Raw genomic sequence first — 111,038 nt, forward strand, 5'->3', positions numbered from 1 at the left:
TGAGGAGCCGCCGGCGGCGTCAGGCGCGGAGTCGACGGCGTAGCCTGGCAGGAACTTGGCATCCAGGCCGTTGTTGGTGGCGATCTGGGCAAGCATCATCATCTTGCTCGACGGTGCTGGCTTCAGCAGGCGGTCGAAGCATTCCAGGATGGCGAGTTCGCCGACGATCTTGGAGTTGTTCGTTGGCTGGACCGAATAAGCACCGGTTTTGCGGATGGTCGGCAGGACTTGCCCCACAACCCATTCCTCGAATTGCTCGGCAGCGGGAAGCTTCGATTTCATCACCAGCCGATAGAGGTCGCGTTCTGGAATGATCTGCACTGCGCGGACCTGACCTCCCATTTCGGTATGGCAGGTGTTGACGGCTTTGCAGTGAGCGTTGATCGCCTTGGAGGTGTTGGCGTAGCCAAGTGCCTCGGCAATGTCCTTGGCGATGAACCATGGCTCGCCGTGCCCGTCGTCAATCACGCGGACCTGGAAGCCGTGGAAGTTGAATGGAGTCACTGAAGAAATTCGCGACACGTTTTCAGAGCTGCCAAAACGTGTCGCGACATTGGCCTGGGTATTGATCGTTTGGTTGGATTGATGCATGATTTGCTCCACAACGTGTTTAAGAGAGCCGGGCTGCAATCCCGGCTTTTTTTCGTCTCGAAGAAAGCAGGGCCCTCTTCGCGCACCGCAATTAGCCCCCTTCGAGGCCCTTTTTGTGTTCAACCAGTGAAAGCAGAGGCGCTTTGCGCTTCATCTGCTCCATCTGGGCCTGGATCGCGAGTGATCTACCTGCTTTCAGGTACTCTTTCGTCGCGTATTCGAGGCTCCATCCGAGCTCGACACTTAACTGTCTAACCTCGTCCTGAGCCCCTTCTTCCAGTAAGTCGAAGGTTCTTTCAGGCATAGGTCCTCCATAGGGCCCTTAAGCTGATTTATCCTGTGCGCAGGCATTCATCTCGCGGATCAGCTGAGCAGCTCCCAAGCGGCGGGCAACCATGGACAGCTCATGGATATAGGTGGCGAGCTGCATGCCGGCCTGCTTGGCCTCCATGCGCAGGTAGCGCAGATCCTCCGGGGTGTATCGCGCCTTGATCACAGCGCTGCGTTTATGTGCTGGGTCGTCGTATGCCATTGGTGAGGCTCCTTGGTTGTTCGAAAGGGTTAAGCGGCGGATTTCTTTAAGGTGTCCCGGTAAAGGCTCTCGATTGCTTTGCCTGTCTCGTACCGAACGTCCGCGCCTTTGCTGGCCCGGTGAATCGTCGGCTGAGTAGTCGCGATGCGATCAGCAATGGCCTTTTGGGAGAGCCCATATGCGAAAAGCTCGGTGAGCATTTCCTGAATAGTCATGTGTGCCTCCAATTCGGCAGCGTATTGATTTCATGATACGCAGTCGTATCGGCATAGGCAATACACTCCCGCAATACGTTTGTTTATTGGTGAGCCATGCACATTGGAGATAGGGTTGCTGCTGAAATGGCAGCGAAAGGCTGGAGCGAGGGGGAGCTGGCTCGGCGCGCAGGCGTTACTCAGCCCACAGTGCATCGGATAATTTCAGGAGAATCGAAGTCTCCCAAGCGCGACAACATAGAGAAAATTGCCAAAGCACTTCGCGTGAGCAGCAGGTGGCTATGGGATGGTGGGGTCAAGGAAGAGAATGAATCTTTTGACGCAAACGTCGAGCCGACTACAGGCCCGACACGCTATTACGAGTATCCGGAGATAAGTTGGGTGCAAGCTGGCGTGGCATGCGAAGCGATGGATTTGTTCAATGTTGGTGACTTCGAAGCCATTCACCCTTCCGATGCATGGGCGGGGCCTAATGGTTTCTGGCTAAAAGTCCGAGGCCCATCGATGACATCCACCAATGGAATGAGTTTCAGCGAAGGGATGATCATTCTAGTTGCGCCTGGCAGTGACGTCGAAAATGGGCAATATGTGGTAGCGAAGTTGATCGATACCAACGAAGCAACGTTCAAGCAGTTCATATGGGATTCTGGAAAGGCCTATCTGAAGCCTCTGAATCCTGCCTTTCCTACGGTAGAGGTGGACAACACCTGGACTATCGTTGGGCGTGTCGTGGACGCTAAATGGCCTCGATCAGTTCTGTAGCAACACCCTGCGGCCCTTCTGGGCCGCCCAATCAAATCAAGCGTACAAGGCGACACCCAACACCCATTGATAAAAGCCGCGGAATCGTTTGTTTTTGGTGCGCCGTCAGCCTGTCCTTCACCTTTACCTCAACCATCAAGACCTCCCTCCCGTTAGTCAGCTCTAGGTCCGGCCACCCATGCGCCATCGCGCCGTCATACTTCGCGTAAATATCCAGTAGTTGATGCCAAAAATCTGCTGGGTAAGCCTCAAGGAACAAATGAGCTATAGGCCTTCCCGACGGGGTTTTGGGCCAAACAGCGGAGCAGGCGCTGCATACTCTGGCGTAATCCTCGATTACTGAACCGGGATCAGTAAGTCGCGCATCCAAAACCTGGTGCATATCCTGGATTGGCTGCGCCGGGACGTCACGACCACCCGCAAGAACGCCCTCAAGCCCTTGCGCTGTCATTGGAACTAGATAGTGGATCGCATGCATCAAGGGCGTTCGAAGCGGGTCGACAGATTTGTACGGATTTCGCTCTATCAGATAAGGAAGTAGCAGCGCCCGGAATATTGCCCGGGTCAAATTTCCCTCTGTGTGCTCACCGATCCAGCCCTCATTCCTAAGCAATGCCAGAGCTGCCTCTTCAGGCGATCCGTTGTAGGGGAGCCCTATTCTTTGCTCTTTTAAGGGCCACCTTAGCCACTCTCCCAGTAAGACGGGGGCACCAGCCCCATACGCACAAACATCGACATCCATTTCAACTGACCCCACTGATCAAAGAGGGAGAAAGAATCTCATCAAAAATAATGCGTGCGCGTATTGACTCAATCGATACGCTGACGTATCGTCCATTCCATCGAGACGCCACAGCGCCTCGCCAGGGCCTCAACAGACCCGCCACACGACTGGTGAAGCCGCCAGATAGCACGGGATCAGCGAAATGATCTCCCAGCCCCGGAAAGCGGGACCGACTGGAACCAAGATCTTTAAGCGAGACGGATAGTTGAGCTGGGGTGACCGGGGAGCCGGCGCCAACGGTGAGACGCGACATTCGATTCAAGCCGATGACGGCCGCCAGCAGCGGGTCACGGCGCCACAGATTTACTGATGCCGCTTCTATGAGGCGGCATTGGAAATCAACTGGAGGAACGCAGCATGAACAAGGTACTCCGCATCAGCCTGCGCGGGGAGTTGCAGGTATTCACCGACAACGATCTGGCAGCATGCATCCGCGAAGCCAACCGGCTCAACGCGGAGCGTGGCTACGTCAGCAGCGTGCATGTCGTCGAGCTGGAAGATGGGCAGCGCATGACGGCGGCTGACTGCAAGGCGGCGGTATGAGCCTGCGCGACCAGGGCTTCAAGTTCTGCATCAGCCCGGACAAGCAGAAAGGCCGGTGGCTGCACCCGGCCGAGTTCAAGGTTCTGTACTCCGATTGGACCGACGTAACGGAATGGCCGACCGAGCAGCTGGTCGCTTTCCTGACGCCGGCGCCGGAACAGCAAGATCTTTTCGCAGCATGACGGACCTTTTCACTGATGCCCATCCAGTGTGGTGGGCATTGGGAAAACAATCGGGAGTCAAAAATGAAAATATTTGTAGGTGTGGGTGTAGCAGTCTGGTTTCTCACCGCGTGGCTCACGCATCTGTTCGTGTGCTTCAAGGCTGCGAGCTGGGGCTTTCTGATCGCTGGCGCAATCTTCTTCCCGGTGGCGATTGTCCACGGAACGGGCGCCTGGTTCGGAGCCTGGTAAACGATCAACCAGCGCCACGACAGCCCTGTCGTTAACTGCCCGAGCACCTGGTCCTCCCCAGCGCCAGGTCGCATCGGAGTGTGATCTGAACCGCCAGCAGACATTAAGGCGCTGGCAACTAGCCGAGACACGAGGGTTCGCGACCTCGGGAAGAAAGCGAGACCACGACCAGGCAGTGAGAAATCACCGGAGCGTGGCTTGAGGGGGCGCACTCAGAGGCGCAAAGCGGGGCTTGCCTTCCGCGCAGATCACACCCCGATGCGGACGAAACTGCGGCCTATACCGCCCACCTGCATCACCCAGCCCAACTGGAGATCACCATGCATAGCTGTACTGAAACTCAAGCGGTGTGCCGAGGGTGCGGCCTCAAGCTGCGCGGTTCGCCGTACTACAAGGGCGGGCTGGCATATCACCCTGCGCCTGACGGAATAGTGCACCGCAACTATTACGGCGGCTGGGTTTGCTCAAGGTCGTGTGACATCAAGGCGTGCGTTGAGCTTGAGGGCGACATGCCCGGCTGCTCTACCGTGAACAGCTACCAACGTCTCACTAGGGCGGCGAAGGAAAGCATTGAACGCCATTGGCCGGAGGCAGCATGAGCGATTGGATCAAGTGCAGCGACAGGCTGCCTGCCTACAACGAGAAAGTCCTGGTCTGCTTTGAGACAGCTCTCGGCACCCAGCAGCTCACCACGGCGGAGCTCAACCATCAAAAGCGGTGCGCCTCACCGGAAAGCCTTGCCTACGACGATATCTGGTACGTCTCAGTTGGTTGGGGCCACAAGATCAAACCAACCCACTGGCAGCCGATTCCGCTACCTCCATCAGATGAAGACGAGGACGAACGCCGGTACCTATTTGAGACTGGCGCCTACGAAGTCGAGCTTGGCCCAGAGAAGTGGGCAGCCATTCACGCCATCTTCGATAACTACAACTCGTCCGAGATCCCGAGCGAGGAATTTACCTGCTCTGAGGGGGATGTGAACGGGCTTGTCAGTGAAATTCTGATCGAGCTTGACTTGGCTCGCGCCGAATAACGCCACCCTGGAGGCGACTATGGCAACCAGTTACGCAGATAGCGCCCAGGCTCGGGCCTGGGACAGAGAATTCGATGAATTTGGCCGGCCGCGCCCATCTCACAAAGACCTGTACCACGATTATGGCGCCCTTCAGGCCCAGGCCCAGGTCAGGGAAGAGCAGCGAGCGATTGAGGCAGTCCGCAAGAAGGCTCTAGCGATTCGGATCAACGCAGCGGTTGATCAGATCGCTGAGTTTTGGGGGCTGGAGGTAAAGAAGCAATGAACGCCCACGCAATTGCAACTCACCGCATTGAGTTTGAGCTTTCCGCAATCCCGACATCTTTGCTTCCAGTGCTGACCGCTGACCGGGCGCGCATGGCCGCCTTCCTTTCAGAAGAGTTGTCCGCCATTACCACCAGCGAGCGCGACAACTACCTCAAGCAAATACGCGCTGCCGAACTGACCCGCTACGTCGAACTTTTACCAGGAGTAGGAGCATGACGATCATCGCTCGAAATGCGAAAGCTATGACTGAAGCCCTGCATAGACAGGGCTTTTTTCTGGTCGCCGACTTACCTGTCCGCATCAAGATTGAGACGCGGCGTGGAATGCTCATCGCGAGGCTGTTCGGATGAAATGCCTCGCCTGGATTCTTACTGCCGCTCTACTCATGAACATGCTGGCCTATACCGTAGTCAGGGATCGCCATGTTGCTTGTCAGGTGCCTCAGCTATCGCAGGTGTTGCGATGACCCGCCAGCAACTGCGCAGGCTCTACGTCTGGCGCGGATCGGCCATCGTCCTTCTGTTGTGCACCGCTTGGATGCTTGTCAGCGCCTATGCCGGTCACCTAACCGACTGAGACAACTTATGAATATATCCCCTCGAATGGCCGCCCAGATGGATTGGGCTCAGGTCGGTGAGTTCTTGCCGGAAAGGTTCACCGGTGACCAGCGCAAAGAATACGAAGACGAAGCCCGCCGCATACAACAGCAGTGGGACAACCAACCAATCTGAGGTAACTCAAGATGTTCAAAAAAGCCGAACGCAAGCAGGCCAAGCTACGGCTGGCACTTGCCGGGCCATCCGGTTCAGGAAAAACCTACTCTGCCCTCCTCCTTGCCATGGGGCTGGGTGGCCGGATCGCGGTGATAGACACCGAGCACGGAAGCGCCTCGCTGTACGCCGACATTGCGGATTTCGATTCGCTTGAGCTGAACGCGCCGTATTCCCCTGAGCGCTACGTTGAGGCTATCACCGCGGCCGAGCAGGCTGGTTACAACGTGCTGATCATCGACAGTTATTCCCATGAATGGACCGGTTCTGGTGGCTGCCTGGAAGCGAATGAGAAACTCGCCCACCAGAAGTTCAAGGGCAACACCTGGGCTGCCTGGAACGAAACCACGCCGCGCCACCGGCGCCTCACCGACAAGATTCTGACCAGTTCACTGCACATCATCTGCACGATGCGCAGCAAGACAGAAACCGTCCAGGGTGAGGGCAAGAAGATCCTCAAACTGGGCATGAAGTCTGAGCAACGCGACGGTACCGACTACGAGTTCACCGTCGTGCTAGATCTGACCCATGACGGGCACACCGCAATGGCGAGCAAGGACCGAACGAAGCTCTTCGAAGAGCCTGAGTTGATCACGCAGGACACCGGCCGGCGCCTGTTGGCCTGGTTGAATTCAGGCGTAAGCCCAGAGGATCGGGCCAAGGAACTGCTGGTTGATGCGCTGGCCGACATCGCATCTGCAAAGGACATGGCCTCGCTGCAGTCTGCGTTCAATGCAGCCAAGGCCGTAGCCGCGGGCTTCGACGACTTGATTACCCAGGTCGTCGCCGCCAAAGACAAGCGCAAATCGGAACTCTCTCCTGAAAGGCAGTCAGCATGAATGCATACATCTTCGACAGTGAAACAACCGGGCTGACCGACCCGCACCTGGTCGAGGCGGCCTGGCTGCAACTTGAAAACATCAGCAGCTTGGCCGTCACCGATGAATTCATCCGGCGGTATAAGCCGGGTAAGCCGATCGAGCTGAGCGCGCTGGCAACCAGTCACATTCTCGACGAGGAACTGGCTGACCATCCTCCACATACCGATTTCAGGCTTCCCCATGGGCTGGCCTACATGATCGGGCACAACGTTGACTACGACTGGCGAGTGATCGGTGAGCCGGAGGTGAAGCGCATCTGTACCCGGGCGCTAAGCACCATGCTTTGGCCTTCAGCAGATAGCCACTCTCAGTCGGCAATGATTTACCTGCATTACCGGGCCGAGGCCAAAGGCTTGCTCCAGAACGCCCACGCCGCGCTGGACGACGTGAAGAACTGCCGTTTACTTCTCGTGAAGATTCTCGACGCCTTGGCCGACATGTTGGGCCGGCCGGTTGGGGGCTGGGAGGAGCTGTGGGAAATATCAGAGAACGCCCGGATCCCCACGATTATTGGGTTCGGGAAGCACAAGGGCATGGCGATCGCCGATCTGCCAGCCGACTACAAGCGTTGGCTGTTGAACCAGGCCGACCTTGATCCCTTCATGCGCAAAGCGCTTTCTCGTTGAGGCCACCATGATCAGCAACCACCTCAGCCTGGTCGAGCACAACCGGCCACAGGCCGACGCCCTATCCGACCAGGTAGCCCAGTTCCTGGCAGCCGGCGGACGGATCGAAGTCGCCGAGCCCTTCGGGTACAAGCCCAGACCAATCACCTACAGCAATCAGATGCCACCGGCGCCAAAGCCGTTTGTGCGCCGAAAACCACAACCGGAGCCTGCCCCCGTCGCTGTGGTGGACATCCGCCACCAGGAAAGAATGAGACAGGTCGAAACGATCCGGTCGATGGCAGCGACACACACCCAGTCCGAAGTTGTCGAGAAGTTGGGCGTCAGCCGACGCAAACTCTACAACATCGCCCAGGAACATGGCCTGACGTTCAAGCGGCCTACCAGGGGTGGCGCAAACGACGCGCACCGGCAAGAGCATATGAAAGCCCGGGACGCAAAGTTCGCCGAGCGGATACGGGCCTTCCTTGAGCTGGGGATCACTCGGCGCCAGGTGTGCGGGAAGCTGGGGATCGCCAACAAGACCCTGGAACGCATCCTGGAAGAGCACGGAATTGACTACCCGAAAGCGCGACGCGGATGTACTTCATGCGTCGCATAGCTCGCACCCAACAACGCAAACGACAGACCTGGCTGGCACTGCCGGCCAGTGGAATTGAAGAGGTAGGCCATGGCCAAGAGCAACGCGCAATTGCAAAAAGACAAGCGAGCCAAGGAGAAGGCGATGCTCGATCGGATCGGCGCCGAGAAGCGTTCGCTGATTGTCTCGAAAGCGCTTGAAGATGCGCTTCAGATCCTCGGCGAGCGCCATGGCTTCGAAGAGTGGCAGGAGACGGTATCGAGCTTCATCATCAATCTGGCAGCGGCGCCTGCCGAAGAATCGGAACGCTTCGCGAGCATGTCGCGACCGGAATTGATTATTAAGGAGAAGTGGTCGCGCAAGCTTGAAGAATTTGCCGCGACCGGTGTTGAGGCGTAATCGAAGGCTACGGCGTGGATATACCGACTGGAAGCAAGTCTCCGAATCCCCAGACAACCGTCCCAACGAGAACAATGGTGACTGCGACGCGACCATACCAAGTCAGGCGCGGCAGATACTTCTTCTTGGTCCCGCTGAAACTCATTCCGACCATTCCGCCGGGCTTTAAAACTCCCAGCATCGCATCAGACTTGAGGTGCGCGAGGAAGGCGATTGCCGCCATTACCGCGCCAGCCCGAGAAATCCATGAGCTGGGCTTGTCAAACTCCCAGACGACTCCAAGAACAACAATCGGAACCAGTATCGCCAGGACCACGTAGCAAAAAAACCATTTCCGGTGCTGCAGTATTCTTTTTTCGTAATAGCACTCTTCTGTGTCGGTCATGCAGCTGGCTCCTTGATCCGACCCGATGCCGGTCACCCGTAATACCCCAACCCAAACCAAATTGCCACCACCGGTCACGGAGGGCGGCGCCATCCCGAGGAAACCCCATGAAATCCGAAATGGTGAAACTGGAACACAATGGCATCCACTTCAAAGTAGCCCGCCCAAGGCTGGCAGAGATTGCAATCGCCACCCTGCTCGCAAGCTCTCTCCCGCCAGCGGCCAATGTGCAGCAGGTCGAGCCAACCACCATCCCTGGACTGGGTGAGTACTGGCCCGGTCAGGGTGGCTACAACGGCGGCCTGGTGGCGGCTCGCGGCGATGTCCCGGCGCATTACCTGATCATCGCCAAGGACGATGTGGGCAGCCACGAATGGGGTGGACGCGGGGTTGACCTGGCCGGCACCAGCAAGACGGACGGTCTCTATAACACCCAATTGCTGGTCGGCGACGAAAAGGAGCACCCCGCCGCGAATGCGTGCGCTGAGTACCAGGCCGACGGTAATCATGACTTCTACCTGCCGGCCTGCGCCGAGCTGTACCACTGCTGGGTGAATGTGCCCGAGTTGTTCGCCAAGGACACATGGTACTGGTCGAGCTCGCAGCGCTCCGCCAACGACGCATACTACATGAACTTCGTTGATGGCATTCAGGACTACGACGGCAAGGTCTACGAGCTCCGCGTCCGCCCCGTCCGCAGATTCTTTATTTAATCCTTTATTCATCCGTTCTTGATCCGGCACCGGGGCGCAGCAGCGCCTTTTTTGTTGCCTTCGAAAAGAGGAAAGACCATGTCCGCAGTAGCTCAAGCAGCACCAGCTGTGACCATTCCAGAAATCGGCCAGCCCTTCGGTGGTGGCTTTTTCTCCGGCATCACCCGTGACCCGGAGACCGGCAAGCGTTACCTGAACATCACCGCCGGCGCCGAGCATGAGCTGGTCGGCGCCTGGGGCAAGTACGGCGAGAAGATCGAAGGCGCCGACAGCCTCACCAACAGCCGGTCCAACACCGAGGCTATGGCGGCCGCTGGCAGTGATCTGGCACAGAAGGTCTTGGCCCTGAACATCGGCGGCTTCAGCGACTGGGCGATCCCGGCGCGGGATGTGCAGGAGCTGCAATACCGGCACTTCAAGCCGACCACCGAAGCGAATTGGGAGTACGGGCGCAACGGCGACAACCCGAACAGCGAGCCGGTAGGCCTGCTGTACACCGATGAATCACCCGTCCAGACAAGCGTCGCAGCTTTCCGGGAAGGTGGCCCCGAGGCATTCCGCGACACTTGGTATTGGTCTAGTTCGCAGCGCTCCGCCAACTTCGCATACTACTTGACCTTCGATGGTGGCATTCAGCTCAACTTCGTCAAGGGCCTCGAGCTCCGCGTCCGCCCCGTCCGCAGTCAATTGATTGATTAATTCGCTTATTTAATCCGGCCGCTTGCGGCCGGTGGCTTTCATGGAGAAACACTGCAATGGGAATGCATACCGAGCTGGCGATCTACAAGGTTTCAATGGGCCTTCTCCAGATGGCTACGAACCTGACCCGAAACATCCCCCGCGACCTGAAACAGTCGCTCGGCAAACGAGTGATTGATGAGTGCATTGACGTGCTGATGTTGATTGCCCGGGCCAACTCGACCCGGGACAAGCATCCACACCTGACCTCGCTGGTAGAGAAGGTCCAGGTCATCGAGTTCCTGATGAGGCTTTTCAAGGACAGCCGGTTCATCAGCGTCCCGCAGCATGCCAAGGCTATCGAGGTCACCACCTCCATTGGCAAACAGGCCAACGCCTGGAAACGCTCTACCCCAACCGCGCCCGCCACTTGAGAGTTACGGCTTTCAGGTCTGTGCGAATTGAATCTGGTCGTGCCGCTGGCCCATGGGCCACCGCCATGCGCACAAGAGATACCGCCGGTCTAAAGCGTCCGTGTTGGTCTCGCGCAGTTTCCTTGCTGATCGGCTTTGCCTTCGACTTGGCGACGTAGATAGCACGATCGGTCGCAGCGCTCCGCCAACAACGCATACAACATGAACTTCGATGATGGCAATCAGAACAACAACGACAAGAACAACGAGCTCCGCGTCCGCCCCGTCCGCAGCTTCGACTGTTGGTCCCTACCCGTTTTCCGATTTGGTCCACGCCTATTACGACTGCCGCCGCACGAAGCGCAACAGCGCCAGCGCACTGGCTTTCGAAATGAATCTGGAAAGGAACCTGGTAGCGCTTCACAGCGACCTGATCGCCGGCACCTACCGGCCAGGCCGCTCAATCTGTTTCGTGGTTACCCGGCCAAAAGCCCGGGAGGTATGGGCAGCGGACTTTCGAGACCGCATTGTTCACCATCTGCTCTACAACCACATCGCTCCACGGATCGAGCGCAGCTTCATAGCGGACAGTTGCGCCTGTATCCAAGGGCGCGGCACGCTGTACGCCGCCAAGCGCCTTGAATCGAAAATCCGCAGCGCCAGCCAGAACTGGTCGAAGCCGGTGTTCTACCTGAAATGCGATCTGGCGAACTTCTTCGTCGCCATCGACAAGCAGGTGTTGTGGCGGCAGTTGGCAGCCAGGATCAACGAGCCATGGTGGCTGTCCCTGGCTGAAACGATCTTGATGCATGACCCTCGCGAGGATTACGAGGTGCGCAGCCCGGCCCACCTGTTCAATCGGGTGCCGCAGCACAAGCGCCTGACCGCGCAGCCGGCGCACCTCGGGCTGCCCATCGGCAACCTGTCGTCGCAGTTTTTTGCCAACGTCTACCTCGACGCTCTGGACCAGTTCGCCAAGCACCAGCTCGGCGCCAAGCACTACATCCGGTACGTCGATGACTTCGTGTTCCTGCATGAGTCGCCGCAGCAACTCAACGAGTGGAAGGCCCAGGTCGAGGCATTCCTGCCCAGCCTGGGCGCGAAGCTGAACCCAAGCAAGACCATCTTGCAGCCAGTTGACCGAGGCGTTGACTTCGTCGGGCACGTCATCAAGCCGTGGCGGCGCACGACGCGGAAACGCTCACTGGCCCAGGCGCTGAAACGAACTGCTCAGGCGCCCGCCGAGGGCCTGCGCGAAACGGCCAACAGCTACTTCGGACTTCTCAGCCAGGCCAGCCACAGCGAGAAGGATCGCGCCGCACTGGCTCGGGTCGTGTTGAAACGCGGCCATGTCGTCAACGGCGCGCTGACCAAGACCTACCCGAAACGCTGACCCGGCCCCATGCCGGGCCATCAACCAATAGCCCACAAACCCACTTCACGCCACCCTGGCGAGGCGAAGCCATGGCCGCTTACTACAACGAGTTCGACCCATACGCCGCCCAGTGGCTGCGCAACCTGATAGAGGCCGGCCACATTGCGCCGGGTGTCGTGGATGAAAGGAGTATCGAGGATGTCCACCCAAGCGACCTGCGCGGCTTCGCACAGTGCCACTTCTTCGCCGGCATCGGCGTCTGGTCGCTCGCCCTTCGGCGTGCTGGATGGCCAGACGATCGACCTGTTTGGACCGGTTCCTGTCCTTGCCAACCTTTCAGCGCGGCAGGCAAAGGGGCTGGGTTTGTTGATGAGCGGCACCTATGGCCGGCCTGGCACCACCTCATCAAAGAGCATGGCCCTCCAGTCGTCTTTGGTGAGCAGGTTGCAAGCCAGGCTGGCCTGCTCTGGATCGACCGCGTTCAAACTGACTTGGAAGCAGAGGGCTACGCCTTCGGGGCGGTTGATATCTGCTCTGCGGGGGTCGGCTCTGCCAATGGGCGCCAACGCCTTTATCTCGTGGCCGACACCGACGGTCAACGACTCCCGCGGCGGGAGAAACAGGACGTCCGGACGCAGCGATCCAGACAGCAAGCATCACGACGGTGTGACGCTGGTCGATGCGGCGAGGATGCATTGCCTTCCTCGATCGCAGTGGTCGGCGCCGACGGAGCATGTCGGCCACTTGAACCCGGAACTGTCCCGCTGGTTGCAGGCTATCCCACGATCGTGGAGCGACTACGCGCCTACGGAAACGCCATCAATGCTGAAGCGGCGACGCAGTTCATAGCCGCCTACATCGAAACATAACTCCCCACTCCACCGCCCGGGCCTGGCCCGGCAAGGACTCCCCATGCCTACAGAAAACCAACCAGGCGCGGTCCTCACCCGAACCCGCCGAACACTGCACTGCTGCCTCGACGTGCGCGGCTCACTCAAGACCATGAGCAAGCGCCAGCTCACCGGGTTGTTTCGTCATGACGACGGCACCAAGTGCACCGCCGACGAGGCGAAAGACCATCTGCTCGAAGCTTTGGCCCAGGGCAAAGAGGTACTGCCATTCGGCCCACCCTGTGAGGGGTTCGATTTCTCCGGCGGCGGTTGCCCTGGACACGACGATCCGCTGCCGGTTGTGAATGCCCATGATCTGGTATCGATGGAGATTGCAGGATGAGCGAAGTAAAAACCCTGGCAACCCTGGTGCTCGGCGGCGCATGGGACGCAACCGAGCTCGGCGAAAACGATATTCAGCCCGAATCGAAACTGATTGAAGAGCTTCAGCAGCGCCTGATCACTGGCTTTGATGATGTGCACATCCAGCTTGTCGACCGCGCCGATTTCGACCGGGTCACCGCCGAGAACCAGGCCCTACAACAGCGCCTGACCACGGCAGACCAGCGCAACGACGAGCTGGAAACGCAACTGGCTGACCGGGAGCAATCGCGCCGGGCTTGGTTCGATCAGTGCCAGAGCCTGGAGAGGGCCGCCCCTGTCTCCGCCAACATAATCGGCATCGTGCCAATGCCGCCGATGGAGTACGACGAGCCATGATTGATCTCAATGGCTTATCTCCGGCGGCCCGCTCTGCTGCAATGCGCAGCGGCACTGCAGCCTGGGGCAAGATCGGCGGCCTACCCGAGCAGATCCGATACATGGAACTGCGGCCCAGGCGCCCAGGCCGGAAAAAGAAATGCCACTGTGGTTGCGGCACACCAACAACCCATCTGGGCATGACCAATGGCGTGTGCTTGACGAGTGGCTGCGAGCTGTATGTCCGGCGCTGGGTAAAATCCCGATAGGAGTACATCTGTACTCCATCCCTCTATAACCCCTTCCCCTATCAAGCCTGCCCATGTGGCGGGATGGAGATACGCATGCCCGAAGAAACTGTTTTGATCCAGCCGGCACCCGTCCAGCGCGACGAGTTTGGTTTCTGGACTCACCCAGAGTGGCCGTCCACTGATGACGAACTGATCCCATATGCATGGTTCACCGATAGGGGTCTTGAGGTGCGCGAACGTGACTTCGAGAACGACGCCCCGGACGACCTGCAAGAATCCTGGTTCGCGAATGGCATCCCTGACTGCTCGGCCTGGCAGCCGACGCCTCCCGCTGGTGAAGGGTGGTTCATCTTCTCGATCCATGACGCAGACGATGGCCCTATCTGCGTGTGGGTTCGTCCTTTGGTGAACCCATGACCCCCAAAGCCCTGGCCCTCAGCGCAATCCTGTGGGGCCTTCTCATCCTCTCTGCTGCATTGGTGATGTCATGAGCAATAACATCGAATTGAAACGGCTGGCCGAGGCTGCTCCGGGCGGTCCATGGATTGTGGAAAACGATTCCCTTTACTTCAAGGATGACGGCTACACGCGGCATTTGCTGGATGCTGATGCGGGGCACGATGTAGAGGAAGAGAATTATAGCGCGGCGCTCGACTTCATCGCCGCTGCCGACCCAGCCGCAGTCCTGGCCCTGCTCGCGGAGATCGACCAACTCAAGGGCTTGATGCCTGGATATCCTCCGCGACCGCCGGACGGTGAAGGACTGCCTCGCTATGGCTTGCGCTGGAATGGCCCACAGCAGCCCCTGGCCGTGCCGATGGATAACGGCTATTGGACTCCCTGGCACCTGGCCGACCAACTCCGGGCCGAGAACGAGGCGCTGCGCCAGGATGCCGAGCGGTGGCGGTTTTTCAGTGTGCTGGCGAATGATCTTCAGGCTTTCCCGCACTCATGGGGGCAGATGACGCCCGAGAAAATGAACTTCATGTGCGATGAGGCAATGGCCGCCGCGGGCAAGGAGGTTCAGCCATGATCCTCCCCCTGCTCTACATGGCCTGGCTGGTGTACAGGGGGCCCAGGCCATGAACGAACTTATTGAAGTGAAGGTGGGCGACCTGACCGGGGCGGCGCTGGATTGGGCGGTAGCGAAGGCTGCCGGATGGGTTGCGGCGAGAATCGTCCCAATCCTGACGCCGAGCAAAACGTATTACGAGATCCAGGCGCCATCAGGCTTGCAGTTAAATCCTTCTGTGGACTGGGCGAGGTGTGGTCCGCTGATCGAGAAGTACCAGGTTGCCCCGATCCCTGAAGCACATGATGGCCTGGAAGGGACGGAGATGTCCGAGCGCTGGTATGCGGATATCTATTATGACGGCGGCGAGCAGTACACGACCGAGCATTGCGACAGCCCTTTGATAGCCGCCTGCCGCGCCATCGTCGCCTCGGTCTTTGGCGACACCGTCAACATCCCCGTCGAACTCATCTAACCCACTCCCCCTACATGCCTGCCGGTGAAAGGCGGGCGAGGTATCACTATGCGTGAGAAATCATCTATCCAGGATCTGCGAGGAGCCGACCTGGCGCTGTGGGCTGCCCGCGCCCAAGGAATTGAAGAGAGGCGGCAAATCAAGCTCTACGCCTCCGGCCCCTGCCTGTACCGGGACACTGGCCCGGGCGGCGAGCCATTCGCGTTTCGCCCCGACTCGCACCTCGGCGAGGCAGGGATCCTAATTCAGGAAATGGCTGAAGCAGGAATCTTGACCCTATTCGCCCATGGCGCGCAGTTCGAGGCGAAAGGGTTTGGGCATGTCGGGTTTTCGGGCTCGCCTTCCGAGGCACTGACACGCTGTTACATCGCCTGGAAACTCGGCCAGGACTTCGCTGCCACGCCGACCAACTGACCACCACCTTCTACCGCCAAGCGCGGCACGGAGCACAACCATGGCAACTGCAGAACTGCACGGCCAGAAGATCAACCCGTTCGAGCAGGGTTATGCGGCCTTTCTCAACGGGGTCGGCCTCAAGCAGAACCCGTTCGACACGGAAAACAACACGTCGCCATGCTCAAAGCAGCGGTGGATCGACGGCTGGGACAAGGCGCAGCGTGAAGCCTGGAGGAAGACATGAGCGCAGAACTCGCATTGCTACCGCGCTTCATCCGGGCAAAGCAGGCGCCGGCATACCTCGGCATGTGCAGGGCTGTGTTCGACGCTGAAGTTCGGCCATATGTCCATGAATTCCCAATCGGCGAGCGCGGCGTTGGATTCGACCGGCAGGAGCTGGACGACTGGGCGTCGGCCTACGTCGCAGCAAAGGCAATTGATAAAAAAGGTGCTCCAGGGCAACAATCGCCCCGCAGCGAGCGCCATAAAGGAGAAAAACTATGGCGCGAAAATCGATCACAGGCCTCTCCCAAAGGAAAGGTATCTGGCATATCGACAAGAAAATCAACGGCGAGCGACTTTACGAAACTACTGGAACAGCTGACCGGCAAGAAGCAGAGCGCTATCTGATTTTTCGGATGGAGCAAATTCGACAGCAGAAGGTGTATGGCGTAAGGGAGGTGAGAACCTGGCGGGATGCGGCGATGAAATTTCTCATCGAAATAAAGGACCAGCCCTCGTTCAAGCTTTCCGCACACCATATCGCTCAGCTGGACCCGTTCATCGGCGACATTCCTCTGACCCACATTGATGACCAGGCCCTGGCCCCCTTCATCAAGGACAGGCTGGCGGACAAGAAGCTGGCGGACGGGAGGATCCAGAAAGGCGTCAGCAACAGGACGGTGAATATCTCGATCGAGCGCGTGGTTCGGGTTTTGTCGTTGTGTGCCAGGAAGTGGCGAGACGATGAGCGCAGGCCGTGGCTGGACAGCGTGCCGATGCTCACGAAGCTGGAAGAGAAGAAGTCGAGCCGCAAGCCGTACCCGATGTCATGGCCGGAGCAGTCGATTCTTTTCGGGGAATTGCCGGCCCACCTGCAAACGATGGCGTTGTTCAAGGTGAACACCGGCACGCGGGAGCAGGAGGTCTGCAAACTGAGGTGGGATTGGGAGATCGCGGTGCCTGAGCTGGGCACCAGCGTATTTCTGATACCGGCCGACTTTGGTGGTCGGCATGAGCGCTCAGGGGTGAAGAACGGCGACGAGCGGCTGGTGGTGTTGAACAGCGTGGCCAAGTCGATCATCGAGAAGCAGCGCGGTATCAGCAAGGAATGGGTTTTCCCATACAACGGCTCCGCAATGCACCGGATGAACGACTCGGCCTGGAAGAAAGCGCGGGTGAGAGCGGCGAAACTCTGGCAGGAGGAAAACCTTCGCCCCGCTCACCCTGGGTATGCATCCATCAGGGTGCATGATCTGAAACACACGTTCGGCCGCCGACTGCGCGCAGCAGGCGTAACCGAGGAAGACCGCAAGGCACTTCTGGGCCACAAGAACGGCAGCATCACCAGTCACTACTCAGGCGCTGAGCTTGGGAATTTGATCGAAGCTGCGAACATGGTATCAGCAACCGATTCGCGTGGGCCGGTGCTGACAATTTTGAAGAGGAAACAGGCGTGAAAATTCAAGGAGTCACGCAAATGTCACGCACATGAAAAAGGCCAATGCTGCGAACACTGGCCTAAGTCATTGAAATATATGGTCGGGACGGAGTGATTCGAACACTCGACCCCTAGCACCCCATGCTAGTGCGCTACCGGACTGCGCTACGCCCCGACTAGGCGTGAATCTTGTTCCGCTTCTCAGCGGAACGCTCAGGAATATAACGCAAGCTTTTGAAAACTGGAAGTATTTAAAAGCAGAAATTTATTTCTTGAGCACCACCAGCACATCTTCAAGCTCGGCGATCATCTGGCGGATCATTTGTTTGTACTGGGTTGTGTCGTCTTTGGCCTCGTCACCGGAGAGGCGCAGGCGTGCGCCGCCGATGGTGAAGCCCTGGTCGTAGAGCAACGCGCGGATCTGCCGGATCATCAGCACGTCCTGGCGCTGATAATACCGGCGGTTTCCGCGACGCTTGACCGGGTTGAGTTGAGGAAACTCCTGCTCCCAATAGCGCAGCACGTGCGGCTTTACCGCACACAGCTCGCTGACTTCACCAATGGTGAAGTAGCGTTTGCCCGGGATGACGGGTAGTTCGTCGTTATGACTTGGTTCCAGCATAAGCCTCAACTCGGGCCTTCAACTTCTGCCCTGGACGAAAGGTGACCACACGGCGAGCCGTGATCGGGATTTCTTCTCCCGTTTTCGGATTGCGGCCAGGCCGCTGGCGTTTGTCCCGAAGGTCGAAATTGCCGAAACCGGACAATTTGACCTGTTCGTTGTCCTCGAGAGCGTGCCTGATTTCTTCGAAAAACAGTTCGACCAATTCTTTGGCCTCCCGTTTATTCAGGCCCAGCTCCTCGTACAGACGTTCCGCCATCTCAGCTTTCGTCAGAGCCCCCATACGTCACTTCCTTAACGTGGCGTTCAACCTGGTTTCGAGCGAGGTGAGGATATTCTGCGTTGCGGTATTCACCTCATCGTCATTAAGAGTGCGCGATGGATGCTGCCAGGTCAAGCCAACTGCAAGGCTTTTTCTATGCGGATCAATGCCTTTACCCTGATAAACGTCAAAGAGCCTGAGGTCCGTCAGCCATTCACCTGCATTTTCACGAATTACCGCCAGTACAGCGCTGGAAGCTACGTCGCGATCGGCCAGCAAGGCAAGATCACGCCGCACTTCAGGAAAGCGCGATAACTCCTGGAATTTCGGCATCTTACCCTGGGCCACATCCGCCAGAACCAGCTCGAAAACGAATACCGGACGATCAAGGCCCAGGGTTTTCGACAGTTCAGGGTGAATGGCACCTACATAACCGACTTCGCGACCGTCGCGCTCGATGCGCGCGGTCTGGCCCGGGTGCAACGCCGGGTGCTTGCCTGGCACGAAAGTGAACGAGTCAAGGGCACCAGCGAAGCCCAGCACCGCTTCCACGTCCGCCTTGACGTCGAAGAAGTCGACAACTTCGCGACCTTGCGCCCAGCCCTCCGGCAGGCGGCTGCCGCAGACGACACCGGCGAGCATCGGTTCCTGCTTCAGGCCGTCCAGTTGCCCCACGAAACGCAGGCCGCTCTCGAACAGACGCACGCGGTCCTGCTGGCGGTTCAGGTTGTGCTGGAGTGCCTTGACCAGACCCGGCCACAGGGACGAGCGCATGGCTGCCATGTCGTTGGAAATCGGGTTGGCCAGCAACAGCGGCTCGACGCCCGGACTGAACAGCTCGAATTGGCGCGGATCGATGAAGCTGTAGGTGATCGCTTCCTGATACCCGCGCGCGACCAGCAGGCGACGCAGTTCCGGCAGGTTGCTCCGGGCTTCGGCCTTGGCTTGCGGAGCCAGGCGAGCTTGTGGGTAGCGCACCGGCAGACGGTTGTAACCGTACAGACGGGCCAGTTCCTCGATCAGGTCGACTTCCAGGCTGATATCGAAGCGATGGCTTGGCACTTCAACGCGCCATTGCCCTGCCCCGTCAGCGCTGATGCTCAGGCCCAGGGCACTGAGCAGGCGCTCGACTTCAGCAGCCTCCATGTCCATGCCCAGCATCTGGGAGATACGCTGGGCACGCAGGGTGACCGGTGCGATCTTCGGCAGGTGTTGTTCGCTGACAGTCTCGATGATCGGGCCGGCTTCGCCGCCAGTGATTTCCAGCAGCAGGCCAGTGGCGCGCTCCATGGCTTCACGGGCCAGTTGCCAGTCCACGCCACGCTCGTAACGGTGCGAGGCGTCGGTGTGCAGACCATAGGAACGGGCCTTGCCGGCTACCGCGATCTGGTCGAAGAATGCGCTTTCCAGGAACACGTCACGGGTCGTCGAAGAGACGCCGCTGTGCTCGCCACCCATTACGCCGGCGATCGCCAGCGCGCGGGAATGGTCGGCAATCACCAGCGTATCGCTGCGCAAGGTGACTTCCTGGCCGTCCAGCAGGACCAGCTTCTCGCCCTCCTCGGCCATGCGCACGCGGATGCCGCCATTGATTTCGGCCAGATCGAATGCGTGCAGCGGTTGGCCGAGCTCCAGCATCACGTAGTTGGTGATGTCGACGGCGGCGTCGATGCTGCGCACGTCGGCGCGGCGCAGGCGCTCGACCATCCACAGCGGCGTCGGCTTCGACAGGTCGACGTTACGGATCACACGCCCCAGGTAACGTGGGCACGCCGTCGGCGCCAGTACTTCAACCGATCGCACTTCATCATGGACAGCCGCGACAGGCGCGACAGGCGGACGGGAAACCGGGGTGTCGTACAAAGCACCGACCTCACGGGCCAGACCGGCCAGGGACAGGCAGTCGCCACGGTTCGGCGTCAGGTCGACTTCGATGCTCGCGTCGTCCAGGCCCAGGTATTCACGGATATCCTGGCCCACTGGCGCGTCGGCCGGCAGCTCCATCAGGCCATCGTTGCCCTCACCGATCTGCAGTTCGGCCTGGGAACACAGCATGCCGTTGGACTCGACGCCCCGCAGCTTGGCCTTCTTGATCTTGAAGTCACCCGGCAGCTCGGCGCCGATCATGGCGAAAGGAATCTTCAGGCCCGGGCGCACGTTGGGCGCACCGCAGACCACCTGGAAGGTTTGCGCGCCATTGCTGACCTGGCAAACCCGCAGTTTGTCAGCGTCCGGGTGCTGCTCGGTGCTCAGCACCTCGCCCACCACCACACCGCTGAAGTCACCGGCGGCCGGCGTTACGCTATCGACCTCAAGACCGGCCATCGACAGACGAGCAACCAGCTCGTCCCGACTAACCTGCGGGCTTACCCAGCCGCGCAGCCATTGTTCACTGAATTTCATCCTGTTCTCCTAATAAGTTCGTGACGGCTAGCGAAATTGCGCAAGGAACCGCAAGTCGTTGTCGAAGAACAGGCGCAAGTCATTCACACCGTAACGCAGCATCGCCAGACGCTCGACGCCCATGCCGAAAGCGAAGCCCGAGAATTCTTCCGGATCGATCCCGGACATACGCAGCACGTTCGGGTGAACCATGCCGCAGCCCATGACTTCCAGCCAGCCGGTCTGCTTGCAGACGCGGCAACCCTTACCGCTGCACATCACGCACTCCATGTCGACTTCAGCGGATGGCTCGGTGAACGGGAAGTACGACGGACGGAAACGCACCGCCAATTCTTTTTCGAAGAACACCCGCAGGAACTCTTCGATAGTCCCTTTCAGGTCGGCGAAATTGATGTCGCGATCAACCAGCAGGCCTTCGACCTGGTGGAACATCGGCGAGTGGGTGATATCGGAGTCGCTACGGTACACACGGCCTGGGCAGACGATGCGGATCGGCGGCTGCTGCGACTCCATGGTGCGGACCTGTACCGGCGAGGTATGGGTGCGCAACAGCATGTTCGCATTGAAATAGAAGGTGTCATGCATCGACCGGGCCGGGTGATGGCCTGGGATGTTGAGCGCCTCGAAGTTGTGGTAATCGTCTTCCACCTCAGGGCCTTCGGCGATGCCGTAGCCGATGTGGGTAAAGAACTGCTCGATACGTTCCAGGGTCCGGGTGACCGGATGCAGGCCGCCGGAAGTCTGGCCACGGCCAGGCAGGGTCACGTCGATGGATTCGGCGGCGAGCTTGGCAGCCAGATCCGCCTCCTCGAACAACGCCTTGCGCGCATTGAGGACTTCTGTGACACGCTCCTTGGCGACGTTGATCAGCGCACCGACCTGCGGACGCTCTTCGGCCGGCAAATTCCCCAGGGTCTTCATCACCTGAGTCAACTCGCCCTTCTTGCCAAGGTAGTGAACCCGGATTTGCTCCAGGGCATTGATATCTTCAGCGCTTTGCACAGCCTCTAGTGCTTGAGAGACCAGCGCGTCCAGGTTTTCCATGTACAGACTCCAGATACAAAATAGGGGAAGAGCTTTAAGGCTCTTCCCCTATTTATGACGTTTAACACCCGGGCCTGCAGAGGCAAGCCCCGGTGACTGCCGGGGGTACTTAAGCCAAGGTGGCTTTAGCTTTCTCGACAATCGCAGCAAACGCCGCTTTTTCGTTCACTGCCAGATCAGCCAGAACCTTACGGTCGATCTCGATGGACGCTTTCTTCAGGCCGGCGATGAAACGGCTGTAGGACAGACCGTAGGTACGAGCACCAGCGTTGATACGAGCGATCCACAGAGCGCGGAACTGACGTTTTTTCTGACGACGGTCACGGTAGGCGTATTGGCCTGCCTTGATTACGGCTTGCTTGGCAACACGGAATACGCGGGAACGCGCACCGTAGTAGCCTTTAGCAAGTTTCATAATTTTCTTGTGACGCTTACGGGCAATGACGCCACGCTTTACACGAGCCATGAGTTACTTCCTCTATTCTTGATCCAAAAATTAACGAAGGCGCAGCATGCGCTCGACTTTTGCCACGTCAGACGGATGCAGCAAGCTGCTACCGCGCAGTTGACGCTTACGCTTGGTCGACATTTTGGTCAGGATGTGGCTCTTGAAAGCGTGCTTGTGCTTGATGCCGTTAGCAGTTTTCAGAAACCGCTTGGCAGCACCACTTTTGGTTTTCATCTTTGGCATGTTCGGATACTCCGCATTCAGTTGATAAACATAATCGCAAGGCCTGCCGTGCCCTGGTGATTACTTCTTCTTTTTCGGGGCGATGACCATGATCAGCTGGCGTCCTTCCATCTTAGGATGCTGTTCGACCGAACCGTACTCGAGCAGGTCTTGTTCAACCCGCTTGAGGAGTTCCATCCCCAGCTCCTGGTGGGCCATCTCACGGCCGCGGAATCGCAAGGATACCTTGGCCCTGTCCCCGTCACTCAGGAAACGTACCAGGTTGCGCAGTTTTACCTGGTAATCCCCTTCCTCCGTCCCTGGACGAAACTTGATTTCTTTTACCTGAATCTGCTTCTGGTTCTTCTTCGCCGCGGCAATCTGCTTCTTCTTTTCGAAGATCGACTTGCCGTAGTCCATCACCCGGCAAACCGGTGGGACTGCGTCTGCGGAGATTTCTACCAGATCAAGCTTGGCTTCTTCAGCAATTCGAAGCGCTTCATCAATCGAGACGATGCCAATCTGCTCGCCGTCAGCGCCAATTAACCGAACCTCGCGTGCCGAGATATTCTCGTTGATCGGGGCTTTCGGTGCAGCTCGTTTATCTTGTCTCATATCACGCTTAATAATAATTACTCCGAATCTGGGCGACCACGCCGGGAAACCGCTTGCGCGAGGAACTCGGCGAATTCGGCGACGGGCATCGAGCCCAGGTCAGCACCTTCACGAGTACGCACAGCGACAGTCTGCATCTCGACTTCCCGATCTCCAATAACCAGAAGATAGGGAACCTTGAGCAAGGTATGCTCGCGGATTTTAAAGCCGATCTTTTCATTTCTCAAGTCGGACTTGGCACGAAATCCGCTTTGGTTGAGAGTTTTTTCGACCTCGGCGGCAAAATCTGCCTGTTTATCAGTGATATTCATGATCACTGCCTGGGTCGGCGCCAGCCACGCGGGGAAGGCCCCTTCGTAGTGTTCGATCAGGATTCCGACAAACCGCTCGAAGGAACCGAGAATCGCACGGTGAAGCATGACCGGATGCTTGCGGCTGTTGTCTTCGGACACGTATTCGGCGCCCAGACGGATCGGCAGGTTAAAATCGAGCTGCAGGGTACCACACTGCCAGACGCGGCCAAGGCAATCTTTCAACGAGAACTCGATCTTGGGACCGTAGAAAGCTCCCTCGCCCGGCTGCAGATCGTACGCAAGGCCCGCGCTGTCGAGGGCTGCGGCCAATGCGGCTTCGGCGCGATCCCACAATTCGTCGGAACCCACGCGTTTTTCCGGACGAGTGGACAGCTTCATCTCGACTTCGGTGAAGCCGAAGTCGCGGTAAACATCCATGGTCAGCTTGATGAACGCAGCGGACTCCGCCTGCATCTGCTCTTCGGTGCAGAAGATGTGCGCATCATCCTGGGTGAACGCCCGCACGCGCATGATGCCGTGCAGCGCACCCGAAGGCTCGTTACGGTGGCAGGCACCGAACTCGGCCAGGCGCATCGGCAACTCGCGGTAGCTTTTCAGGCCCTGGTTGAACACCTGCACGTGGCATGGGCAGTTCATTGGCTTGATGGCGTAGTCGCGGTTTTCCGACTGGGTGGTGAACATATTGTCGGCGTAGTTGGCCCAGTGCCCGGATTTTTCCCACAGGCTGCGGTCGACCACTTGCGGCGTCTTGATCTCCAGGTAACCGTTTTCACGCTGGACCTGGCGCATGTACTGCTCGAGCACCTGGTACATCGTCCAGCCGTTCGGGTGCCAGAACACCATGCCCGGGGATTCTTCCTGAGTGTGGAACAGGCCCAGGCGCTTGCCGATCTTGCGGTGATCGCGCTTTTCGGCTTCCTCGATGCGCTGGATGTACGCCGCCAGTTGCTTCTTGTCGGCCCAGGCAGTGCCATAGACGCGTTGCAACTGTTCGTTCTTCGCGTCGCCGCGCCAGTAGGCGCCGGACAGCTTGGTGAGCTTGAAGGATTTCAGGAAACGGGTGTTCGGCACGTGCGGGCCACGGCACATGTCGACATATTCTTCGTGGTAGTACAGGCCCATGGCCTGCTCATCCGGCATGTCCTCCACCAGACGCAGCTTGTAGTCCTCGCCACGAGCCTTGAACACCTCGATGACTTCGGCGCGTGGGGTGACTTTCTTGATGACGTCGTAATCTTTCTCGATCAGCTGCTGCATGCGCTGTTCGATGGCGGCCATGTCGTCCGGGGTAAAAGGACGCTCGAAGGCGATATCGTAATAGAAGCCTTCGTCGATGACCGGCCCGATGACCATCTTCGCGCTCGGGTACAGCTGCTTGACCGCGTGGCCGACCAGGTGCGCACAAGAGTGGCGAATGATCTCCAGCCCCTCTTCATCCTTGGGCGTGATGATTTGCAGCGTGGCGTCGTTGTCGATCACGTCGCTGGCGTCGACCAGCTTGCCGTTGACCTTGCCGGCCAGGGTGGCCTTGGCCAGGCCCGCGCCGATGGATGCGGCGACCTCGGCCACGGAAACCGGGTGATCGAAGGAACGTTGACTGCCGTCGGGAAGAGTAATAGTTGGCATGGCGCCTCCTCTCCTAGTGGTGACCCCTACCAAAGGTCACGTGGGTTGGGATGAGCCAGTACAAGATCCAGTCCAGGCCATTCAATGATGAACGCCTGCCTTACAGCGGCAGGAGCCTTGCGGCCAACCGGGAAACCGAACCAGAGTGACTGGGATTCAAATCAGGGTTATTCGGAGATCTGCCGCCGCCAGGACCGATTCCGGTCCGGCGCCTGAAAATGCCCGAGCCGCGGATGCTAGCACAGATGAACGGTCATCGCCGTGCTCGAATTGATACAGGCGTAAATACAGGGTATTTATGCCAGAGTGCTGAACTGAAGCGAGCGCAACGCCTCAGATAACAAGACATCGACCCAAAAGGAGCCTCCTCGCATGCGTCTGAATACTTTATTCGCAGTAGTCGCCCCCCTCGCTTTGCTGCTTCCGCTGAGTGCCCATGCCGAATGGCCCAAGGGCGAGCGCGAGAAATACATGCTCCAGTGCACGGAAACCGCCAAGTCACAAATCGGCGCGGCGGCGGCCAAGTCTCACTGCGCCTGTGGCGCTGACGCCATCAAGTCCTATCCGGCAAGTGATATCCAGGCACTGATGGATAACAAGGCGTCCCCCGAGCTGCAACGCAAAGCCCTTGATCAGATTGCCAAATGCAAGGCCAATGCCCCTGCGAAAAAATGAGCAGGCAGTGACTTGAATTGACCCGACACCGGGAATGATCCCGAAAAAAGCCGCCTTTTCAGACGATTTTTTCAGGTTTTACAGCTTTTTTTATCGCCTTTACTTTCAGCTCAAAGCCTTTGAAACCGGGGCTTTCAGCGACACAAGACGACAAAGAGAACACGACTGATTGGCAAACAGCGTGTCCGGGGGGCTCCCAAATCGAACATTTCGACTATGATACCCCGGTGTGCCCAGTTGGCCTGAGCAGCACAGTACACTGAAAATATATGTTTCTTGGAGATACACCATGTCTAATCGCCAAACCGGCACCGTTAAATGGTTCAACGATGAAAAAGGCTTCGGCTTCATCACTCCTCAAGGTGGCGGTGACGACCTGTTCGTACACTTCAAAGCTATCGAAGCTGACGGTTTCAAAAGCCTGAAAGAAGGCCAGACCGTTTCCTTCGTGGCTGAGAAAGGCCAAAAGGGTATGCAAGCTGCACAAGTTCGCCCAGAGTAATTTCTCGGCGCGCTAAAAAAACCCCGTCCATGTGACGGGGTTTTTTATGCTCGATTGAAAACCAGCGATCAGCCGCAATTCACCCGATTGACCACCAGGTTGGCGTCGGTATTGAGGTTCAGGCGATCAGAGCGATACTCGAGTGTAATCATGTCATTGGGCTTGAGGATACGCGCAATCTGCGCACCCGCACGGCTACGGGCCTGCTCCAGCAATTGCGGCGAAGCCTGCTTGCCAATCGCGAACTCGGCGGCCTTTGCCTCGCAGCGGCTGTGACCGGTCTCGCTTGCCACAGTCTCCGGGGTCGATTCAGAGGTGCTGCTGCAACCACTCAAGAACGCAGCAGCCAGCAAAGCACCCAATGACACAAGCTTCCAAGGCATGAAGCCTCCTTTTTCTAATAGATAAACAGAGAACGTGCGACAGCCCGGACGGCACTTGGTTTCAACAGCGGGGCTATCAGCGTGCCCTCATCGGGAAAACCGGCAGTTTGCCTGAGCCGGGCATCGGGTTCAGACCTCAATCGTGACTGAATATGAACAACGATCAATAAACGTCGATGTAATCAAAGGGCGGATTGGGCCAGTTATCCTTCAACGCATTGTAGATTTGCATGACCCAGACCTCGTCGCTGGCGGCGACCCGTCCGACATAGTCTGAGCCTTTCGCCCACGTCTCAAGGCGAAACAGCAGGCCGTCGATGTCGGTGCCACCGACCACGCCCGAAGACAAATAGGCAATCCCACCCTTGGTCACGCGCAGCTGGGTATGTTCGTCGTCGCTGGCCGAAGCCAGCAGTTGGCGCACCGCGTCGAGAGACAGGCCGCCAGGCGCGTTCAAATCGATCTGCATGCAGGCTCCTCGCAAGTAAAACGCAAGTGTGGCACAGCGCTCCTGCCCTGCCTAAGTCGCAGTGCCAAACCCACGGCAAAAATGCTTAACTGCGCCTACAGACCTCCAACTCGCGAGCCCAACCATGAACACCGTCAGCATCGAAGCCACCATCAATGCCAAATGGTCGGAGGGCCACAGCTCCTACAGCCCTGGCAGCCCCGAGGAACTGGCAATCATTGGGATAGAGCTATTGGTGAAGGCACTGGGAACGGAGGTGGCCCGCGACTTTATCCAGCAGGCGTTCGAACGTTATCCGAACATCGTTGACGCTGTGGACTGAGATACTGCAAGAGCCTGTGGGAGCGAGCCTGCTCGCGATGACGGTGGGTCAGCTTGCATTGATGTTGCCAAGTAATCCGCCATCGCGAGCAGGCTCGCTCCCACAATGGGATTGCGTACAACCGGGAGAAACAAATCGGCTGTCAGGCCGCCATCGCGAGCAAGCTCGGCTCCTACAGATCAACGCAGGTTATTTGAGCCGCGCCAAGCGCTCAGTCAGCAAATCAAAGAAACCCTGAGCATCACCGTTCTCGACCCAGAATGCGTTCTTCGGCGCCTTCAGGCCGTCGTACCAGTCGACAATGGTCTGCCCGAACGTCGGCCCCTCGCGACTGTCCACCACGACATTGACCGCACGACCGGTAAACAGCTGCGGCTTGAGCAGGTAGGCAATCACCGTTGCGTCATGCACCGGCCCGCCCGGTATACCGTAGTGTTCCATGTCGGCCTTGACGTACTCGTTGAGGATATCGCCGACGATCTTGCTGGCATTGTTGTTCACAGCGGCAATCTGCTTCAGCCGCGCCTCGCTGGTGAGGATCTTGTGGGTCACGTCCAGCGGCAGGTACGTCAGCTTCACGCCGCTCTTGGCGACCACCTCGGCGGCCTGCGGATCGGCGAAGAGATTGAATTCCGCCACCGGGGTGATATTGCCCCCATTGAAGTGCGCCCCGCCCATGATCACCACTTCCTTGATGCCCTGGACGATCTCGGGCTCCTGGACCAGCGCCAGGGCCAGGTTGGTCTGCGGACCGAGCATGGCAATCGTGATGCTGTGGGGCTTGGCAGCCTTGAGCGTGTCGATCAGGTAATTGACGGCATTGCCCTTGGCCAAGCCTTGCTTGGGCTCATGCACGGTGACACCCGACAGGCCTTCCTTGCCATGGATGTTTTCCGCGTAGATCGGCGTACGCATCAGCGGCTTCGGCGCGCCGGCGTACACCGGCACGTCCTCGCGCCCTGCCCACTCCCTGGCCAGGCGCGCGTTTCGCGAGGTCTTGTCCAGACGCACATTGCCGGCGACGGTGGTCAGGGCGCGAATGTGCAGTTCCTCAGGCGACGCCAGGGCGAACAGCAGCGCCACCACGTCGTCGGCGCCCGGATCGGTGTCGATGATCAGGTCGATTTTCTCCGCCGCCTGGGCGCTTGTGGCAGTGATCAGTGACAAAAGCAGCAGACTCCGGACCAGTTGATGCATTTTCTGAGCATAGCGGCGCATGGCGCACTCCTTGTGCAGGGTGATAAATCTAGAACGTAACTCCAGCGATCAGCACGATGTTGCAGTACGGGGAGCATTCGCCTGTACGAATGATCGCCCGGGCCTGCCGGCTGAGTATCTTGAACTGTTCATGGCTGACCAGTTCCCGAACGCCCAGCGCACCTTCGGCACTCAGCGCTTCCAGCGTCACCAGGGCCGCCGGCTGTTTATCGTGGATTTCTTCGGCCAGTACATGACTTTCAACCTGCATTTCACTGAGCACCACCTTCAGGGTGCTGACAAAGTCAGGAATGCCATGGGTCAGCGCAAGGTCGATCAACTCGACCCCGGGCGGCACCGGCAGGCCGGCGTCACCGATGACGACCTTGTCACCATGCCCCAGGGAGGCGATCAGCCGCGACAGGGCCACATTCAACAGCGGGGTTTTCTTCATGATTTGAACGCCTGTACTTCCGATAGCGTGGGAATGGAAGGCTGTGCGCCGGCCCGAGTCACCGACAGCGCGGCGGCAACCTGACCGAAGCGAATCGCCTCGACCTCGTTTCTGCCATTGGCCAGCGCCGCAGCGAAACCACCGACAAAGGTGTCGCCCGCCGCCGTGGTATCCACCGCCTTGACCAACGGAGCCGGGAAATGCTCGAAACTCGAACCATTGGCGAACATCAGGCCCTGGGCACCCAGGGTCACGATGACTTTTCCGGCACCGGCGGCGATCAGGTGCGTCGCCGCAGCCTCGGCGGTTTCCAGCGAGTCCACCGCCAGCCCGCTCAACATCGCGGCTTCGCTTTCGTTAGGGATCAGGTAATCGACATAGCCATACCATTGCGGCGGCAAGACATGGGAGGCCGGCGCCGGATTGAGGATGACGATCTTGCCCAGTTCCCGGCCGCGCTTGAGGGCATGGCCAACGGTGGCATCCGGCACCTCGAGCTGGCAGATGATGACGTCGGCGCTTTGCAGCACCGCGTCGAAACGGTCCACGACTTCAGGCGTCAACACGCCGTTGGCCCCGGCCACGATCACAATCGCGTTCTGGCTGTTGTCGTCGACCACGATCAGCGCCACGCCGCTGGAGCCGTCCACGACGCTGACCGCCTGGCAATCGATGCCCTCGGTCAACAACGCACCGCGCAATTGCTCGCCGTAGGCGTCAGCTCCCACGCAGCCGACCATAGACACCTGGGCGCCGAGGCGTGCGGCAGCCACCGCCTGGTTGGCGCCCTTGCCGCCAGGGATGGTGCAGAACGACTCGCCGATCAGCGTTTCGCCGCCACGGGGCAGCCGCGGCGCGCGGGTCACCAGGTCCATGTTCAGGCTGCCTATTACCACTACTTTTGCTGGCATACATCACTACTCATCAATTCGGTTCAGCGGTATTGGGCGAATGCGCCGGACAGCGGCGCAGTCGACTCACGCAGGACAATGCTGGGCGTCACGATCCGCTGGTCAGTGGCGATCCCGGGCGTAGCGATCCGCCGCAGCAACACTTCAGCGGCCATTTCGCCGAGCTGCAGGATCGACTGCCCCACCGTGGTCAACGCCGGATAGACATAGCGACTCATTTGAATGTCATCGAACCCGATGACCGACAGTTCGCTGGGCACCCGCACATTACGCTCGGCGGCGGCGCGCAGCACACCGATGCCGATCATGTCGTTGGCGGCGAAGATCGCGCTGGGCGGCTGTCGTTCCAGCAACCGGGCAGCGGCGCGGTAACCGCCGGTGCTGGTGAAATCGCTTTCAAGCATGCGCTCCACCGGCAGCTCGATGCCCGCCTCCTTCAACGCCCGGCAGTAACCGGCCAGGCGCATCTGCGCCACGCTGGTTTCGGCCGGGCCGCCAATGAAGGCGATGTCACGATGTCCCAGTTCCAGCAGGTGCCGAGTCGCCAGATAGGCGCCATATTCATGGTCGATGCGCACCAGGTCGGCATCAACCCCGTCGAGCCCACGGTCGACGATCACCATGGGCGTGCGCACGCCGGTCAAACCCTCGACGAGGCCGACGTCGCCACCGGCGCTAGCGACGATCAGGCCGTCGATGCGCTTTTCCAGCAACACCCGCAGGTAGCTGCGCTGCTTGTCCGGGTTGTCATCGGAATTGCACAGGATCACGCAATAACCGTTGCGCTCACAGTAATCCTCGATGCCCCTGGCCAACTCGGCAAAGTACGGGTTGAGACTGTTGGGCACCAACAGGCCAATGGTCGCGGTGGTCTTGGCCTTGAGTGATCGGGCCACGGCGCTGGGCACGTAGTCCAGGCGTTCGATGGCCGCCTCGACCTTGCGCCGCACCTCTTCACTGACCGGTCGGGTCTTGTTCACCACGTGGGACACAGTCGTGTAGGAAATCCCCGCGAGCGCCGCCACATCCTTGATCGTCGCCATGACTCAGGCCCGCCGACTGGCGCGCTGGCTGCGATAGGTATCGAGCACGACCGCCACCACGATCACCGCACCGGTGATGATGCGCTTGGTCGGCTCGGTGGCGCCGATCTGCGCCAGGCCCGCCGCCAGCACCGAGATGATCAACACCCCGAAGAAAGTGCTGATGACCGAACCGCGCCCGCCCATCAAGCTGGTGCCGCCAATCACCACGGCCGCGATAACTTGCAGTTCAAGCCCCGAACCGGCGTTGGGGTCGGCAGCCTCCAGGCGCGAAATCTGGAACAGCGCCGCCACACCGGCGAGCAAGCCCATCAGACTGAACACCAGGATCTTGTAGGGCTTCGGGTTGATGCCCGCCAGACGCACGGCTTCTTCATTGGTACCGATGCCGATCAGGTAGCGGCCGAACACGGTCCGGGTCAACACAGCCTGGGCAACGAAAATCACCAGCAAAGCGATGATGAACGAAGGCGAAATACCGAAGGCAATGGGATTGGACAACCAGGCGAACGAGTCGCCGATGTAAGCGGTTCGCGACCCGGTCATCTGGTACGCCAGGCCCCGGGCCATTTCCAGGACACCGAGGGAAACGATGAACGAAGGAATTCGCCACGCCACGGTGATCGACCCGGTCACCGTGCCCGCCAGCGCCGCCACGGCCATGCCGAGCAACGCCGACGGCCAGACGCTCCAGCCCCAGCCGAGCACGGCCACGCTGACGGTCGATGCCGCAAGCGCCAGCACCGATCCCACCGACAGGTCGATGCCGCCGATGATCAGGATGAACGTCATGCCGACCGCCAGCACCATGAGGTCCGGAATCTGGTTGGCCAGGGTGCTGAAGGTGTCATAGGACAGGAAATGGCTGCTCAGCGCCGAGAACAGCGCGATCATCGCCAGCAAGGCGCCGGCCAGGCCCAGGTAAGTCCCCAGGCCATAGAAGTTGCCACTGGATTTGCCGACGGCAGATGCGGTTTTCATGAAAATTCCCTAGGCGCCGCTTCGTTGAGCAACGCATCACGTTTCTGATAGCCGGCGAATGCGGCGGCAAGCAAGTCATCCTGGGTCCAGCTGTCGCGCTCGAATGTATCGATCAGGCGCCCGGCGGACAGCACGCCGATCCGGTCGCAGATCAACATCAGCTCGCGCAAGTCGCTGGACACCACGACTAGCGCCTTGCCCTGGCGCGTCAATTCGCCCAGCAGCGCATATATGTCGAATTTGGCGCCAACGTCGATGCCACGAGTCGGCTCGTCGAACAGCAACACCGAGCAGTCGCGCTCCAGCCAACGGCCGATCACCACTTTCTGCTGGTTACCGCCCGACAGCTCGGAGACCAGTTGGGTCGGGCTGGAACTGCGGATCCGCATCGCGTTGATTTGCCGCTGCGCCAGGGCCAGTTCTTCGTTGCCATTGACGATGCCGGCGCTGGAGATTTCCGGCATGTTGCCCAGGGCAACGTTGGCGGCGATGGACTGGGTCAGCAGCAGGCCTTCGCCCTTGCGGTCTTCGGTAATCAAGGCGATGCCATGGGCCACCGCATCGGCTGGCGATCGGATACTCACGACCTTGGCCGGCGAGCCGAGCGCCACGGTGCCGCTGTCCGCCGCATCGGCGCCGAAAATCAAGCGCATCAGCTCGGTACGCCCTGCCCCGATCAGGCCGGAGATGCCAAAGATCTCGCCACTGCGCACTTCGAAGGACACGTCACGGACCTTGTCCGAACGGGTCAGGCCGGTCACGGTCAGCGCCGGCGCGCCGATCTGCCGTGGGCCCAGGTCAATGTGTTCGCCCAGCTCCCGGCCAACCATGAGGGTCACCAGTTGCTCGCTGTTGTAGTTGGCCATCGGCTCGACGCAGACCAGGTTGCCGTCACGCAGCACCGCGATGCGTTGGGCCACCCGTGCCAGTTCTTCGAGGCGATGGGAAATGTAGATGATCGTCACGCCCCGAGCTTGCAGACGGGTGATCTGCTCGAACAGCATCTCGACTTCACGAGCCGTCAACATGGCGGTCGGCTCGTCGAGAATCAGCACATGGCAATCGCCGATCAGGTTGCGGGCAATCTCGACCATCTGTTGATGGCCGATACCCAACTCGCCGACCAGGGTGTCGGGATCAATCGCATCGAGCCCGACCTGGGCCATGGCTTCGATCGCTGCTTTACGCAGTTGCTTGCGGTCGATCCAGCCGCAGCGGCCGGGCAGGTTGTCGAGAAACAGGTTCTCGGCTACCGACAGCGTCGGCAGCAGGTTGAGCTCCTGCATCACCATGCGCACGCCCAGTTCTTCAGCCTGGGTCCGGCTGCCGGGACGATAATCCTGACCTTGGAACTGCATCTGCCCGGTCGTCGGTGTCACCAACCCACCGATGATTTTGGACAGGGTACTTTTGCCGGCGCCATTTTCGCCGGTCAGTGCCAGCACCTCACCACGCATCAACGTCAGATCGATGCCGGTCAGTACCGGCTGGGCATAGGTCTTGCCGATTCCGCTGATAGACAGCACAGCGCTCGGGTCGCGAACGGACATAAAAAAACTCTCCATGCGCTCGCCCGAGTGGGCGAGCACCGTTGTGTCGCCAGGATTACTGCTTGGTCACCAGCTCGACTGGAGTTTCGATCACGCCGTTGTCGCCGATCTCGACTTTTTCCTTCTTGAGGATTTTCAACGCGGTCTCGATGCCGAATACCGCCTGCTTGGCGGCAAACTGGTCAGCCGTGGCCAGGACACGACCGTCCTTGAGCATCGGCTTGATGGCATTGATGTTGTCGTAGCCGACCACTTGTACCTTGCCTGCCTTGCCCGCAGCCCGCACCGCCGATACGGCACCGACCGCCATGCTGTCGTTACCGGCCAGCAGCGCCTTGATGTTCGGGTATTCGCTGAGCATCGACGCGGCAACCTGGTTGCCTTTGTTGATTTCCCAGTCGCCGGATTGCAGGGAGACGACCTTGATCTGCGCCGCTTCCATTGCATCCTTAAAGCCCGCGGTCCGCGCCTGGGCGTTGGTGGTGGTGGACACGCCCTCGATGATGCCGACTTCATCACCGGCCTTGAGCTGCTTGGCCAGGTACTCACCCACCAGTCGCGCACCCTTGCGGTTGTCAGGGCCTACGAACGGCACGTTGATATTTTTGCTCTTGACCACGGCAGGATCGAGCTGGTTGTCGATATTGACCACGGTGATACCGGCATCCACGGCTTTTTTGATCACCGGCACCATGGCCTTGGAATCGGCGGGAGCGATGATGAGCGCGTCGACCTTGGACACGATCATCTGCTCGACGATGCGGATCTGGTTGGCGGTGTCGGTCTCGTCCTTGATCCCGTTGGAGATCAGGTCGAAATCGGCGGAGTGTTCTTTCTGATAGGCCTTGGCGCCGTCTTCCATGGTCAGGAAGAACTCGTTGGCCAGGGATTTCATGACCAGGGCAACCTTGGGTTTTTCAGCAGTCTGGGCGAATGCCGAGGAGACAGGCAGTGCAGCGGATGCCGCCGCGAGCATGGCGACAGCGAGAAGGCGTCCAGCGAATGGCAACTTCATGGGTTCACTCCGATCTTATGATTATTTTGAGCAAATCATCGCACGGAACGCCGCGCAAACGTTTGCGTGGAATGAACTATGGTAAGGCTTCGCAGATTTGTCAACGTTGCGGTTTGATCCGCAACGTCGAAGTTCAGACCGTCGTGTTGACCACCGAACCCGAACCGGCGCCCTTGGCCAGCTCCGTGACCAGGCGACCGGTGACTTCCAGCAAAGCGCCACTGGTGTCGGCGATCTGCCCTTGGATGGCCATGACCGCCGAAGCCTTGGCTTCTTCCGTTGCATAGTCGCGCGCTTCTGCAGCGGCCAGTTGCTGTTGCTGCTCCCTGAGCTGCTGCTGAAGCTCTTGCATCCGCTTGAGCAGCACTTGGACCGCCACGCTCTGGGTGCTACCGGCCTCCTGCGCCTGGTCGGTTGCTTCAGCGCCAGCGCCCATGCCCGTGCGGACCTTGCCCGAGGCTTGCGTTGTACCCTGGGCCTCATCGGCGGCCTGGGCTTCTGCCTCGCTCAAAGCTTTCAGGGTGGCTGCGGATTTTCCGCCGATGGTCACCGCTGCCGCATTGGGAAAGCCGATGGAAAACGACATATCAAAACTCCATGAAGGGGGATTCCTAGTTAAGGACATCGCCCGCCGAAACAATTTCTTTAGCGCCCGCTGAAATCAGTCAATAGCTTCGCTCCCCTGAACGGCTGCCATCTGTTGACGCAAGCCGATAAAAAATTCCTTTCTCCTACACCAAAACGAAAAAAGTGCTGTCAGACGATTTTCTTGAATTTTAAGTAGTTGCGTAAACGCCTACGGTTAAATACTGTATGCACGTACAGCTTAATAAGGAAAATCCTGTGGCAACGCCCTCCGCTGCAACTACCCCCTTGGATTCCTATACGCGACTTGGCCTGCGGGTTTCGAAAATCATCAACGCCCCCACCGCGCAAAAAGCCAAGGCCGCCCTGATCTTCCGCCTGCCCGACGAGCCGGTGGATGAGTGGGAACGTCTCCTGGAGGAAATCGACGAGAACGACAACGTGACCCTCGCCTATCGCGACGATGGTGGTGTGCAGGTTTTCTGGGTAGTGCCGAAGGAAGATTGAGTCAGATGAGTGTTCGCTGTTTAGCGTTATTGCTTGTGTTCGTCGCCATGGGCGCACAGGCCGGGGCCCCGCGCACCTTCAATGAAGCCAAGAAAGTCGCCTGGAAGCTCTACGCGCCGCAATCCACCGAGTTTTACTGCGGCTGCAAATACACCGGCAATCGGGTCAACCTGGCGGCCTGCGGGTATGTCCCACGGAAAAACCCCAGCCGTGCCGCGCGGATCGAGTGGGAACATATCGTCCCGGCGTGGGAGATCGGCCACCAGCGTCAATGCTGGCAACAAGGTGGTCGCAAGAATTGCACCCGCCATGACCCGGTCTATCAACGGGCCGAGGCCGATCTGCACAACTTGGTGCCGAGCATCGGCGAGGTAAACGGCGACCGCAGCAATTTCAGTTTCGGCTGGCTGCCGGAACAGAAAGGTCAGTACGGTTCCTGCCTGACCCAGGTGGATTTCAAGGCCAAGAAGGTCATGCCCCGCCCTTCGATCCGAGGAATGATCGCCCGCACGTATTTCTACATGAGCAAGCAATACGGCCTGCGCCTGTCGAAACAGGACCGGCGCCTGTATGAAGCGTGGGACAAGACCTACCCGGTGGAGAGCTGGGAGCGCCAACGCAACCAGAGCGTGGCGTGTGTCATGGGGCGCGGGAATGAGTTCGTGGGGCCGGTGGATATGAAGGCCTGCGGTTGATCTCACCTAAGTGAAAACACAATCGGCTGTGGGAGCGAGCTTGCTCGCGATGGCGGTGTATCAGCCAATATCAATGCTGACTGACCCGACGCTATCGCGAGCAAGCTCGCTCCCACAGTGGATGGGGTGCTGCCCGATCATTGGGCCGTTGGGTAATCCACCACCAGTGTCTCGATATTGCGTTTCTTGGCCCGGACCAGGGCAGCGGTAATCTTCTCCTGACCTGCTTCAGCGTCGGCCTTGGAGCTGAATGGGCCGACCAGGACCCGATCCTTGCCGTTTTCCTTGAAGACGTTCGACATGAAACTGTGCTCGATGAGCCAGCCGGTCAGGTCGCTGACCGCCTGCGGCGTCTCGCCTCGAACTTCGACAGCCCACTGCGGCGCGGCAGCGGCGGTCGGTGCGGAGGCCGCAGCGGGCTTGGGTTTCGGTGCCTGTACATCCCGCCCTTCACCGCACCCTGCCAGCACCAACACCGCGATAACCCAAGCCAATTTGCGCACAACGTTTCCCCTGGAAGACATGAGCCGGGGATTTTAGCACCCACGCCCGACAACAACTCCGCAAACAGCGTTCAAAACACGAGAATCCTGCCCGGCGTCTCTGTATAGTCGCACCCTGGGAATTAATGCTGCGTCTGCACGTCAGAAAGAGGCACCCACATTGTGACACTTAGCACTAATCTATAAGCAGTACCGACATCTGCACTGTCAATCAGGTGCCCTATAAAGCAATCAAGGAGAACACCATGCTGATACTCACCCGCAAAGTCGGTGAAAGCATAAACATTGGTGACGACATCACGATCACCATTCTGGGCGTTAGCGGCCAACAAGTCCGGATCGGCATCAACGCCCCGAAAAACGTTGCAGTGCATCGCGAAGAGATTTATCAGCGGATCCAGGCCGGCCTTACCGCCCCCGACAAACCGCAATCCTGAGCCTTGCAGCAGTCCGTAGCCAGCCCGTTTGCATCGTCGCAATGGCTGGCTAAAGATTCCGGTTGACCGCGTCTCACCCCTCTCATCCCCGCTCTCCCCCGCCTTCTGCTTTCGTCCAGCCCGCATACCGATACTAATGGCATGGCTCAAAGCATGGCTGTCAGACATTTCGTTTTAATGGCGACGAAGCAGGCGTTTGCGTCCGGTCAGCCCAGGGTGATGCCGCGAGCCATGCCCGTGGCCGCGACCATCATCAAGAGCAGCAGCAAGGCTTCGATATGGCTGATCCGTGCAAAGCGGCCGGCTTTCGAAGAATCGATCGCCTGCCCCTTGCCCCGCGCCATCCGCCATTTGATCAAGGCGATCATTGGGACAATCTCAAGCAGCAGGATCAGCAAAAGCACAGTCATCTTCAGGTGGAACAATGGCTGGTGCAGGTAATAGTCCGAGCCTTTTTCGAACCCACCAAACGCCCGCATCCCACCGGTTATCAGTAACACCAGCGCCGACAGGCCCCACACGTTATCCGCCATCAACACGTTACGCACCGCATCCGCGCCACCCGCCAGGCGTCGTAGCGCCGTGCCGCGGGTGAGCACCGCCCAGAAGCCGAGGGCGAAGACCAGGAGATGGATTGCTGCGAGAGACCAGTGAGCCAACATGGAAGACACCTGCCAGTGAGAACGTCGAATCGACCTGACAGTACTAGCTCATAAAAGAGGGATCGGCAGGCTGAACACAAAAAACTGTGGGAGCGAGCTTGCTCGCGATAGCGGTTCAGCATTCAACGAATGATGTTGACTGATCTGACCCCATCGCGAGCAGGCTCGCTCCCACATTGTCCCGGGTTGGCCCCAGAATCGACGCTCACCACCGACCTCTGTGGGAGCGAGCCTGCTCGCAATAGCGGCTTAGCATTCAACTAATGTGTTGACTGATCTGACGCTTTCGCGAGCAAGCCCGCTCCCACAAGGTGGCGGGCGGTGCCGGACTCAGTCTGCCAACCGCCAGGTCGTTGCGCCCTTGCCGTCTTCCAGCACTACGCCCATGGCGGTGAGCTGGTCGCGGATGCGGTCGGATTCGGCCCAGTCCTTGTTCGCCCGTGCGCTCAGGCGCGCCTGGATCAAGGCTTCGACCTCAGCGGCATCTACCCGTCCTTCGGCACCGGCTTGCAGGAACTCATCGGCCTCAAGCTGCAACACACCCAGCACACTGGCCAGTTCCTTCAGGCGCGCGGCCAGACCCGCTGCCGCATTGAGATCGCTCTCACGCAGGCGGTTGATCTCGCGCACCATCTCGAACAGCACCGCACAGGCTTCCGGCGTGCCGAAGTCGTCGTTCATCACTTCGGTGAACCGCGCCACGAACGCTTCGCCACCGGCGGCCGGCACAGTCGGCAGGCCCTTCAACGCGTGGTAGAAACGCTCCAGGGCACCCTTGGCGTCCTTGAGGTTGTCTTCCGAATAGTTGATCGCGCTGCGATAGTGGCTCGACACCAGCAGGTAACGAATGACTTCCGGGTGATACTTCTCCAGCACGTCGCGGATGGTGAAGAAGTTGTTCAAGGACTTGGACATCTTCTCGCCGTTGATCCGGATCATGCCGCAGTGCATCCACGCGTTGGCGTAGGTCTTGCCGGTGGCCGCTTCGCTCTGGGCGATTTCGTTTTCGTGGTGCGGAAACTCCAGGTCGCTGCCGCCGCCATGAATGTCGAAGGTTTCGCCCAGGCAGCAGGTGGACATCACCGAGCATTCGATGTGCCAGCCCGGACGGCCCTTGCCCCATGGCGAATCCCAGCTCGGCTCGCCCGGCTTGGCAGCTTTCCAGAGCACGAAATCCAGCGGGTCCTGTTTCGACTCGTCGACTTCGATACGCGCGCCGATGCGCAGGTCTTCGATCTTCTTGCGCGACAGCTTGCCGTAGCCCATGAACCTGGCGACGCGGTAGTACACGTCGCCATTGCCCGGGGCGTAGGCATAACCCTTGTCGATCAGAGTCTGGATCATCGCCAGCATGCCCGGAATGTGGTCCGTGGCACGCGGCTCCAGGTCCGGCTTGAGGATATTGAGGCGCGCCTCGTCCTCATGCATGGCCTCGATCATGCGCTCGGTCAGCGCATCGTAAGACTCGCCGTTTTCGCGGGCGCGGTTGATGATTTTGTCTTCGATGTCGGTGATGTTGCGCACATAGGTCAGGTCATACCCGCTGAAACGCAACCAGCGGGTCACCAGGTCGAAGGCGACCATGCTGCGGCCATGGCCGATGTGGCAGTAGTCGTACACGGTCATGCCGCACACGTACATGCGCACTTTGTTGCCATCGAGCGGCTTGAAGACTTCTTTGCTCTTGGTGAGCGTGTTGTAGATCGTAAGCACAGGGTTTCCCTTAAGACTTGATCATTGACCCCAGGAATCTCGCAAGGTCACGGTACGGTTGAATACCGGAGCACCGGGCTTCGAGTCCTTGATATCCGCGCAGAAGTAACCTTCGCGCTCGAACTGGAAACGGTCTTCCGGCTGTGCGTTGCCCAACGAAGGCTCGGCACGACAACCAGTGAGGACTTGCAGGGAGTCAGGGTTGATGTTGTCCAGGAAGCTGGCGCTGTCTTCGGCCTTCTCCGGGTTCGGCGAACGGAACAGGCGGTCGTACAGGCGCACTTCGCACTCGACGCTGGCGGCGGCCGGCACCCAGTGGATCACGCCCTTGACCTTGCGACCTTCCGGGTTCTTGCCCAGGGTGTCGGGGTCATAGGAGCAACGCAGCTCGACGATGTTGCCATCGGCGTCCTTGATCGCTTCGTCGGCGCGGATCACGTAGCTGCCGCGCAGGCGCACTTCACCGGCAGGCTCCAGGCGCTTGTAGCCCTTTGGCGGCTCCTCCATGAAGTCGTCGCGGTCGATGTAGATTTCCCGGGCGAACGGCAGGACGCGCACGCCCATGTCTTCCTTCGGGTGACGCGGCAGCTCCAGGTTTTCGACCTGGCCTTCCGGGTAATTGGTGATGACCACTTTCAGCGGGCGCAGCACGCACATCGCACGCGGGGCGCTCTGGTCCAGGTCGTCACGGATGCTGAATTCCAGCATGCCGAAGTCCACCACGCCGTCTGAACGGTTGGTGCCGACCATCTCGCAGAAATTGCGGATCGATTTCGGCGTGTAGCCACGGCGACGGAAGCCCGACAGCGTCGACATGCGCGGATCGTCCCAGCCGTTGACGTGCTTCTCGTCCACCAGTTGCTTGAGCTTGCGCTTGCTGGTGATGGTGTAGTTCAGGTTCAGGCGGCTGAATTCGTACTGGCGCGGGTGGGCCGGCACCGGCAGGTGCTCCAGGAACCACTCGTACAACGGACGGTGGCTTTCGAATTCCAGGGTGCAGATCGAGTGGGTGATGCCCTCGATGGCGTCCGACTGGCCGTGGGTGAAGTCGTAGTTGGGGTAGATGCACCACTTGTCACCGGTCTGGTGGTGATGAGCGTGGCGGATGCGGTACATGATCGGGTCGCGCAGGTTCATGTTCGGCGAAGCCATGTCGATCTTGGCCCGCAGCACGCGTGCGCCGTCCGGGAATTCACCGGCGCGCATGCGGGCGAACAGGTCCAGGTTTTCCTCGACGCTGCGGTCACGGAACGGGCTGTTCCGACCTGGCTCGGTCAGGCTGCCGCGATATTCCTTGGCCTGCTCGGGGGTCAGGTCGCAGACATAGGCCTTGCCCGCCTTGATCAACTCCACCGCCCAGTCGTGCAGTTGGTCGAAATACTGCGAGGCGTAGCGCACTTCACCGGACCACTGGAAACCCAGCCACTTGACGTCGCTTTCGATCGCGTCGATGTATTCCTGGTCTTCCTTGGCCGGGTTGGTGTCGTCGAAACGCAGGTGCGTGACGCCACCGAACTCCTCGGCCAGGCCGAAGTTCACACAGATCGACTTGGCGTGGCCGATGTGCAGGTAGCCGTTGGGCTCAGGAGGAAAGCGAGTGACGATCTGTGTGTGCTTACCCGAGTCCAGGTCCGCCTGGATAATCGGGCGCAGGAAATTGACCGGCACGGCCGGGCCGGTCTTGGAATTCGAGGTAGGGTCGACAGTGGGCTTGCTCATAGGATCCTTGAACAGACAAGTACGCGGCCGGGTGCGGCCTGATAAATCAAAGCCCGTATCATAGCCGATGCTGTCAAGCGGCTGACAGGCCAGGCGGGTAAAGGATTGAATTTAATCGACGACCCGATGAAAAACAGCCTCGAAATTCAGGCGTGGCACGCTAAACTGCCCAACCTGGCCGTTTGCAGCCAGATCGGTTGCGGGCATCAACGCCCCGAAACCCACGAATTCCTTGAAAGAGTACCGACCATGAGCAAAGTCAAACTGACCACCAACCACGGCGACATCGTTCTGCAACTGAACGCCGAGAAAGCGCCGAAGACGGTCGAGAACTTCATTCAGTACGTGAAGGAAGGCCACTACGACAACACCATCTTCCACCGCGTCATCGGTAATTTCATGATCCAGGGTGGCGGCTTCGAACCGGGCATGAGCCAGAAGAAAACCCGTGCCGGCATTCAGAACGAGGCCGACAACGGCCTGTCGAACAAGAAGTACAGCGTCGCCATGGCCCGTACCATGGATCCACATTCGGCCTCCGCCCAGTTCTTCATCAACGTGGCCGACAACAGCTTCCTCAACCACAGCGCCAAGAACACCCAAGGCTGGGGTTATGCCGTATTCGGTGAAGTGATCGAAGGCAGCGACGTCGTCGACAAGATCAAAGGCGTGTCCACCACCTCCAAGGCCGGCCACCAGGACGTTCCGGCAGAAGACGTGATCATCGAGAAAGCCGAGATCATTGAGTGATACTGCTGATTTCAGATTTGCATCTGGAAGAGGAACGCCCGGACATCACCCGGGCGTTTCTGGATTTACTCGCGACACGCGCCCGTTCGGCGCAGGCGTTGTACATCCTGGGCGATTTCTTCGAAGCCTGGATCGGCGACGATGCCATGACCCCATTCCAGCGTTCCATCTGCCAGGCCCTGCGCGAATTGAGCGACAGCGGCACGGCGATTTTCCTGATGCACGGCAACCGCGACTTCATGCTGGGGCAGGCCTTCTGCAAGGCGGCCGGCTGCACCCTGCTCAAGGACCCGAGTGTCGTGCAATTGAACAGCGAGCCGGTGCTGCTGATGCACGGCGACAGTCTCTGCACCCGCGACGAAGACTACATGAAGCTGCGCCGCTGGCTGCGCAACCCGATCACGCTGTTCATCCTGCGCCACCTGCCGCTGGGCACTCGCCAGAAACTGGCGCGCAAGCTGCGCAGTGAAAGCCGTGCGCAGACGCGGATGAAAGCCAACGACATCGTCGACGTCACCCCGGAAGAAGTACCGCGGGTCATGCGCGAATATGGCGTGAAGACCCTGATCCATGGGCACACCCATCGTCCCGCCATCCACAAGCTGCAACTGGGCGACCACGCCGCCCGACGCATCGTGTTGGGGGATTGGGACAAGCAGGGATGGGCGTTGCAGGTGGATGAGCAAGGGTTTGCGTTGGCGCCGTTCGGGTTTGGCAATTCGCAACTGGCATTACCGAGTACTTGAAGCATACGCCTCCTCTGTGGGAGCGGGCTTGCTCGCGAAAGCGGTGTGACAGTCGCCCAAAATGTTGAATGACACACCGCCTTCGCGAGCAAGCCCGCTCCCACAGGGGATTGCATTTCATGCTCGATTCAGTGCCCGCTGGCCTCCGGCCCTGCCTTCGCCGCAAACGGCGGCTTCGCCAGCCACACCAACAGAATCAAACCCATGAACGCCCAGCCCAGCAACGTAAAGTAATCCACGGTGGAGAGCATGTACGCCTGGCTGGTGAGGACGTGGTCGAGCTGGGCGTACGCCGGCGCGCTGGCGCCGCCGAGTTGGTTGAGCGCCTCGCGGGTCGCCGGCTCGTAAGTGCTGATGCTTTCACTCAGGTACGCATGGTGCTGGTCGGCCCGACGGATCCAGATCCAGGTGGTCAGGGACGCGGCGAAGCTGCCGCCCAGGGTCCGCAGGAACGTTGCCAGCCCGGCGCCGTCGGCGATCTGCTGGGGCGGCAGGTCCGACATCAGGATGCTCAGGGTCGGCATGAAGAACAGCGCCACGCCGATGCCCATGAACAACTGCACCAGGGCGATGTGTTGAAAGTCCACCTCGTTGGTGAACCCGGCGCGCATGAAACAGCTCAGGCCGATCGCCAGGAACGCCAACCCGGCCAGCAAGCGCAGGTCGAACTTGTGGGCGTATTTACCGACGAAGGGCGACATCAGCACCGGCAGGATCCCGATGGGTGCCACGGCCAGCCCGGCCCAGGTGGCGGTGTAGCCCATCTGGGTCTGCAACCATTGCGGCAGGATCAGGTTGATGCCGAAGAAACCGGCATAGCCACCCACCAGCACAATGGTGCCGATGCGAAAGTTGCGGTAGGCGAACAGCCGCAGGTTCACCACCGGATGGCGGTCGGTCATCTCCCAGATCACGAACACTGCCAGGGCGATCACCGAAATCAGCGCGCCAATGATGATGAAGTTCGATTCGAACCAGTCCAGGTCATTGCCTTTGTCGAGGATCACCTGGAGCGCACCGACACCGATGATCAGCGTGATCAAACCGACGTAATCCATCGGCTGGCGACTGGTGACCACCGGCCGTGCCTTGAGCTGCTGGCGCACCACCATCACCGCGAACACGCCGATGGGCACGTTGATGAAGAAGATCCACGGCCAGCTATAACTGTCAGTGATCCAGCCACCGAGGATCGGCCCGGCGATCGGCGCCACCACCGTGACCATCGCCAGCAACGCCAGGGCCATGCCGCGCCTGGCCGGCGGATACACGGCGATCAGCAAGGTCTGGGTCATCGGGTACAAAGGCCCGGCCACCAGGCCCTGGAGCACCCGAAAGCCGATCAGCTCGGGCATCGAAGTGGAGATGCCGCACAAGAACGAAGCGAGCACGAACAGCATCGTCGCCCACAGGAACAGCTTCACCTCGCCGAACCGCCGGCTCAACCAACCGGTCAAGGGCAGCGCGATGGCGTTGCTCACCGCAAACGAGGTAATGACCCAAGTGCCCTGCTCCGAACTGACCCCCAGGTTCCCGGAGATGGTCGGCAAGGCGACGTTGGCAATCGTGGTGTCGAGCACCTGCATGAACGTCGCCAGCGACAGCCCGATGGTGCTGAGCAACAGGCTGGGCGGCGTGAAGGACGCGTTATTGCTCATTGCGAAATCCTATGAAGCGAAGGTGGCGGAGTCGTCCAGCTCAAAAACACAAAACCTGTGGGAGCACACAGCAGTTCACTCAAGGCTGTTGGAGTCATGTGGCGAGGGAGCTCGCTCCCGCTGGCTGCGCAGCAGCCCTTTTTGTGAGCGCTTCGCACTCAAGCGGGAGCAAGCTCCCTCGCCACAGGTTCAGTGTTTCCTTTGAATGAACTGTGGTGTGGGAGCGAGCCCATGAATGACTAACGCTGTGCAGTCTTGCTCGCAGCCGCGCTGTTCTCATGGATCAGCCGGGTGATCATCGCGTCGGCGTCGGCCAGTTGGCGGTCGTAGACCTGGGTGCTGAACGTCGCTTTCTGCGGCGGTTGCTGCGCCAGGACCGGGCCGCTCTGGTCGTGCAGGTCGACGTTGACCTGGGTCGACAGACCGACGCGCAACGGGTGCCGGGCCAGCTCTTCGGCATTGACATGAATGCGCACTGGCACCCGCTGGACGATCTTGATCCAGTTACCGGTAGCGTTCTGCGCCGGCAGCAGGGCGAACGCACTGCCCGTCCCGGCGCCAAGGCTGTCGATGGTGCCGCTGTACTTCACATCGCCACCGTACAAGTCAGCCTCGATATCCACCGGTTGACCGATGCGCATGTCGCGCAACTGGGTTTCCTTGAAGTTGGCGTCGATCCACAACTGGTCCAGCGGAATCACCGCCATCAACGCCGTGCCCGGCTGCACTCGCTGGCCCAGTTGCACGGTGCGCTTGGCGACGTAACCGGTGACCGGCGCGATCAAGGTGCTACGGGCGTTGGCCAGGTAGGCCTGACGCAATTGCGCGGCGGCCGATTGCACATCCGGATGAGACGACACCACCGTGTCATCGACCAAGGCGCTGGTGGTCTTGAGCTGTTGCCGAGCGTTGGCCAGGGCGTTCTGCGCCGAGGTCAGGTCATCCCGGGCATGGGAGAGTTCTTCCTGGGAAATCGCCCCGCCGGCGGCCAGGTTCTTACGCCGGTTGTAATTTTCCTGGGCCTTCTGCACTTCGGCCTCCTGGGCATTGACCTGGGCCCGCATGCCGTCGACATTGCTATATAAGCCACGCACCTGGCGCACGGTCCGCGCCAGATTGGCCTGAGCGCTCTGCAGCCCGACTTCGGCGTCGTTCGGATCGAACTGCACCAGCACCTGGCCTTCACGCACCAGGTCGCCATCGTCTGCGCCGATGCTCACCACGGTGCCGGTGACTTGCGGCGTGATTTCCACCACGTTGCCATTCACATAGGCATCGTCGGTGCTTTCATTCCAGCGGCCATACAATTCATGCCAGCCCCAGACAGCCAGGGCGCCGAGAATGACGATGACCGCCAGCACCAGCAGCATCACCTTGCGCTTGCGCGGGTTGTTGCTGTCCTGCGGGGTTTCGGAAGATTGCGTAGTTTGGGCAGTGGCCATGACAAATACCTCGAATCAGTTGTTCGGCGTGGTGGAGGCCGGCGCGGCCAAAGCCAACGCCTGAGCATCGAAACCGCCGCCAAGGGCCTGCATCAGCTGGATCGACAGATCGATCTGCTCGGCATTCAGGTTCGCCAGTTGGCGCTGGGCCTGGAGCAGTTGCTGCTCGATGCTCAGCACGTCCAGGTAGTTACCGATGCCCGAGCCGTAGCGCTGGACCACGGTGTCGTAGGAACTCTGTGCAATATCAGTGGCGTGCTGCTGGGCGCCGATCTGCCGGGCGATATCACGCAACTGGTTGATGGTGTCGCTGACATCCCCCAGCGCCTTGACCAGGCTCTTGTTGTATTGCGCCACCGCCAGGTCGTAATCGGCATCCCGGGCATCCAGGTCGGCGCGCAGGCGTCCGCCGTCGAAGATCGGCAGCGAGACCGTCGGCGCCACATTGAAGAAGCGGCTGGCCGAACCGAACATCGCGTCGCCCAGCAACGACTGCACGCCCGCCGCCGCGCTCAGGTTGAGGTTGGGGTAGAAGTTGGTCTTGCCGGCTTCGATGTTCTTGCCCGCCGCCTCGACCCGCCAGCGCGCGGCGACCAGGTCCGGACGACGGCCCAACAGCTCCGCCGGCAGGTTCGAGGGCAAGGCCACCGCGCTGGACTTGAGCACATGGGGTCGGGCGATTTCATTGCCACGATCCGGCCCCTTACCCAGCAATACCGCCAGGGCAATCTTGGCACTCTGCAGGCGTTTTTCCGCATCGATACGGGTGGCGTCGGCGCTGGCTTCCAGGCTTTCGGTCTGCTGGAACTGGTACTCGCTGTCGATCCCGGCGCTGAGGCGGCGCTTGCTCAAGTCGAGCATCTGCCGGGTGCGCTTGAGGTCTTCGGCGGCCAAGTCATAAATAATGTGGGCCTGGCCGAGGTCGCTGTAGGCCCGGGCCACGTCGGCGGCCAGGGTCAATTGCGCGGCCTGGCGGTCGATTTCAGCGGCGCGAGCTTGACCGAGAGCGGCTTCCCAGGCAGCGCGCTGACCACCCCAGAGGTCGAAGTTGTAATTGAGGTCCACGCTCAGCGAACGCAGGGTGCTGTAGGCGCCACCCTGCCCCGCCGGGTCCTGGTCGCGGGCCAGCCGCGAACGACTGACGCTGCCGCTGGCATCCAGTGTCGGCATGCGCGCAGCGTTGGCCGCATAGGCGGCGGCGCTGGCCTGATGCACACGGGCGCTGGCGATCTGCATGTCCGGGCTGTCGCGCAGGGCCTCGCGGATCAGACCGTCGAGCTGCGGGTCACCGAGGCTTTTCCACCAGTCGCTTTTCGGCCATGAGGCCGGCGACAGGGTCACGCCGTTCAGTGATTGCCCGACCTTGAGACTCTGGGCTTCGAGGCTGACGCCTTCGGTCTTCAAGCCGCTGTAACTGGCACAACCGGCCAGGCTCATGGCCAGCAGCACCAGGCTCAAGCCACTACGCAAGGTTCTACGCTTCATTTTTCCCCCAGTCGCAGCACGGTGATGGGATCGCCGGCAGCGAGCAGTATTTTCTTGAGAATCTGTTCGAGGGTTTGCAATTCCTCGCGGCTGATGGCGCTGGCCAGTTGGTTCATCGCAGCGGCGCCGATCACCGGCAGGCGATCCGCCAGGGCCTGACCGGCGTCGGTCAACACCAGCAACACTTGCCGACGGTCATCCACCGAGCGCTGACGGGCCAGGAAGCCCTTCTGCTCCAGGCGATCGAGCATCCGGGTCATCGAGCCACTGTCCAAGGACAGGTAGCGACACAACTCGGCCGGGGTGTCGATGCCGTGCTGGGCCATGATGATCAGCACCTTGAACTGCGCGGCGGTGATGCCGACAGGTTCCATGTGAGTGTCGATGATCCGGTCTTTAAGCAGCGCAGCGCGGCCGAGCAGCATGCCGAGATGGCAATTGTGGAATTCGTCTGGGGTGAAATGCTTCATCTGGACACCGTTTGCTGCCTAGGCAGTGAATGTATGTCGAGATATTACTGCTTAGGCAGCGAATGTCAAACAAATAGTTAGCTTGCTACATACAAATCGGATAGACGCAGAAACCCTGTGGGAGCGAGCTTGCTCGCGATGGCGGCGTATCGGTCAATTCGATTTTGACCGGTATGACGTCATCGCGAGCAAGCTCGCTCCCACAGGGTTAGAGGAAAGGCTTCTAGAAATCGCGCTTATAGAAAATATCCAGCGAACTGGCGACGCCGCTGGCGGCTTCGAGGTAGACCTTCTTGCTCAGTTTGTAGCGCAGGGCGATGGTGTTGGCCGGCTCGAACACGCCGACGCCGTAGCGCAGGCTGAGCTTTTCCGAGAGATTGCCGCTGGCGACCACGCTGGTGTCGTTACCGCTGCCCTGAGTGTCGAGCTGGAAGTCCTCGATGCCCAGGTTATTGGCAAGGCTGGTGGTCACGCCTGAACTGCCCATCAAGCCCAGGCCCAACGCTGCCTGGGCGAGCATGTTGTTGTCCTCGCCGGTGGTGCTCAAGGGCCGGCCCAACACCAGGTAGGACAGCGCCTGTTCCTGGCTCATGGCCGGTTCCGAGAAAATCTGGGTAGTGGGCTGTTCGGCGCTGCCGCTCAGGCGAATGCCGGCGATCACATCGTCGGTCTGGCGGATCGCCTCGATGTCCAGATAAGGCTGGTCAATCGGTCCCGCGAACAGCAACCGCGCCCGGCGAACCGTCAACCGTTGCCCGTAGGCCCGGTAGCGACCGTCGTTGAGCCAGAGTTCGCCACGGGTGTCCAGGTTGTCGCCGATGTGCACCTGGCCCTGCACGTTGGCGGTCAGCCCGAACCCGGAGAACGCGAGTTTTTCCTGGCCGACGATCACGTCAATGTCCATCGCCATGGCGATCGGGGCCTTGCCCTCTTCGGTCTGGTGACCAACGATCACCGTGTCGTCCGAAACCTTGACCGTGGACGGCGGCAGCTCGCGGATGGTGATTTCGCCCTTGGGCACCAGGACCTTGCCGGCAATCGACAGCCGCTCGCCGTGCAATGTGATATCGAGGTCCGGCGCCATTTCCAGTTGTGCATAAGGCTCGACATTGACCGGCAACTGCGCGCCCTTGAGCGCCAGGTTCAGGCTCAAGGCCTCGCCCCAACCGATGTCACCATTCAGGCTGCCCTGCCCGCTCTTGCCACTTCGCCAGTTGCCGTCCACGCGCACCGATTCGCCGGCAATCATCGCCCGCAGTTGCAAGGCTTCGAGGCTGACCGGCAGTTCCGGGCCGGACACTTCGCCATCGCTGAGTGTCAGGTTGCCGTTGACCTGGGGCGCGAGCAGGCCACCGGACAAAGTACCGCTGCCGTTCAGATGCCCAGTGAGGGTTTCCACCATCGGCACGAACGGTCGGGCCACGGACAGGTCCAGGCCGGTCAGGCGGAACGAGCCGCTGAGGGGTTTGCTGGCGGGCAACGGGTTGATCTGCGCCTGGAGCATCAGTTCGCCAAGCCGGGCGCCGACGAAATTCAGCTCGGTGTCGATGCGCTTGGGGGTCAGGCGGCTGTCCAGTTTCAGGGTCTGGTAGGGGAAGTCCAGCCATTGCCCGTCGGCGCGGTCCTTGTCGCGGATGCGCAGCGTGCCGCCGCTGGCGTCCACCTGCACGCGACCGTTCGGGCCGCTGGCCGGCAGGTCCAGTTGCAGGTCGGCGTTAAGCTGGCCGCGCCAGGCAAAATCCTTGGGCATCCACTGGGCGAGGCTTTCGATGGGAAATTGCTTGAGGTGATAGCGCAGCTTCGGCTCCGGCATCAAGCGCTGGTCTTCGCCGCACAGGCTGGCCTGGCCGGAACGCCAGCAATGGGCACCGAAATTGAGGGTGCCGTCCGCCAGGCGTTCCAGTTTCGCCGGGGCTTGCAGGCGCCAGGCCTGGCCGCCGGCCTGGATATCGCCCCCTTGCAGACGCCCGCGCCAGTTGCCTTGGTCGAGGGCGCCAGCGAACGCCAGGGTCGTGTCGAGTTGCGGCCCTTGCAGATCCAGGCTGAGTTGCTGTTGCTTGATGTCGCCCTGGCCGCTGACGGTCAGTACGCCCAGGGACGTTTCGCCGACGTTGATGCCGCCGGCCTTGAGATCGACCTTGCCCCGTTGCGCGCTGTCGAGGGTTGCGTCGAGGTTCAGGCTTTGCAGACGGTTATCCCGGAATGCCAGTTGCGTGCCTTGCAAACCGAGCTTGCCTTGCGGCGCCTTGAGTGTCCCGGCCATGTCGAGCCGACCCACGACCTGACCACGCAATTGCGGCCAGAGCTGGGCGAGGCGCGACAGCTTGATGTCGAGCTGGCCGCTGAGCTTCTGTTGCAGGCTGGCGCTGCCGTTGATGCGGTTGTCCCCCAGGCGGATGTCCAGCGCGCTGAGGTTCCACTGCTCGCCCGCGCCGCTGGCCTTGGCCTGGAACAGCGCCGGCTGGCCGCGCAGCTTGCCTTTGAGGTCCAGGTCGGCGTCGAGCGCAAGGTTGCCGTTGTTCATCGATCCTTTACTGCGCAACGGTCCGGCCAGGGTGCCAGGGAGTTCACCGAGCCAGTACGCCGGGTTGATAGCTGACAGTTCCAGCGCCGTGTCCCAGTCGATGCCGTCGGCGAACTGCACGTCCAGGTGCCCTTCGGCCTTGCCCTGCCCCGCTGCAAGCTCGAGTTGCGGCAGGTGGATTTGCGCAAGATCACCGCTGAACGGACTGCTCAGCTCGAAAGCCCCGGCGGGTCCGTCCAGCGACGCCTGGAAATTGCCCAGGTACTTGCCATCGGTGTACGAGACTTCGCCGTTGAAGCGGCGCAGTGTCACTTGCGGTTCGTCGATCAACGGATAGAGGCGATGCCAGGGGAAATCCAGCCAGGCGACTTTCGCGTCGGCGCTCAGGCCTTCGCGCCAGTCCAGTTGGCCGGTGAGCTTCAGGCTTTGCTGGTCGCCGGCCTCCAGGTCCAGCGCGGCGATCTGGGCGCCATTGGCGTCGACCCTGCCTAGCAGTCGCAACGCCACCGGGCCTTTCTCGGCGGGCAACTTTGCGTTGCCGAGCAGCTGATAGCCGTTTTTCAGATCGCCTTCACCGGTCAGCTCCAACTGGTTGAGCAACAGCGTGTCCGGCAGATCGGCGCTGGCCCGGAAGCCATCGGCGGTGATGCGCACCTTGGCCGGCAGGTGTTCGGCCAACGGCTGCAGTTCGCCGATCAGATGTCCTTGCAGGTAGCCGCTGCTGTCAGCGCTAAGGTTGAGGGTCTTGAGCAGATCACCATCGACTTTCAGCGCCAGGGCCCATGGTGTGGCACCTGGCGCCGGCAAGGTCAATCGGCCTTCGGCTTCCAGCGGCCAATCGCCGCCGGGCTTCAGCAGGCCGGACAGCTTCAGGCTCAGCTCGTCACGCTGCAACTGCACCGCGTCGATCAACATACCCTCTGCGGTCCAGTGTGCCGCCAGTTGCAGGCCCTTGAGCTGCTCGCTGCCGTTGAACAGCAGACTGCCGACTTGCACGTCGCCCAGCTCAATGGCGACCGGCAGGTCCAGGTCCGGCAAGGTGAGCGGGCCATCGCTCGGCGCATCGCTGGACGGCGCAAATTGCAGGCTGACGGTGGCGGCCTTGAGTTGCTCGATGCACAAGGTCATGCGCATCAGGCAAGTCGGCGACCAGGCGAAGATCACCTCCTCGGCCTCCACCCGGCTGCTGTCCTGCTGCCACAGCAGATGATCGGCGCTCCACTGTCCCGCCAGACGCCCCTGGAAATTATCCACGCTCAACCCCGGCACCCGGCCCAGGGCCCAACGGCTGCCGAATGCAGTGCCCAGCACCACGCTCAACGCGAGCACGATCACCACCAGCAACCCGACGAGTGCCAGCAGCGTTCTTTTCAAACCACGACTCACAGCTCGGGCCCCATGGAAAAGTGCAATCGAATGCCGCCCTCTTCATCCAGCGCGTGGGCCAGGTCGAGACGGATCGGCCCTACCGGTGAGACCCAACGCACGCCGACGCCGACGCCGGTCTTCAGGCTCGGCAGTTCGAGGTCGTTAAAGGAATTGCCCTGGTCGACAAAGGTCGCCACCCGCCATTTCTCCGCGACCGAATATTGATATTCCAGGCTGCCCGCGACCATGTAGCGGCCACCGATCCGGTCGCCTTCGGAGTTCTCCGGCGACAGGCTCTGGTAGTCATACCCGCGCACGCTCTGGTCGCCACCGGCGAAAAAGCGCAGGGACGGCGGGATGGACTTGTAACCGTTGGTGGCGCTGCCGCCGACCTGGGCCCGAGCCAGAAAGCGATGCTTGTCGAACACCGTGGTCAAGCCCTTGACCATGGCGGTGCCGTAGACCAGGTTGTTGTCCGACCCCAACCCTTCCTTGGCGACCTTGGTGTCGAACTGCAGGCGATAACCGTTGTGTGGATCGATGCGGTTGTCGCTGCGCAGGTAGGAGTAGCTGACGCCGGGCATCAGCAGCGTGCTCAGGCCCGAATCGTCGCCGAGGCGATACTCCTCGCGCTGCCACTTGAGCGACACCACCCGTTGCCAGCCACTGGGTAGCTTGCTGTGCCATTCCGGGCCGACGGTCAGCAGTTTACTGAGGGTGTCGGTGCCGGCCAGTTCTTCGTATTGATAGCCGCCGGCGTAGCGCAGCTTGTCGGTCAGCGGTGGGTCCAGCGGCACGTCATACCACAGCCCGACGTTCTGCCGGGGCGCAGAGACTTCCGCTTCCCAACCATAACTGTGGCCCTGGGGGTTGACCCAGTGCCGGGTCCAGTTGGCCTTGGCCCGTGGCCCGACGTCGGTGGAAAAGCCCAGGCCCAGGCCCATGGTGCGCGGCTTGCGGGTGTCGAGTTTGACCGCCACCGGGATCACGTTATCGGTGGCGGCGGTGGGCGCTGCGTCCACCCGCACGCCCTCGAAATAGCCACTCGACTGCAGCGCCTGGTTCAGTTCGGCAATGAGCTCGGAGTCGTAGGCCGTGCCGGCCTTGAACGGCACCATGCGCTGGAGCAGGTCCTCATCGAACGGCGTGTCACCCTCAAAACTCACCGGGCCCAGGGCATAGCGCGGGCCGCTGTCGTAGATCAACTCGATGTCGGCAACGCCCGCCCTGGGATCCACCAATAATTTCTGACTGCTAAAGCGCCCACTGAAAAAACCGTAGCGCGACGCCTGGTTCTGGATCTGGCGCTTGGCATCTTCATAGCGCCCGTGGTTGAGCACCGCGCCGGGCTTGAGGCCGGCGTCGGAGGGCAGGCGAAACGCCTTGAGAGACGCCGCCGGGCCGTCGATACGCAAGGTGACGTTGCGCAGATGCACGGGCTCGCCGGGATCGATGCTCAGGACCAGGCGCGGGGTCTTGCCGCCCTTGACCTCACTGTCGATCTGCGGCTGGTAGTAGCCCAGCGCCTGGGCGGCTTTGCGCGCCTGCTCCTCGGCGCCGCGACTGAAGCGCAGCAAGGCCTCTTCGTCACGATCGCCCAGACCGCCGATGTAACCTTCTACGTTGGCCTTGAGGGCATCATTGGACGGTTTGACGCGTACATCCAATTCATTTTGTGCCAGCGCCGCGCAGCTGAGGGACAGCAAAAGCGCGCCACTGGTCATTCGTCCTGGGAGTTTCATGGCGCGGATGCTATCACGAGCGTAGGTGCCTGATAGAGCCGGACCTTTCCCAAAAGTTCGTCCGACTAGTGGCCTGTACTGTTAATTGAGTGCACGAATCAGCCACACAGGCCACTAGGCCGTTGCGCTGTGCAGAACCTGCGGGTTGGCATGAAAGAACACGTGCTCGCGGATCGGCCCCACCGCGATCTCGCCGATTTCCTCGTAGCCCTGGCGCTTATAGAACTCCAGGTAACGCGGGTTGCCCGTGTCGAGCACCACGCCTTGGGAGTGTTCATCCACAGCACACCAATTGTGCACGGCGGCCAGCAACTGCTCGCCGAAATGCTGCCCTTGGAACTGCGGATGAATCCCCAGCAACGGCAGTACATGCACCGAGTCCGAGGGCAGGCAGGCCGTCACCGCCGCGTGGTATTCCAGGTAGCGCCGGGTGCAGCGAAACCCGGTGCTCAGCACCATGCGCAGGCGCCAGGCCCAGCTTTCGGTAATGCCCAGGCGGCGCTGGGGTGGCGCGATCAGGGCGATGCCGATCAGGCGGTCGTTGACTAGCAACCCGATGGCCGGCAACTCCTGGAGAAAATGCTGCTTGACCAATTCCCGCACTGTGGCCCGTACCCGCTGTTCGTAACCGGGGCGCTCGGACTCGAACAGGAAGCTGAAGGTCGGCTCATGGCGATACGCCTGGTACAGCAACGAACGGGCTTCGCGGGAATAACCGCTGTCGAGCATATGGATATCGGCGATGGCGGTGGCGCTTTCAGGCATGGCGGGAGATCTCCTGGGCGAGGCTCGTTGAGGCCCTGCTCTTATTGACTACGAACCCGATGGGTTTGTGATCGTTCCTACAAGCAAAGGACATTAGCAGCGCATTTGTCCTACTGCCACGCTGGCTCACATCCTACATGTCAGCTAGCATCGCAGTTTTGCCAGGACAGCCGACCATGAAGATCGTTTCCTTCAACATCAACGGGCTGCGCGCCCGTCCCCATCAGCTGGCGGCGCTGATCGAAAAGCACCAGCCGGACGTGATCGGCCTGCAGGAAACCAAGGTCCACGACGAACAGTTCCCCCTGGCCGAGGTGCAGGCCCTGGGCTACCACGTGCATTACCACGGGCAAAAAGGCCACTACGGCGTCGCCCTGCTCTCGCGCCAGGCGCCATTGAGCGTGTACAAAGGCTTCGAAAGTGATGACGAAGACGCCCAGCGACGCTTCATCTGGGGCACCTTCGCCGACGCCAACGGCGTGCCGGTGACCATCATGAACGGCTATTTCCCTCAGGGGGAAAGTCGCGACCACCCGACCAAATTCCCGGCCAAGGAGCGTTTCTACAGCGATTTGCAGCAGTTGCTGGAAAGCCGCTTCAGCAACGACCAGCCGTTGGTGGTGATGGGCGACGTGAACATTTCCCCGCAAGACTGCGACATCGGCATCGGCCCGGATAACATGAAACGCTGGTTGAAAACCGGCAAATGCAGCTTCCTGCCCGAAGAACGCGAATGGATGGCCCGCCTGAAAAATTGGGGCCTGGTGGACAGCTTCCGCCACCTCAACCCGGACGTCACCGACCGCTTCAGCTGGTTCGACTACCGCAGTCGCGGTTTCGAGGACGAACCCAAGCGCGGCCTGCGCATCGACCTGATCCTCACCTCCCATGGCCTGCTGCCACGGGTCAAGGATGCCGGCGTCGACTATGAACTGCGCGGCATGGAAAAACCCTCGGACCATGCACCGATCTGGGTGGAATTGGCCTGAGCGGTACGCAAAACCTGTGGGAGCAAGGCAGCCGCTCAATAGCTTTCCACCACAGAGCCACTGTGAGAGCGAGCCTGCTCGCGATAGTGGTATAAAGCGCACATTGATGTTGAACGTGCCGCCTCAATCGCGAGCAGGCTCGCTCCCACACTGTTGCGCGGTGGCCGCAGAATGTCGTTCCGCCGAAAATCCCCTGTGGGAGCGAGCCTGCTCGCGATAGCGGTATAACGCGCACCTTGATGTTGAATGTGCCGCCTCAATCGCGAGCAGGCTCGCTCCCACAAGGGCTCCGGCTGAACATCGGTAGCACCGCTGTCATCTACCCGTCACCTGACTGACTTAATCTTCCGGCACCTCCCTGGCTTCAAAAGGTACCGGCATGCGGCTGTGCGTTGGTTTATTCATAGGTCTCTGGCTGCCCCTCGCCGCCTGGGCCGGCGCGCTGCCCCTGCCCGAACAGGGTCCGGCGCTGCGCCTGCAAGGCTCCAACACCATCGGCGCGGCGCTGGGTCCGGCCCTGGTCCGGGGCTTGATGGAAGCCCAAGGCCTGCTGCGGGTAAGCACCGAAATCACCGGTCGCGACAACGAGCAGCGGATCGTAGGCCAAACGGCCGATGGCCGGCGGGTCATGATCGACATCGCGGCCCACGGCTCCAGCACCGGGTTCGCCGCGCTCAAACAGGAGAGCGCTGACCTCGCGGCTTCTTCCCGGCCGATCAAGGACAGCGAGCTGAAGGACCTGTCGTCCCTCGGTGACCTGAAAAGTCCCACCGCCGAACAGGTCATCGCCATCGATGGCCTGGCAATCATTCTTCATCCACAAAACCCGTTGCGTCAGCTCGACACCCTGCAACTGGCGCGGATCTTCAGCGGCGAGGCGAAAACCTGGGAAGCCGTGGGTGGCGTCGGCGGGCCCATTCATCTTTATGCCCGTGACGAGCAGTCCGGCACCTACGACACCTTCAAGGAACTGGTACTCAACCGACAGGGCAAACGGCTGGATCCTACAGCCCGGCGCTTCGAATCCAGCGAACAGTTGTCCGACGCTGTCAGCCAGGATCCGCAAGGCATCGGTTTCATCGGCTTGCCCTACGTGCGCCAAGCCAAGGCCCTGGCGATTGTCGACGGCGATTCCCAACCCATGTTGCCGCTGAACAACCTGATCGCCACCGAGGACTATCCCCTGTCCCGCCGGCTATTCTTCTATTTACCTCCGCAGAACACCAACCCATGGGCCGAGGCGCTGGTGGCGTTTACCCAGAGCGACAAAGGCCAGTCCATCGTCGCGGCCAACGGCTTTATCGCCCAGACCGTCCAGGCCATGGCCGTCACGCCGAACCCGCTGATGCCCGAGGGCTACCAGGCCCTGAGCCGCCGGGCCCAGCGCCTGAACGTCAACTTCCGCTTCGCCGAAGGCAGCGCCAGCCTGGACAACAAAGCCCATCAAGACCTGAGCCGGGTGCTCGACTACCTCAAGCAACACGCCAAGACCGACCGCCGAGTGACGCTGGTGGGCTTCGGCGACGCCAAGGACGACCCCACCCGGGCGGACCTGCTGTCGAAACTACGAGCCATGGCGGTGCGGCGTGAGCTGGTCAAATACGGCGTGACCCTACGGGAAGTACGCGGCTTCGGCGCCCTGATGCCGGTGGCCACCAACAGCGAGGATGAAGGCCGGGTGAGAAATCGGCGGGTGGAGGTTTGGGTGTACTGAGTCGGCTTGATCAACGCCGCCCCCGTGGCGAGGAGCTTGCTCCCGCTCGACGGCGCAGCCGGCGCAGAACCGGCTGGCGCGGTCCTTCTGAAAGATGAGTTATTAAGGATGTTTCCAGATTTGATGTCCGGCACAGATCCCTGTGGGAGCGAGTGTTCTGCAGTCCTGTGTCCAGCCTTTTTGGGGCTGCTTCGCCCGAGGCGTCGGACCGTCCCAGCGGGAGCAAGCTCCCTCGCCACAAGGGCCTTTTGTTCATCCGACTTGCCCCGGCGTAGGACCAAACCGCCTCACCTTGCGCCATTGCCTACAACTACGCCAGAATCCGCCGGCTTGTGCGCCTTGGGCCTGGGTTTTATCGTTTCCCCGTCGCTGAAAAATCAGTGATCGGGTTTGGTAGCCCGGGTAAAACTAAGGCGCACAGTTCCGCAAATACATCCGCCGACTATGGTCGGGTGATTGTTATGGCGGCTGTGCGTGGGGCGCCCTTGGGCGCGCTGGGTTTGCCTTGGTACCCGGTCTACCAACCTGCGTATAGCCGCCACCTAATGTTTGGTAGCAATAGGTTGTGGCTCCATTAACCAAGGAGTTTCATCTATGTTCAAACCAACACCCAACCCACCCAACACCGATCCGAACACACCAGAACTCGACCAGGCCGCCAAGCGCACGATCGACGCCTACCTCAAGCACACTGAACCGGCAACTGACCCAGCCCAGCTATTTACCGTCGTCGACGGCATCGACACCGAATGCCTGCTGGTCAACCTCAACGAAACCCTGAACTCGGCCAGTGCCATGATCGACGACCTGACATTTGACCTGGAGGGTTCCAGGCGACATGTGATGTTGGGTATCCAACAGTTGATCGAGCTCAGTAGCTTGCTGGCGAATCGGGCGTTGGATAACGTCGATCCGCGTTAGTCCACACCACATCCAACCCTTGTGGGAGCGGGCTTGCTCGCGAAGGCAGGCTGTCAGTCAATCAAGAGTTGACTGACATGCCGTCATCGCGAGCAGGCTCGCTCCCACAGGGGCTCTCGGGTGTTCTGCAATCCGGCGCCCAGCCATTTGGGGCTGCTTCACCCGAGGCGTCGGACCGTCCCAGCGGGAGCAAGCTCCCTCGCCACAGGGGCCCGCGTTACATTCACGGAGCTATTGTGGCTTCGCCAACTCCATGATCATCCGCGACAACAGATAAATCCTCGGCACCACGCTCTCCACCTCGGCATATTCCTCGGGCGTATGGATATTGCCGCCAACGATGCCAAAGCCATCCAGGGTCGGCGTGCCGGCGCCGGCAGACAGGCTGGCGTCCGCGGCGCCGCCGCTGCCTTCTTCGGTGAGTTTGCGCCCCAGTTCGCCATAAATGCCTTGAGCCATCGCCATCAGGCGATCCGACTCCGCGGTCTGCGGCATCGGCGGCAGGCCGCGCTTGAGGCTGGTGGTGACTTCGGTGTCGGCGATCAGTTTGTCCTGGGAAACCCGGGCCAGGTCTTTCTCGATGCGGTCGAACTCCTCCGGCACCGCCGCCCGCACGTCGGCCTTGGCGCTGGCCTTGTCAGGGATCACGTTGGTCCGGTCGCCGGCATTGAGCACCGTAAAGTTGATGGTGGTTTTCTTCTCGGCGTCGCCCAGCTTGCCGAGCTGGAGAATCTGGTGCGCCGCCTCCATCGCTGCATTGCGCCCCAGTTCCGGCGCGACGCCGGCGTGGGAGGCCTTGCCCTTGACCTCGACCAACGCCGTGGCGCTGCCCTTGCGCCACACCACCAGGCCATCGGCTGGGCGACCCGGTTCGAGGTTGAGGGTCACGTCGTGGGCCTTGGCGGTTTTCTTGATCAGGTCGGTGGCCGCGTCCGAACCGGTCTCTTCGCTGGCGTCGAGCAGGAAGGTGATCTGCCCATAGTCCTTGAAGCCGAGGTTCTTCAGCACTTTCAGTGCATAGATCCCGGCGACGATGCCGCCCTTGTCATCCATCACCCCCGGCCCATAGGCGCGGCCATCCTTGATGTGAAAGGGTCGCTCGGCCGCCGAGCCTTCCTTGAACACGGTATCCATGTGCGCCATCAACAGGATTTTCGCCTTACCGGAGCCCTTGAGCGTCGCCAGGACGTGCTGCGTGCCATCGGAGTTGGGCACTTTTTCGATGCTGAAGCCGAGCGTCTTCAATTCATCGATGGCGATGTCACCCACTTGAGTCAGCCCCGGCACGTAGCCGGAGCCGGAGTCGATATTCACCAGCCGTTCTAGCAGCTTCAGGGCCTCGCCTTTGTACTGTTCGGCATCGCTCAGCACCTGCTGGTGAGGCTGCGCAAAGACAACGGGAGCAAAGGCGCCAAGGGCCAGGCTCAAGCCCAGGCTGACGGCCAGACGGGAGCGAAGAGCAGTAATCGTCATGATTTCATCCTTGTTCCGTAGCGAAAGAGTGCCCAGGCACCCTACCTGACTATGCCCCAAGGCTCTAGACCGCAGCTGTCGATCAGCAAAATTGCCAGCGCTGATGAGCCGGTATTTATTCTTTGCAATAGCTGAGTCTTCGCCGATTCTTGGCTATACATGACAAGAGCAACGGTAAACCATCCATAGAGGAGGCCCTGTGGCCGAGCAGCGTTACGCCGCAGCGATCCACCGGGAAATGCAGCGCACGATGCGGAAATCCGGCGGCTGTCACAGCTGGTATCAAAGCAGGAGCGGCCATGTGATCGCGATATTCCAAGGTTTCAGCTTCACTTATCACTATCTGACCCGTCGGCTCCGGCTGGCGGGCCACATCCTGTCGTGACCCATGGAGGGCAGAACATGCTGGTGTTGTGGGTAGTCCTTGCCGTGTTCATTGCCTGGAGCTGGTTGACGTACCCGGGCATCGGTCATGTGCTGTATGACTTGAGCATGGCCCTGGAGGCACGCCTCTACCGGTTGCATAAAGTCACCGTGCCCATCAGCGAGATGACGGTCTCGACCTGGCAAGGCGGACCTTATGAAGCCTCGGGCAGCATCCTGATGCTGCACGGCTACAGCGCCGACAAAAATCTGTGGTTGCGCTTTGCCCGGTATTTCGTGGGTGATTATCGGGTGGTGATTCCCGATCTTGCCGGCCATGGCGAAACCGGCTTCAAGGCTGGCGGCGGCTACGACATCCCGACCCAGGCCCGGCGGGTCATCGAGCTGCTCGATGCTTGTGGTCTGGACAAGGTCCATGTGATTGGCAACTCCATGGGCGGTTACCTGGCGGCGTGGCTGGCCGCCACCTCACCGGAACGGGTACTGACCCTGGCCCTGGTCGACCCGGCAGGCGTCACCGCACCCGAGCCCAGCGACATGGAACGCCATCTGGCCGCCGGGCATAACCCGTTCCTGGTGAACTCGCGGGATGAGTTCGCCCCCTTCTATGCCATGACCATGGCCTCGCCGCCTTGGGTGCCGAGCGTGGTGCTGGCGGCCCTGGCCGAGCGCTACGAGCAACGGCGGGAGGAGCTGGCCGAGATCTTCGTCGACTTTCGCGCCAGCCCGCCCATGGAACCGCGCCTGCCAGACATCCGCGCCCCGTCGCTGTTGCTCTGGGGCCGCAAGGACCGCTTGATCGACGTCAGCAGCGTGCCGGTGTGGAGCAAGGGCATCACCGACTTGCGGGTGGAGATCTGGGACGGCGTCGGGCACATGCCGATGGTGGAAAAGCCGGGAAAGACTGCGGCGTTGTACCGCGAGTTTCTGAAAGGATTAGGGCAGTGACCAGTCGAACAAGGCCACCGTGGCGAGGGAGCTTGCTCCCGCTGGGGCGCGCAGCGGCCCTTTTCCGGGGATGCTTCGCCCGAGGCGCCGGGCCGTCCCAGCGGGAGCAAGCTCCCTCGCCACAGGTCACTTGCTCAGGAACACATCCATGAACATTCTCTACGACGAGCACCTCGACGGCCCGTTGCCAAAGGTCGACAAACAAACCCTGCTCCAAGCTTTGCAGACTCACATACCGGACCTGGAAATCCTCCATCGCCAGGAAGACCTCAAGCCCTACGAATGCGACGGGCTGTCGGCCTACCGCACCACGCCGATGCTGGTGGTCTTGCCGCGGCGGGTCGAACAGGTGCAGGCCCTGCTCAAGCTGTGCCATGAATCCAACGTACCGGTGGTGGCCAGGGGCGCCGGGACCGGTTTGTCCGGCGGCGCCCTGCCCCTGGAAAGCGGTGTGCTGCTGGTGATGGCGCGCTTCAATCAAATCCTGCACATCGACCCGCAGGCACGCACCGCACGCCTGCAACCGGGAGTGCGCAACCTGGCAATCTCCCAGGCCGCGGCGCCGTTCGGGCTGTACTACGCGCCGGATCCTTCGTCACAGATCGCTTGTTCCATCGGCGGCAACGTCGCGGAAAACGCCGGCGGCGTGCATTGCCTCAAGTACGGCCTGACCGTGCATAACCTGCTGAAGCTGGAAATCCTCACCATCGAAGGTGAGCGCCTGACCTTGGGCAGCGAAGCCCTCGACGCTGCGGGCCTGGATCTGCTGGCGCTGTTTACCGGCTCCGAAGGTTTGCTGGGGATCATCACCGAAGTGACAGTAAAACTGCTGCCCCGACCCCAGGTCGCCAAGGTGCTGCTGGCCAGTTTCGATTCGGTGGAAAAGGCCGGTCGGGCAGTGGCCGATATCATCGCGGCCGGCATCATCCCCGGGGGCCTGGAGATGATGGACAACCTGGCGATCCGCGCCGCCGAAGACTTCATCCATGCCGGCTATCCGGTGGAGGCCGAGGCGATCCTGTTGTGCGAGCTGGACGGCGTCGAATCCGACGTCCACGACGATTGCCAACGCGTCGACCAGCTCCTTCAACAAGCAGGGGCCACCGAGGTGCGTCAGGCGCGGGACGAGGCCGAGCGCCTTCGGTTCTGGGCAGGGCGCAAGAATGCGTTTCCGGCGGTGGGTCGCCTGGCGCCGGACTACTACTGCATGGACGGCACCATTCCCCGCCGCGCCTTGCCCGAAGTGCTGCAACGCATCGCCAGCCTCGGCGCCGAACATGGGCTGCGGGTCGCCAACGTGTTCCACGCCGGCGACGGCAACATGCATCCTTTGATCCTGTTCGATGCCAATCAGCCCGGCGAACTGGAACGTGCCGAAACCCTGGGGGGGAAAATCCTTGAACTATGCGTGCAGGTCGGCGGCAGCATCACCGGCGAGCACGGTGTCGGCCGGGAGAAAATCAATCAGATGTGCGCCCAGTTCAACAGCGACGAGCTGCAGCTGTTCCACGCGGTAAAAGCCGCGTTCGACCCCCAGGGCTTGCTCAACCCAGGCAAGAATATCCCGACCCTGCACCGCTGCGCGGAGTTCGGCGCCATGCATATCCATGGCGGACAACTGCCGTTTCCCGAGCTGGAGCGTTTCTGATGATCGGCGCAGCAGACGGCGACGCCAGCGAGTTGTTGCTGGACCAGGTCAACCGAGCCCGGGCCGATGCCACGCCGCTGCGTATCCAGGGCGGCAACAGCAAGGCATTTCTGGGACGCGAAGTGGCCGGCGAAGTGCTGGACACCCGCATTCATTGCGGCATCGTCCATTACGATCCCACTGAACTGGTGATCACCGCCCGAGCCGGTACTCCACTGCACACGCTGTTGGCCGCCCTGGATGCAACCGGGCAACGGCTGCCGTGCGAGCCGCCGACGTTCGACGATAACGCTACCGTGGGGGGCATGGTGGCCGCCGGGTTATCCGGGCCGCGTCGGCCCTGGGCCGGTTCGGTGCGCGACTTCGTGTTGGGCTGCCGTCTGATCAGTGGCCACGGTACGCTCCTGCGGTTCGGCGGCGAGGTGATGAAAAACGTCGCCGGCTATGACCTGTCGCGCCTGCTGAGCGGCAGTTTCGGTTGCCTGGGGTTGATCACCGAAGTCTCGTTGAAAGTGTTGCCCAAGCCGCGCCACAGCCTGAGCATTCGTCTGGAAATGGACGCCAGCCAGGCATTGGAGAAACTCGCCGAGTGGGGCCGGCAACCCCTGCCCATCAGCGCAGCCAGCCATGACGGCGGCTGTTTGCGCCTGCGCCTGGAAGGCGGCGAAGGATCCGTGAGCGCCGCGCACCAGCGGTTCGGTGGTGAAGTGGTCGACGACGCCTATTGGGCGGACCTGAACGAACATCGCCTGGCGTTCTTTGACGAGCGCCTGCCGCTGTGGCGCCTGTCGCTGCCCGGCACTACCGGCCCGCTCACCTTGCCCGGCGCGCAATTGATCGACTGGGGCGGCGCCCAACGCTGGTTGAAAACCGATGCAACTACGGTGCAAGCCCTGGCCCTTGAGCTGGGCGGCCATGCCACCTGCTACAGTCACGGTGTCAGCGAGACGCCGTTCCAGCCGCTGGCCCCGGCGTTGCTGCGTTATCACCGTCAGCTCAAGGCCCGACTCGATCCGCTGGGGCTGTTCAACCCCGGTCGGATGTACCCGCAGCTATAGGGAGCTATGGTATGCAAACCCGTTTCAGCGACGACTCCAAACGCCTGCCCCGCGCCGAAGAAGCCGAACGGATCCTGCGCAGTTGCGTGCATTGCGGCTTCTGCAATGCCACCTGCCCCACCTATCAATTACTGGGCGACGAGCTGGACGGCCCACGCGGACGCATCTACCTGATCAAACAGGTGCTCGAAGGCCAACCCGCCACGGCCAGCACCCAACTGCATCTGGATCGCTGCCTGTCCTGTCGTAACTGCGAAACCACCTGCCCGTCCGGCGTGGATTACCACAACCTGCTGGACATCGGACGGGCGCTGGTGGACCGAGCCGTTCCGCGCCCGTCCGGCCAGCGTGTGTTGCGCCTGGGCTTGCGCAGCCTGGCCGCCAGTCCCGAACGCTTCAAAGCCCTGCTGCGCCTTGGCGCCGTGTTCCGTCCGCTGCTGCCGACGAGCTTCACTGGCAAGCTGCCGCGCCCCGCGGCGCTCCAGGGCGAGCGCCCGCCGGTGCGTCATGCCCGCCGGGTGTTGATGCTCGAAGGCTGCGTGCAACCAGGGCTCTCTCCCAATACCAATGCGGCGGCCGCACGGGTCCTGGACCGCCTCGGCATCAGTGTCATCGCCACCCCTGATGCAGGCTGCTGCGGCGCCCTGGATTATCACCTCGACGCCCAGGGAGCCGGCCTGGATCGCGCCCGACACAACATCGACGCCTGGTGGCCACACCTGGAAAAGGGCGCCGAAGCCATTGTCCAGACCGCCAGCGGCTGTGGCGCCTTCATCAAGGACTACGGACACCTGCTGGCACATGATCCAGCCTATGCCGTTAAAGCCAGACAGGTCAGCGAGCAGGCGCTGGACCTGGTGCAAGTGCTCGGCGAGGAACCGCTGGAACAGATCTGCGCGGCCAGGAACCAGCGCATCGCCGTCCATTGCCCCTGCACTTTGCAGCACGCCCAGAAACTCGGCGGCCACATCGAGGCATTACTGACGCGCCTGGGCTTCAACCTCACCGAGGTGCCCGACGGTCACTTGTGCTGCGGCTCGGCCGGCACCTACTCGCTGACCCAGCCGGTTCTGGCGAAACAGTTGCGCGACAACCGCCTCAATGCCCTGGAAAGCGGCCAGCCGGAGCTGATCGTCACGGCCAACGTCGGCTGCCAGAACCACCTCGACAGCGCCGGTCGCACGCCCGTGCGGCACTGGATCGAGCTGGTGGATCAGTCCCTGGCAGAATGAAGTCCTGAAGATTCTTCGTTTGTCGGGACTCATGAAGACTGCGATCTTTCCCGGCACTTCCCACAGCCCGCGCCAGGAATTCACAGCATGAGTTTCGTCAGTCCCGACCTGATCCGCCAACGCTTCTCCCGAGCGATGTCCGACATGTACCGCGACGAGGTGCCGCTGTACGGCGCGCTGATGCAACTGGTGGAACAGACCAACGCCCAAGTGCTGGCGCGAGACCCGGCGCTGGCCGCGCACTTGCGCAATACCGGTGAACTGGAGCGCCTGGACCTTGAGCGCCATGGCGCGATCCGCGTCGGCACGGCGGCAGAGCTGGCAACGCTGGGGCGGTTGTTCGCGGTCATGGGCATGCAGCCGGTGGGCTATTACGACCTTACGCCGGCCGGGGTGCCGGTGCACTCCACTGCGTTCAGGGCTGTGCATGAAAGCGCGCTGCAAGTCAGCCCGTTCCGGGTGTTTACCTCGCTACTGCGCCTGGAGTTGATCGAGAACGCCGAACTTCGGGCCTTCGCCGAGTCGGTCCTGGACACACGACAGATCTTCACCTCCCGCGCCCTGACGCTCATCGACCTTGCCGAACGCCAGGGCGGCCTGACGCAGCCGCAGTCCGAAGACTTTGTCCTGCAAGCCTTGGAGACCTTTCGCTGGCACCACAGCGCCACCGTTACCGCAGAGCAGTACCGGCAGTTGAGTGCCCAACATCGTCTGATCGCCGATGTGGTGGCATTCAAGGGCCCGCACATCAATCACCTGACGCCGCGCACCCTGGACATCGACATCGTCCAGGCTCAGATGCCGGTGCAGGGTATCACCCCCAAAGCCGTGATCGAGGGCCCGCCGCGCCGCCAGTGCCCGATCCTGTTACGCCAGACCAGCTTCAAAGCCTTGGACGAGCCCGTCGCCTTCACTGATCAGCCGCAGTCCCAAGGCAGCCACAGCGCCCGCTTCGGCGAAATCGAACAACGCGGCGCCGCCCTCACGCCAAAGGGGCGGGCACTCTATGATCAATTGCTGAATGCGGCACGTGATGCGCTGGGAGCGTTTCCCAACGAAGCCAATGCCGAGCGCTATAACACGCTGATGGTCGAGCACTTCGTCGCCTTCCCGGATACTCAGGATGAATTGCGTCGGCAAGCTTTGGCCTACTTCCGTTATTTCGTGACGCCCGAAGGCCTCGCCGCCAAGGACTCCCTCGACCAAGGCACGACGCTCGAACAGCTGCTGGAACAGCGATACCTGCGCGCCGAGCCTCTGGTGTACGAAGACTTCTTGCCGGTCAGTGCGGCGGGGATTTTCCAGTCCAACCTCGGCGATGCGGCCCAGAATCACTATGCCGGGCAGTCCAACCGCCAGGCTTTCGAAAAGGCCCTGGGACGCGCGACGATCGATGAGCTGGGGTTGTACGCCGAGACGCAACAGCGTTCCATCGATGAATGCCTGGCGACGTTGGGCGTATAGCAAAAGGCTGTAAGGCGGGGATGGCAGGAAGTTGCGTTGGGCTGGGCAAGGCTTGATGCATTTTTTGCCTGCGCAGCGTGTACTTGTGCAGGATGAATACTCAACGCATTGATCTGTAAGACTTTTTCAAACATGGCACAGCTCTTGATAACCCGTCTGGCCCCTCGGGACGATTCACGTCCTCGAGGTCTTCGTTATCCAGGAAGGAGCGTCCATTGGCTATCCCCGCATACATGTCCATTATTGGCCCGAACGACGAATTGGTCACCGCAGACGCGTCCACCCCCAAGTCGGTAGGCAATCTGTATCAACCCGGTCACATAGATGAGGTGATGGTACAGGCTATCGAGCATCGCATAACGGTCCCATATTCCCCCCAGTCCGGTCAGGTAGCTGGCCAGCGCCTCCACCATCCTCTGGTGGTCACCAAGATATTCGACAGGACCTCGCCTTTGCTGCAGGGATTCCTCAGCAGCCGCCAGCTCCTGAAGAAAGTTGAACTCCGCTGGTACCGAACGTCCAGCGAGGGCAAGGAGGAGCATTACTACACCACTACCTTAATGGACGTGTCGATCGTCGAGATCAAGGACTACATGCTCCACTGCCAAGATCCGGCCAACGCGCATCTGACCCACATGCAAGAGGTGCATTTCTCGTACCGCCAAATCGATTGGACTCACATCGGCAGCAGTACGTCGAATACCGACAGTTGGGGTGCGGCGCCCGCCGCTTGATGCCGACACGGCGACGCACGCATCGACCAACCCTGCTGGTCGATGCCCAATCGGTTTAAATCAAAAGAACTCAAACGGATGGTGTTCGCCCAGTGCAACGGCCTCGGCATTCCATGCACTGGTAAAGAGCCAACACTGGGCGAACGGGCACAATAATAGTGGAACTTTCGTACGGCGTCCGCCGTCCCGTTTAAATATTTGTTTATCTTTAGTCGTAATTATCGACCAAATGAAAACACTCATCCGTCCATGCAGTTACATTTGATGGGCAGCGCTTACTGTGGCCAGGGATGCTCCCGCTCTGCCACGCAGTGGGCGCTGCTTTGAGGGCCTGCTGCGCAGTCCAGCGGGAGCAAGCTCCCTCGCCACAGAAATTGTATGTGGCCCATTTCATCTGTTAATAACTGTACAAACAGCTATACAAAATCAACCAGCAAGGACAGAAAGTTCTCAGCAGGCAGCACAATACTTCACAGCAGGATTAACCAATTATTAAAAAACTCGTTTAATAACTGACAATATCGGTGAAGTCAGTCATGCCGCCCGGTCTTCTGCGCATCGGTTTCCCCTGCCTCAGGATCGCCCTGTTGCTTACGCTTTGCCGGATCGTTCGGGCGCAGGGCGTCGTTGTCACGCTCCACTTCGCCGGGCATTGCCGGTTCGTCGGGGTTTTGCTGGGTTTGATCGGTTTGATCGGGATGGCGCTTCATAGCAAGCTCCTTGGATCGTTCGCGCCTGGGGATCAGGCATCGGGGTCGGCGACTTCTTCAGCAACGTTGGCATCCGGGGAGCGCTGGTGCAGTTGCTCGGCCTTGGTCTTGAGCTCCTGCCACTGCGTCAGGTCGATGGCGCCCTGGCCGAACAGGTCATCCGCCACCCGCATCAACTCGGTGAAATGAGCGTCCGGGGACTGCTGCCAGTACGCCTGGTCATCGAACAGTCGCTGCCAGTCGGCCAGGGATGGAAGTTTGAGGTCATCGCTCATGACGGGCTCCTGCGAGGCATTCATAAGCTATGAGGGTCGAGGTTGGGGGGGAGTTCCGGCGGATCTCAGTAGCCGGTCATTTCCAGATAGCCATTGCCGCCGTGGCTGCCTTGCAGCTGCACCGGCCCCTCCCAATACGGAATGCGCAGGTCCATCCAGGCGTCGGGGTTCAGGGCCTGGGTGGTGATGTCGAGCTGCTTGCCGGGAATTTTGATCGACCAGCGCACGGGCATCGAACGCCCGGCGACCTTGGCGCGGTCCAGCGGCACGAGGTCGATGTCCCCGGCATGCAGAGTCTGGGTCTGGCCCTGGGCATCGATCCAAGTGCCGGTGAGGTACGGCGCACCGTCCTTGTGGCGCATGCGATAAAGCATCACATGCTCGCCATTGTCCAGGTGCAGGGAGAACCAGTCCCATCCTGTCTGGTTGGCTGTAAGGGGCTGGCTGCTCCACTCCCGGTCAAGCCAGGCCGGGCCGCTGACCTGATAGCGCTTGCCGTCGATCTCCAGTTGGCCGCTGGCCTGGAAGAACGGCTGACTGTAGTAATACGACGCCTGGCCGGCAGCGGATTTCTGGCTGAAGCCGTTATCGCCCTGCAACACCAGCGGCCGGGTCGAGGTGAGCCGCAACTCGTAACTGAAGCGCGGGTCACGGGCCTGCAGTTGCATGTCCGCCAGAGGGTTGGTCCCTGACGCCTGTGTGCCGAACTGCCAGTCATCGATCCAGGCATTGAATGGCACAGCCTGCACCCCGGCCTGCCCCACCCCGCCGCGGGCATAGCGTTCGGCGGCATGGTGCACGCTGGCAGACGTGACGGCGGCGTGGCCGAGCCAGATCGTCTGGTTGCGCCAGCCGCTGGCCTGGGGCGCGGCATTCAGGGCGCTGCGAAACAGCGTCCATTGCACACCGAACTTCCGACCTTCGGTGTCCTTGAGATTGGCGGTGACGTACCACCACTCGATGCGAAAACCTTCATGGGCGCCATGGTCAGCCGGAAAACTGAACACCCGCCCCGGCACCACCGGCGCGAATGCGACAGCCTGGTCGCCCAGACCGGCAAAGCCCTTTTGCGGCGCCTGGGCGTTGTCGCAGCCGCTGAGCAACGCCAGTAGTATCAGCCCGATCCTAATCTTCATGGGCAAAGGTCCTGAGCAAATCCGCCGGTTGCGTGCGATATAGCGCATACAGCGGCCATGCCGACGCGAGCAGCGTGGCAAGCATCGCCAGGGCCAACAGTTGCGCCAGTTGCAGCGGGAACACCTGCAACGGCAGGCGCCAGCCGAAGGCCTGCACGTTGATCACCGCATCGAGGCACCAGGCCAGGGCGATGCCCAGCGGCACGGCCAGCACCAGGGTCAACAGCGCCAGCAGCCAGGTCTGCCCGAGATTGAGCAGCATCAACTGTCGCCGTGTCACGCCCAACGCCCAAAGCGGCGCCAACTGGCCGAGACGACTCTGGCTCTGGGTCAGCAGGCTGATGAACAGCGCCACCCCGGCCACCGCCAGGGTCAGGCTGTTCAGGGCGGCGGTGGCGGCAAAGGTGCGTTCGAAGACCTGGGTTGACCAACCTTTGAGCCGCGCCTGGTCGACAATGTGGTTGTCATCCAGCGTGAAGCGGCTTTGCAGGGCTGCCAACAGCGAAGGGATCGCGGACGGCTCGATGCGCAGGTTGAAGCGATTCGGTGTCAGTTCCGGCCAATGGGCCAGCAAGTGATCGGCATTGATCAGCACATGGCCCTTGGGATTGCCGTAGTCGGCGTAGATCCCGACGATGCGCGGCGTCCAGGCCCCCTGGGGCGTCGGCAGCGTCAGTTGATCGCCCACTTTTACCTTGAGGCGCCGGGCCAACTGCTCGCTGAGCATCAGGGTATCGGCGCCGGCCAGTTGCTCCCAGGGCTTGTCCCCGGCGGACTCCAGCAACGGCCAGTGCTGGCGGTAGTTGGGGTGATCGATGATGCCGTAGAGGTCGGTCGGCCAGCCTTGCACCGGCAGCGACACTTGCCAATTGGGTAACACGGCGCTGATGGTCGGCTGTTGCGTGAGCCAGGTTCCAAGCTCACCTGCCTGCGCCGGGGTTTGTGGGCTGATGTACAACTCAGCGGTCAAGCGTTGTTCGAGCCAGTTGTTGAAGGTCTGGCGGAAACCGGAGGTCATGCTGCCAGCGCCGATATTCGCCGCCAGCGCCAGCAGCAGCGCCATCAGTGCCAGGCTCAACGCTGGCAATTGCTGGCGGCAGTCAGCGAGAAACCATTGCCCGAGCACTGAACGCCCGCGCCGCGCCAACAGGTTCAGCGCAGCGTTGAGCAGCACCGGCAAGGCCAGCGCTGCGCCCAACAACAGGGCCGTCATCAGGACAAAACCACTGGCAAGGCTGTCGCCCCGGAGCAACGCCGCCACCGCGATCAATGCCGCCAATGTGGCCACCCAGCCCTGGCGTCGCAACCAGCGTCCATGAGCCTGATGCCAGGCTTGCGGGTTAGCCAGCGCCAGCAAGGGCAGGCGCGCCGCCCGCAACAGGCTGTCGACCCCGGCCAGCAACGCGCCGAGCAGGCTCAAGCCGATACCGCTCAACCACCAGGCCGGGCTGAGGTTCAAGTGCCCGGCCACTTCGGCGCGGTACAAGCCGCGCAGGCTCGCCGCGACATCAGGCAGCAGCAGGCTCGCCAGCCAATAGCCGCTGACGACCCCGGCGATCCCGCCCAGCAAAGCCAATGCAGCCAGTTCGATCACCAGGCTGACGATCAGCATCCGTGCACTGACGCCACAGGCGCGCAGGGTTCGCAGAAGACTGCGGCGTTGCTCCAGGGCCAGGCCGATGGCCGCATGGACGATGAACAGTCCAACCACAAAAGATAAAAACCCCAGGGCGTCGAGGTTCAGGTGGAAGCTCTCGGTCAGGCGCGACAGGTTGTTTTCTTCATCGGCGCGCTTGAATTGCAGCCGACCGTTGAACGCCTCCGGCAGCGCGGCGCTGAACGTGGCGGGCAGTAGCAGTCGCGATAACCGGTCCGGCAGGCCGAGCACCTGCTGGGCAAAGCCGATGTCCATCAACAGCAGCCCCGGCGCCATGTCCAGCTGGACATGCAGCGGCGGCAGGGTCTGTCCGTCAACGGTCTGTGGTCGGTCACCTTCATTCAGCCCCAACGCCTGCAAAGTCTGAGGCGCGATCCAGGTGCGTCCGGGGTCGGTGAAAAATTCCACCACCTCGGCCATCGCACGCGCCTGGCCCGCCAGCGCCGTACCGGGCGGCAGCGATACCGGGTCGATGCCCATCAGTTGCAAGCGCTGGCCCTCATGCCCTTTTAGTACCACCCGGGCCTGCAGCACCGGCGACACCGGCCACCCCTGGCGCCGCAGCTCGACGAACCACTGCTGGACAAAGGTGCCGCCATCAGGCGCGCTGAGGCTGGCCTGGGGCTGGCCGCCAATCAGTTGGCTGGCCCGGGCATAACTCTCGCGAGCCTGACTGTTCAGAGCCTGGACGCCGGTCAGCAGACTGGTGGCGAGCCAAAGCCCGGTCAATACGCTGAAAAACTGCACCGGGTGCTGCCGCCAGTGGCTGAGCAAGGCCTTGAGGGTCTGGCGAAAGATCATCACTCTTCGACCACCTGCGCCAATCGCCCACGCTGCAACACCACACGCTGTGCCAGACGCGCCGCCACACGCGCGCTATGGGTCACCATCAACAGGCTGGTGGAGCTACCATCCAGAAGCTCCAGTAACAGTTGCAACACTTCATCGCTGGTGGCTTCGTCGAGGCTGCCGGTGGGTTCGTCGGCCAGCAGCAGCGGCGGGCGCGAAGCCAATGCCCGCCCCAGCGCGACCCGTTGCTGTTGTCCGCCGGACAGTTGTTCGGGATAGCGTTGCAACAGATCCCCGAGCCCGAGCCGGCTCACCAGGTGGTTCTGCCAGACCGAGTCATAGCGGCCGCACAGGCGAGCCTGGAACGCCAGGTTATCCTCCACCGACAAGCTGCTGATGAGGTTGAACTGCTGGAACACGAGGCCGATTTGCGTACGCCGCCAGTTTGCCAATTGGCTTTCGTTCATGGCATCCAGCCGATACTCGCCACTGCGGATGCTGCCGCCATCAACCTTGTCCAATCCCGCCACCAGATGCAGCAAGGTGCTCTTGCCACTGCCGGATTCCCCCATCAACGCCAGGCTACTGCCGGGCGGTAGCGCCAGGTCGATGCCTTGCAGCACCGGCAGCGGGCCCTGGGGGGTGAGGTAGCTTTTGAACACTTCGCGCACTTGCAGCATGGACAGGCCCGATGGATGAACGTGGGCTCAGGATAGCGGAGTTGAGCGGCGCACCCACCGGGAAATGATGACGCGACCGTTTTGCAGCCACTGCAGACTGACAGGACGCTATCGCGAGCAGGCTCGCTCCCACAGGGGATCTTGGATGGCCGTGGAATTGATGGTTAACCCAGGAACATTGTGAGAGCGAGCCTGCTCGCGATGAGGCCGGCACATTCAACATTCATGCAAGCTGAACCGCCGCTTTCGCGGGCAAGCCCGCTCCCACAGGGATCTGTGCCGAACGTCAAATCCGGGAACACCTCGGACAACTGTGGGAGCGAGCCCGCTCGCGATGAGGCCGGCACATTCAACATCACTGCAAGCTGACACACCGCTTTCGCGGGCAAGCCCGCACCCACCGGGAATTGTGGCTGAGAACGCCCTCAATGCCCCGCCGTCATTGCAGCCTGAGCCGGTTCGGGTGTGACGATGCTGTCCAGATCGATATGCCTCCACGCCGGTTTCGCTCCCAGGCGGGCGTTGAAGCGATAGTTGAAGGTGAAGTCGTCATTGGTGGGCTGATCCAAGGCCTTGCCATAAGCCGCTTCAATCGCGCTCGGTTCGTACCCCATCAACCGCAGCAGCGTCGGGAAGATATTGTAGTGACTGGAGCGATCCTTGTTCTGTGCCCAGGCCCGTTGCCAATCCAGGGTGTGCAACGGCGCCCCCTCTATCACCACCAACGGCACCAGCCCCTCTTCGGCTACCGGATAGCCCCCGCAATGGGTGTTGAGCCCGGGATTGCCGCGCTCGTGCAAGTCCTGGCCGTGGTCGGAGGTGTAGATCACCACGGCATTGCTCAAATTGCCCTGCTGGAAGATTCGCTTGAAAAACTCCCCGACATTCCACAGCAGGGTGTTTCGGTAAGCATTGCGGTATAGCACCCAGTCATCGCTCTGGCCATTGAAGCCATCACGATTGCCGGTGTCGGAAATGTCCTGGTACTGCCCACGAGGCAAAGCCGGGCGGTAGCGCATGAACTCGTCGGGGTATTTGTCGTGCACCGGAAAATGCGCCCCCACCTTATTGACCACCACCAGTTCGGCCCGGTCATCGCCCAGCAGCTCGATCAGCTTCGCCGCAGCGGCCATGTCGCGATCGAGCACACGGGCCTGGTCGAATTGGACGAATTCGTCGATGTCCTGTTTTTCGCCATCGGTCATCAGGTTCTGCAGATTGCCACCGGTGCGCTGGGCGTCGATGTACACGGTGCGCAAACCGGCTTTTTTGGCGTACTGCCAGATCGACGGCAAGGTGCTGTTGATGCGCACATAGTCGGCGCGGGTGCCGCCGTAGCGCAGGGTGACATTGGTGTCGGCGCTGCAATTGGCGATGGAGGCCGCATAGCCAAAATTGAAGACATGGACGCCGTCAGGCGGCGTTTCAAACCCCGTGGGCACACCCCCCGCAGTGTTGATATCCAGGTAATTGCCCGCCACGCTCTCATCGATGATCAGTACGATATCGTGATTGATCGGCGAGGTTAGCCGCGCGATACCAATCGGCTCGCGAGGGCCGATCGTGTTGTGCAAGACCTCGTAGCCGAACAGATTCAGGTAGGCCAGCGGCGTGTACATGATCGGCAGCCCGCGCGCGCCCTCGCCCGCCCGCACGAACAGCACGGCACTGAGCAATAGCACCCCGAGCACTGGCGCGGCGACGGGCAGCCAGGCCGGTATCGCCATCCGCCGACGCGGCTTGAGGCCGATGCCCAATAACAACAACAGGCCACCGGCCGCCGCGCTGATGATCACCTGGCGATACTGGTAGGCCGCTTCCTGGATAAAGCCACCGGAATACATCAGCGACACGAACTGGCTATAGGTCAGGTAGCTGTCGGTTACCCGCCCATAGACCTCGAAAAATACCGCCGAGACAAACATCGCCAATGCGAACAGATGCCGCACCAGCGCCTGGCGGATGTAGGCAGTCATCCACAGCGCCATCACCAACGCCACGAACATCGCACCGTACAGCAGCGTGGCGAAGCCGACACCCAGGGCCGCGAGACGATCCAGGTAATCGTGATAGCCACGGATCAGGTACAGCAACAGGAGCAGTTCCTTGACGTATCGGGCCATGGTTTTCTCGACGGTCTCAAGGCGATGGAAACAGGGTTTGTCTCTGGACACTAGCAGCGACTTTTCAAAGCGCAAGAAAACACTTCACGCGCATCGCGTCAAAAAAATGCTACCCCAAAAATGACACACTTTGAGGATAAAAAAGGCCACAAACTATGGATAAATACCGTTCATCGTTTTGTTAAACAGCCTTTTCACCCTTTAAATCCGGACTTTCTCCAATTCAGTCAAGGACTTGATGTCAAAACGCCAAGTCCTGTCTAATCCTGCCGAAGATGACAACTGTCATTTTGCTGACACGCTTTTCTGAGGCTGCGCTATACCCCCTCTTAACAGTTTCATCCGAGTTACATAAACCGGTTGATGAGGCGTGCCGAAGATGGATGTGAGCGTATTTGGAACGGGGTATGTGGGGCTGATCCAGGCGGCGGCGCTGGCCGACGTCGGACACCGGGTTTTGTGCATCGACATCGACCCGAACAAGATCCGTCAATTGCAGCAGGCCGTGCCGCCGATCAGCGAACCCGGCCTGTCCGATCTGCTCGAAGACAACATCAAGGCCGGCCGCCTGCTGTTCAGTTCCCAAGCCAGCGATGCGGTCAACCATGGCGGGCTGATATTCATCGCCGTCGGCACCCCTGCCGACGAAGACGGTTCGGCCGACCTGAGCCATGTACTGGCCGTGACCCGGCAGATCGCCGACTTCATGGACAGCGACCGCACCCTGATCATCAAGTCCACCGTGCCGGTGGGCACCGCCGACAAAGTCGCCGAATGTGCCCGCCAGGCGCTGGCTCGCCGGGGCCTGAAACAACTGAACGTGCGGGTGGTATCCAACCCCGAGTTTCTCAAGGAAGGCAGCGCCCTGGCCGATTGCATGCGCCCGGACCGCATCATCATCGGCACCGCCGACCTGCTGGCCCGCGACCAGATGAGCGAGCTCTACGCGCCATTCTGCCGCAACCACGAAAAACTGATGTTCATGGACAACCGCAGCGCCGAACTGACCAAGTACGCCGCCAATGCCATGCTCGCCACCCGCATCAGCTTCATGAACGAACTGGCCAACCTCACCGAACGGTTGGGGGCCGACATCGAAGCGGTGCGCAAAGGGATCGGCTCGGACCCGCGTATCGGTTATCACTTCATCTATCCCGGCTGCGGCTTCGGAGGCTCGTGCTTTCCCAAGGACCTGCGCGCCCTGCTGCACACCGCCGAACAAAGCGGCATGCCGCTGCGCCTGCTGCGTAGCGTCACCGATGTCAACGACCGCCAGCGGCATATCCTGTTCGAGAAACTCGCCCAGCAATTTCCCGACGGCCTGGCCGGTAAATCGATTGCCGTCTGGGGCCTGGCGTTCAAACCCAACACCGATGACATGCGTGAAGCGCCCAGCCGTTACCTGATGGAAGCGCTGTGGCGCGAAGGCGCACGGGTCCAGGCGTATGACCCGGAAGCCATGGCCGAATGCCGTCGCCTCTATGGCTATCGCAAGGATCTGAACCTGTGCGCCACCCGCGACGACACCCTGGAAGATGCCGACGCGCTGGTGATCTGCACCGAATGGAAAAATTTCCGAGTGGTGGACGTCGACCTGCTGGCCAGCAAACTGCGCGCCCGGGTAATCATCGACGGTCGCAACCTGTACAACCCCGAGCACCTGGCCGCCGCCGGGCTGTTGTATCGCGGCATCGGCTTGCGCCATACCATGCCGGACGGCTACGCCACAGGGCCGCAGGCGTGAATATCCTGGTGACCGGCGCAGCCGGGTTCATCGGCGCTCACTGCGTCCTACGGCTGATCCGTGACGGCCATCGGGTCTGCGGATTGGACAACTTCAACGCCTACTACGACCCGCAGCTCAAGCACGACCGGGTGGCGTGGGTGAAAGACCAGGTCGGTGAATTCCCCCTGGCCCGGATCGACCTGACCGACGCCACAGCCATTGATGAACTGTTCCACGCCCGTCGTCCGGACGTGGTGATTCACCTCGCCGCCCAGGCCGGCGTACGTTATTCGCTGGAAAATCCCCGGGCTTATGTCGACAGCAACCTCAGCGGATTCCTGAATATCCTGGAAGGCTGTCGCCGTTATCCGGTCAGGCACCTGGTCTACGCCTCTTCGAGCTCGGTCTATGGCGCCAATTCGCGCACGCCCTATTCGGTGCAGGACAACGTCGATCATCCGCTGTCGCTGTACGCGGCAAGCAAGAAAGCCAACGAACTGATGGCCCACAGTTACAGCCATCTGTTCGGCATCCCCTGCACCGGCCTGCGCTTCTTTACCGTGTACGGGCCCTGGGGCCGGCCCGATATGTCGCCGATCCAGTTTGCCCGCGCCATTACCGAAGACCGGGTCCTGCAGCTGTTCAATCACGGCCAGCATCAACGGGATTTCACCTATATCGACGACATCATCGAAAGCATTGCCCGGCTGCTCGAACTCGCGCCCCACGTCACGCCACAGAACGCTGACGAACAACCCGGCCCGGGCACCAGCCGGGCGCCCTGGCGGATCTACAACATCGGCGGACAGCATCCGGTGGCGCTGCGCACTTACGTAGCGCTGCTGGAAAAGCACCTGGGCCGGACCGCCCGCATCGAGCTGCTGCCTCTACAAGCAGGGGATGTACTGAACACCTGCGCCGATGCCAGCGACCTGGCCCGGGCCACCGGATTCACGCCAGGCATCGAGCTGGATGAAGGCCTGGGCCGTTTCATCCAGTGGTTCCTCGATTACTACCCACTGCCTGTCGCCCACGCGCCGCTTGCGGCCGAAGTTCAGCGGAGGAGTCTATGACCCGACATGAGCAAGACCTACCCACCAACACCCTAGGACGCGACAAGCGTGTAGACCCCGAACACCGCCGGCGCCTGGACGCCGCTATCCATCGCCAAGGCCGTGGCTGGCTGACCGGTCGCTACGGTGGCCGGCCCTGGACCGTCTCGCGCACCAACCGAGTGATGGCTTCGCTGGGTGCGCTGGCCATTTTGCTGCTGATCAGCCCCGTGCTGGCGGGCCTGGCCTTGCTGGTCAAGCTGTCGAGCCCCGGCCCGGTGCTATTTGTGCAGAAACGCACGGGCTACCGTGGCCGCGTGTTCGGCATGTACAAGTTTCGCACCATGGTCGCCGACGCCGAAAATCTCAAGGAGTCATTGCGCCATCTGAACAAACACGGCGCCGATGCCATCGATTTCAAGATTGACAACGACCCGCGCATCACCCCCATCGGTCGGTTTCTGCGCCGCAGCAGCCTGGACGAACTGCCGAACCTGATCAATGTCGTCACCGGCGACATGCGCCTGGTGGGCCCGAGGCCGACCTCGTTCAACGCCTATCGCTACAAGGACAACCATCTTGTGCGCCTGAGCATCTACCCCGGCATGACCGGTCTGTGGCAGATCTCCGGGCGCAGCAATATCGACTTCGACCAGCGCGTGGAACTGGACCTCAGCTATATCGCCGAGCAGAGCCTGTTGCTGGATTTGAAGATCCTGATGATCACCCCCTTCAAAGTATTCAGCGGCCACGGAGCGAGTTAAATGGACGGTTCGACGAATATCCTCACCATAGCGAGCCCGAGCGAGAGCAACCTGACCTCGACCGTGCTCGACCCTTCACTGCGGACCTTGCTTCTGACGTCCGCCAATACCGGCACCGGCACCAGCACCAGCGCCATGGCGCTGGCTGCCCAACTGGCGCAGATGAGCAGCGGTCCCGTGTTGCTGGTGGATGCCAGCCAGTCGCCGCACAACCTCAGCCAGCAGCTGTCGTTGCACAAGGAGCGTGGCTTCAGCGACCTGCTGTTCAACAGCCTCGCCCCGCCCCTGTTGCAAGACTGCGTGGTGCAAGTGTCCAGCCTGCCCTTCGATGTGCTGCCCCAGGGTCGCCTGGGGCGCAATGCCGAACGCCTGAGCCCCGAGCGCCTGCGTCCGCTGCTCAAGCAATTGTCGTCACGCTACCGCTTCGTGGTGATCGACGCCGACGCGGTGTATTCGGCCAGCGACACCCTGGTGCTCAGCACCCAGGTGGACGGCGTGGTGCTGGTGGTACGCGGCGAGGACACCCGCTGGGAAGTGGCCCAGGCCGCCCGCCAGCGTCTGGCCCAGGCCGGCGCGAAAGTGGTGGGCAGCGTGTTCAACCGCCGCAAGTACTACATGCCCAAGTGGCTCTACAACAACCTGTAAGCCTGCAAAAGGATGACGAGATGAACGCCAAGATGCTTGTCCTGCTGTTGCTGCCGCTTGCCGGTTGCTCCAGCACTTCCGATACCCGCTCGATGCCGGTGCAGATCCTCACGGCACCACCGGCCAATGCCCAGGCCACCGACATGCCCAAGGTCGAACAGACCCTGCGGCCCCAGGATGTGCTGGATGTGATTTTTCACATCGACACCACCTCCTCCCAGGCTTACCGCGTGCAGCCGGGCGACCAGGTTGCCCTGAACTTCACCGCCGCCAGCCAACTCAACGGCACGCAACAGGTGATGCCCGACGGCAGTATCGAACTGCCGGGCGCCAACACCTCGGTAAAAGTGGCGGGCCTGACCGCCGAAGAGGCGCGCCTGGAGGTGCAGCGTGCCTATAACCAGAAGATGCTGTTCCAGCCCAATCGCAACCAACTAAGCGTAATGGTGACCAGCCCGCTGTCCGGCGAGACGAACCTGCGCAACACCTTGACCCACCCGGCCACCGGCATGAGCCGGGAAATCATCGTGGGCCGGGATGGCTACGCCAGCTTCCCGGAAATCGGCTCGGTGCCGTTGCAAGGGATGACCGTCACCCAGCTTGAGACCTTCCTCAACGAGCGCTATGCCCAACTGCCCGGCCACATGACTGTGGACGTGCTGCTCAAGTCCACCGCCGGTAACGAGATCTATGTGCTCGGTGAAGTGGCCCAACCCGGTTCCTACCCGATCCGCCGGCCGATCTCCGTTCTCGAGGCGCTGACCCTGGCCCGGGGCACGAACGTCAAGGCAAGGCTCGACTCGGTGGTGATCATGCGTCGCAACGGCAATCAGGTTGAAGCCCGCCACTACGACGTGGAGAAGGCCCTGAGCGGAGACGCCTCGCAGATCGCCTACCTGCAACCGGAAGACATGCTTTTCGTGCCCAAGACCGGCCTGGCCAAAGCCGGTGAAATGGCCCGGCAGCTGGCCGATGTGGTGCTGTTCCAGGGCGTTGGCGTCAGCCTCGGCTACGACCTCGACAACAAAAGCAGCAACAGAAACTGACCCAGGTGACCGATCATGAACCCCAAGGAAAACTATCTGCACGAGTTCTTCAGGATCTTCTTCGCCAACAAGCAGTGGATGAAGCGCGTCTTCCTGATTTTTGCCGTGATCGCCCTGGTGCTGCCGTTGATGCTCAAGCAGAGCTTCGATATCACCGCCCAAGTGATCGTCCAGTCGAAAAAGCTCTCCCAGGGCGACGCGACGACTTCGCTGAACCAGGAAAACGCGACGTTCGTCCCACCGTCCCTGGCGGACATGGAAACCGAGACCAACATCCTGCGCTCACCGGCGTTGATTCGCGAAACCATCAAGACCCTGCGCGACCAGGGCGAGTACACCCCAAGCCCGGGTATGCTCAACAAGTGGGTAAGCGAACCACTCAAGCGCTACGTCACCCAGCCATTGCGTGAGTACGTCATCAATCCGCTGCGCGACGGCTTGGGGCTCGAGGTCGATCCGGTACGCGACACCGTGCTCGATACGCTGACTGACCAAGCCATTGAAAACCTGAAGATCGAGACCTTGCCCGGCTCCAACGTCATCTCCATCGTCTACAGCTTCGGCGACCCGGCCCAAGGCACCCGGTTCGTGGCACAACTGCTGGAAAACTACCTCACCGGTCGTCAGAACCTGCAATCGATAGAGTTGCCGCAGACGTTCTACGAGCAGAAAAAAATCCAGTACCAGGCTCGCCTTGACGGCTTGGAGGGTAACCGCCTGACGCTGCTTGAAGGCGTAGGCTCTTCCGATCCCAAGGAAGAAATCACTTTTCGCCTGAATGCAATCAACACCGAGGAGCAGGCGCTGAGCCTGTACCAGGACCGTCTGCTGCAAGGCCAACGCTGGCTGGACTACCTCAAGACCAGCCTGGCGGCGGCGAACAGCTCGCGACTCAACGACTACACCTTCCCGTTCACCTTCACCACCACCGTGGACAACGTTGCCTTCGACGATCGGGAAATCAGGCAAATGGGTGAGCAATTGACCAGCCAGGTCAGCCGCTACATGAACGACCTGGCGATCTTCCAGCCCGGCAGCGAACCGATGCTGCTGGCCCGGGAGCAGATCATGCGCACTCGCCAGCAATTCCTCAAAGTGGTGAACAACCGCATCCAGGAACGCACCACCGACCTGGCGGTGGTCAGTTCGGTGATCAACCAGAAAGTCGAACGTATCGCCGCCTTCAAGGAACGTATCCACCAACTTCAGGAAACCCAGAGCAAGCTGCGGCAGATGGACACCGAGATCAACGCCCTGCATGCGGCGTTTTCCACCTATGCCCAGCGGTTCGCCGAAGCCAGTTCTACCCGCTCGCTGGACAACGACCTGTCCAACGCCCGGGTCTTGAGCCCGCCATTCGAACCCACCGCGGCGGCGTTTCCCAAGCCGATGCTGATTATCCCGTTCGGCTTGTTCACCGGCCTGCTGCTGGCGATCGCCCTGGTCTATGTACGTGAGTTCTTCGACCATCGCTTCAAGCATCCGGCGCAAATTGGCCATCAATTGGATCTGCCGGTGCTGTTGGTGATCAACGAACAGTCTCCCGACCAGATCAATCCGCATCGCAACTGGAGCGTGCCCAGCCTTGTCCATTGGGTGAAAAATTGAACGCGCCGTTCAGCCCGTCCCAGCGCAGCCGCCCCCTGTCGATCATTCATCTGCTCGCCAGCGGTGGCTTCTATGGGGCCGAGCGGATGCTGCTCGATCATTGTGTGGCGACGCCCGGCCAGCATCAGGTGCTGTTCCTGGAAGCGCCGCCGACTTTGATCACGCGGTTCCGCCAGGCCGGGATCGACTGCCACTCCTGCGCCAGTTGGCCCGAACTGTTGCAGCATCTGCGGCAACGGCGCGCCGAGCGCCCGCTGATCAATACGCACAACTTCAAGGGCCTGTTGTTCGGCTGGGCGGCGGCGACCCTGTTGCACCTGCCGCTGGTGATCACCCAGCACGGCTTTACGCCACGCGGCCCCAAGCAACGCTTCTATACGTGGTTGAGCCTGCAACTGTGCCGCACCGCGCCGGTCAAGCGAGTGGTATGCGTGGCTGAAAGCATCGCGACGCTGCACCGCGAGGCCTGCGTGAGCGCGGAAAAACTCGACGTGATCCCCAATGGTCTGCCGGCCGTCACGACACCGCTGCCTCATCGCGACGACGGGCAACGCTGGCGGGTCGGCTACGTCGGCCGCTTGAGCTGCGAGAAAGGCCCGGACCTGTTCCTCGACGCGATGATCCCGTTGTGCCAGCGCCATGCGTCGCTGCACGCGGTCATGCTTGGCGACGGCCCGGAGCGCCAGCCCTTGCTCAAGCGCATCGCTGACGCCGGGTTGCCCACGCGCATCGAATTGCCCGGTTATCAGACGGACATGAACGCCTGGTGGAGCCGCCTCGATGCACTGGTGATCAGTTCACGCACCGAAGGTACGCCGATGATCCTGCTCGAAGCCATGCAGGCCGGCGTGCCCGTGGTGGCGTTCGGCGTGGGTGGCATTCCTGATGTCTTGCAGGACCGTCACAACGGCCTGCTCGCCACGCCGGCCGACAGCGAGGAGCTGGCACGCCAGATCGAAACGCTGTTCAGCGAACCGCCCCTGGCGCGGATCCTCGCCGACAACGCGCGCCGCACCCAGCGCGACCGCTACGACCTGCGCACGCTGGCCGAACGCTGGTCGCAGCTCTATATCCGCACGGCGCGGGAGGCTCGGCCATGATTGTCCCACTCTCGATCGTCAGTCTGCTGGGGCTGGTGTGCCTGGCCTTGCTGGTCAGCCCTTATCCGTTTCTCGCACCGGGTGCGGTGCTCGGGCTGGTGGGCGTCGCCATGCTGTACCGCAAGCCCGGCTGGGGTTTGCTGGGCATTGCCGCGCTGCTGCCGTTCGAAGGCCTGTTCAAGGACAACGCGTTGTCCGGCAGCAAATTCCTCGGTGTGGCGCTGATCCTGATACTGATGCTGCAGTTGGCCGTGCATCAGATTCCTGCGATGCGCTTGCGTAGCAACATCTGGAAGCCGTTGCTCGGCTTCATGGCGTTGTATGGCCTGAGTCTGTTGCTCTCGGAAAACATGGAGGCCTCCCTGACGCATCTGCGTGAACTCGCAGTCGGGCTGATCCTGTTCGTGATCACGTTGTTGATCGGTCGCGAGCTGAACCTGGAGATGTTCGCCCGGCTGATGACCGTGAGCGTCACCACGACCTGCGTGCTCGCGATGTTTTCAGCCAGATACCAGGATCAGGGTCGCGCCTCGGGTTTGCTGGAAGACCCGAACGCCTTCGCGCTGTTGATTGCGTTTACCGTACCGCTGGCATTGTTGTTGACCATACGCAGCCAGAGCCTGCTGCACCGGTTGTTCTGGGGTGGCGCTTTCATCCTGTTGTTGGGTGGAATGACCAAGAGCGAATCGCGTTCAGGACTGGTCGTGCTGTTGCTCACGCTGATGATCGGGTTGTATCACTACCGGGCGCAGCTGCCACGGGTACGCCCTCGGCACCTGGGGTTCGCGATGCTCGGCCTGGCACTCATGGTCCCGGCGACAATCGCCTTGATGCCTGCCAGCTACATAGCACGCATCCAGTCATTGAGCATCCTCAGCTCCGGCACCAACGACTACAAGGACGGTTCCTTGGGGCGCCGCACCTCGTACATTGTGGTGGGCAGCCAGATGATCCGCGAGAAGCCGATACTCGGTTCAGGCCCCGGGACGTTTCCGCAGCACTACGCCCCCACCGGCTATGCCAAGGCGTTCTCGGCCAATCGCAAACGTGGGGACCTGTACCGTGAGGCCCATAACACCTACCTGGCAATCTTCAGCGAAATCGGCGTGCCAGCCGGTTTGATGTTTGTCGGCATGATTGGGCTGGGCCTCTACAACCTGGTGCGCACGCGCCAACTCTGGCTCCAGCGTCGGGACTGGGCCCAGGCGGACCTGTTGACGCACCTGGGCATGAGTTTCCTGTCGCTGGCACTGTTCCTGATGTTCTTGAGCGCGCCGAACCACAAGTTACTGTGGATCATGCTCGCCTTGACCAGCGTATTGCGCTACGACGCCGAACAGTCCGCCCCGCAGGAGGCCCGTTCATGAGCCGCATCAGTATCGTCATCCCAATGTACAACGAAGCCCGGCATATCGCCCGGACGCTGTTGGCGGCGCAAGAAGCGGCACGACAGGCGCAACTGGAATGCGAGTTGATCGTGGTGGACAACGGCTCCGACGACCACGGCCCGCGCATCGCCAGCGAGCTGGGCGCGCGAGTGCTGCTGGTGCCCGGCGTGCATATCGGTGCCCTGCGCAACCGCGGTGCTGCGGTCGCCAGTGGTGAGTGGCTGGCGTTCATCGACGCCGACATGGAAATGCCGGCCGACTGGCTCACGCTGCTGATCGAATTGGAAGGCCACCAGGGCGACGTGCTGGCCCTTGATTTGGACATGCCCGGGCAAGCGCCGTGGTTCGCACGAGCCTGGCAGCGGCGCAGCCAGCGCCCCGGTTCACGGCCCATGCACCAGGTGCAGTGGCTACCCACCAACACCCTGCTGATGCGCCGCGCCTGGTTCGATCAGGTGGCAGGCTTCGACGAAACCCTGCGCACCGGCGAAGACAAAGATTTTTCCCTGCGCCTGCGCCAAGCCGGTGCGCAATTGTTGCAGGTCAACAAAAGCGTGGCCATGCACTGGGGCTACGAAGGCAGTTGGCGCGAGTGGATGAGTAAGGAACTGTGGCGCCAAGGCAGTCATTGGCAGCTGTTGCGCAACCACGGGCCGAGCCTGCGCCTGTTGCGCTTTCCCGCATTGTCGATTGGCGCCTGGGGCCTGGACGGTCTGGCACTGGTCGCCCTGCTCCAGGGTCAGGCACGCCTGGGCCTGACCCTGCTGTTGATCAGCACATTGCCGGCCCTGGCTCTGAGCCTGCGCCAGAGCCACAAGCACCGCAACCCGTGCCTGACCCTGCAGCTTTGGAGCCTGCACTGGGTGCGCCTGCACCTGGCCGGCGCCGCGCTCATCCTCAGCCTTTGTCATTGGAAAGCAAGGAGGCCTGCCCGTGGCTGAATTCATTTATTGGGCCTGCCTGTTGCTGCCGGTGTACGCCTACCTCGGTTACCCACTGATACTGAGCCTGCTGACACCGTTGTTTCCGGTCCGGCGCTACGGCAAGGCGCTGCCGATGGACATCAGCATCGTCATCGCCGCCCACAACGAAGCACGGCACATCGAAGACAAGTTGCGCACCTTGCTCGCCCAGGATTATCCGGCGCGCTCGCTGCAGATCATTCTCGCCAGCGACGGTTCCAGCGACGACACCGTGGCCTGCGCACGCAAGGTGATCGATCCGCGCATCAGCGTGCTCGACCTGCCCCGCCAGGGCAAGGCCGCAGCCCTCAATACCGGCGTGGCCCACAGCAGCGGCGAGATCCTGGTCTTTACCGACGCCGACAACCAATGGGCCCATGACACCCTCGGCCATTTGCTGGCTCCGTTGGGTGATCCGGAGGTCGGCGCCTGTGCCGGACACATGGAAATTCCCGTGCCGGGCAAGGGCCTGAGCCTGGGCGACAGCCTGTATCGGCACTACGAGGGCTGGTTGCGGCGAGTGGAGAGCCGCACCGATTGCATGGTCTCGGCTGATGGCGCGTTGTTGGCCCTGCGCCGGGAACTGTTCGAGCCGATTCCGGCCCAGGTCAACGATGATTTCTTCCTCAGCACCTGCGCGCCGGCCGCTGGCAAGTCCATCGTCTATGTGCCGAAGGCCCGGGTGATCGACCAGGGCGTGGACGAGGCCGACAAACAGTTTCGCCGCCGCCAGCGGGTCACCGTCGGTGGCCTGCAGAGTCTGGCCCAGCGCCGGACGCTGCTCAATCCGATGCGGCATGGTCTGTACGCCATCGGCCTGATCAGCCACAAGCTGATCCGCCGTCTGGCACCGGTGTTGCTGCTGCCGCTGCTGCTCAGCAACCTCTGGTTGTGGGGCGACCAGGGATTCTATCGCCTGAGCCTGGCAGCCCAGGCGCTCGGCTACGCCATGGCGCTGCTTGGCCTGCTGGATCTGCACCACCGTTTGCCCCGGCCCTTTCGCCTGGCGGCGTTCGTGCTGGTGACGCTCGCGGGCATGAGCGTCGGCCTGTGGCAGTTCCTGCGGGGCCGGCGCTACAGCCAGTGGAATCCCGAGCAGAACCGCTGAGGAGCGTGGCCAATGTCGATCAAACAAGTCTTCAAGCTCACCGGCGGCTGGCTGTACCTGAACACAGCCCTGGGCCGCGGACCTTTGCGGGGTACCGGCATGATCCTGATGCTGCACCGTGTGCTAAGCAACGACCGCGCCGCCGAACTGCCCCATCGCAACGAACTGTGCGTGGGGCCGCAAGCCTTCGAGCACTTGCTGATCTGGCTACAACGGCATTTCGAATGCGTTCCCCTGATGACCCTGCTGCTGGCCGACCCCGCCACCGTTCCGGACCGTCCGCGGGTCGCCCTGACCTTCGATGACGGCTGGCGCGACAACGCCATGAATGCTTTCCCCTTGCTGCGCCAATATCAGGTGCCGGCGAGTATTTTTCTGTCCACCGATTTCATCGGCAGCCGCCAGCACTTCTGGTGGGAAAGCATCGGCGAAACCCTCTGGGGCAGTCACGGCCAGGTGGCGCGACTGGCGCTGATCGAACATTTGCAACAGGCCGGACGGCCGCTGCCGGTTATGCTCGATGACCTGGATGACGAGCGCCGCAGCCTGTCATTGCTGCACTATCTGCAAAGCCTCAAGACCCTCGATCCAAAAATATTGAGCGACCTCACCGACGTCTGCCCACAAGGCTCCCAGCCCCAGGCGCTGGACTGGACCCAGGTGCGCATGCTGGAAGACTCCGGATTGATCCGCTTCGGCCCCCATGGCGCCAGCCACGCGATCCTCACCGGGCTGGACGACCATCGCCTGCACGAAGAACTGACCCGCAGCCGCACGGCTCTGGAAAACGGCTGCGCCCAACCCTTGCCGGTGTATTGCTACCCCAACGGCGACAATGACGCTCGTGTGCGCGAGCAGGTGGCAGCCCACGGTTTTGCGTTCGCGTTGGGCACCGCGGCCGGACTGTATCGCCATGACCGCGACCCGCTGAACCTGCCACGTTTCGGCGTCAGCCAACGCAACGCCTGTCATCCCGAGTTATTGGCCTGGCGTATTCGCCGAGGAGCCCGTTCATGAACCGCGCACGTTACCTCAGGCTCCTGGCGTTGAGCATGGGCACGAGCCTGGCGATGATCGGCCTGCGCCTGTTGCGCAACGTGTTGCTGGCACGGATCCTGGGGCCCAGCGAACGAGGGCTGTTGGCGCTGCTCAGCACCCTGCCGGACCTGATCAGCGCCACTACCAGTGGGGGCCTGAATTCCGCCGTGGGTTATCAGGCGGCGCAGCATCGCCCGATGAGCCTGTTGCTCAGTCATGTGCTGGTCTTCGGGTGTCTGCTGGCGGCGTTGCTGACGCTGCTGGTGGTGGCACTGGCGCGTGAGTTCGGCGCGGGACTGGACATCACCCTGCAACTGGGACTGCTGGCCTGGTTGCTGTTACTGGCCGTGCCGCTGGCGGCGCTCAAGACCGGCCTGCTGACGCTGCACAATGCCTCCGGCGGCGTCGGCGTGTTCAACGCGTTGCGGCTGATGGAGTCCCTGATCCCGCTGTTGCTGTTCCTGGCGCTGTTCTGGATGTGGAAAGACACGGCACTGGAAGCGGCGCTGATCAGCTGGCTGACAGGCCTGAGCCTGGTGGTGCTGGTGGGTTTGATGTGGTTGCGTCGCGATCATGCGGTCACCCTGCGCTGGGATCGCACCGGCCAGATCGAACTGTTGCGTTACGGTGTCCGCAGCCATCCGGACCTTTTGTTCCAGCAACTGTTGACGCGTTCGGATTACCTGTTCATCGGCGCGCTGCTGGGCAGCACGGCGCTAGGGCACTACGCCATGGCCAGCGCGGCGGCCGAACTGCTGCATATCGTTCCGGAAGCCGTCACTACACCCCTGATGAAACGCCTGCTGCAGCAGGACAGCGACATGAAGCGCCTGACCCCGCTGGCCCTGCGCCTCACCGCCACGGCCATGCTAGGCGCCTGCCTGGGGATGGTGCTGGTCGGCGAATGGCTGATCGTCACCCTGTTCGGCATCGACTATCAGCCGGCGTACCCGGCCCTGCTGGCGCTGCTGCCAGGGGTGTTCGGCTTGTGCTATGCGAGCATCCTGCGCCTGGACCTGTTGGGCAAGAACCGCCCCGGCACCGTTTCACTGCTGATGGGCGGGGGGGCACTGCTGAACCTGGCGCTGAACCTGATTCTGATCCCGCGCTACGGCATCGTTGGCGCTGCCACCGCGTCCTCGATCGCCTACCTGAGTGTCACCCTGGGGCTGTTGTTGATGTACTGCCGTCTCAGTGGCGTGGCACTGTGGCAAACACTGATCATCCTGCCCAGCGATTGGCTGCCGATGCGCCAGATGCTATTGGGGAAATCGGCATGAAACGCTTCGTCGCCTGCCAGTACGCCATCGCGAGCCTGCTCGCGATGGGGTCAACGCGGTGGTGCTGGAGAATCGGCCTGTGGCTGGGCCTGTGGGGCCTGGCGCTTTCGGCTCAAGGCGCGGCCATGCAATGGACCGGCATCCGTGATGGCAGCCTGTATCTGCAAACCGACCGCCCGGACATTGTCACCGTGCGCTGGGTGCCCGCCTGGAAAGCCGAGACCAATATCGAACACCTGTATCTGCTTGACGGCCAGGGACGATTGGCGGGTGAGCGCGTGGTCCAGGCGGATCAGACCCGTGGTGAACAGCAATGGCCGCTGGCACCAGGTCCCGCCAGTTATCGCCTGGAAATTCCCGGCTACAGCTTCCGTCGCTACACCGTTGAGCACGACGCGCGCACCCGCGCTCTGTTTGCCCCGGCAAAGGTGCATTTCAATGCCGAAACCCATGACGGCGACGAGCTGTATTTCAAGGTCGCGGCTGGCGAACAGGCGGTGCTGGCAGGCAAGTTTCACGGCGGCGTACGTGCGCTGCAAGCCCGGCGCGTCGGCGACGGTAAGCAGTTACAACTGAACCTCAAGCCGTACCGGGCCTATTGGCAGTTCGATCAGGTCGCGCTGCCAGTGGCTGACGTCGAACAAATCTGGCGCTTGCATCTACAGGGCAACGGCAAGGCCGCGTTCTGGCTGGACGGCACCGCCAATCTGTTCGCCCAGGATCCGGCGCAGTTGCTGCCACTGCGCCAGGATCCGGGTCAGACCCACCTGAAACTGTACGACGAGGCGCTCGGCACGACCCCAAAGCTGGGCATATACCTGCCCTATGAGTTACTGCCGCCATCCAGCTACGCTGCGCTCGATGCGCTCAAACCCCAGGCGGCGAGCCTGTACAGCTTCGTCGATATCACGGCAGCCAGGGCCACTTATGAAGATGCCTTCCGACGTTTGTACCAAGACCGCTTCGCCATCAGCCAAGACATCACTCTGCTGGCCGGCAGCCAGCGCCAGTCCGATCTAAAGCCCGACCGGACGAGTCACAGCGGCTTGCAAGCCTGGCTCACGTCGACCCGCGCGTTGGGCGGCAAAGGTCTGCACTACCTCAGTTTTGCCGATGAGCCGAACCTCGGTTACCCAGATTTCGCCAGTTTCCAACAAATGTTCCAGAGCATGGCTGCCCAGGTCCGCGCCGATCCTGCCAACGCACATGCCGGTGTCCGCATCGCCATGCCGGCCAGCTCGCAGTTCGTCAACGGCCCCTTCACCGAAAATGCCGCTGACAGGCGTGGGATCGACTGGGCACGGCGCCTGCTGGCGACGTCCGACGACCAGATCGACGCCCTGGCCTGGCATGAATGGATGATCCGCGACCTGTTGGCGACCCGGGTCTACCGCGACAGTGTCCGCCAGGCCGCCAACCTGGTGGGACTGGACAACCAGGGTCGGCCGCGCAAGGCCTTGCTGTTGGACCAGACCAACATGTCCAGTGGCTCGAGCCTGAGCCCTTACGATCAGGAAACCCATTACGCCGGCCTGTGGTGGACATCCGTGGCCATCAACGCCTCGGCCGACGGCTGGCTGGACATGCTCAACTGGTTCATGGCCGCCGATGAACCGGAGTACCCCAAAGGCATGGTGCGGGTTCTGGACGATCAGCGCTTCGAGCTCAAGCCCGTGGGCCTGGCCCAGCAGTTCATTCAACAACATTGGCTCGATCAGGTGCTGCGCCTGGACAACGACGCGTTTGAAGTCGACGCCCTGGCCATGGCCACCGGGAAGCAGCGCAGTCTGCTGGGCGTGAACAAAAGCACCCGAGCCCATCAGGTCAGCCTCGACGGCACGGCCTGCCCTCAACCTGGCATGACCCTGTGGTATTTCGGCCCAGACAACCGTAGCCACAGCGCTGCGCTTGACTGCAAGACCGGCCAGGTCAGGTTTCTCCTGCCAGGGGAAACCGTGTTCGCCCTCAGTTGGATAGCCCCTCTCCCCCCCAACCCTGCCACTCGTCAGGAGGCACCATGAACGCTCTTCAGACATTGCGTGATCGCATCCAGAAAAAAGGTCTACGCGCCGTTCTAAAGCAGCTCTGCAAACGCTACGTATTTTCCCACACCCGACTGGTGTGGCTGGAGCATGATATACGGACCCCGCTCCCCCCCCATAACCTCAAGCCCTACCCACCGATGCGCCTGGAGTTCATCACGATCAGCAATGCCGATGCTTTTGCCCGGCACTTCGCCGACCGTGTCGAAACCATGCGCGAGCTGGCGGCCGAAGGCTACACAGGCTTGATGTACCTGGATGATCAGGGCGACACCGTGGGTTTCGCCTGGGCCAGTACACGGGACTATTTCGACCACCATTTCTATCACTGCAACTTTCCAATCAAGCCTGGCGAGTACTTTCAATTCGGTGGCGAGGCCATCCCTGAATACTGGGGTACCCGTATATCGGCGGACATGCAGTTGCAAGTGTGGAAAGTCATGGCAGAGCACGGTTGCAACACCATGGTCGATGTCTGCGATTTGCAAAACCCCCAGGCGATCAAGATGCACATCCGCATGGGCTTCCAGGAGCGCGGGCAGATCACCCATCTTTATCGCTTGTTCGGCCGTTGGCGGCTTCTACGCAATACGTCCTACACCGGCACGGTACTGGACCCCTTTCGTAAACCGGCCCAGCCGGCTGCCTCGACTTCAGCGGCCTGATCCCCATGGCGATCCGGTTCCAATGGTGTCGCTCCCTGGGCGCGGCGGACTTTCCTGCCTCAGCTTATGAACAGCTGCGAAACCAGGTGGCCTACGCAACACCGTTCAACACCCTGGCCTGGCTGCAAGCAGCGGAAATCGTCCTGTTGCCCGAGCAGCAACTGCATGTGTTGCTGGGCTGGCAGGACCAGACCTTATGCCTGTGCCTGCCCCTGATATCAGGACTTGAACGTATCGGTGGGTTGCGGTTCCGGGTGCTGCATCACTTGGGTTTTCCAATGGCCGACCGCATCGCCCTGCTGGCGCGCCTGGACGCCGAGGACATGGGCCAGGCGCTGATGCAGATCCGTCGGCACTTGCCTCATGCATTGCTGCAGTTGAACGAAGTGATCGAACCGGACGGTGAACAAAGCGTCCTCAGCGCCTGGATGGCGCTGAGTTCCACCGCAGAGCGACGACTCAGTTGCCGGGCTCCGGTGCACCTGATCAGCGACAGCGACCATCAGGAGGTCTCTGGTGATCCACGCTACAAGTTGCGTCGAGCGCGCAAGCGAATCGCTGCTTGTGGCGGCGAGATCCGCCGGATAACGCCAGATGCCATCAGCATGGGGCATTTGTTGCGAACCCTGGCTGAAGTCGAGGACGCCAGCTGGAAAGGCGAGGAAGGTGTCGGCATCTTCGCCACCCCCGTTCGCCGCCAATGGATGAACCTCGCCTTCACCGCCCTCGCTGCCCAAGGGCTGGTGCGGGTGGTAACGCTGGAGCTGAACGGCCAGTGCATCAGCTATCGCCTGGGTCTGCTGGACCAGGGCCGATTGTACGACTACAACCTGGCGTTCCTGCCACAACACGCTGACCTGGGGAGTGGCCGGGTATTGCTCGAAGAATGGATTCGCTGGGGCCTGGACGAAAACTGGCGGTGGATCGATGCGTCACGGGTCGGCCTCAATAACTCCAGCCATCAATTGCACGAACGCATGACCGGACAACTGGAACATTGGCGTTGGAGTTTTTATTCCTGGCAACCCGATGGCCTGATATTGGGGCTTGCCCTTCGGCTCTGGAAAAGCTTCAAACAGGCCCGGCTTCGAACGAGCCTGTGACCTGGCCCAACAACCGTTGCTCGACGGGCGCGTCGACCTGCACTTCACATTGACCTTGTGGCGAGGGAGCTTGCTCCCGCTGGACTGCGAAGCAGTCCCCTGGAACAAGGGCCGCCACGCGCTGGAGCGCCAGCCCGGCCCAGCGGGAGCAAGCTCCCTCGCCACGGGTGTGATTCTGGATCCAGAGACAATGTGACGCCGTCAGCGGTCCAGCTTCTGTTCAACCTGCCCGACCTTGTCCTTCAGCTTTTCGGCGTCCTGCTCATGGCTCTTGATCGACGTGGGGGTAATCACCTTGTCGACCTTGTCAGTGTCCGGATCGGGCCGGCGGATATCCCGCTCCACCACCGGGACCGGCTCGCCGCTCGCATCCTTGGCCGGCATGGCCCCCGCCTTTTTATCCGAATGTTGCGTCGTCATGAAATCGCCCTCGATGTTTGTGGGTGTTGAGTTTTCGAGTGGGGGCGCGACGCAGGAGTTCGATTGGATTGAAAAGCCTCGGCCTCTGAGCCAAAAGACCCTCCATCCATTGGAGGAATCTGCTAAAACGCATTCTTCTGTTCCCGGTAGCGAATCGCGTCGATGTCTTTATTTTCCCTTCCTGTTCTTAAACGGCGCTGGCTGGCACTGTCTTTCATGGCGGCAATGGTGGTCGGGCTGCCGGTGGGTTGCGCTGTGTTGCAGCACAAGGAACGCGAGCTGGTGTTTCGCATCGAGCCAGGGACCGCTACCTGGTTCAGCGGGATCCCCAAGGGCCTGCAAGAGTTCGATCTCAAGCCGAAGCGCTTCAAGGCCGGGGAAAACATTCATGGGTGGTGGTGGCCGGTCGCGCGCAAGAACGCGCCGGCGATCCTGTATCTGCATGGGGTGCGCTGGAACCTGACCGGCCAGTTGTTTCGTATCCAGCAGTTGAACGCGATGGGCTTTTCGGTGTTGGCCATCGATTACCGGGGCTTCGGCAAGAGCCAGGGCGATCTCCCTTCGGAGGCCAGTGTCTATGAAGATGCGCGAATCGCCTGGGAACGTCTTGAAGTGCTGCAACCGGACCCGGCCCTGCGGTTGATCTACGGCCATTCACTGGGAGGCGCCATTGCGGTGGACCTTGCGGCAGAGCTGGGGCAGAAGGCTGTCAAGGAAGGCGGCGTCGTGCCGGCCAGGGGCTTGATCATCGAGTCCACGTTCACTTCCCTGGGGGATGTGGCCACCGCCATGGCAGACACCTCCCTGCCGGTACGCTGGTTGCTGTCGCAGAAGTTCGATTCCATCGACAAGATCGGCGAGATCAACATGCCGCTGTTGATCGTCCATGGCGCGGCCGACCGTTACGTGCCGCCGCGCTTCAGCGAGCAATTGTTCAACGCCGCCCGGCAGCCCAAGCGCCTGTTGATGGTGCCGGGCGCCACCCACAACAACAGCATGAGCCTGGCGGGCCGAAGCTATCGCCAGGCCCTCGATGCATTGATGAGCACCCGACCGTCGCCCGTGGCGGTACAACCAGGAGGAAGCTCAGCCAAGGCGGGCTAGCTTGCACCCACAGGGCCCGCGCCAGCCGCGACTCTCAAATACACCCCCAATCAACTGTGGGAGCGAGCCTGCTCGCGATGGCGGCGGGTCAGCTTGCATTGCGGTCGAATGTGCCGCCGTCATCGCGAGCAGGCTCGCTCCCACAGGGTCCGCGCCAACGGCAGATCCAGGCACATCAGCGCTGGGAGCGTTGGAAAAAAAACGGCACCTTTCGGTGCCGTTTGTCTTTCCCTATCAGACGTTTTACTTGCGGGCCGCCTCCCAGGATTTCAGCAGCTCGTTGTAGTTCACCGTCTCGCCTTTCGGCTTCTCGTTCGCCAGTTTCGGCTTCGGTGCGCCCGGTTGGTCGAACCAGTATTGCGCGTCGCGCTCGGGGTTCATTTTCGGGGCGCAGGTGGCCTGGGCCTTGGAGCGCTCCAGGCGAGTCATGATCGCGTCCTGATCCTTGGCCAGGCCGTCGAGCGCCTGTTGCGGGGTTTTCTCGCCGCTGGCGGCTTCGGCGATGTGGCTCCACCACAGCTGCGCCAGACGCGGATAGTCCGGCACGTTGGTCCCGGTCGGGGTCCACTGCACACGGGCCGGGCTGCGGTAGAACTCCACCAGGCCGCCAAGCTTCGGTGCCAGGTCGGTCATCGCCTGGGAGTTGATGTCCGACTCGCGAATCGGCGTCAGGCCGACGATGGTTTTCTTCAGCGATACGGTTTTGGAGGTCACGAACTGCGCATACAGCCAGGCTGCCAGGCGCTGTTTCTCAGGCGTGGATTTCATGAACGTCCACGAGCCCACGTCCTGATACCCCAGCTTCATGCCCTCTTCCCAGTAAGGACCACGCGGCGAAGGTGCCATGCGCCATTTCGGCGTGCCATCGGCATTCATCACCGGCAGGCCCGGCTTGGTCATGTCGGCGGTGAATGCCGTGTACCAGAAAATCTGCTGGGCGATGTTGCCTTGGGACGGCACCGGGCCGGATTCGGAGAAGGTCATGCCTGCCGCTTCCGGTGGGGCATATTTTTTCATCCAGTCCACGTACTTGGTGGTCGCGAACACGGCTGCCGGGCCGTTGGTGTCGCCGCCACGGGTCACGCTGGAGCCGACCGGATGGCAGTCTTCGACGCGGATCCCCCACTCGTCCACCGGCAAGCCGTTGGGCAAGCCCTTGTCGCCGCCGCCGGCCATGGAGAACCAGGCGTCGGTGAAACGCCAGCCCAGGGACGGGTCTTTCTTGCCGTAGTCCATGTGCCCGTAAACGCGCTTGCCGTCGATCTCCTTGACGTCTTCGGAGAAGAACTTGGCGATGTCTTCATAGGCCGACCAGTTCACCGGTACGCCCAGCTCGTAGCCGTATATTTGCTTGAACTTGGCTTTCAGGTCCGGCCGCTCGAACCAGTCGGCGCGGAACCAGTAGAGGTTGGCGAACTGCTGGTCGGGCAGTTGATAGAGCTTGCCATCCGGCGCGGTGGTGAACGAGGTACCGATGAAATCCTTGAGGTCCAGGGTCGGCGATGTGAAGTTCTTGCCTTCGTTGGCCATCATGTCGGTAATCGCTTCGGTCTTGCCGTAGCGAAAGTGCGTACCGATCAGGTCCGAATCGTTGACCCAGCCGTCGTAGATGTTTTTATCGGACTGCATCTGGGTCTGCAGTTTCTCCACCACGTCGCCTTCCTGCAGCAGGTCGTGGGTCAGCTGGATACCCGTGATTTCGGTGAAGGCCTTGGCCAGCACCTTCGATTCATATTCGTGAGTGGCGATGGTTTCCGACACCACGTTGATTTTCATGCCGCGAAACGGCTCCGCCGCCTTGATGAACCACTTGAGCTCTTCAAGTTGCTGATCGGCTGTCAGGGTCGACGGTTTGAATTCATTGCCAATCCACTTCTTAGCGGCGTCTTCATAGGCGTCGGCCCAGGCCGCAGCACTCAGCCCGCTGAGTGCCAGCATGGCTGCCAATGAAACGCTATGTCGCAGCTTATTGTTTTTATCGAACATAGAGACCTCCTGTTTGGGTTTTAGAGCCTGATCGCCTTGCGACTAGCCCCACCGCATCACTGCCAACAGCCACACCAAAGACAACGCGAACGCTATCCAGATGCTCCAGTCGGTGGCGCCTATCACCATCAGGTGCAGGTAGGCGCTACCGAGAAGACCGATAAACAACCGATCGCCACGGGTGGTGGTGATCGGCAGGAAACCACGCCGAGGAATGCTCGGCGACCGAAACTCCCACGTGGTCATGCCGGCCAGCAGCAAGGCAATGACCCCAAAGAACGCCGCCGTGGGGACGGTCCAGTTCATCCATTCCATCATCGACTCCTCAGACCCGGCCCAGGGCAAAGCCCTTGGCCACATGGTTACGAACGAACCAGATCACCAGCATGCCCGGCAGGATAGTCAACACCCCTGCCGCCGCCAGCACCCCCCAATCGATCCCCGAGGCCGACACGGTCCGCGTCATCACCGCGGCGATCGGCTTGGCGTTGACCGAGGTCAGCGTGCGCGCCAGCAGCAGTTCGACCCAGGAAAACATAAAGCAGAAGAACGCCGTGACGCCGATGCCGGAGCCGATCAACGGGACGAAGATCTTCACGAAAAACTTGGGGAAACTGTAGCCGTCAATGTAGGCCGTCTCGTCGATTTCTTTTGGCACCCCGGACATGAAGCCTTCGAGGATCCATACCGCCAGCGGCACGTTGAACAGGCAGTGGGCCAGGGCCACGGCAATGTGGGTGTCGAACAGGCCGATGGACGAGTACAGCTGGAAGAACGGCAACAGGAACACTGCCGGCGGCGCCATTCGGTTGGTCAACAGCCAGAAGAACAGATGCTTGTCCCCCAGGAACCGGTAGCGCGAGAACGCATAGGCCGCCGGCAGCGCCACGGCCAGGGAAATCACCGTGTTCAGGCTCACGTAGTACAACGAGTTCAGATAGCCGGTGTACCAGCTCGGGTCGGTGAAGATCACCTTGTAGTTGTGGAAGGTGAACGCCTGCGGCCACAGGGTCAGGCTGCCGAGGATCTCGGTGTTGCTCTTGAACGACATGTTCAGCAGCCAGTAGATGGGCACCAGCAGGAACAGGATGTAGATCAGCAGCGCAATCAGCTTTTTCTTGTTCATGGGACGGGCCTCAACGGTTGGCGTCGGAGTGCGTCATGGCGGTATAGAACAGCCACGACACCAACAGAATGATCAGGAAGTACACCAGGGAAAACGCCGCCGCCGGGCCCAGGTCGAATTGACCGATAGCCATCTGCGTCAAGGTCTGGCTGAGGAATGTGGTGGCGTTGCCCGGCCCGCCGCCGGTGAGCACGAACGGTTCGGTGTAGATCATGAAGCTGTCCATGAAGCGCAGCATCACAGCGATCAGCAGCACGCTCTTCATCTTCGGCAACTGGATGTGCCGGAACACCGCCCAGTTCGAAGCCCGGTCGATCCGCGCCGCCTGGTAGTACACATCCGGAATCGCCCGCAGCCCCGAGTAGCAGAGCAAGGCCACCAGCGACGTCCAGTGCCAGACGTCCATCACCAGCACCGTGACCCAGGCGTCCATGGTGTTGGCCGCATAGTTGTAGTTGATGCCCAGGCTGTTGAGCGTCGAGCCCAGCAAACCAATGTCGGCGCGACCGAAAATCTGCCAGATGGTGCCCACCACGTTCCACGGGATCAGCAGCGGAATCGCCAGGATGATCAACACCAGCGACGACCACTTGCCCTTGGTCGGCATGGTCAGCGCGATGGCAATTCCCAGGGGGATTTCGATCAGCAGCACACACGCCGAATAGATGAACTGACGCAGCAGCGAATCGTGCAGCCGTGGGTCCATCAGCACCTGCTTGTACCAGTCGGCACCGACGAAGTAACGGCTGGACTGGTCGAAGATGTCCTGCACCGAATAGTTGACCACCGTCATCATCGGGATCACGGCACTGAAGGCCACCAGCAGGAACACCGGCAATACCAGCCACCAGGCCTTGTTGTTCTGCACCTTGTTCATGGCTGCACCTCGCTCAACGGTTCCAGCAGGTATTCATCGGCATAGACCATCAGCCATTGCGCCGGAAAACTGATGTACGCCGTGCCCTCGGGCACCGGTTTGTCCTCGGCCAGGCGCACTTTCAACGGCGCGCCATCGAGGTTCAGGGTCAGGATCTTGTAAGTGCCCAGGTCTTCGACGTGGACGACTTCGGCGCGCATCGCGTCGTCGTATGGCCCGTCCCAGACGTGAATGAACTCCGGACGGATGCCGACCTTCAGGCGCTTGCCCTGCGCCTCGGCCACCCGCTGTTGCAGGGTCGCGGAGAGCGGCAAATGGGTCGAGGCAAAGCCCACGCCACCGGGTTGCGCCGTGACCTCGATCAGGTTCATGCCGGGGCTGCCGATGAAGTAGCCGACGAAGGTGTGGCTCGGGCGCTCGAACAAATCACGGGGTGTGCCGAACTGCACGATCTGGCCGCCATACATCACGGCGATCTTGTCGGCGAAGGTGGAGGCCTCCAACTGATCGTGGGTGACGTAAACCATGGTGATGTTGAACTGCTCGTGAATCTGCTTGAGCTTGCGCCGCAGCTTCCATTTCAGGTGCGGGTCGATCACCGTCAGCGGTTCGTCGAACAGGATCGCCGACACGTCGTCGCGCACCAGCCCACGGCCCATGGAGACTTTCTGTTTTTCATCGGCGGTGAGGTTGCGGGCTTTCTTGTCCAGCAGGTTCTGCAGGTCGAGCACCTCGGCAATTTCCTGCACCTTGGTATGGACTTTCGGCTCGGCCATGCCTTGGTTGCGCAGCGGGAACGCCAGGTTGTCGAACACCGTCATGGTGTCGTAGACCACCGGGAACTGGAACACCTGGGCAATGTTGCGCCGCTCCGGGCTCAGCTCGTTGACGACCTTGCCGTCGAACTTCACCTGGCCCTCTGAGGGGCTGAGAAGACCGGATATGATGTTGAGCAACGTGGATTTACCGCAACCCGATGGGCCGAGCAACGCATAGGCGCCGCCCTGCTCCCAGACGTGGTTCATTTCGCGGATCGCGTAATCCTCGGGGCCCGCCGGAGTGCTGGTATAGCTGTGGGCGAGGTTCTGCAAATGAATTTCAGCCATCAGGCAACCCTCGCGATGCGCTGGCCCGGCGCCTGGACCAACTTGCCCTGGGCGTCGAAGACAAACAGTTTGTGGGTCGGGATGTAGATGCGGATCGGCGCATCCACGTCGTACTCGTGAACACCTGGCAGGTGCAGCACCAGCAGGAAATGTTCGTTACGCACGTGCAGGAAGGTTTCCGAACCGCTGATTTCAGCGACCTCGACGGTGACCGCCAGCTCCAGGTCATCGTCGTTGCTCGGCACCAGGGAAATATGGCTGGGCCGCACACCGAAGCGGAACTCGCCCTCGCCCACTGGCCGCAGGTCGACGTTCAGCGGGAAGTGCACGAAATTGGCGAAGCTCACCTCATTGCCGGCAATGCGCCCCGGCATCAGGTTGATCGGTGGTTCGGAGAACAGCTCGGCGGCCAGCACGGTTTGTGGCTGGTGGTAGACCGAGGACGACTTGCCGCTCTGGATCACCCGTCCTTCATGCAGGATCGTGGTCGTACCACCCAAGGCCAAGGCCTCGTTGGGTTCGGTGGTGGCGTAGACAGCAATGGTATGGCGCGCCTGGAACAGTTCACGCATCTCCTGGCGCAGCTCTTCGCGCAATTTGTAGTCCAGGTTCACCAGCGGCTCATCGAACAGGATCAACTCAGCGTCCTTGACCAGCGCCCGGGCCATGGCCGTGCGCTGTTGCTGGCCGCCGGACAATTCCAGAGGATGACGCTTGAGGAATTTCTCGATCCGCAGCATCCGCGCGGTTTCCAGCACCTTGCTCTGGATCACCTCATCGGAGACACCGGCCTGGCGCAACGGCGAGGCGATGTTTTCGAAAACGGTCATGGTCGGGTAATTGATGAACTGCTGATAGACCATCGACACGTTACGCAGCCGCACGGGCTTGTTCGTGACGTCGACGCCGTTCATCAGCACGCGTCCGCTGTCGGGCTTGTCCAGTCCGGCCATCAGCCGCATAAGGCTGGTCTTGCCGGACAGCGTGCGGCCCAGCAGGACGTTGAAGGATCCGGGTTCGAAATTCAGGTTGGCATCGTCGATCCAGGTCTGGCCTTCGACGGTGCGACAGATGTGCTCAAGCTTTAATGACATGGCTCGGCCTTTTTATTATTTGGAGTCAAGCGACCCACGTGCAAAAGCGAAAGCCATGCCAGAAATTACAAACCCTTGATCTGGCTGTATTTACCTGAAATCCGTCCGGAAAAAGTGTTCGTTGATGAACGAAAGTGAACAACTCAGACTGAACAACTGAACAGTCCGAGCGTTGACAATGAACAAATTTGAACAACACTGAAGGAAGGCATAGCGGGCCGGCTATGATCCCCTGTGGGAGCGAGCCTGCTCGCGATAGCGGTGTGTCAGCGCCGATAATGTTGACTGACCCAACGCCATCGCGAGCAGGCTCGCTCCCACAGGGGGAATGTGCATTAAGTGATATCCAGACCTGCCCCAGCACAAGGAGGATGTGCGAGACTCACCCAACAATAAAAAGCTCCTGCGAGAGTGCCCCATGGCCGCACCTGCTCCTGCCTTGTCCCACGAGGCCATCATCCAGGCTTCCTGGTCCCGTTGCCGCGCCTTTGGCCTGAGCCATCAGAGCGTGCCGTCCTTCGACCCGCTGCCCGCCGAAGGCATTGCCCAGTTGCTGGAGAGCCAGCATTCGCTGGTGCAGACTACCCACCAGGAAGTGCTGCCGTATTACGAAAACATCCTGAGCAACTCCAACTGCCTGATCATGCTGGCCGACAACCAGGGTCAGGTGCTTACCTCGTGGGGCACCCAACGCTTCATCGAACCGAAACTGGCCCACGGCTTCAGCGCCGGGGCAAGCTGGATGGAGCGCTGCACCGGCACCAACGCCATCGGCACCGCGCTGGCCTGCGAGCAGGCCGTGCACATCGAGCACGATGAACATTTCCTCAAGGCCAACCGTTTCATGACCGGCTCCGCCGCGCCGATCTTCGACGCCGAGCGCAAGGTCATCGCCGTGCTGGACGTCTCCAGCGACAGCTACCTGCCGCCCTCCCACACCTTGGGCATGGTCAAGATGATGAGCCAAACCGTGGAGAACCGGCTGATCCTGAACCTGTTTCGCGGCGAACACTTCCAGCTGACTTTCAACACCGGTTTGAACAACCTCGACAGCCAATGGGCCGGATTACTGATTTTCGATGAAACCGGCCAGGTGCTGTCCGCCAACCGCCGGGCCGACAACCTGCTGGGTCTGAGCCTGTCCAGGGTGAGCATCGAAAGCCTGTTCAAAGTCTCGCTGATGGAGCTGCTGAACCAGCCCGACGGCCTGCCCTTCTCCTTGCAAGCTTCGGGACGCAACCGCTTCCAATGCCTGCTCAAGCGCCCGAGCCAGTTGTCGATCAAGCCGCGGGTGTTTGCCGAGCCCCCACCCACACCGGCTCCGGCGCCCGCCAGCAACGTCATCAACCTCAACACCCTGCATTTTGGTGACAGCCGCGTAGAAAAGGCCGTGCGCCAGGCCGAACGTTTGCTGGAAAAAGACATTCCGTTGCTGATCCATGGCGAGACCGGCGTCGGCAAGGAAGTGTTCGTCAAGGCCCTGCACCAGGCCAGCTCGCGCTGCAAGCAGGCGTTCATCGCAGTCAACTGCGCGGCGATCCCCGCCGAGCTGGTGGAGTCGGAACTGTTCGGTTACGAAAAAGGCGCCTTCACCGGCGCCAACCAGAAAGGCAGCATCGGCCTGATTCGCAAGGCCGACCGTGGCACGCTGTTTCTCGACGAGATCGGCGACATGCCGCTGCCGACCCAGGCCCGGCTGCTGCGGGTATTGCAGGAGCGCTGCGTGCAGCCGGTGGGCAGCGCCGAGCTGTTCCCGGTGGACATCCGCATCATTTCCGCCACCAACCGCTTGCTACGTGAACAGGTGCAACTGGGCCGGTTCCGGGAAGATCTGTACTACCGCATCGGCGGCCTGACCCTGGAGTTGCCACCGCTGCGCGAGCGTAGCGACAAGCAGGCCCTGTTCAGACGCCTGTGGGAACACCACCGCGAACCGACCCAATGGGCCGGCTTGAGCCGCGAGGTTCTGGAGCTGTTCGAGCGCCATCCGTGGCCGGGCAACCTGCGCCAGGTCAGCAGCGTGCTGCAAGTGGCCCTGGCGATGGCCGAGGAACAGCCGATCCGCCCGGAACACCTGCCGGACGACTTCTTCGTCGACCTTGAAATGGAGCCGGTCGACACCCCCGAACCGCTGGCGGTGGACTTGAACGATGCCGAAGACTTGAACAGGCAGTTGCAGGCCGTCGGCGGGAATATTTCACACCTGGCGCGACGGCTGGGCGTCAGCCGCAACACCTTGTACAAGCGCCTGCGCCAACTTGAAAACTGATACGAAACCTGCTCGCGATAGCGTCAGCTCAGCCGATAATGCAGCAACTGACGGACCGTCATCACGAGCAGACTCGCTCCCACATAAGGTTCGCTTCACCGACTGGCCAACGCGTCAGTCGAACGCGCCGCTCAGCACTTCATAGATAATGCCGCTGGCAATCGCCACCAGAATCAGGTCGGTGCCTGCCTGGCGCCATTCGTAGCCATCGTAGTGCGGCAACCGACCCAACAAGCGACCGTCCAGTTTCTTTGCGATACCGGGAGGCAACGGCTTGCCTCGGGCGAGGTTTTTCTGGATGCCCGGAGGCAGCGCGGGGCCCGGGCTCCAGTAATCCCGATAGCCGCCGATCACACTGATGATGCCGCCTCGATCAATGCTGGGGCCGTTGTGCCAATCGCCGCCGCCCTTGCCGCCCTGATTCCCCTTGTTGCCAGGATTGCCCTGCCCACCCTTGTTGCCCGGTCCACCCTGGCCTCCTTGCCCATGACCCTGGCCATGGTCGAATTGTGCATTGCCCTTGCCGTTGCCTGGATCCGCCATGGCAACTTCGGAACCTGCCACCAGGGCCAGGCAGGTAAAAGCTGCAATCAACGAACGTGATGTAACCATGGTCATTCTCTTGAGAAAGGGAGATACCCCTAAATGTAGACGATCAGTACGGTCATTGGGTGCGCGCCGCCAGAACCCTGTACGAGGCCCGGACGCCAAGGCGACGTGCCATTTACCCTCAGCGTTCGTTCTACGGGTGTTCAAGATTATTCTTACTTGTATAGAAGATCGGTCTTTAGGCAATTTCTCACATTTTTTCGCTTCTTCATTATTGTCACGACACCGTGACAAAAACCTTGCGCCAACACGACTCAACACGCTTGACAGTCAAACTTGCGAATGGAACTATCAGGCCGACTTCGAGCTTCAGCTTCATCATGGATGGCAATAAAAATAACAAGGAGTTCACGCTATGCTGCCTCTCGCTGCTGCGCTGTATATCGCTTCTGAATATTCATCCCACTCCTGTACAGGCGCGTGTTTTTTCTCGCCTTGTATCACCGCCCAGGTAAATCCTCGACTCAATTGAAACAACAGGCAGTTAATGCAAGGGATCGCTGATGCCTCTTTTTCATCATTTCTTTGAAAATAATGCCCGTCGTACACCTGGCAAATCCGCCCTGGTGATCGATGGCGTCCACACGCGCTACGACGCCCTGGAAAAACGCGCCACATCGATCGCAGCTTTGTTGATCAAGTGCGGCGTCAAGCGCGGCGACCGTGTAGCGCTGTACTCTCGAATCAGCGCGGACCTGGTCGCGGCTTTTCTGGGTGTCTTGAAAATCGGCGCCATTACTGTCGCGACGCACCCCACCTACAGCCGCAGTAAACTGCTCTATCAACTCGAACATACCGATGCCCGGGTATTGCTCACTGATCGCTACGAGGATCCTGAAGCCCTGGCCTCGGCGGCGGACCTGCAGACGCTGCTTGTCTTCGGTTCACTCCAGGACCTCCCGGCGGACGCTCCCAGTCTTGAAAAGGCCTTGCAAGCGTTGGCTCCGGAAGATCTGGAGGAGTCCTTTCCCGCTGTCGACGAACGCTTGCCGACCTCGATCTTCTATACCTCCGGGTCCACCTTCAATCCCAAGGGCGTAGTGGTGAACCACGCCATCATGATCGCCGCAGCGACCAGCGTCATCGAGTACCTGGGCAATACCGCCAGCGATGTCATCCTCAGTTATTCGACCCTGGCTTCCGACTACGGCGTCTACAACATCATGATGCCATTGTTCTTTGGCGGCACTGCGGTAATCGAAAGCCAACCTGCCCACTGTGCCGATGACGTGCTCAACGTGATCAGACGGGAACAGGTAACCGGTTTGCATGTCTTCCCGCCGGTATTTTTCCTGCTGGCAAGCATGGACGAGCATTGGCAACGGCAATTACCCTCACTTCGTTATATTTCCAGCAGTGGCCAGCCGCTTTATCCGAAACATATCCAACAAATAAGACGGGCACTTCCCAACGTCGATATTTTTTCAAACTACGGTCTTACCGAATGCAAGCGAGTCAGTTATCTGCCCCCCGCCGATATTGCAAGTTATCCCAATTCGGTAGGCAAGCCGCTTAAAGGCGTGCACGCGGTGATCGTCAACGAACATGACGAACCGGTTACAGAGCCGGAAGTGGTCGGCGAACTTCTGGTGAGCAGCGACTATTTGATGCTGGAATACTGGAAGATGCCTGAGGAAACGGCCAAGGCGTTCAAATACAACAGTTTCGGCCGAGACAGACATTACCGTACCGGCGACTTCTTTCGCAGGGACGCGCAAGGTTATCTCTATTACGTCTGCCGCAAGGACGATCTGTTTGCGCGCAATCTCTGGAAAGTGAACCCGCGCGAAATCGAACAATGCCTGGCGTCCCACCCATCGGTCGCCCAAGTCGTGGTGGTTCCCGTTTCCGACGAGTCCGCCGGCTTCGTCCCCAAGGCCTGCGTCGTCCTGGAAGCCGATTGCCAGGACACGACCGAACAGATGTTGTTGGAACACTGCCAAGCGTCGCTGGACTGGCACATGGTGCCGACCCAGTGCGTCTTCATGGAGACTTTGCCGAAAACCGACTCGGGAAAGATCACCGCCAAGGGACTGATCTGATATCAGGGAGCGATATAAATGGACGCTGCACAACCGGTCATTTCGTTCAGCCCGGACGAAGACCTGAAAACCAGCTCGATGCTGCATCTGGCCGAGCATTTCCATCGCCTGGCCACCGGTGCGACCCAGGTTCCGGCGCAAGCGCTGACCAGCCATCTGAGGCACGCCATGACGGACGCCGAAGTCGTGGCCTATCACGACCGCCTGGTGGCGGACGCCGGCCCGCTGTTCCTGCACTTTTTGGCGAGCGTTCCGTACATCCTCGAAGAGATGGCGCGTATTGGCGTCGCCCTTACACGACTCTCCCAGGCGCGGCAGGCCACAGAGCCCCGGACCTTCAGTTTTTTCGAGATCGACGCGTTCGACGGTAGCAACGGGCGCGCCCTGGCTGCGCTCTCACAGGGCTTGATCAACACCTTCACCACCTCGCCCAACAAAGCCAACCAACCGCACTTCGACCGGTATGCCGACCCGGCGCGTTCCGTGTTCTATCCCCAGTCGTTCCTGACCCTGCAACCCGGAGTGTTCACCGAGCAGCCTTACAGCCGCTTCAAGGAAGGGTTCGACTACGTCTATGAAACCGCAGCCTTCCAGTTCTATACCCGCGACCGCAACGCCCAGGTCAACCACATCAAGCCGTTGTTGAAACCTGGAGCCCTGGTGTTTTTTCTTGAAAAGCTCAACCACGCGGACGCTGGGCAGTACCTGGAGCGTGAGCGGAAGAAGGACGATGGCTTCAAGACGCGTTATTTCAGTCAGGAAGAGATCGACTGGAAACGCCGGCAGATGCTGGAGCAAATGCAAAACGGCCAAGTGCTGATGGGTGAGCTCGTCGAAGCATTGTCCAGCCATTTCAAATACGTCTATCTGTTGTGGAACAGCACCAATTTCTATGAGTTTGTTGCCACGGACGATGGAGCCCGACTCGAGCAATTCCTCGCCTTGCTGGGCCCGGTCCACCAACCTGAAGGGTTTTGCTTCGAGGCCTCTGCCATCGGCTATCTGAGTCGCGCCCCGCGGCCTGTCGAAGAGGAACGCGCCAATGCTTGAGGACGACATGCACGGCGTCGGCAAGACGATCCGGCCGACGCCCGTGGAACGGGTTCGACAACGCCTGGCGGATTGGCAGCAGCGCGCGGCGGATGCCGAGCAGAATCGAAAACTGAGCCAGATGACGTTTAACGAGCTGTTCGATGACGGGTTGCTTGAACTGGTCTCCCCTCGCCGTCAGTCCCTGGACACGCCCGGCTGGCCCGTGCTGATGGAGACTTCGCGACTGGCCGCCCGCGCCTGCGCTTCGACGGCCTGGATGATCAGCCTGGTCGGTGGGCATGCCGCCATTGCGGGCCGCCTGAGCCAGGCATGCCAGCAGCGGTTATTCGAGAATGACCGACCGCAGCTGTTCGCTTCCGCATCGGTCGGTCCTGAAAGCCGGTTGTCCCGGGACGCGGACGGGATTCGGGTCAACGGCACCTGGCGCTTCAGCTCAGGGATCGAGCACGCCACCTGGTTATTGCTCAACGCGCCCGTGACCGACCATGACGGTACGCTTGGCTCGGAACGCATGCTGCTGGTCGTGTCGACCCGCGACGTGGAGATATTGGATACGTGGGACACCTGCGGCATGGCCGCCACGGGCTCGCACGATGTATTGCTGCGCGATGTCCGCGTCCCCGCCGGACAGGTGTTCCGTCTTGAGGAGATCTTCGCGCATCGCACAAGCGACCTATCTGACGATTACCTGTACAGCGTGCCCATCGTGCCTTTTATCACCACGTCCCTTCTCGGCCCTGTGCTGGGCTGCGCCGAAGGGGCTTATGCCAGTCACATCGAATCACTGAGACAGCAGAGGATCCCGGCCTCGGCCCAGGCAAGGGAGCGGCTGGCTCACAGCGCCGCGCAATTGTCGGCGGCGACGGCCTTGTACACCACGCTCGTCTCCGGGTTGCACGAGTCCGGCCAGGCACGACGGTCATTGACCACGGACGAATTGCTGCGGCTCAAGCGCGATCGCAGCTATGTGGCGCGGCTTTGCCTTCAAGCCGTCCAGCGCCTGGTCGAACATGCGGGCGCCTCGTCCATGACCCGCCACAACATGCTTCATCGTCATTGGCGCGACCTGCAGGCCATGGTCGCGCACCGGGACGTCCATTGGGACAGCGCCATGCAAGGCTTCGCCGACTTTATCGTCGACGCGCCGGCCAGCGCCCAGATAACTATCGCGCCGTAACACCACCAAGGAGACAGGTATGTTTGTTCGCAACAAATCCGACATCGAAAAAACCGCCCATTTCGTCGAGTGGGGAGCCGGCACCAGCCATCGGCTGCTGACCGAGAAAGACGGCATGGGCTACACCGTGTGCCATACCGTAGTACGCGCCGGGACCGAGTCATTGCTGCACTATCGCAACCATCTCGAAGCCTGCTACTGCATTGCCGGCGAGGGGGAAGTCGAAGACATGGAGGGCAACGTGTATCCGATCCGTCCCGGCGATATCTATGTACTCGACCAGCATGACCGCCATTACCTGCGTGGCGGAAAAGACCAGGACCTTATTCTGGTCAGCGTTTTCAATCCGCCTCTCAGGGGCGACGAGCGACATAACCTCAACGATGCGTCCGGCTCTGCCTATTGAGCTTCGACCGGCTCCCCGCTCCTCGATACGAGAACACCATGCGCAAGGATTACCTGGCCTTTTTCACCTCGATGTTCCTCTCTCGGCTGGCCGATCAGATACTGCTGTTCATCGTCCCGCTGATTGTGTTCCAGACCACCAACAGCGTCTCCTGGGCGGGCCTGGCCTTCTTCGTGGAATCCCTGCCGCGCTACTTGTCGTTTCCGATCTGTGGCGCCCTGTGCGACAAGTTCCCGCCCATCCGTATTCTGCACATCAGCCAGGTCTATCGCGCCGCGGCTTGCGTCGCGGCAGTGGTCCTATATGCGATTTTTGGAGGCATCTACTGGATCGTGGCCCTCTCGGCACTGTGTGGTGTGCTGACCACCCAGGGCATCATGGCCCGCGAAGTGGTGATGCCCTACATATTCAAGCACTACACCTACACCAAGACCTTGTCGTACTCGCAAATCGCCGACCAGACCGGCCTGGTACTGGGCCCGCTGCTCGCCGCGCTGATGCTCGAAGTGTGGGCGTGGCACTGGGTAGTGCTGGCGATTGCCGGTCTGTTCATGCTGGCGGACCTGGCGATGCTGTACTGGCAACGCACCAGCTCGGTCACCCTGGAAACATTCGAGCAACACCACGACCTCTGGCTCAACCCGTTGCGCATCGCCTTCGGCCATATCCGCAATCTGACGGAGCTCAAGAAGGTCATCAGTCTGGCCGTAGGCGTCAACCTGATCATTGGCGTCACCCTGGCGACTTCGGCCGCCATGGTGATCGGCCAATACAGTGCCGGTAAGGATTATTATGCCGGGTTACAGGCGGCGGGGGCCGTAACCACTATCCTCATCCTGTTTTTCCTGGCCCGGGTGACCCTCCCCTCGAAACTCCTGGGCAGCCTGTCCTACTGCCTGATTGTCGCAGGCGCCTTCATCACCGCCTTCAGCCCGCACGCATGGGGCTATGCGGTCGGTTTCCTGCTGATCGTCGGTTTCGACAAGATGTTCAACGTGTACATGCGCAGCATCCGCCAGCGAGTCATTCCGCCTCAGGATTTCGGCAAGACCGTCGGCGTCATGACGCTCCTCAATAACCTGTCGCAACCGCTGGCGGGGCTACTGGTGGCGGTATTGGCTGCGCCTGTTGGAACGCAACGGGTGATTCTGTTACTGGCAGTGCTCAGCAGCCTGATCGGCGTCGTGACCGTTTTGCTTGTAAGACCGACACGCGCGGCGCCTGTCTGCACGGCAGGGACAGACTGACCGAAAGCCCCGGCTCCGACGGGACGGCTTGTATTACCAGTGACTTATTGTTGAGGCATGGTTGATACGTCGTCGGCGTTGTTGACGTCGTTCGGTGCAGTCCGCGTGCGCCATTCGTCACCTGTCGAATGTGGCCCGCACACCGCGACCATGTCTGGCTCAGGGCTTGCACAGGATGCTGTCAGCAGCCCAAGGACGACGTGCGTCTGACGCGGCGGCAATTTATCAATACAGGGTCAGCCAACCGGAGATGTACCGTGTCAACTCTCAACGAAATCGCAGCGAACCACGCGAGAATGGCAAAGGCAAAGGAAGAAGAGTCAATCCGGCTGGGCGAGCTTCATGGGCAGGTCGTGGGTGGTTTTGAAGTGGCGTGCGCTGAAGTGAAACTAGCCATACCGCTGCCCTTCATGGTCACGATGCAAGAACAGGCGTTTGGTGAGGGAGCGGCGGCATGACCTGATATTCGGGTCGAGGGCTCAAGGGGTTTCCGCCCACTTTTCAAGCAGTGGGCATCCCCGCCAGATCGCTACAACAAGCAAAGCCCACTCTCGCAACACCAACCCATCGTAAGTTGACCGTTTGTCGCACCTGTCATACCTGACAGTTAAAAACCGAGCAGGAGTCAGGCTACATAAGTAGTTACTCATTCAACTCGTCTGTCGCAAAGCTGACCGCCTAATATCCGGAGTACATCGAAACCTGATTTCAACGTTGAGGTAATACTTCGACGTTTCCTGCGTAGGAAACAGTGCCATGGACCGTCAACTTGAAGAACTGCCTGATCATTCAATTACCGAAGCCAAACTCACACGCCGCCTGTCTGCGCGTATAGGTGCATTGTTTAGTTCCGTTTCCGAAATGCTGGAAGATGTTGATCTTGATTACTCGACACTATCGGCCGGCGACCTCCTTCTGGCGCAGGGCTGGCGTTATGAAGTCATGATCCAGACCGCTGAACCTCATCTTGTTACTGCCGCAGGGTTGAAGCTGCGCGTACTTCCCGACGCATCGGAGCGGATGTCCCTGGCGGCATTCGGTGCAGACGCCTCAGGCAACGAGGATTGCTTGCCCGCGCTGCAGAAAGCAGCAAGCGCGGCCAACGAGGCACAAGCGACGCTGGTTGCAAGGGGCCGATTCAAGCTCCTGGGTAACGGCCTGGTTGAACTCACCACCGATTGCGATTTCTCTGGCGCCATATTTGATTGTTCGTCCTGGTCCGGGCGTTTCGTATTCACCCGACAGAACAGCCCACAGACCTATGGACCGGACTCCCCGGTCGTCCGGCTTTTGATGAGTTCCCAGGATCTGGACGTAGGCTCGTCGCGATTCTCGGGCTGGTTCGGCCGTCCGGAAGTCAGCGACAGCTTTGTCATCATCTACACCGAGCAGGATTTTTATACCTATCGCTCGGAGACAAAAAAACGAATTGAGTTAAACAGAGTCTACAAAGATGGCGTGGTGTGCTCGCCATTAAGATATTCCTTGGCGGGCGTTAACGTATCCTCGGTCAAAGTGTTTCGAATGGAAGAACGACGACGCACGGTCAAGGGATTAACGTTGGATATCCGCAACAATGCCGTGTCGAGTGAATATGTCCGGGTAAGTACCAGCCTGCTCGATCTGGATGTGCGCTTCATCCAGGATGAAAGTATTTATACGCCACGCAATCCAACCTATATTTACTTTTTCGAGTGCTGCCAGGTTACGGCCCGAACGGAAATGCAATGGGCCATCCGCAACGAAAGCTTCAATTATGCCTATAACTTCCAGCTCAATACCTGCTACGACATAGAAGTAACCCCCCGTGCCGACGGTGAAGGATGGGGGGCGACTGGTAATAATCTCTGCCAACGGGTCACCCTGCGAGACGGCGTGCTCAGTCGTGTGGATTTCCATCAGCCGTTCATGGAATGGTTGCGATTGCGCAACATGGTGGTAGGCCACAGCGGGATCCTGGTTACCGCGCTGGGCAATCTGGACCTCGACACGGTCACCTTCCACGCCCGAAGCATGGCGCTTCGCAGTGACGGGTTCGTCAAAGGAAGAGGCGACACGGGAGGCTTCTGCGATGGCGACCTCTTGATGCGCAACATTACGATCATCAGCCACAGAGCGGTCGGCGACCTGGAGCTGCTCCTGCATTCGCAAAGCCCTGGCACAGCAAAACCCGCGGGAACCCCGATCGACTATCGATTCTGGCGCAGGATCATCGTCGAGGGTCTTCAATATCGATCCCAGTTGAATGTGCCCCAACGGCTCTGGGTCAGGCCTGGCCGAATTCAAATCATCGATGCTTCCATCGCAGTTTGCGAAGAATTCACCCTCCACAACGCCCATGGCAGCGGCCTGAATGTGGACGTCAATCTCAATGACAGGCTCCCCTCGAAGCCATCCATGTTCGCGCTCAAGCTCGACCTGGAAAACATCGTGGGGGAATCCATTGCTACTCAGGGCGATAACACGAATTTGCGGATCATTGCGTCCATCAGAAATTGCCGTGGTTTTGGCCAGGAAGACGGGATCGCCTTCAAGCCACAGGCGCCGGGCGAATACACCATGACTGGCGGTTGCGTCTCAAGAATCGACTGCTCAGCCCCCCAGCCACCCGTTGCGCCTGTCCTGCTCCAGACGTATGGCGCATTGCTCATTGATACTGACGATGATCAGGACTGGGTCAGTGCCGGACAGAACTGCGATATCCGTTTGATCGATTGCACATTCAGGGTACGGGTGCAGGACAGGCTTGCAACACTCCTGGGTGCATTGCTGGAGCGCCCGAAATTCTTCATCAACAACAGCAGGAAACTCTGGCCTCTCGGCGAGGACCTGCATGGCAAGCCAGGAGACCTCGAGCTACCGCACCCCCCGCGAGAGGGACAAAA

Annotated in this window: 117 protein-coding genes, 1 tRNA gene and 1 pseudogene (1 of these 119 running past the window's edge); 69 read left to right on the top strand and 50 right to left on the bottom strand. The window is 60.8% G+C overall.

The window, feature by feature from the left end; genetic code table 11:
- The 4 genes from ACLEJR_RS16220 to ACLEJR_RS16235 all read right to left on the bottom strand — a co-directional run.
- Window positions 1-591: BRO-N domain-containing protein (locus ACLEJR_RS16220; protein WP_440815036.1), on the bottom strand; the 591-nt coding region annotated here is incomplete at its 3' end.
- A gap of 91 nt (window positions 592-682) precedes the next feature.
- Entirely contained in the window at window positions 683-895 is a 213-nt protein-coding gene (locus ACLEJR_RS16225) for a hypothetical protein (RefSeq protein WP_440815038.1), read from the bottom strand.
- 18 nt (window positions 896-913) lie between these two features.
- Window positions 914-1,123: a hypothetical protein gene (locus tag ACLEJR_RS16230; RefSeq protein WP_440815040.1), complete on the bottom strand. Its 210-nt coding sequence runs from the start codon at window positions 1,121-1,123 to the stop codon at window positions 914-916.
- 29 nt (window positions 1,124-1,152) lie between these two features.
- Entirely contained in the window at window positions 1,153-1,338 is a 186-nt protein-coding gene (locus ACLEJR_RS16235; RefSeq protein ID WP_440815042.1) for a hypothetical protein, read from the bottom strand.
- Window positions 1,339-1,434: 96 nt separating this feature from the next.
- On the opposite strand from ACLEJR_RS16235, the gene ACLEJR_RS16240 reads away from it, so the two are divergent.
- The 13 genes from ACLEJR_RS16240 to ACLEJR_RS16300 all read left to right on the top strand — a co-directional run bounded on the left by ACLEJR_RS16240 (window position 1,435) and on the right by ACLEJR_RS16300 (window position 8,399).
- Window positions 1,435-2,100 (top strand): LexA family protein, encoded by a 666-nt coding sequence (locus ACLEJR_RS16240; protein ID WP_440815044.1) that lies wholly within the window; start codon window positions 1,435-1,437, stop codon window positions 2,098-2,100.
- A gap of 1,141 nt (window positions 2,101-3,241) precedes the next feature.
- Window positions 3,242-3,427 (top strand): hypothetical protein, encoded by a 186-nt coding sequence (locus tag ACLEJR_RS16245; RefSeq protein WP_440815046.1) that lies wholly within the window; start codon window positions 3,242-3,244, stop codon window positions 3,425-3,427.
- Window positions 3,424-3,609: a hypothetical protein gene (locus ACLEJR_RS16250; RefSeq protein WP_440815048.1), complete on the top strand. Its 186-nt coding sequence runs from the start codon at window positions 3,424-3,426 to the stop codon at window positions 3,607-3,609. Before ACLEJR_RS16245 ends, ACLEJR_RS16250 begins: the two co-directional genes overlap by 4 nt.
- Before the next feature lie 63 nt (window positions 3,610-3,672).
- Window positions 3,673-3,840 (top strand): hypothetical protein, encoded by a 168-nt coding sequence (locus ACLEJR_RS16255; RefSeq protein WP_440815050.1) that lies wholly within the window; start codon window positions 3,673-3,675, stop codon window positions 3,838-3,840.
- A 595-nt stretch (window positions 3,841-4,435) separates the two neighbouring features.
- Window positions 4,436-4,876: a DUF551 domain-containing protein gene (locus ACLEJR_RS16260; RefSeq protein ID WP_440815051.1), complete on the top strand. Its 441-nt coding sequence runs from the start codon at window positions 4,436-4,438 to the stop codon at window positions 4,874-4,876.
- Between the two features lie 19 nt (window positions 4,877-4,895).
- A complete protein-coding gene (locus ACLEJR_RS16265; RefSeq protein ID WP_440815053.1) occupies window positions 4,896-5,141 on the top strand; it encodes a hypothetical protein in 246 nt (81 codons plus the stop codon).
- Complete coding sequence (locus ACLEJR_RS16270; RefSeq protein WP_440815055.1) at window positions 5,138-5,359, top strand: hypothetical protein; 222 nt, start codon at window positions 5,138-5,140, stop codon at window positions 5,357-5,359. Before ACLEJR_RS16265 ends, ACLEJR_RS16270 begins: the two co-directional genes overlap by 4 nt.
- Window positions 5,356-5,493, top strand: coding sequence for a hypothetical protein (locus ACLEJR_RS16275; protein ID WP_440815056.1), 138 nt, complete (start codon window positions 5,356-5,358; stop codon window positions 5,491-5,493). Before ACLEJR_RS16270 ends, ACLEJR_RS16275 begins: the two co-directional genes overlap by 4 nt.
- Before the next feature lie 234 nt (window positions 5,494-5,727).
- A complete protein-coding gene (locus ACLEJR_RS16280; protein WP_440815057.1) occupies window positions 5,728-5,874 on the top strand; it encodes a hypothetical protein in 147 nt (48 codons plus the stop codon).
- Between the two features lie 11 nt (window positions 5,875-5,885).
- Window positions 5,886-6,752: an ATP-binding protein gene (locus tag ACLEJR_RS16285; protein WP_440815058.1), complete on the top strand. Its 867-nt coding sequence runs from the start codon at window positions 5,886-5,888 to the stop codon at window positions 6,750-6,752.
- Entirely contained in the window at window positions 6,749-7,420 is a 672-nt protein-coding gene (locus ACLEJR_RS16290) for a 3'-5' exonuclease (RefSeq protein ID WP_440815059.1), read from the top strand. The genes ACLEJR_RS16285 and ACLEJR_RS16290 overlap by 4 nt, the downstream gene beginning before the upstream one ends.
- A gap of 7 nt (window positions 7,421-7,427) precedes the next feature.
- A complete protein-coding gene (locus tag ACLEJR_RS16295; protein WP_440815060.1) occupies window positions 7,428-8,021 on the top strand; it encodes a hypothetical protein in 594 nt (197 codons plus the stop codon).
- A gap of 69 nt (window positions 8,022-8,090) precedes the next feature.
- Window positions 8,091-8,399 carry a hypothetical protein gene (locus tag ACLEJR_RS16300; RefSeq protein WP_440815062.1) on the top strand — a complete coding sequence of 103 codons (309 nt, stop codon included), beginning with the start codon at window positions 8,091-8,093 and terminating at the stop codon, window positions 8,397-8,399.
- Between the two features lie 7 nt (window positions 8,400-8,406).
- Here ACLEJR_RS16300 and ACLEJR_RS16305 read toward each other — a convergent pair whose 3' ends face one another.
- On the bottom strand, window positions 8,407-8,784 hold the full coding sequence (locus ACLEJR_RS16305; RefSeq protein ID WP_440815063.1) for a hypothetical protein: 378 nt from the start codon (window positions 8,782-8,784) through the stop codon (window positions 8,407-8,409).
- 107 nt (window positions 8,785-8,891) lie between these two features.
- On the opposite strand from ACLEJR_RS16305, the gene ACLEJR_RS16310 reads away from it, so the two are divergent.
- The 14 genes from ACLEJR_RS16310 (at window position 8,892) to ACLEJR_RS16375 (ending at window position 17,365) form a co-directional block, all read left to right on the top strand.
- Complete coding sequence (locus tag ACLEJR_RS16310; protein WP_440815064.1) at window positions 8,892-9,497, top strand: DUF1566 domain-containing protein; 606 nt, start codon at window positions 8,892-8,894, stop codon at window positions 9,495-9,497.
- A 78-nt stretch (window positions 9,498-9,575) separates the two neighbouring features.
- Window positions 9,576-10,196: a DUF1566 domain-containing protein gene (locus ACLEJR_RS16315; protein ID WP_440815065.1), complete on the top strand. Its 621-nt coding sequence runs from the start codon at window positions 9,576-9,578 to the stop codon at window positions 10,194-10,196.
- A gap of 56 nt (window positions 10,197-10,252) precedes the next feature.
- Window positions 10,253-10,609 carry a four helix bundle protein gene (locus ACLEJR_RS16320; protein ID WP_440815067.1) on the top strand — a complete coding sequence of 119 codons (357 nt, stop codon included), beginning with the start codon at window positions 10,253-10,255 and terminating at the stop codon, window positions 10,607-10,609.
- 370 nt (window positions 10,610-10,979) lie between these two features.
- Complete coding sequence (locus tag ACLEJR_RS16325; protein WP_440815068.1) at window positions 10,980-11,981, top strand: RNA-directed DNA polymerase; 1,002 nt, start codon at window positions 10,980-10,982, stop codon at window positions 11,979-11,981.
- 71 nt (window positions 11,982-12,052) lie between these two features.
- The gene (locus tag ACLEJR_RS16330; protein WP_440815069.1) at window positions 12,053-12,832 is read left to right on the top strand and encodes a DNA cytosine methyltransferase; all 780 of its coding nucleotides are present in this window, start codon (window positions 12,053-12,055) and stop codon (window positions 12,830-12,832) included.
- A gap of 43 nt (window positions 12,833-12,875) precedes the next feature.
- Entirely contained in the window at window positions 12,876-13,196 is a 321-nt protein-coding gene (locus ACLEJR_RS16335) for a hypothetical protein (protein WP_440815071.1), read from the top strand.
- Window positions 13,193-13,573 carry a hypothetical protein gene (locus tag ACLEJR_RS16340; RefSeq protein WP_440815072.1) on the top strand — a complete coding sequence of 127 codons (381 nt, stop codon included), beginning with the start codon at window positions 13,193-13,195 and terminating at the stop codon, window positions 13,571-13,573. The genes ACLEJR_RS16335 and ACLEJR_RS16340 overlap by 4 nt, the downstream gene beginning before the upstream one ends.
- Before the next feature lie 323 nt (window positions 13,574-13,896).
- Window positions 13,897-14,220 (top strand): hypothetical protein, encoded by a 324-nt coding sequence (locus ACLEJR_RS16345; RefSeq protein WP_440815074.1) that lies wholly within the window; start codon window positions 13,897-13,899, stop codon window positions 14,218-14,220.
- 70 nt (window positions 14,221-14,290) lie between these two features.
- Window positions 14,291-14,836, top strand: a complete 546-nt coding sequence (locus ACLEJR_RS16350; RefSeq protein ID WP_440815076.1) for a hypothetical protein — start codon at window positions 14,291-14,293, stop codon at window positions 14,834-14,836.
- A 49-nt stretch (window positions 14,837-14,885) separates the two neighbouring features.
- A complete protein-coding gene (locus tag ACLEJR_RS16355) occupies window positions 14,886-15,290 on the top strand; it encodes a phage protein NinX family protein (RefSeq protein ID WP_440815077.1) in 405 nt (134 codons plus the stop codon).
- A gap of 48 nt (window positions 15,291-15,338) precedes the next feature.
- A complete protein-coding gene (locus ACLEJR_RS16360; protein ID WP_440815078.1) occupies window positions 15,339-15,704 on the top strand; it encodes a hypothetical protein in 366 nt (121 codons plus the stop codon).
- A 40-nt stretch (window positions 15,705-15,744) separates the two neighbouring features.
- Entirely contained in the window at window positions 15,745-15,930 is a 186-nt protein-coding gene (locus tag ACLEJR_RS16365; RefSeq protein WP_440815080.1) for a hypothetical protein, read from the top strand.
- A complete protein-coding gene (locus ACLEJR_RS16370; protein ID WP_440815082.1) occupies window positions 15,927-16,316 on the top strand; it encodes a helix-turn-helix transcriptional regulator in 390 nt (129 codons plus the stop codon). Before ACLEJR_RS16365 ends, ACLEJR_RS16370 begins: the two co-directional genes overlap by 4 nt.
- On the top strand, window positions 16,202-17,365 hold the full coding sequence (locus tag ACLEJR_RS16375; RefSeq protein ID WP_440815289.1) for a tyrosine-type recombinase/integrase: 1,164 nt from the start codon (window positions 16,202-16,204) through the stop codon (window positions 17,363-17,365). The genes ACLEJR_RS16370 and ACLEJR_RS16375 overlap by 115 nt, the downstream gene beginning before the upstream one ends.
- Window positions 17,366-17,444: 79 nt before the next feature.
- Here ACLEJR_RS16375 and ACLEJR_RS16380 read toward each other — a convergent pair.
- The 9 genes from ACLEJR_RS16380 to thrS form a co-directional block, all read right to left on the bottom strand.
- Window positions 17,445-17,521 (bottom strand) — tRNA-Pro (locus tag ACLEJR_RS16380).
- 90 nt (window positions 17,522-17,611) lie between these two features.
- Entirely contained in the window at window positions 17,612-17,968 is a 357-nt protein-coding gene (locus ACLEJR_RS16385) for a MerR family transcriptional regulator (protein ID WP_003179985.1), read from the bottom strand.
- Window positions 17,949-18,251, bottom strand: a complete 303-nt coding sequence (gene ihfA, locus ACLEJR_RS16390) for an integration host factor subunit alpha (protein ID WP_002553164.1) — start codon at window positions 18,249-18,251, stop codon at window positions 17,949-17,951. Before ihfA ends, ACLEJR_RS16385 begins: the two co-directional genes overlap by 20 nt.
- Window positions 18,252-18,254: 3 nt before the next feature.
- A complete protein-coding gene (pheT, locus tag ACLEJR_RS16395; protein ID WP_440815084.1) occupies window positions 18,255-20,633 on the bottom strand; it encodes a phenylalanine--tRNA ligase subunit beta in 2,379 nt (792 codons plus the stop codon).
- A 27-nt stretch (window positions 20,634-20,660) separates the two neighbouring features.
- On the bottom strand, window positions 20,661-21,677 hold the full coding sequence (gene pheS / locus ACLEJR_RS16400; RefSeq protein ID WP_047229332.1) for a phenylalanine--tRNA ligase subunit alpha: 1,017 nt from the start codon (window positions 21,675-21,677) through the stop codon (window positions 20,661-20,663).
- A 109-nt stretch (window positions 21,678-21,786) separates the two neighbouring features.
- Window positions 21,787-22,143, bottom strand: coding sequence for a 50S ribosomal protein L20 (gene rplT / locus ACLEJR_RS16405; RefSeq protein WP_039592831.1), 357 nt, complete (start codon window positions 22,141-22,143; stop codon window positions 21,787-21,789).
- A gap of 30 nt (window positions 22,144-22,173) precedes the next feature.
- Window positions 22,174-22,368, bottom strand: a complete 195-nt coding sequence (gene rpmI / locus ACLEJR_RS16410; protein ID WP_002553160.1) for a 50S ribosomal protein L35 — start codon at window positions 22,366-22,368, stop codon at window positions 22,174-22,176.
- A gap of 60 nt (window positions 22,369-22,428) precedes the next feature.
- Window positions 22,429-22,980, bottom strand: coding sequence for a translation initiation factor IF-3 (infC, locus tag ACLEJR_RS16415; RefSeq protein ID WP_172679675.1), 552 nt, complete (start codon window positions 22,978-22,980; stop codon window positions 22,429-22,431).
- Window positions 22,980-24,902, bottom strand: coding sequence for a threonine--tRNA ligase (thrS, locus tag ACLEJR_RS16420; RefSeq protein WP_440792865.1), 1,923 nt, complete (start codon window positions 24,900-24,902; stop codon window positions 22,980-22,982). The genes infC and thrS overlap by 1 nt, the downstream gene beginning before the upstream one ends.
- Window positions 24,903-25,274: 372 nt before the next feature.
- Between thrS and ACLEJR_RS16425 the strand changes: the two genes are divergently transcribed.
- Both ACLEJR_RS16425 and ACLEJR_RS16430 read left to right on the top strand, forming a co-directional pair.
- A complete protein-coding gene (locus ACLEJR_RS16425) occupies window positions 25,275-25,577 on the top strand; it encodes a hypothetical protein (protein ID WP_440792863.1) in 303 nt (100 codons plus the stop codon).
- A gap of 289 nt (window positions 25,578-25,866) precedes the next feature.
- Window positions 25,867-26,079, top strand: a complete 213-nt coding sequence (locus ACLEJR_RS16430; RefSeq protein WP_017904083.1) for a cold-shock protein — start codon at window positions 25,867-25,869, stop codon at window positions 26,077-26,079.
- A 68-nt stretch (window positions 26,080-26,147) separates the two neighbouring features.
- On the opposite strand, the gene ACLEJR_RS16435 is transcribed toward ACLEJR_RS16430, so the two are convergent.
- The gene (locus tag ACLEJR_RS16435; protein ID WP_440792862.1) at window positions 26,148-26,462 is read right to left on the bottom strand and encodes an I78 family peptidase inhibitor; all 315 of its coding nucleotides are present in this window, start codon (window positions 26,460-26,462) and stop codon (window positions 26,148-26,150) included.
- Window positions 26,463-26,625: 163 nt separating this feature from the next.
- Window positions 26,626-26,931 carry a hypothetical protein gene (locus ACLEJR_RS16440; RefSeq protein ID WP_440815085.1) on the bottom strand — a complete coding sequence of 102 codons (306 nt, stop codon included), beginning with the start codon at window positions 26,929-26,931 and terminating at the stop codon, window positions 26,626-26,628.
- A gap of 124 nt (window positions 26,932-27,055) precedes the next feature.
- Here ACLEJR_RS16440 and ACLEJR_RS16445 point away from each other — a divergent pair, with 124 nt between their 5' ends.
- The gene (locus ACLEJR_RS16445) at window positions 27,056-27,253 is read left to right on the top strand and encodes a hypothetical protein (protein ID WP_440792858.1); all 198 of its coding nucleotides are present in this window, start codon (window positions 27,056-27,058) and stop codon (window positions 27,251-27,253) included.
- 189 nt (window positions 27,254-27,442) lie between these two features.
- Here the strand turns inward: ACLEJR_RS16445 and ACLEJR_RS16450 are convergent, their stop codons facing one another.
- From ACLEJR_RS16450 to ACLEJR_RS16485, 8 genes are all read right to left on the bottom strand, one after another.
- Window positions 27,443-28,471, bottom strand: a complete 1,029-nt coding sequence (locus tag ACLEJR_RS16450; protein WP_440792856.1) for a nucleoside hydrolase — start codon at window positions 28,469-28,471, stop codon at window positions 27,443-27,445.
- Window positions 28,472-28,499: 28 nt separating this feature from the next.
- Window positions 28,500-28,904, bottom strand: coding sequence for a D-ribose pyranase (rbsD, locus tag ACLEJR_RS16455; RefSeq protein ID WP_440815087.1), 405 nt, complete (start codon window positions 28,902-28,904; stop codon window positions 28,500-28,502).
- On the bottom strand, window positions 28,901-29,815 hold the full coding sequence (gene rbsK, locus ACLEJR_RS16460; RefSeq protein ID WP_440792852.1) for a ribokinase: 915 nt from the start codon (window positions 29,813-29,815) through the stop codon (window positions 28,901-28,903). Before rbsK ends, rbsD begins: the two co-directional genes overlap by 4 nt.
- Before the next feature lie 23 nt (window positions 29,816-29,838).
- Window positions 29,839-30,858 carry a LacI family DNA-binding transcriptional regulator gene (locus ACLEJR_RS16465; protein WP_440792850.1) on the bottom strand — a complete coding sequence of 340 codons (1,020 nt, stop codon included), beginning with the start codon at window positions 30,856-30,858 and terminating at the stop codon, window positions 29,839-29,841.
- A 3-nt stretch (window positions 30,859-30,861) separates the two neighbouring features.
- Window positions 30,862-31,839: an ABC transporter permease gene (locus ACLEJR_RS16470; protein WP_440792848.1), complete on the bottom strand. Its 978-nt coding sequence runs from the start codon at window positions 31,837-31,839 to the stop codon at window positions 30,862-30,864.
- A complete protein-coding gene (locus ACLEJR_RS16475; RefSeq protein ID WP_440815089.1) occupies window positions 31,836-33,389 on the bottom strand; it encodes a sugar ABC transporter ATP-binding protein in 1,554 nt (517 codons plus the stop codon). The genes ACLEJR_RS16470 and ACLEJR_RS16475 overlap by 4 nt, the downstream gene beginning before the upstream one ends.
- A 55-nt stretch (window positions 33,390-33,444) precedes the next feature.
- Window positions 33,445-34,404, bottom strand: coding sequence for a sugar ABC transporter substrate-binding protein (locus tag ACLEJR_RS16480; protein WP_440792844.1), 960 nt, complete (start codon window positions 34,402-34,404; stop codon window positions 33,445-33,447).
- 133 nt (window positions 34,405-34,537) lie between these two features.
- Complete coding sequence (locus ACLEJR_RS16485) at window positions 34,538-34,990, bottom strand: hypothetical protein (RefSeq protein ID WP_440792842.1); 453 nt, start codon at window positions 34,988-34,990, stop codon at window positions 34,538-34,540.
- A 227-nt stretch (window positions 34,991-35,217) separates the two neighbouring features.
- On the opposite strand from ACLEJR_RS16485, the gene ACLEJR_RS16490 reads away from it, so the two are divergent.
- On the top strand, window positions 35,218-35,496 hold the full coding sequence (locus ACLEJR_RS16490) for a DUF1654 domain-containing protein (RefSeq protein WP_440792840.1): 279 nt from the start codon (window positions 35,218-35,220) through the stop codon (window positions 35,494-35,496).
- 5 nt (window positions 35,497-35,501) lie between these two features.
- Entirely contained in the window at window positions 35,502-36,191 is a 690-nt protein-coding gene (locus ACLEJR_RS16495) for an endonuclease (RefSeq protein ID WP_440792838.1), read from the top strand.
- Between the two features lie 137 nt (window positions 36,192-36,328).
- On the opposite strand, the gene ACLEJR_RS16500 is transcribed toward ACLEJR_RS16495, so the two are convergent.
- Entirely contained in the window at window positions 36,329-36,694 is a 366-nt protein-coding gene (locus ACLEJR_RS16500; RefSeq protein WP_440815091.1) for an SPOR domain-containing protein, read from the bottom strand.
- Window positions 36,695-36,939: 245 nt separating this feature from the next.
- On the opposite strand from ACLEJR_RS16500, the gene csrA reads away from it, so the two are divergent.
- On the top strand, window positions 36,940-37,131 hold the full coding sequence (gene csrA / locus ACLEJR_RS16505; RefSeq protein ID WP_245141876.1) for a carbon storage regulator CsrA: 192 nt from the start codon (window positions 36,940-36,942) through the stop codon (window positions 37,129-37,131).
- Between the two features lie 206 nt (window positions 37,132-37,337).
- Here csrA and ACLEJR_RS16510 read toward each other — a convergent pair whose 3' ends face one another.
- The 3 genes from ACLEJR_RS16510 to ACLEJR_RS16520 form a co-directional block, all read right to left on the bottom strand.
- On the bottom strand, window positions 37,338-37,793 hold the full coding sequence (locus tag ACLEJR_RS16510; RefSeq protein ID WP_440815092.1) for a DUF2214 family protein: 456 nt from the start codon (window positions 37,791-37,793) through the stop codon (window positions 37,338-37,340).
- 330 nt (window positions 37,794-38,123) lie between these two features.
- Window positions 38,124-39,506, bottom strand: a complete 1,383-nt coding sequence (gene cysS, locus ACLEJR_RS16515; protein ID WP_440815093.1) for a cysteine--tRNA ligase — start codon at window positions 39,504-39,506, stop codon at window positions 38,124-38,126.
- Window positions 39,507-39,527: 21 nt separating this feature from the next.
- Window positions 39,528-41,225 carry a glutamine--tRNA ligase/YqeY domain fusion protein gene (locus ACLEJR_RS16520; RefSeq protein ID WP_440815095.1) on the bottom strand — a complete coding sequence of 566 codons (1,698 nt, stop codon included), beginning with the start codon at window positions 41,223-41,225 and terminating at the stop codon, window positions 39,528-39,530.
- 249 nt (window positions 41,226-41,474) lie between these two features.
- Between ACLEJR_RS16520 and ACLEJR_RS16525 the strand changes: the two genes are divergently transcribed.
- Together ACLEJR_RS16525 and lpxH are read left to right on the top strand one after the other, a co-directional pair.
- The gene (locus tag ACLEJR_RS16525; RefSeq protein ID WP_440792829.1) at window positions 41,475-41,975 is read left to right on the top strand and encodes a peptidylprolyl isomerase; all 501 of its coding nucleotides are present in this window, start codon (window positions 41,475-41,477) and stop codon (window positions 41,973-41,975) included.
- On the top strand, window positions 41,972-42,721 hold the full coding sequence (gene lpxH / locus ACLEJR_RS16530; protein WP_440815097.1) for a UDP-2,3-diacylglucosamine diphosphatase: 750 nt from the start codon (window positions 41,972-41,974) through the stop codon (window positions 42,719-42,721). The genes ACLEJR_RS16525 and lpxH overlap by 4 nt, the downstream gene beginning before the upstream one ends.
- Before the next feature lie 128 nt (window positions 42,722-42,849).
- Here the strand turns inward: lpxH and ACLEJR_RS16535 are convergent, their stop codons facing one another.
- The 7 genes from ACLEJR_RS16535 to ACLEJR_RS16565 form a co-directional block, all read right to left on the bottom strand.
- Complete coding sequence (locus ACLEJR_RS16535) at window positions 42,850-44,379, bottom strand: DHA2 family efflux MFS transporter permease subunit (protein ID WP_440792825.1); 1,530 nt, start codon at window positions 44,377-44,379, stop codon at window positions 42,850-42,852.
- 239 nt (window positions 44,380-44,618) lie between these two features.
- A complete protein-coding gene (locus tag ACLEJR_RS16540; protein ID WP_440815099.1) occupies window positions 44,619-45,821 on the bottom strand; it encodes an efflux RND transporter periplasmic adaptor subunit in 1,203 nt (400 codons plus the stop codon).
- A gap of 15 nt (window positions 45,822-45,836) precedes the next feature.
- On the bottom strand, window positions 45,837-47,306 hold the full coding sequence (locus ACLEJR_RS16545) for an efflux transporter outer membrane subunit (RefSeq protein ID WP_440815101.1): 1,470 nt from the start codon (window positions 47,304-47,306) through the stop codon (window positions 45,837-45,839).
- Window positions 47,303-47,776, bottom strand: a complete 474-nt coding sequence (locus ACLEJR_RS16550) for a MarR family winged helix-turn-helix transcriptional regulator (protein WP_245138170.1) — start codon at window positions 47,774-47,776, stop codon at window positions 47,303-47,305. The genes ACLEJR_RS16545 and ACLEJR_RS16550 overlap by 4 nt, the downstream gene beginning before the upstream one ends.
- 223 nt (window positions 47,777-47,999) lie before the next feature.
- A complete protein-coding gene (locus ACLEJR_RS16555) occupies window positions 48,000-51,686 on the bottom strand; it encodes a translocation/assembly module TamB domain-containing protein (RefSeq protein WP_440815103.1) in 3,687 nt (1,228 codons plus the stop codon).
- A complete protein-coding gene (locus ACLEJR_RS16560) occupies window positions 51,683-53,410 on the bottom strand; it encodes an autotransporter assembly complex protein TamA (protein WP_440815105.1) in 1,728 nt (575 codons plus the stop codon). Before ACLEJR_RS16560 ends, ACLEJR_RS16555 begins: the two co-directional genes overlap by 4 nt.
- Before the next feature lie 114 nt (window positions 53,411-53,524).
- Complete coding sequence (locus tag ACLEJR_RS16565) at window positions 53,525-54,175, bottom strand: GNAT family N-acetyltransferase (RefSeq protein ID WP_440815108.1); 651 nt, start codon at window positions 54,173-54,175, stop codon at window positions 53,525-53,527.
- 176 nt (window positions 54,176-54,351) lie between these two features.
- Here ACLEJR_RS16565 and xthA point away from each other — a divergent pair, with 176 nt between their 5' ends.
- The 3 genes from xthA (at window position 54,352) to ACLEJR_RS16580 (ending at window position 57,799) form a co-directional block, all read left to right on the top strand.
- Window positions 54,352-55,164, top strand: a complete 813-nt coding sequence (xthA, locus tag ACLEJR_RS16570; RefSeq protein WP_440792813.1) for an exodeoxyribonuclease III — start codon at window positions 54,352-54,354, stop codon at window positions 55,162-55,164.
- 379 nt (window positions 55,165-55,543) lie between these two features.
- The gene (locus ACLEJR_RS16575) at window positions 55,544-56,878 is read left to right on the top strand and encodes a substrate-binding domain-containing protein (protein ID WP_440815111.1); all 1,335 of its coding nucleotides are present in this window, start codon (window positions 55,544-55,546) and stop codon (window positions 56,876-56,878) included.
- A 594-nt stretch (window positions 56,879-57,472) separates the two neighbouring features.
- On the top strand, window positions 57,473-57,799 hold the full coding sequence (locus tag ACLEJR_RS16580) for a DUF6124 family protein (RefSeq protein WP_440815114.1): 327 nt from the start codon (window positions 57,473-57,475) through the stop codon (window positions 57,797-57,799).
- 231 nt (window positions 57,800-58,030) lie between these two features.
- On the opposite strand, the gene ACLEJR_RS16585 is transcribed toward ACLEJR_RS16580, so the two are convergent.
- A complete protein-coding gene (locus ACLEJR_RS16585; protein WP_440815117.1) occupies window positions 58,031-59,272 on the bottom strand; it encodes a M20/M25/M40 family metallo-hydrolase in 1,242 nt (413 codons plus the stop codon).
- Between the two features lie 220 nt (window positions 59,273-59,492).
- Between ACLEJR_RS16585 and ACLEJR_RS16590 the strand changes: the two are divergent.
- The 7 genes and pseudogenes from ACLEJR_RS16590 to ACLEJR_RS16620 all read left to right on the top strand — a co-directional run.
- A pseudogene (locus ACLEJR_RS16590) lies at window positions 59,493-59,657 on the top strand (flavin-containing monooxygenase); the annotation flags it as partial.
- A 17-nt stretch (window positions 59,658-59,674) separates the two neighbouring features.
- Window positions 59,675-60,604, top strand: coding sequence for an alpha/beta fold hydrolase (locus ACLEJR_RS16595; protein ID WP_440792805.1), 930 nt, complete (start codon window positions 59,675-59,677; stop codon window positions 60,602-60,604).
- 148 nt (window positions 60,605-60,752) lie between these two features.
- The gene (gene glcD, locus ACLEJR_RS16600; RefSeq protein WP_440815118.1) at window positions 60,753-62,252 is read left to right on the top strand and encodes a glycolate oxidase subunit GlcD; all 1,500 of its coding nucleotides are present in this window, start codon (window positions 60,753-60,755) and stop codon (window positions 62,250-62,252) included.
- Complete coding sequence (gene glcE / locus ACLEJR_RS16605; RefSeq protein ID WP_440815121.1) at window positions 62,252-63,310, top strand: glycolate oxidase subunit GlcE; 1,059 nt, start codon at window positions 62,252-62,254, stop codon at window positions 63,308-63,310. The genes glcD and glcE overlap by 1 nt, the downstream gene beginning before the upstream one ends.
- 11 nt (window positions 63,311-63,321) lie before the next feature.
- On the top strand, window positions 63,322-64,542 hold the full coding sequence (glcF, locus tag ACLEJR_RS16610; protein ID WP_440815124.1) for a glycolate oxidase subunit GlcF: 1,221 nt from the start codon (window positions 63,322-63,324) through the stop codon (window positions 64,540-64,542).
- Window positions 64,543-64,629: 87 nt separating this feature from the next.
- The gene (hglS, locus tag ACLEJR_RS16615) at window positions 64,630-66,006 is read left to right on the top strand and encodes a 2-oxoadipate dioxygenase/decarboxylase HglS (RefSeq protein ID WP_440815126.1); all 1,377 of its coding nucleotides are present in this window, start codon (window positions 64,630-64,632) and stop codon (window positions 66,004-66,006) included.
- Window positions 66,007-66,221: 215 nt separating this feature from the next.
- Complete coding sequence (locus ACLEJR_RS16620) at window positions 66,222-66,740, top strand: Hcp family type VI secretion system effector (RefSeq protein WP_440815128.1); 519 nt, start codon at window positions 66,222-66,224, stop codon at window positions 66,738-66,740.
- Between the two features lie 530 nt (window positions 66,741-67,270).
- Here the strand turns inward: ACLEJR_RS16620 and ACLEJR_RS16625 are convergent.
- The 6 genes from ACLEJR_RS16625 to ACLEJR_RS16650 all read right to left on the bottom strand — a co-directional run bounded on the left by ACLEJR_RS16625 (window position 67,271) and on the right by ACLEJR_RS16650 (window position 74,110).
- Entirely contained in the window at window positions 67,271-67,450 is a 180-nt protein-coding gene (locus ACLEJR_RS16625) for a hypothetical protein (RefSeq protein ID WP_440815131.1), read from the bottom strand.
- Between the two features lie 32 nt (window positions 67,451-67,482).
- Complete coding sequence (locus ACLEJR_RS16630; protein WP_440792791.1) at window positions 67,483-67,725, bottom strand: hypothetical protein; 243 nt, start codon at window positions 67,723-67,725, stop codon at window positions 67,483-67,485.
- 65 nt (window positions 67,726-67,790) lie between these two features.
- Complete coding sequence (locus tag ACLEJR_RS16635) at window positions 67,791-68,861, bottom strand: lipocalin-like domain-containing protein (protein ID WP_440815134.1); 1,071 nt, start codon at window positions 68,859-68,861, stop codon at window positions 67,791-67,793.
- Window positions 68,851-71,319 carry an ABC transporter permease gene (locus tag ACLEJR_RS16640; RefSeq protein ID WP_440815290.1) on the bottom strand — a complete coding sequence of 823 codons (2,469 nt, stop codon included), beginning with the start codon at window positions 71,317-71,319 and terminating at the stop codon, window positions 68,851-68,853. The genes ACLEJR_RS16635 and ACLEJR_RS16640 overlap by 11 nt, the downstream gene beginning before the upstream one ends.
- Window positions 71,319-71,987, bottom strand: a complete 669-nt coding sequence (locus ACLEJR_RS16645) for an ABC transporter ATP-binding protein (protein WP_440792788.1) — start codon at window positions 71,985-71,987, stop codon at window positions 71,319-71,321. The genes ACLEJR_RS16640 and ACLEJR_RS16645 overlap by 1 nt, the downstream gene beginning before the upstream one ends.
- A 425-nt stretch (window positions 71,988-72,412) precedes the next feature.
- Window positions 72,413-74,110: a sulfatase-like hydrolase/transferase gene (locus tag ACLEJR_RS16650; protein ID WP_440815136.1), complete on the bottom strand. Its 1,698-nt coding sequence runs from the start codon at window positions 74,108-74,110 to the stop codon at window positions 72,413-72,415.
- A gap of 379 nt (window positions 74,111-74,489) precedes the next feature.
- Between ACLEJR_RS16650 and ACLEJR_RS16655 the strand changes: the two genes are divergently transcribed.
- The 15 genes from ACLEJR_RS16655 to ACLEJR_RS16725 are packed head-to-tail and all read left to right on the top strand — an operon-like array spanning window position 74,490 to window position 91,637.
- Window positions 74,490-75,854 (top strand): UDP-glucose dehydrogenase family protein, encoded by a 1,365-nt coding sequence (locus ACLEJR_RS16655; RefSeq protein ID WP_440815139.1) that lies wholly within the window; start codon window positions 74,490-74,492, stop codon window positions 75,852-75,854.
- Window positions 75,851-76,909 carry an NAD-dependent epimerase gene (locus tag ACLEJR_RS16660; protein ID WP_440815140.1) on the top strand — a complete coding sequence of 353 codons (1,059 nt, stop codon included), beginning with the start codon at window positions 75,851-75,853 and terminating at the stop codon, window positions 76,907-76,909. The genes ACLEJR_RS16655 and ACLEJR_RS16660 overlap by 4 nt, the downstream gene beginning before the upstream one ends.
- Complete coding sequence (locus tag ACLEJR_RS16665) at window positions 76,906-77,652, top strand: sugar transferase (RefSeq protein WP_440815143.1); 747 nt, start codon at window positions 76,906-76,908, stop codon at window positions 77,650-77,652. The genes ACLEJR_RS16660 and ACLEJR_RS16665 overlap by 4 nt, the downstream gene beginning before the upstream one ends.
- Complete coding sequence (locus ACLEJR_RS16670; protein WP_440792779.1) at window positions 77,653-78,297, top strand: CpsD/CapB family tyrosine-protein kinase; 645 nt, start codon at window positions 77,653-77,655, stop codon at window positions 78,295-78,297.
- A gap of 20 nt (window positions 78,298-78,317) precedes the next feature.
- Window positions 78,318-79,343, top strand: coding sequence for a polysaccharide biosynthesis/export family protein (locus ACLEJR_RS16675; RefSeq protein ID WP_440815145.1), 1,026 nt, complete (start codon window positions 78,318-78,320; stop codon window positions 79,341-79,343).
- A 15-nt stretch (window positions 79,344-79,358) separates the two neighbouring features.
- The gene (locus tag ACLEJR_RS16680) at window positions 79,359-80,951 is read left to right on the top strand and encodes a GumC family protein (protein WP_440792776.1); all 1,593 of its coding nucleotides are present in this window, start codon (window positions 79,359-79,361) and stop codon (window positions 80,949-80,951) included.
- The gene (locus ACLEJR_RS16685; protein ID WP_440815148.1) at window positions 80,948-82,051 is read left to right on the top strand and encodes a glycosyltransferase family 4 protein; all 1,104 of its coding nucleotides are present in this window, start codon (window positions 80,948-80,950) and stop codon (window positions 82,049-82,051) included. Before ACLEJR_RS16680 ends, ACLEJR_RS16685 begins: the two co-directional genes overlap by 4 nt.
- Window positions 82,048-83,418: an O-antigen ligase family protein gene (locus ACLEJR_RS16690; RefSeq protein WP_440815151.1), complete on the top strand. Its 1,371-nt coding sequence runs from the start codon at window positions 82,048-82,050 to the stop codon at window positions 83,416-83,418. The genes ACLEJR_RS16685 and ACLEJR_RS16690 overlap by 4 nt, the downstream gene beginning before the upstream one ends.
- Window positions 83,415-84,380 (top strand): glycosyltransferase family 2 protein, encoded by a 966-nt coding sequence (locus ACLEJR_RS16695; protein ID WP_440792770.1) that lies wholly within the window; start codon window positions 83,415-83,417, stop codon window positions 84,378-84,380. The genes ACLEJR_RS16690 and ACLEJR_RS16695 overlap by 4 nt, the downstream gene beginning before the upstream one ends.
- Entirely contained in the window at window positions 84,373-85,509 is a 1,137-nt protein-coding gene (locus ACLEJR_RS16700) for a glycosyltransferase family 2 protein (RefSeq protein WP_440792768.1), read from the top strand. The genes ACLEJR_RS16695 and ACLEJR_RS16700 overlap by 8 nt, the downstream gene beginning before the upstream one ends.
- A 12-nt stretch (window positions 85,510-85,521) precedes the next feature.
- Complete coding sequence (locus ACLEJR_RS16705) at window positions 85,522-86,526, top strand: polysaccharide deacetylase family protein (protein ID WP_440792766.1); 1,005 nt, start codon at window positions 85,522-85,524, stop codon at window positions 86,524-86,526.
- The gene (locus ACLEJR_RS16710) at window positions 86,523-87,827 is read left to right on the top strand and encodes a lipopolysaccharide biosynthesis protein (protein WP_440792764.1); all 1,305 of its coding nucleotides are present in this window, start codon (window positions 86,523-86,525) and stop codon (window positions 87,825-87,827) included. The genes ACLEJR_RS16705 and ACLEJR_RS16710 overlap by 4 nt, the downstream gene beginning before the upstream one ends.
- 44 nt (window positions 87,828-87,871) lie before the next feature.
- Window positions 87,872-89,848: a hypothetical protein gene (locus tag ACLEJR_RS16715; RefSeq protein ID WP_440815293.1), complete on the top strand. Its 1,977-nt coding sequence runs from the start codon at window positions 87,872-87,874 to the stop codon at window positions 89,846-89,848.
- Window positions 89,845-90,534: an N-acetyltransferase family protein gene (locus ACLEJR_RS16720; protein WP_440815153.1), complete on the top strand. Its 690-nt coding sequence runs from the start codon at window positions 89,845-89,847 to the stop codon at window positions 90,532-90,534. The genes ACLEJR_RS16715 and ACLEJR_RS16720 overlap by 4 nt, the downstream gene beginning before the upstream one ends.
- A 5-nt stretch (window positions 90,535-90,539) precedes the next feature.
- On the top strand, window positions 90,540-91,637 hold the full coding sequence (locus tag ACLEJR_RS16725; protein WP_440815156.1) for a GNAT family N-acetyltransferase: 1,098 nt from the start codon (window positions 90,540-90,542) through the stop codon (window positions 91,635-91,637).
- 201 nt (window positions 91,638-91,838) lie between these two features.
- Here ACLEJR_RS16725 and ACLEJR_RS16730 read toward each other — a convergent pair whose 3' ends face one another.
- The gene (locus ACLEJR_RS16730) at window positions 91,839-92,057 is read right to left on the bottom strand and encodes a hypothetical protein (protein ID WP_440815158.1); all 219 of its coding nucleotides are present in this window, start codon (window positions 92,055-92,057) and stop codon (window positions 91,839-91,841) included.
- A gap of 162 nt (window positions 92,058-92,219) precedes the next feature.
- Here ACLEJR_RS16730 and ACLEJR_RS16735 point away from each other — a divergent pair, with 162 nt between their 5' ends.
- Window positions 92,220-93,161: an alpha/beta hydrolase gene (locus ACLEJR_RS16735; protein WP_440815161.1), complete on the top strand. Its 942-nt coding sequence runs from the start codon at window positions 92,220-92,222 to the stop codon at window positions 93,159-93,161.
- A gap of 243 nt (window positions 93,162-93,404) precedes the next feature.
- Here the strand turns inward: ACLEJR_RS16735 and ACLEJR_RS16740 are convergent, their stop codons facing one another.
- From ACLEJR_RS16740 to ACLEJR_RS16765, 6 genes are read right to left on the bottom strand one after another with little or no spacing between them, the layout of a single operon-like run.
- Window positions 93,405-95,147 (bottom strand): ABC transporter substrate-binding protein, encoded by a 1,743-nt coding sequence (locus ACLEJR_RS16740; RefSeq protein ID WP_440792753.1) that lies wholly within the window; start codon window positions 95,145-95,147, stop codon window positions 93,405-93,407.
- Between the two features lie 42 nt (window positions 95,148-95,189).
- Complete coding sequence (locus tag ACLEJR_RS16745) at window positions 95,190-95,462, bottom strand: DUF2160 domain-containing protein (RefSeq protein ID WP_440792751.1); 273 nt, start codon at window positions 95,460-95,462, stop codon at window positions 95,190-95,192.
- A 10-nt stretch (window positions 95,463-95,472) separates the two neighbouring features.
- A complete protein-coding gene (locus ACLEJR_RS16750) occupies window positions 95,473-96,273 on the bottom strand; it encodes a carbohydrate ABC transporter permease (protein ID WP_440815163.1) in 801 nt (266 codons plus the stop codon).
- Between the two features lie 10 nt (window positions 96,274-96,283).
- Window positions 96,284-97,150 carry a carbohydrate ABC transporter permease gene (locus ACLEJR_RS16755; protein ID WP_440792747.1) on the bottom strand — a complete coding sequence of 289 codons (867 nt, stop codon included), beginning with the start codon at window positions 97,148-97,150 and terminating at the stop codon, window positions 96,284-96,286.
- Window positions 97,147-98,256 carry an ABC transporter ATP-binding protein gene (locus ACLEJR_RS16760; RefSeq protein WP_440792746.1) on the bottom strand — a complete coding sequence of 370 codons (1,110 nt, stop codon included), beginning with the start codon at window positions 98,254-98,256 and terminating at the stop codon, window positions 97,147-97,149. Before ACLEJR_RS16760 ends, ACLEJR_RS16755 begins: the two co-directional genes overlap by 4 nt.
- Complete coding sequence (locus tag ACLEJR_RS16765) at window positions 98,256-99,350, bottom strand: ABC transporter ATP-binding protein (protein WP_440815166.1); 1,095 nt, start codon at window positions 99,348-99,350, stop codon at window positions 98,256-98,258. Before ACLEJR_RS16765 ends, ACLEJR_RS16760 begins: the two co-directional genes overlap by 1 nt.
- A 418-nt stretch (window positions 99,351-99,768) precedes the next feature.
- Here ACLEJR_RS16765 and ACLEJR_RS16770 point away from each other — a divergent pair, with 418 nt between their 5' ends.
- On the top strand, window positions 99,769-101,619 hold the full coding sequence (locus ACLEJR_RS16770) for a sigma-54-dependent Fis family transcriptional regulator (protein WP_440792744.1): 1,851 nt from the start codon (window positions 99,769-99,771) through the stop codon (window positions 101,617-101,619).
- Window positions 101,620-101,733: 114 nt separating this feature from the next.
- Here ACLEJR_RS16770 and ACLEJR_RS16775 read toward each other — a convergent pair whose 3' ends face one another.
- The gene (locus ACLEJR_RS16775; RefSeq protein WP_440815168.1) at window positions 101,734-102,231 is read right to left on the bottom strand and encodes an anti-virulence regulator CigR family protein; all 498 of its coding nucleotides are present in this window, start codon (window positions 102,229-102,231) and stop codon (window positions 101,734-101,736) included.
- A 500-nt stretch (window positions 102,232-102,731) separates the two neighbouring features.
- Between ACLEJR_RS16775 and ACLEJR_RS16780 the strand changes: the two genes are divergently transcribed.
- From ACLEJR_RS16780 to ACLEJR_RS16810, 7 genes are all read left to right on the top strand, one after another.
- A complete protein-coding gene (locus tag ACLEJR_RS16780; RefSeq protein ID WP_440815170.1) occupies window positions 102,732-104,270 on the top strand; it encodes a class I adenylate-forming enzyme family protein in 1,539 nt (512 codons plus the stop codon).
- Between the two features lie 18 nt (window positions 104,271-104,288).
- Window positions 104,289-105,320: a class I SAM-dependent methyltransferase gene (locus ACLEJR_RS16785; RefSeq protein WP_440815172.1), complete on the top strand. Its 1,032-nt coding sequence runs from the start codon at window positions 104,289-104,291 to the stop codon at window positions 105,318-105,320.
- A complete protein-coding gene (locus ACLEJR_RS16790) occupies window positions 105,313-106,500 on the top strand; it encodes a hypothetical protein (protein WP_440815174.1) in 1,188 nt (395 codons plus the stop codon). Before ACLEJR_RS16785 ends, ACLEJR_RS16790 begins: the two co-directional genes overlap by 8 nt.
- Window positions 106,501-106,519: 19 nt before the next feature.
- Window positions 106,520-106,906, top strand: a complete 387-nt coding sequence (locus ACLEJR_RS16795; protein ID WP_440792735.1) for an ectoine synthase — start codon at window positions 106,520-106,522, stop codon at window positions 106,904-106,906.
- A 38-nt stretch (window positions 106,907-106,944) separates the two neighbouring features.
- Window positions 106,945-108,153, top strand: a complete 1,209-nt coding sequence (locus tag ACLEJR_RS16800) for an MFS transporter (RefSeq protein WP_440792733.1) — start codon at window positions 106,945-106,947, stop codon at window positions 108,151-108,153.
- A gap of 257 nt (window positions 108,154-108,410) precedes the next feature.
- Window positions 108,411-108,611, top strand: a complete 201-nt coding sequence (locus tag ACLEJR_RS16805; RefSeq protein WP_440815176.1) for a hypothetical protein — start codon at window positions 108,411-108,413, stop codon at window positions 108,609-108,611.
- Between the two features lie 298 nt (window positions 108,612-108,909).
- Window positions 108,910-111,038, top strand: the 5' portion of a protein-coding gene (locus ACLEJR_RS16810) for a hypothetical protein (protein ID WP_440815179.1). It continues 199 nt past the right edge of the window; the window shows 2,129 of its 2,328 coding nt (coding positions 1-2,129); the start codon lies at window positions 108,910-108,912; the stop codon falls past the right edge of the window.

It is taken from the genome of Pseudomonas sp. SMN5 (assembly GCF_052041925.1).
In the GTDB taxonomy this organism is placed as follows: Bacteria; Pseudomonadota; Gammaproteobacteria; order Pseudomonadales; family Pseudomonadaceae; genus Aquipseudomonas.

Coding starts and splice junctions, on each gene's coding strand:
- ACLEJR_RS16790 (WP_440815174.1), top strand. CDS start 105,313: ATGCTTGAGGACGACATGCACGGCGTCGGCAAGACGATCCGGCCGACG.
- ACLEJR_RS16305 (WP_440815063.1), bottom strand. CDS start 8,784: ATGACCGACACAGAAGAGTGCTATTACGAAAAAAGAATACTGCAGCAC.
- ACLEJR_RS16230 (WP_440815040.1), bottom strand. CDS start 1,123: ATGGCATACGACGACCCAGCACATAAACGCAGCGCTGTGATCAAGGCG.
- ACLEJR_RS16595 (WP_440792805.1), top strand. CDS start 59,675: ATGCTGGTGTTGTGGGTAGTCCTTGCCGTGTTCATTGCCTGGAGCTGG.
- ACLEJR_RS16310 (WP_440815064.1), top strand. CDS start 8,892: ATGAAATCCGAAATGGTGAAACTGGAACACAATGGCATCCACTTCAAA.
- ACLEJR_RS16280 (WP_440815057.1), top strand. CDS start 5,728: ATGAATATATCCCCTCGAATGGCCGCCCAGATGGATTGGGCTCAGGTC.
- ACLEJR_RS16225 (WP_440815038.1), bottom strand. CDS start 895: ATGCCTGAAAGAACCTTCGACTTACTGGAAGAAGGGGCTCAGGACGAG.
- ACLEJR_RS16545 (WP_440815101.1), bottom strand. CDS start 47,306: ATGAAGCGTAGAACCTTGCGTAGTGGCTTGAGCCTGGTGCTGCTGGCC.
- ACLEJR_RS16535 (WP_440792825.1), bottom strand. CDS start 44,379: ATGAGCAATAACGCGTCCTTCACGCCGCCCAGCCTGTTGCTCAGCACC.
- ACLEJR_RS16425 (WP_440792863.1), top strand. CDS start 25,275: ATGCGTCTGAATACTTTATTCGCAGTAGTCGCCCCCCTCGCTTTGCTG.
- ACLEJR_RS16655 (WP_440815139.1), top strand. CDS start 74,490: ATGGATGTGAGCGTATTTGGAACGGGGTATGTGGGGCTGATCCAGGCG.
- rpmI (WP_002553160.1), bottom strand. CDS start 22,368: ATGCCAAAGATGAAAACCAAAAGTGGTGCTGCCAAGCGGTTTCTGAAA.
- ACLEJR_RS16330 (WP_440815069.1), top strand. CDS start 12,053: ATGGCCGCTTACTACAACGAGTTCGACCCATACGCCGCCCAGTGGCTG.
- ACLEJR_RS16755 (WP_440792747.1), bottom strand. CDS start 97,150: ATGAACAAGGTGCAGAACAACAAGGCCTGGTGGCTGGTATTGCCGGTG.
- ACLEJR_RS16470 (WP_440792848.1), bottom strand. CDS start 31,839: ATGAAAACCGCATCTGCCGTCGGCAAATCCAGTGGCAACTTCTATGGC.
- ACLEJR_RS16775 (WP_440815168.1), bottom strand. CDS start 102,231: ATGGTTACATCACGTTCGTTGATTGCAGCTTTTACCTGCCTGGCCCTG.
- ACLEJR_RS16725 (WP_440815156.1), top strand. CDS start 90,540: ATGGCGATCCGGTTCCAATGGTGTCGCTCCCTGGGCGCGGCGGACTTT.
- ihfA (WP_002553164.1), bottom strand. CDS start 18,251: ATGGGGGCTCTGACGAAAGCTGAGATGGCGGAACGTCTGTACGAGGAG.
- ACLEJR_RS16665 (WP_440815143.1), top strand. CDS start 76,906: ATGACCCGACATGAGCAAGACCTACCCACCAACACCCTAGGACGCGAC.
- ACLEJR_RS16580 (WP_440815114.1), top strand. CDS start 57,473: ATGTTCAAACCAACACCCAACCCACCCAACACCGATCCGAACACACCA.
- ACLEJR_RS16690 (WP_440815151.1), top strand. CDS start 82,048: ATGATTGTCCCACTCTCGATCGTCAGTCTGCTGGGGCTGGTGTGCCTG.
- glcE (WP_440815121.1), top strand. CDS start 62,252: ATGATCGGCGCAGCAGACGGCGACGCCAGCGAGTTGTTGCTGGACCAG.
- ACLEJR_RS16720 (WP_440815153.1), top strand. CDS start 89,845: ATGAACGCTCTTCAGACATTGCGTGATCGCATCCAGAAAAAAGGTCTA.
- ACLEJR_RS16635 (WP_440815134.1), bottom strand. CDS start 68,861: ATGAAGATTAGGATCGGGCTGATACTACTGGCGTTGCTCAGCGGCTGC.
- ACLEJR_RS16575 (WP_440815111.1), top strand. CDS start 55,544: ATGCGGCTGTGCGTTGGTTTATTCATAGGTCTCTGGCTGCCCCTCGCC.
- ACLEJR_RS16355 (WP_440815077.1), top strand. CDS start 14,886: ATGAACGAACTTATTGAAGTGAAGGTGGGCGACCTGACCGGGGCGGCG.
- csrA (WP_245141876.1), top strand. CDS start 36,940: ATGCTGATACTCACCCGCAAAGTCGGTGAAAGCATAAACATTGGTGAC.
- ACLEJR_RS16285 (WP_440815058.1), top strand. CDS start 5,886: ATGTTCAAAAAAGCCGAACGCAAGCAGGCCAAGCTACGGCTGGCACTT.
- ACLEJR_RS16780 (WP_440815170.1), top strand. CDS start 102,732: ATGCCTCTTTTTCATCATTTCTTTGAAAATAATGCCCGTCGTACACCT.
- ACLEJR_RS16475 (WP_440815089.1), bottom strand. CDS start 33,389: ATGTCCGTTCGCGACCCGAGCGCTGTGCTGTCTATCAGCGGAATCGGC.
- ACLEJR_RS16435 (WP_440792862.1), bottom strand. CDS start 26,462: ATGCCTTGGAAGCTTGTGTCATTGGGTGCTTTGCTGGCTGCTGCGTTC.
- pheT (WP_440815084.1), bottom strand. CDS start 20,633: ATGAAATTCAGTGAACAATGGCTGCGCGGCTGGGTAAGCCCGCAGGTT.
- ACLEJR_RS16260 (WP_440815051.1), top strand. CDS start 4,436: ATGAGCGATTGGATCAAGTGCAGCGACAGGCTGCCTGCCTACAACGAG.
- ACLEJR_RS16550 (WP_245138170.1), bottom strand. CDS start 47,776: ATGAAGCATTTCACCCCAGACGAATTCCACAATTGCCATCTCGGCATG.
- xthA (WP_440792813.1), top strand. CDS start 54,352: ATGAAGATCGTTTCCTTCAACATCAACGGGCTGCGCGCCCGTCCCCAT.
- ACLEJR_RS16345 (WP_440815074.1), top strand. CDS start 13,897: ATGCCCGAAGAAACTGTTTTGATCCAGCCGGCACCCGTCCAGCGCGAC.
- ACLEJR_RS16730 (WP_440815158.1), bottom strand. CDS start 92,057: ATGACGACGCAACATTCGGATAAAAAGGCGGGGGCCATGCCGGCCAAG.
- ACLEJR_RS16525 (WP_440792829.1), top strand. CDS start 41,475: ATGAGCAAAGTCAAACTGACCACCAACCACGGCGACATCGTTCTGCAA.
- ACLEJR_RS16675 (WP_440815145.1), top strand. CDS start 78,318: ATGAACGCCAAGATGCTTGTCCTGCTGTTGCTGCCGCTTGCCGGTTGC.
- ACLEJR_RS16480 (WP_440792844.1), bottom strand. CDS start 34,404: ATGAAGTTGCCATTCGCTGGACGCCTTCTCGCTGTCGCCATGCTCGCG.
- ACLEJR_RS16520 (WP_440815095.1), bottom strand. CDS start 41,225: ATGAGCAAGCCCACTGTCGACCCTACCTCGAATTCCAAGACCGGCCCG.
- ACLEJR_RS16490 (WP_440792840.1), top strand. CDS start 35,218: ATGCACGTACAGCTTAATAAGGAAAATCCTGTGGCAACGCCCTCCGCT.
- ACLEJR_RS16235 (WP_440815042.1), bottom strand. CDS start 1,338: ATGACTATTCAGGAAATGCTCACCGAGCTTTTCGCATATGGGCTCTCC.
- ACLEJR_RS16385 (WP_003179985.1), bottom strand. CDS start 17,968: ATGCTGGAACCAAGTCATAACGACGAACTACCCGTCATCCCGGGCAAA.
- ACLEJR_RS16625 (WP_440815131.1), bottom strand. CDS start 67,450: ATGAAGCGCCATCCCGATCAAACCGATCAAACCCAGCAAAACCCCGAC.
- glcF (WP_440815124.1), top strand. CDS start 63,322: ATGCAAACCCGTTTCAGCGACGACTCCAAACGCCTGCCCCGCGCCGAA.
- ACLEJR_RS16710 (WP_440792764.1), top strand. CDS start 86,523: ATGAACCGCGCACGTTACCTCAGGCTCCTGGCGTTGAGCATGGGCACG.
- ACLEJR_RS16695 (WP_440792770.1), top strand. CDS start 83,415: ATGAGCCGCATCAGTATCGTCATCCCAATGTACAACGAAGCCCGGCAT.
- ACLEJR_RS16750 (WP_440815163.1), bottom strand. CDS start 96,273: ATGAACAAGAAAAAGCTGATTGCGCTGCTGATCTACATCCTGTTCCTG.
- ACLEJR_RS16245 (WP_440815046.1), top strand. CDS start 3,242: ATGAACAAGGTACTCCGCATCAGCCTGCGCGGGGAGTTGCAGGTATTC.
- ACLEJR_RS16715 (WP_440815293.1), top strand. CDS start 87,872: ATGGGGTCAACGCGGTGGTGCTGGAGAATCGGCCTGTGGCTGGGCCTG.
- ACLEJR_RS16370 (WP_440815082.1), top strand. CDS start 15,927: ATGAGCGCAGAACTCGCATTGCTACCGCGCTTCATCCGGGCAAAGCAG.
- ACLEJR_RS16265 (WP_440815053.1), top strand. CDS start 4,896: ATGGCAACCAGTTACGCAGATAGCGCCCAGGCTCGGGCCTGGGACAGA.
- ACLEJR_RS16800 (WP_440792733.1), top strand. CDS start 106,945: ATGCGCAAGGATTACCTGGCCTTTTTCACCTCGATGTTCCTCTCTCGG.
- ACLEJR_RS16585 (WP_440815117.1), bottom strand. CDS start 59,272: ATGACGATTACTGCTCTTCGCTCCCGTCTGGCCGTCAGCCTGGGCTTG.
- ACLEJR_RS16645 (WP_440792788.1), bottom strand. CDS start 71,987: ATGCTGCAAGTGCGCGAAGTGTTCAAAAGCTACCTCACCCCCCAGGGC.
- pheS (WP_047229332.1), bottom strand. CDS start 21,677: ATGGAAAACCTGGACGCGCTGGTCTCTCAAGCACTAGAGGCTGTGCAA.
- ACLEJR_RS16640 (WP_440815290.1), bottom strand. CDS start 71,319: ATGATCTTTCGCCAGACCCTCAAGGCCTTGCTCAGCCACTGGCGGCAG.
- ACLEJR_RS16770 (WP_440792744.1), top strand. CDS start 99,769: ATGGCCGCACCTGCTCCTGCCTTGTCCCACGAGGCCATCATCCAGGCT.
- ACLEJR_RS16360 (WP_440815078.1), top strand. CDS start 15,339: ATGCGTGAGAAATCATCTATCCAGGATCTGCGAGGAGCCGACCTGGCG.
- rbsD (WP_440815087.1), bottom strand. CDS start 28,904: ATGAAGAAAACCCCGCTGTTGAATGTGGCCCTGTCGCGGCTGATCGCC.
- ACLEJR_RS16765 (WP_440815166.1), bottom strand. CDS start 99,350: ATGTCATTAAAGCTTGAGCACATCTGTCGCACCGTCGAAGGCCAGACC.
- ACLEJR_RS16560 (WP_440815105.1), bottom strand. CDS start 53,410: ATGAAACTCCCAGGACGAATGACCAGTGGCGCGCTTTTGCTGTCCCTC.
- ACLEJR_RS16270 (WP_440815055.1), top strand. CDS start 5,138: ATGAACGCCCACGCAATTGCAACTCACCGCATTGAGTTTGAGCTTTCC.
- ACLEJR_RS16795 (WP_440792735.1), top strand. CDS start 106,520: ATGTTTGTTCGCAACAAATCCGACATCGAAAAAACCGCCCATTTCGTC.
- ACLEJR_RS16430 (WP_017904083.1), top strand. CDS start 25,867: ATGTCTAATCGCCAAACCGGCACCGTTAAATGGTTCAACGATGAAAAA.
- ACLEJR_RS16745 (WP_440792751.1), bottom strand. CDS start 95,462: ATGGAATGGATGAACTGGACCGTCCCCACGGCGGCGTTCTTTGGGGTC.
- ACLEJR_RS16485 (WP_440792842.1), bottom strand. CDS start 34,990: ATGTCGTTTTCCATCGGCTTTCCCAATGCGGCAGCGGTGACCATCGGC.
- ACLEJR_RS16760 (WP_440792746.1), bottom strand. CDS start 98,256: ATGGCTGAAATTCATTTGCAGAACCTCGCCCACAGCTATACCAGCACT.
- ACLEJR_RS16295 (WP_440815060.1), top strand. CDS start 7,428: ATGATCAGCAACCACCTCAGCCTGGTCGAGCACAACCGGCCACAGGCC.
- ACLEJR_RS16465 (WP_440792850.1), bottom strand. CDS start 30,858: ATGGCGACGATCAAGGATGTGGCGGCGCTCGCGGGGATTTCCTACACG.
- ACLEJR_RS16680 (WP_440792776.1), top strand. CDS start 79,359: ATGAACCCCAAGGAAAACTATCTGCACGAGTTCTTCAGGATCTTCTTC.
- ACLEJR_RS16565 (WP_440815108.1), bottom strand. CDS start 54,175: ATGCCTGAAAGCGCCACCGCCATCGCCGATATCCATATGCTCGACAGC.
- ACLEJR_RS16450 (WP_440792856.1), bottom strand. CDS start 28,471: ATGCGCCGCTATGCTCAGAAAATGCATCAACTGGTCCGGAGTCTGCTG.
- hglS (WP_440815126.1), top strand. CDS start 64,630: ATGAGTTTCGTCAGTCCCGACCTGATCCGCCAACGCTTCTCCCGAGCG.
- ACLEJR_RS16670 (WP_440792779.1), top strand. CDS start 77,653: ATGGACGGTTCGACGAATATCCTCACCATAGCGAGCCCGAGCGAGAGC.
- ACLEJR_RS16705 (WP_440792766.1), top strand. CDS start 85,522: ATGTCGATCAAACAAGTCTTCAAGCTCACCGGCGGCTGGCTGTACCTG.
- ACLEJR_RS16740 (WP_440792753.1), bottom strand. CDS start 95,147: ATGTTCGATAAAAACAATAAGCTGCGACATAGCGTTTCATTGGCAGCC.
- ACLEJR_RS16290 (WP_440815059.1), top strand. CDS start 6,749: ATGAATGCATACATCTTCGACAGTGAAACAACCGGGCTGACCGACCCG.
- thrS (WP_440792865.1), bottom strand. CDS start 24,902: ATGCCAACTATTACTCTTCCCGACGGCAGTCAACGTTCCTTCGATCAC.
- glcD (WP_440815118.1), top strand. CDS start 60,753: ATGAACATTCTCTACGACGAGCACCTCGACGGCCCGTTGCCAAAGGTC.
- ACLEJR_RS16250 (WP_440815048.1), top strand. CDS start 3,424: ATGAGCCTGCGCGACCAGGGCTTCAAGTTCTGCATCAGCCCGGACAAG.
- ACLEJR_RS16300 (WP_440815062.1), top strand. CDS start 8,091: ATGGCCAAGAGCAACGCGCAATTGCAAAAAGACAAGCGAGCCAAGGAG.
- ACLEJR_RS16510 (WP_440815092.1), bottom strand. CDS start 37,793: ATGTTGGCTCACTGGTCTCTCGCAGCAATCCATCTCCTGGTCTTCGCC.
- ACLEJR_RS16240 (WP_440815044.1), top strand. CDS start 1,435: ATGCACATTGGAGATAGGGTTGCTGCTGAAATGGCAGCGAAAGGCTGG.
- ACLEJR_RS16440 (WP_440815085.1), bottom strand. CDS start 26,931: ATGCAGATCGATTTGAACGCGCCTGGCGGCCTGTCTCTCGACGCGGTG.
- ACLEJR_RS16255 (WP_440815050.1), top strand. CDS start 3,673: ATGAAAATATTTGTAGGTGTGGGTGTAGCAGTCTGGTTTCTCACCGCG.
- ACLEJR_RS16325 (WP_440815068.1), top strand. CDS start 10,980: ATGAATCTGGAAAGGAACCTGGTAGCGCTTCACAGCGACCTGATCGCC.
- ACLEJR_RS16365 (WP_440815080.1), top strand. CDS start 15,745: ATGGCAACTGCAGAACTGCACGGCCAGAAGATCAACCCGTTCGAGCAG.
- ACLEJR_RS16650 (WP_440815136.1), bottom strand. CDS start 74,110: ATGGCCCGATACGTCAAGGAACTGCTCCTGTTGCTGTACCTGATCCGT.
- rplT (WP_039592831.1), bottom strand. CDS start 22,143: ATGGCTCGTGTAAAGCGTGGCGTCATTGCCCGTAAGCGTCACAAGAAA.
- ACLEJR_RS16335 (WP_440815071.1), top strand. CDS start 12,876: ATGCCTACAGAAAACCAACCAGGCGCGGTCCTCACCCGAACCCGCCGA.
- rbsK (WP_440792852.1), bottom strand. CDS start 29,815: ATGCCAGCAAAAGTAGTGGTAATAGGCAGCCTGAACATGGACCTGGTG.
- ACLEJR_RS16275 (WP_440815056.1), top strand. CDS start 5,356: ATGACGATCATCGCTCGAAATGCGAAAGCTATGACTGAAGCCCTGCAT.
- ACLEJR_RS16340 (WP_440815072.1), top strand. CDS start 13,193: ATGAGCGAAGTAAAAACCCTGGCAACCCTGGTGCTCGGCGGCGCATGG.
- ACLEJR_RS16785 (WP_440815172.1), top strand. CDS start 104,289: ATGGACGCTGCACAACCGGTCATTTCGTTCAGCCCGGACGAAGACCTG.
- ACLEJR_RS16540 (WP_440815099.1), bottom strand. CDS start 45,821: ATGGCCACTGCCCAAACTACGCAATCTTCCGAAACCCCGCAGGACAGC.
- ACLEJR_RS16350 (WP_440815076.1), top strand. CDS start 14,291: ATGAGCAATAACATCGAATTGAAACGGCTGGCCGAGGCTGCTCCGGGC.
- ACLEJR_RS16630 (WP_440792791.1), bottom strand. CDS start 67,725: ATGAGCGATGACCTCAAACTTCCATCCCTGGCCGACTGGCAGCGACTG.
- ACLEJR_RS16315 (WP_440815065.1), top strand. CDS start 9,576: ATGTCCGCAGTAGCTCAAGCAGCACCAGCTGTGACCATTCCAGAAATC.
- ACLEJR_RS16445 (WP_440792858.1), top strand. CDS start 27,056: ATGAACACCGTCAGCATCGAAGCCACCATCAATGCCAAATGGTCGGAG.
- ACLEJR_RS16495 (WP_440792838.1), top strand. CDS start 35,502: ATGAGTGTTCGCTGTTTAGCGTTATTGCTTGTGTTCGTCGCCATGGGC.
- ACLEJR_RS16735 (WP_440815161.1), top strand. CDS start 92,220: ATGTCTTTATTTTCCCTTCCTGTTCTTAAACGGCGCTGGCTGGCACTG.
- ACLEJR_RS16320 (WP_440815067.1), top strand. CDS start 10,253: ATGGGAATGCATACCGAGCTGGCGATCTACAAGGTTTCAATGGGCCTT.